Consider the following 113,724-nt stretch of genomic DNA (forward strand, 5'->3'; position numbering starts at 1 on the left):
TCGACCAACACCAAGATCCGGCTCTTGACCCGGATCGCGTTCGGGTTCAAATCCGCCGAAGCCTTGATAGCCCTCGCCAAGCTCAACCTAGGCGGATACCAAATCAAGCTCCCCGACCGCTCGTGACCCACACAAGCAGCCGGAGAGCCCAAGATTCGACCTGGAACCGTGATCCAGTGCGGTGCCGTAGAGCTGCCAGCAGAGCTGCCGGCCGGGCGCCAGGAGCGGGCGTCAGGAGCGGGCGCGGGCGAGCGTGACCGCGCCGGCGATCACTCCGATGTGGCTGAACGCCTGCGGGAAGTTGCCGATGAAGCCGTTCGTCGCCGGGTCGATCTGTTCCGGCAGCAGGCCCAGCGGGCTGGCCCGGTCGCAGAGCGACGCGAACAGCTCCTCGGCTTCGTCCAGCCGGCCCTGCCCGGCGAGGTTCTCCACCAGCCAGAAGCTGCACAGCAGGAACGCGCCTTCGTCGCCGGTGATCCCGTCCGGCGAATGTTCGTGCAGGTAGCGATAGAGCAGGCCGTTCCCGGCCGACAGGCGCTGCGCCACCGCGGCGGTCGTCGCGACCATCTTGGGATGGTCGACCGGGACGACCCGCCGCAACGGCAGAGCCAGCAGGCTCGCGTCGAGGCTGTCGCCGCCGTCGAGGTGCTCGCTCAACGTCTTGGCCTCGTCGTTCCAGGCCCGGTCGAGGATGGTCGCCCGCAGGTCGTCGGCCGCCGAGCGCCAGCGCGCCACCGGCCCCGGCAACGCGTGCCGCTCGGCCAGGACCGCCGCCCGGTCCAGCGCCACCTGGCACAACGCGGCCGAGTAGGTGAACACCCGGCCCTCGCTGCGTACCTCCCAGATGCCCTGGTCCGGCTGCCGCCAGGCGGTCTCCGCGATGTCCGCGAGACCAGCCAGACTCGACCACAGCGCGGGTTCGAGGCGCCCACCGCCTCTGACCCACTGGTACGCGCAGTCGAGCACTTCGCCGTAGACGTCGTGTTGCCGCTGGTCGGCGGCGCCGTTGCCCCACCGCACCGGAGGCGATCGACGGTAGCCCTCGAAGTCGGCGTCCTCCACCTCGTCGGGCACCAGTCCGCCGTCGATCGCGTACATGATGCGCGGGCGGCGACCGCGTTCGAACGCGTCCAGCACCCAGCCGAGGAACGCGTCCGCCTCACTCGTGAAACCGATACGCCGCAACGCGAACACGCTGAACGCGGCATCCCGGATCCAGACGTACCGGTAGTCCCAGTTCCGCGGCCCGCCGATCGGGGCCGGCAACGACGACGTGGGCGCGGCGATGAGCGACCCGTGCGTCCAGTGATCGCACATCTTCAATGTGATCGCCGACCGCCGCACCATTCGCTCTTGCGGTCCGGCGTACTGGAAGTCGGCCATCCACTGCCGCCACGACTGGGTCGTGGCACGCAACATCGCCGCCGCGTCGAAGCGATGATGCCGACGGGAACGCCCCCAGCTCAGCACGACGTCGAGGTGCTCGCCCTGGCGCAGGTCGAACTGGCTGCGCAGCCCGGCCAGCGGCCGATCGGCGCGAAGGTGCAGCCGCAGATCCGGGCGGCCGGCGATCTGCACCTCCAGCCCGTCCACCGCCGGACGGGCCTCCACCTCGCCGCGGGGAAGCAGATCCAGCTCGACCATCACCTGGCCCTCGACGACGAGGGCGGAGCGAACCAGTTCGGCCCGATCGCTCGGCACGTCGTCGCTCAAGTCGGCGCCCGCCCGCAACACCAGCGCATCGCTGATCCGCAGCCGGCCGGTGTCGGTACGCAGCTCGGTGATCAGTACGCCCGTATCGGGCTCGTACCGCTGCCGGGCGTCCACCAGGCCCCGTGCCGTCAAGGTGAACGAGCCGCCGCGTACGCGGTCCAGCAGTGAGCCGAACAGCGGCGGCGAGTCGAACCCCGGTACGCACATCCAGTGGATCGTGCCGTCCAGCCCCACCAGCGCGGCGGTCGAGCCGTCACCGATGAGGCCGAGGTCTTCCAGTCGCGGGTAGCCGTCGGGCCGGACCGGCCGGCGGAACGGCGGATCGAGATCGAGCATGCTGCCACCTACCGTCCTCGCCGGGCAGGTCAGCTCCACGGTAGCCCTGGTACGGAGGCTGTCCGGCCGATTTACCGGATATCCACTTACCGGCTATCCACGAAAGTGGGCCCCCGGCGGGGTACGCCGAGGGCCCACTGCACAAAAAACGATCAGGAGCAGGTACGGGAGTTGTAGCTCGCCCAGTAGGGGCCGCCGTTCGGCGGGTAGAACCGGTAGTTCCCGTCCGGCGACCGCTGCAGGACGAAGTCGTGCGAGCTGTAGGAGCTGCGAGAACCCGCCGTGCCGTCGAAGATGATGTACAGCCAGCCGTTCTGGTTGTCGTGCTGCGAGATCCGGTTGCCGGCCTTCGCCCAGCTGGCCTTCCCGGCGGAACCGTCCACCACCAGGCCCCGGTCGCGCTGGAAGTTGCGCGTCGCGGCATCCGTCTGGTCGCCGAAGGCGCCGTCGATGCCGGAGGCCGGCAGGTATCCGCTCGCCCAGAGGATGGTCTGCCAGAGGCAGGTGGCGTTGGTGAGCCGGTTCGTCGCGACGTTGACGACGCCTTCATCGTTGAAGTCGTCGCTCACGACGCCGGCGCCGTAGACATAGGCCCGGCCGCTGTAGGAACCGTTGGCCGAGGCCGGCGAGGCCATGGTCACGGTGACGCCGAGGGCCAGCAGCACGCCGAGGGCGGGAGCGGCGGCTCGGCGGAACAGGCGACGGAGAGGGTGTGCTGAAGACATGAGTCTCCTCGGATCGAGAACATTTGCCGACGAAGGTCGCGTAACCCCTCGCCGCTCCGCACGCTAGCAAAGTGGATCAAGAACGGCACCTGTTCAACTGCTGCTCAGATGCTTGCAGCCACTGCTCGACCGCTGCCGAACGCGGGTGGATCAGGACGATTCGGGCCGCGGAACGCGTACGCCGGCCTCCCGGAGCCGGGTCTCGAACAGCGAGGTCAGGCGTACTGCCGCCGGGGTCTGCTGAGTGCCGGAGTGGGCGATCAACGTGTAGCGGGCCGCCGATTCCGTACGCGCCTGCAAACTCGTCACCGTCTCCAGCAGTGCCGGGTTGGCGAGATAATGCTCGGCTGCGGTGGCGGCCACCTCGGCGATCCGCGGATCGTCCGGTTCCCACGTCGCGGCTTCCGCGGCCCGCTTGGTCAAGGCGACGAGCTGGGGATCTTCGAGGGCGTTCGCGAAATGGGCGAGATAATCGTCGAAGCCCTCGGGGACCAGCGCCCGGGCCAGCACCCAGCCTTCCCTGGTCGCCGCCACCTCGTCCGCCGCGAATCCGAGATCCGGCATCCGATCCAGCAGCGCCACCGCCCGGTCGGGCAACAACGCCCGGTCACCGTCGGCGAGCCGGCGCAGCATGTCCCGCCGCGCGACCAGCTCGTCGATCCGGTCGGTGAGCTGCCGGTCGACCCCGGAGACCGCAGCCGCGAACAGGACCGCGTCAGCATCGAGCAGCGACCCGATCTCGGCCAGCGGGACCCCGGCGGCGGCCAGCGTCCGGACCTGCACCAGCCGCAGCAGCTCCGCCGACCCGTACCGCCGATAGCCGGAGCTGTCACGATCCGGCTCCTGGATCAGTCCGAGACGGTGGTAGTGCCGCACCGTCTTCACCGTGACGCCGACGAAGGCCGCCGCCCGCCCGATCGTGACGCCGCTTCTCATCAGCCGAACACCTCACCGAGGAGCCTATGCTGCGCGACCTGGAAGGCCGGCGCGATGGACAGGTTCGGGTCGTCGACGCAATTCAGCGCGGCGGTCAGCGTCGTGCGGCCGTCCGGCGTGCTGTACATCAGCGCCGCGTGGCCCACAGCTGCTCCGTTATGGGAGATCACCGTGCGGCCACCGGCCGTGGTCAGCACGAACACACCCAGCCCGTAGTCCATGTTCGGGATGCCCGTCGGGTGGGGCGTACACATCTCGGCCAGCAACGGGGCCGGGAGAAGCTCGCCGCCCAGCAGCGCGGAGATGAACGTGCCCAGATCCCGAACGGTGGAGATCATGTCGCCGCCGCTGGAGATCCACGAGGGATTCTGCCGGGTGATGTCGATCGTCCGTTGCGCGCCACCGTCGTCATACCGGAAGTAGGCGTGGGCGTACGGCTCCGGGATCTCCGGCGACGCGTCCGGGAGCACGGTGTCCGACAATCCGAGCGGCCCCAGGATCGACCGCTGCGTCTCCTCGGCGACCGTACGCCCGGTGACCTGCTCGATCAGCAACCTGGCGAGCACATAGTTGGTGTTGGAGTAGCTCCACTTCGTCCCTGGCTCGAACCGCGCCGGCTTGGACAACGCCAACCGCACCAAGTCCTGCGGTCGATGAACGCTGAACCGGTGCTCCGGCCACTGATCGCCCGTGGGCCCGTACGGAATGAGGATCCCCGGCACGATGGTTCCGTCGGCGTCGACCTCGCCGCTGAAATTGAACACGCCACTCGTGTGCTGCAACAGCATTCGCACCGTGATCCGCTCGTCCACCTCGTACCCGGGCAGATGATCCGCCGCCCGGTCGTCCAACCCGATCCGGCCCTCGGCCACCAGCCGCAGCACCACGGTCGCGATGAAGGTCTTGGTGTTGCTGCCGATCCGCACATACCCGTTCACCGGCGGTTTCGCGGCCCCGCCCACCTCGGCGACTCCGGCGGCACCGAGCCACTCGCCCTGCTCATCGCGTACGCGGAGCGACACTCCGACGAAGCCGGACTCGACGATCTCCTCGATCGCCTGCTGCAGTTCCGGTCGCTCTTGACGGGCTCCGGTGGTCGACTGGGACAGGTCGACGGACATGGTGATCGCTCCTCACATCGGGTTCTGCCTGGTCGGCGTACGCCGTTGCGCTGAGCCTGCACCGTGACCCGAGGTCAACCTCAACCATGACCTAGCTCACCCCTCGGGCGACCTGGATGCGTCGTGCGAGTGGCGACGTCGCAGATGGGCGACAATCAACACTTGACCGGACGATCGGGGGCGAACCCGCCGACGGAAGGAGCCACCATGCTGAGACTGGTCGCGGAAGGCGTGCTGGTCCACGAAAGCGATTTCGTCCAGACCAACTCCATCGTCGTGCTGGGCCGAGACGGCGTACTGCTGATCGACCCCGGCGTGCAGGACCACGAAATGGCCTGCCTCGCCGACGACCTGTCCGACCTGGGGCAGACCGTCGCCGCCGGCTTCTCGACGCATCCGGATTGGGATCACCTGCTCTGGCTCGCCCCGTTCGGCACGGTGCCTCGATACGGGACGGCGCGCTGCGCGGACTCCGTCCGAGAACAGCTTGCAGACCCGGGCGCGAAGGCCGAGATCACCGCTCACCTGGAACCGACGGGCATCGCCGACCGGGTCCCGCTGGACCTGCTCGGCCTGATCACGGCCCTGCCGGCCGAGACGACGCAGCTTCCCTGGGACGGCCCGAAAATCCGGATCATCGAACATCAGGCGCACGCGCCCGGCCACGCGGCCCTGCTCATCGAAGAACGCGGCGTCCTCGTCGCCGGCGACATGCTCTCCGACGTCCTGATTCCGATGCTCGACGTGCACGGCGCAGCGGACCCGATCGAGGACTACCTCGCCGCACTACGGCTGCTCGAAAGCGTGGCTGGCGACGTCGACGTCGTCATCCCGGGCCACGGATCAGTCGGCGGAGCCGAACAGGTACGCGAACGGATCGAGCAGGACCGGGCGTACGTGATCGCACTGCGGGAGGGCCGAGTTCCGAGCGACCAGCGGATCGGGCACTCGGCCAAACCAGGCTGGGAGTGGGTAGCCGATGTGCACGAGGGGCAGATCCAGAGCCTCGCCGCCAAAGAGTAGGTTCCGCAGCCCACGTGGACTGTGACCGCTGCGATTTCGTGTGGCGCCCCCGGTGAGACGTCGGGCAAAACGCCTGGAGGGCACACTGATCACCACGATTTCGATGAGCTGCTGCGGGATATCGCCCCGGCGCTGCGCACCTGTCCGGCGGCGGCGATGTGCTGGCCGTGGTGGTGTTCACAGTGATCGCGGCGAGCACTGTGACGGTCCCGGTGATCGGCTACCTGGCGGCACACGACCGGATGGCCCGGCCGCTGGGGAGCCTGCGTAGCTGGCTGGAGCAGAACAACGCCACAGTGATGGCGGTGCTCTGCTGGTGATCGGCGTCGTCCCGTTGGGCGAGGGCATCGGCGGGCTCAGCTCCTGAATCAGTCAGCCGCCGCGACGCAGCTCTTCACGTTCTCCCAGCTCCGAGACGCGGGCACAGGCGCTGCCTTTCGGCCCGCCCGCTATGAACGCCCTGAGAAGGAGCGTGGATCGGGGTTCCGGCCGATGAACGCGACCAGCCGGTCCACAGCAGATGCATCAGCGCTGACGTCGACCTCGTAGCCGAAGGTCTTGCCCGGGCCCCGGTAGGCGGGTGCCAGCATTCCGCGGGCGGCATCGAGCGCCGCTTGCGCTTCCGGTTCGGTGTACGGCACCGGTTGTCCGGTCGCGATCGCCAGGTCCCAGCCGTGCCCGACGTACTCGATCAACATCATTCCGAGCACCATGGAGCCGGGCAGTTCGGACGACGCCATGCGCAGTGGTCGATCGGCAGCCCCACCCTGGAACGCCGTGACCGCCTGCGCGCCCGCGGCGGCGAACTCGGCGGCTGGGTCGACACCGCATCGGTATGAGTTCGGATCGTCGTGAAAGTCCAAGCCGGCGGCCCGCACGGCGAACATGCGCAGCCATCCGACCAGGTGATCGGTGAGGGCCGCCACGTCATAGTCTGGGCACGGAGTCGGCAGCGCACCCTGGCCGGGCTGGACCCCGGCGACGAGCGCCGTCGTCTTGTCGATCACGGTGGCAAGATTGGCGGCGTCTGCGGGCATGAAACTCCTCCTGGGAAACGGTGACAGCAGCGATGGTAGGGCGGGAGCCGGCCGGTGGCGTTGAACAAACGCGCCAACCACGGCGTGCGTGGCCGGCCGTCGAGGATTCGCGGGGCATCCTGCACCCGCAGGAGAGCTTGCGCGCGTTTCGGCGAAGTACGTCTGCGGTGCCTGACTCGCTCGCGGCCCACCTCGACCGGTTCTGGCACGTCGAGTGGGATCTTCCGGTCGGGGTCACCCATCACCAGCGGCTGCTGACGCTCCCGGCTGTCCACGTGGTGGTCGAAGCCCGGGACGCCACCGTCATAGGCCCACTACGACGGCCCTGGGCCCGTGATCTCAGTGGCAGTGGCTGGGCACTGGGCATCATGTTCCGGCCAGGTGCCTTCCGCGATGTGCTTGATGCACCGATCAGCACGCTCACCGACCGTGGCGTCCCGATCGGCGAGGTGTTCGGCGCGGCCGGCGACCAGTTCACCGCCGCGGTTCGGGGCGCCGCCGACGACCAGGAACGGTTCGCCCAAGCGACGGCGTTCTTCGCAGATCGGCTGGCGGCACCGTCGGCCGAGCACGTCGCGGCGACCGTCGCGGTCGAGCGAGTCCGTGACGACGAGGCGATCGTCAGGGTGGCCGATCTGGCCCGGGCGTGCCACTGGAGCATGCGGCACCTGCAGCGGCTGTTCGCGGAATACGTCGGCGTGACCCCGAAGTGGGTGATCCGCCGGTACCGGCTGGCCAACGCGGCCGAGAGGGTAGCCCGGCAGCAGGAAGTGCGCTGGGACCTACTCGCCCACGAACTGGGCTACAGCGACCACCCTCACCTAGTCCGCGACTTCACCAGCGTGATCGGCATGTCCCCGGCTCGCTACGCCGACCTCTGCCGCACGTCGACTCCCGAGCGTTCGGCCTGAGCGGCACACCGCCAGATCCCCAAATGGATCGCTACAGATGTACGAAAGCCCCGCCAGGAGAATCCCTGGTCGGGGCCTTGTTTTGGCTGTTCACGCGTGGTGCCCCCGGCAGGATTCGAACCTGCGCCCCCGCCTCCGGAGGGCGGTGCTCTATCCCCTGAGCTACGGGGGCTCAGTGACCGACAAAGAGTACCAGGCGTCCTCGGCAACGCCGAAATCGGGACCTGGGTCGGTCATCCGGGCTACCCGTGTCACGGCTGTTGATCGATGTCGTACCTCTTCGCCCGATTCGCAGTGATCCTCCCGGAGGCGAGTATGTGGCGTTCACTCTGCCCTCAACCTTCCGGAGGAACCATGAGCAAGCGCTGGCTCGCTCCCATCGCCTCGGCCGCCGGTGTGGCCGCGGCGCTCGGGTTCACGCTGGCCGCTGCCCCCGCGCAGGCCCACGACACGCCTACCGCGCCGTATGACGCGGTGCTGCACGCGGCGCACCACAACCGGTACGCGAACACGTTCAGCCGGGATTGTGGCGACGTCGGCCGGATCAGCGCCAACCAGGACGGCTGGGTGTTCAACTCGCCGAGCGATCATTTCGACACGACGATCGGGATGTGGGCGAAGTTCCGGAAGACCGACGGGACCGAGGTCACGGTCAAGATCCCGGACGCGACCGACGCGTACCAGGACGGCTTCGGCCCGAACGACAAGAACACGCATCTCGCCTGGGTGGTGGTTCCGGCGGGCTGGCTGCTGCTGGACGCCGAGGCGAAGACGGTCGGGGACCAGGATCGCATCGTCGTGACGCACACCTGCGCCGCCGGCGGTACGCAGTCGCAGTCGCCCTCGCCGGAGTCGTCGGAGACGCCGACGCCGGGCGAGTCCGGTACGCCGACCCCCGGAACGTCGGAGTCGACGCAGCCGGGAGGCGGGGAGGAGACCCCGTCGCCGTCCAGCTCGACGAGCCCGGGGCTGCCGGTGACCGGCGTCGCCTGGGGCGCGACGGTGCTGACGGCGGTCGGCCTGATCGCGGCCGGCATCGCCCTGGTGGCTGTACGCCGTCGCCGGGAGCTGACCGAAGAGGCGAGCTGACGGCGGCAGCTCCATGATCAGGGTCACTTTCGCGTCGCCATGGCGACATGGAATCGACCCTGATCACGGAGGCAGCGAGTAAGTCCAGAGAACGAAAGAGGGGTGTCCCACCGGGACACCCCTCTTTCGCGTTGTGAACCGACTAGGAGCCGATCTTCTTTTGCAGGTTCTGGATCACCGTCAGCTCGTTCTGCTGACCCGCCTTCATGTTCTCGGCGAGCGCGACGACCTCAGGGTTCTTCGACTGCGCGAGCAGGCCGTCGACCATGTGGATGCCGCCGAGGTGGTGGGTCAGGATCAGCTTCAGGAACAGGACGTCGACCTGCTTGCCCTTGGCGTCCCGGAGCTGCTGGATCTCGTCCTGCGACGCCATGCCCGGCATCAGGCCGTTCTTCAGCGACGCCACGCCGTCCGGCATCCAGGCCATCGCGGGCTGGTCCGAGGTCGGGTTGAGCCCCCAGAAGGTGAGCCAGGTCTGCATCTGGCCGATCTGGTTCTCCTGGGTCAGCGCGATGTCGTAGCCGAGCTGGCGTACCTCGGGATCGGTCGCCCGGGCGGCCGCGATCATGCTCATCTCGACCGCCTGGGCGTGGTGCGTCGACATGTCCCGGGCGAAGCCCGCCTCAGATGAGTCGTCCGCCGGGGTCTGCTTCGTCGCCGCGGTCGCCGACGGGGTCGTCGGCGTGACGACGCGGCCCACGGCGTATCCGCCCATGAGCGCGACGACGATGGCGAAGGCGATGCCCCCGGCGATCAACCACCTGCGAGCCGGCATCAGGAACCCAGGTCGTAGGGGGTCGTGCCGGTGCGGGTCACGCCACCGGAGCAGGACGCGCCCGACTCCATGGAGGCGTTCTTGCGCAGCGCGCGGACGAACGCGTCGATGCGCGAGTCGTCGGCGTTGTCGACCTTCAGCTGGTAGCCCCAGGCCTGCAGGGTGATCGGCGAGCCGAGGTTGTCGACCGGGCTCATGAGCATGTACTCCTTGCCGGTCACCCGCTCGGCGAGCTTCGCGACCTGCGCGGCGTCGAGCTTGCTGTCGTAGGTGATCCAGATGGCGCCGTGCTCGAGGCTGTGCGTCGCGTGCTCGGTCGCGATCGGGGCCTTGTAGACGTCACCCATGCAGTTCTGCCAGACCGGGTTGTGGTCACCGCCGACCGACGGGGTCACGGCGTAGGTCAGCTTGCCCTGCTTGTGGTTGTTCGTCAGCCAGGCCGGCTTCTGGTCGCGATAGTTCACGATGCCCTGGATGGCGGCGGCCCGCTGCGTCCACGGCGTCGAGGCCTCCTTCTTCTCCAGCTCGGCCTCGGACTTCTGCTTGGCCTCGGCGGCGGAGGTGGCCCGCATGTCCTTGATGATGAAGTACGCCCCGAAGCCGACGATCGCGACGGCCACCAGGATCACCGCGGTGAGCAGCCCGATCGGCCCCCACGAACGCTGCTGGGTGACCTTGACCGGGGTCACGGGTCGGCGGCCCTTGCCGCCGGCGCCCGCCGGCCGCTGTCCGGGCTTCGCCGCGCCGCCGGGCTTGGAGCTGGTCGTCGTCTTCGTTCCGGTCGTCGACTTCGAGCCGGACGGCTTGTCGTCGTCGGCCGGGGGCTTGCCACCGGTCGCGGTCGACTTGCCGCTCTTGACGACGTTCACTTGCCGGTTCTCACCGGGGGTGCTGACGCTCATCACATGCCTCTAAGGGGTGGGATCGTGGCTGGCCAGGATCGGATCACAACAAGCTGACGGGGTGTGACCGCCCGTCAAGGCCCAGAGTCTAGCGCGGATACCATGGATCAGTGACTCCTGAGAAGCTCGCCGACGCAGTCTTGACCGCCGCTCACGCCGTCTTCACCGAGCGTGGCCTGGATCACTCGGTGCTGCCGAGCACGACTGCCGTCGAGCGACCGCGCAATCCGGAGCACGGAGACTACGCCGCCAACCTGGCGATGCAGGTCGCCAAGCGGGCCGGGGCCAACCCGCGGGAGCTCGCCGGGGGCATCGCCGCCGAGCTGGCGAAGACGAACGGAATCAAGACCGTCGAAATCGCCGGGCCGGGGTTCCTCAACATCCGGCTCGACGCCGGCGCGGCCGGCGCGCTCGCGCGGACGGTCGTGGAGGCGGGTGCGGCGTACGGCGACGGCACGGCGCTGGGCGGTGAGGCGCTGAACCTCGAATTCGTCTCGGCCAATCCGACCGGCCCGATCCACCTCGGCGCGGTGCGCTGGGCGGCGGTCGGCGACGCGCTGGCCCGGATGCTGAAGGCCGCCGGAGCGCGGGTCGCGACCGAGTACTACTTCAACGACGCCGGCTCGCAGATCGACCGGTTCGCCAAGTCGCTGCTGGCCAGCGCCCGGGGTGAGCAGGCGCCCGAGGACGGATACGTCGGGGCGTACATCACCGAGATCGCGCAGACCGTGGTCGCCAAGCGCCCGGACGTCCTCGACGCCGAGGACCCGCAGGAGATCTTCCGGGTCGAAGGCGTACAGCTGATGTTCGAGCAGATCAAGGAGTCGCTCGCCCAGTTCGGCACGCACTTCGACGTCTACTTCAACGAGAAGGACCTGCACGACCGCGGCGAGCTCGACCACGCGCTGGAGCGGCTGCGGGCGCAGGGTCACACCTTCGAGGCCGACGGCGCGGTGTGGCTGCGTACCACCGACTTCGGCGACGACAAGGACCGCGTCCTGCGCAAGTCCAACGGGGAGTGGACCTACTTCGCCGCCGACTGCGCGTACTACCTCGACAAGCGCGAGCGGGGCGCGGAGCGTGTGGTGATCATGCTCGGCGCCGACCACCACGGCTACATCGGGCGGATGCGGGCCATGTCCGCGTGCTTCGGCGACGACCCCGACCGCAACCTGGAGATCCTCATCGGCCAGATGGTCAACCTGGTACGCGACGGGCAGCCGGTCCGGATGAGCAAGCGCGCCGGCACGGTGGTGACGCTGGAGGACCTCGTGGACGCCATCGGCGTCGACGCGAGCCGGTACGCCTTGGCGCGTTACTCGTCGGACTCGCCGATCGACATCGACATCGAACTCTGGACCCGGGCGACGCGGGACAACCCCGTGTACTACGTCCAGTACGTCGCCGCCCGGACCGCGAGCGTGGGCCGGAACGCGGCCGAGCTCGGCCTGACCCGGGACACCGCGCCGTTCGACCCGGCGCTGCTGACCCATGAGAAGGAGCTGGAGCTACTCAAGACGCTCGGCGACTTCCCGGCCGTCGTGCAGTCCGCCGCCGAACTGCGCGAACCCCACCGAGTGGCCCGCTACCTCGAAGAACTCGCCGGGGCGTACCACCGCTTCTACGACAACTGCCGGGTGTTGCCCCAGGCCGACGAGTCGATCAACGCCCTGCACGTCGCGCGGCTCTGGCTGAACGACGCGACGCGGCAGGTCATCGTCAACGGCCTGACCCTGCTCGGCGTCTCCGCCCCGGAACGGATGTAAGAGGAATGCGCGCACACGAAGCCGGAGCCCTGCACGGGGACTTCGGTCAGCACCCCACGTGGCTGCGGCCCCCGGCCGACGTCAACAAGCTCATGACGGAACTGTGGCCGCAGACGGCCACCAAGGACGACGGCGGCGTACTGCGGATCGGCGGCAAGCCGGTGACCGAGCTGGCCGCCGAGCACGGCACGCCGGCGTACCTGCTGGACGAGGAGGACTTCCGGGCTCGCTGCCGGACCTTCCGCACCGCGTTCGCCGGGGCCGACGTCTACTACGCCGGTAAGGCGTTCCTCTCCAAGGCGATCGTGCGGATGGTCCACGAAGAGGGCCTGCACCTCGACGTCTGCTCCGGCGGCGAACTGGCCACCGCCCTGGCGGCCGGGATGGATCCGGCCAAGATCGGGTTCCACGGGAACAACAAGTCGGTCGGCGAACTGGGCCGGGCGCTGGACGCCGGCGTCGGCCGGATCATCGTCGACTCGTTCGACGAGATCGAGCGGCTCTCGGCGCTGGCCGTCGAGCGCGGAGTGCGTCCGCAGGTCATGATCCGGGTGACGGTCGGGGTCGAGGCGCACACCCACGAGTTCATCGCCACCGCGCACGAGGACCAGAAGTTCGGCTTCTCGCTGTCGGGCGGTGAGGCGTTCCGTGCCGCCGGGACGATCCTCGGCGCGGGCGTACTGGAGCTGCGTGGGCTGCACTCGCACATCGGCTCGCAGATCTTCGACGCGTCCGGGTTCGAGGTCAGCGCGCGGCGCATCCTCTCGCTGCACAAGCGGATCGTCGACGAACTCGGGGTCACCCTGCCCGAACTCGACCTCGGCGGCGGCTTCGGCATCGCGTACACGAGCCAGGACGATCCGCAGCCCGCCGGCGACCTGGCCGACCGGATGAACAAGATCGTCGACGACGAGTGCGCCGCCCTCGGCCTGAACCGGCCGCACCTGAGCGTGGAGCCGGGCCGGGCGATCGTCGGGCCGGCCGTGTTCACGCTCTACGAGGTGGGCACGGTCAAGCCGATGGAGGGTCTGCGGACCTACGTCAGTGTGGACGGCGGGATGAGCGACAACATCCGGACCGCCCTCTACGACGCCTCCTACTCGGCCACCCTGGCGTCGCGTACGTCACACGCCGGGCCGATGCTTGCCCGCGTGGTGGGAAAACATTGTGAGTCCGGGGACGTGGTGGTGAAGGATGAATTCCTGCCCGCTGACATCCGGCCCGGAGATCTTCTCGCCGTGCCGGGCACCGGCGCCTACTGCCGGAGCATGGCGAGCAACTACAACCACGTGCCGCGACCACCGGTGGTGGCCGTCCGGGACGGGCAGTCGCGGGTGATCGTGCGCCGGGAGACCGAGGACGACCTGCTCGCGCTGGACGTCGGCTGACACCGTTGGCAACGATCGCTCGATCCGGCGACCGAAAGGAGCCGGGAGGACGGCCGCTGTCAACCCAAGTTTTATCGACAAGGGGTCTGTCGTGAAGGAGCCTGTCAAGGTAGCCCTCCTGGGGTGCGGCAACGTCGGCGCGGAAGTGGTGCGGCTGCTCCACGAGCAGGCCGACGACCTCACCGCGCGGATCGGCGCGCCGATCGAAATCGTGGGCGTGGCGGTCCGCCGCCTCGGCCGGGATCGCGGCGGGCTCCCCGTCGACTCCTCGATCTTCACGACCGACGCCCTCGGCCTGGTCAAGCGCGATGACGTCGACGTCGTCGTCGAGGTGGTGGGCGGCATCGAGCCGGCCCGGACCTGGCTCGTCGAGGCGCTGAGCGCAGGCAAGAGCGTGGTCACCGCCAACAAGGCGCTGCTCGCGGAGGACGGCGGCACGCTGCACGACGCCGCCGCCCGCGGCAGCGCCGACCTCTACTACGAGGCCGCGGTCGCCGGGGCCATCCCGCTGCTCCGCCCGCTGCGCGAGTCGCTGCACGGTGACCGCATCACGCGGGTCACGGGCATCGTCAACGGCACCACGAACTTCATCCTGTCCAGCATGGACGCCACCGGGGCCGGCTTCGGCGAGGCGCTGGAGGAGGCCACCACCCTCGGGTACGCCGAAGCGGATCCGACGGCCGACGTGGAGGGCTTCGACGCGGCCGCCAAGGCGGCGATCCTCGCCTCGCTGGCCTTCCACACCCGGGTCGGCGCAGCGGACGTCTATCGCGAGGGCATCACCGAGGTGAGCGCGGCCGACATGGCGAGCGCCAAGGCGATGGGCTGCACGATCAAGCTGCTCTGCATCGCGACCCGGACCGGCGACGGCGGGGTGAGCGTACGGGTGCACCCGGCGATGATCCCGAGGACGCATCCGCTCGCCGGGGTCGGCGACGCGTTCAACGCCGTCTTCGTCGAGGCGGAGGCGGCCGGTCAGCTCATGTTCTACGGCCGGGGCGCCGGTGGCGCGCCGACCGCGAGCGCGGTCCTCGGCGACCTCGTCGCCGTCGCGCGCAACCGGCTCGCCAAGACCCGGGCGGCCAGCGAATCGGCGTACGCCGACCTGCCGGTGCGCTCGATGGGCGAGGTGCGCACCCGCTACCACATCTCGCTCGACGTGGCCGACCGCGCGGGCGTGCTCGCCGCCGTCGCCGGGGTGTTCGCCAAGCACGACGTCTCCATCGCCACGGTCAACCAGAGCGGCCGGGGCAATGACGCCATCCTCGTCATCGTGACTCACTCCGCCCCGGACGCGGCGCTGGCCGCGACGGTCGAGGAACTGCGGTCGCTGGACATCGTCCGGTCGATCGCGAGCGTCCTGAGAGTCGAGGGCGAATAGACGCTCGGTAACGACTCATCCCCCGCTCGGCCGGTTATCCACAGGCTTGGTGAATGAAGTTTGCGGATCTTCATCGGGCCTGCCTAGGGTTCTCGACGTTGGTTCGACCGAGGGGAGGGGTTGGGGAGATGTTCCAGAACATCGACGCAGCCGAGGAGTGGCTCGAGAGCTGGTCCGCGGGAGTGAGCGAACAGGCGGCGAGAGCGGCGCAGCTTTCGTCGCGGGTCGCGTCGCTGACCGGCAAGGCGGAGAGCAACGACGGCTCGATCCGCGTGACCGTAGGCGCATCGGGCCAGGTGGAGAAACTCGAACTCGACGATCGGGTCCAGCGGTTGCGCGGCGCCGACCTGGCCGCCGAGATCCTGGGCGTGATGCGCAAGGCGCAGGCCAAGCTGTCGCAGCAGGTCGCCGAGGAGGTCCAGGCCACCGTGGGCGCGGACACCGAGACCGGCCGCGCGGTCATCCACTCGTTCGACACAAGGTTCCCGCAGCCGGCCGAGGACGACCAGGACGGCGGTGGCCGCCATGGCCGGTGACGGGCAGGTCGTGCAGTTCCCGATCGCCGTCGTCCAACAGCACGCCGGCACGGTGCAGAACATCGCCTCGGCCATGGAGACGGCGAAGGGCGCCATTCAAGAGGTCACCATGAGCACCGAGGCTTATGGGCAGCTCTGCCAGTTCCTGCCGGCCATCCTGAGCCCGATCTTCATGATCGCCAACTCGGCGCTGGCCGAGTCGGTCTCCTCGCTGGAGGAGACCGCGGAGAAGCTGCGTACGGCCGCGACCAGCACGCAGACCACCGATCTTGACCGGGAGCAGGCGACCCGCGCGATCACCGCGCGTCACCCCGGAATCGAGCTGGCTCTGTGACTAATCCGCTCGTCGCACAAGCGCAGTCCTCGACCACCTGGTACACCGGCCTCGGCCTGATCGAGGACGCCGCACAGATCACCAACGGCATCAAGAACGACAGCTGGGTCGACGGCACGCTCGGCACCGTCGGCGGCGCGCTCGACGTCCTCGGCATGGTCATCGACCCACTGGGGTCGCTGGTCGCGTGGGGTGTGTCGTGGTTGATGGAGCACGTCAAGCCACTGAAGGAGGCGCTCGACTGGCTCGCCGGCAACCCGGACGAGATCTCGGCGCATGCCCAGACCTGGGAGAACGTCGCCAAGTACACCCTCGACGCGCAGAAGTACTACTCCGACGCGCTGCGGATCGAGACGGCCGAGTGGCTGGGGGACTCCGGGGACGCGTACCGGGGGCACGCGGCCGGTCACCTGTCCGTCATGGAGGGCATCAGCAAGGCGGCCCACGGCATCCACTACGCGGTGATGGGCGCCGGGCTGATCGTCGGCCTGGTCCGGGGCATCGTCCGCGACCTGATCGCGCAGTTCATCGGGACGCTCGCCGCCCGGCTGCCGCAGTGGCTCGCTGAGGCGGGGTTGACCCTGGGCCTGGCGACGCCGGTCGTCATCGGCCAGGTCGTCTCACTGGTGACGACCTGGGTCAACAAGATTCAGAAGTTCGTCCGGGCGCTGCTGTCGAGCCTCAAGAAGCTCACCCCGATGGTCAAGAAGCTCGGCGAGATCCTGGAACAGCTCAAGGAGCTGTTGAAGAAGCTCGGCCGCAGCAACCCGCTGACTCGCAATGCGGACGGTCCGCCGCCGCTGCGACCTGATGAATTACCACCACCGCGGACAGGCCCGGCGAACGGCTACCTCTATCCCCGCAAGTTGCTCGACAAGTACGCCAACGAGACGGACGCGGCAGCGGCCACCGACATCTTCAAGGTGCCGAGCAACGGTGTGCGGTACTTCGACGAGGCCGGCCGCGAGCAGTTCCGGCTCGTCGTCGACGGCGAAGGCAAACTGCGCCGGGCCAGCGACGGCAGCCTGTTCGACTCGACCTCCGGTGGTTCGGCTCACAACGGGGCGGGCCGCGCGGTCTTCGTCATGGACGGCAACGGCAACCTTTACGCGAGCAACTACCACGGGGTCGGCGACTTCCACCACTCGAGCTTCCTGGGCGGCCAACCCGTGGCCAGCGCCGGTGAGCTGACCGTGAAGAATGGGGTGGTCACCGGCATGAACAACAGCAGCGGGCACTATCGGCCCACGCCGTCTCACCATGCCCAGGCCCGGGACGAGCTGCTCGCCCAAGGCCTCAAACCTGAGAACCTTACGGAAGACCTGTGGTGGTGAACTTGATGACCGACGAGGTCTGGCGGGGAACGCTGAACCAGATCCTCTACCTGACCGACTACTACCGGGAGCTGTCCGACGAGGACGCGGCCGAGATGGCCGGGCGGATGATCGAGTACGACTTCTTCCGCAGCGGCCCGGCGGCCTATCGGGAGGCGATCGGGCACGCCCTGGGCGCATCCGTATTGCTGGGCGAGAACGCGATCGAGATTCGGCACGACGAGCCGCGGGTCAAGGAGTTCCTCGGCAAGGTCGCGACCGCGTTGGACGCCCGCCAGCCCTGGCCCGCCCCGCGCTACCGCGCGCTCGGCGTCCAGGAATGGCAGACGTTCGGGCACGCCAAGGCGATCGCCAAGGCCGACTGGTCGACCACCAGGATGGGCGACTATCTCCGGTCGCTCTTCGACACCGTGCCGGTGGGCGACGCCTCGCTGCCGGTGCTGGTCTTCCAGATCGGCAGCGGGCAGACGCTGGCCTTCCTCGGCTCGGCCGACCCGAAGGTTCACACCGTCACGCTGTACCAGCGCGACCCCGGTGATCCCGCGCGGACCATCGCGGACTTCTGCGAGCAGACCGGCTTCGATCCGGCCGAGCTCACTCCGCTCGCGGCGTGACCGGCACCTTCCGGGAAGGGCGTGCGCTCTTCCCGGAGGGTGGAACCGACTGGTGATCCGAGCGTTGAGCAGGCAGGCTAGCCTGTGACTCTGTGTGAGGAGACCAGCATGTGGCGTGGATTGATCGATCGCTATCGGGACCGGCTGCCTGTCTCGGCGGCCACGCCCGTGATCACTCTGCATGAGGGGAACACGCCGCTGGTCCCCGCGCCGGTGTTGTCCGGCCGCACCGGATGCGACGTCTACCTCAAGGTCGAGGGCGCGAACCCGACCGGTTCGTTCAAGGACCGCGGCATGACCGTCGCCGTCTCCAAGGCCGTCGAGCAGGGCGCGAAGGCCATCATCTGCGCCTCCACCGGCAACACCAGCGCCAGCGCGGCGGCGTACGCGGCTCGGGCGGGCATCACGTGTGCCGTCCTGGTGCCGCAGGGCAAGATCGCCCTGGGCAAGCTCGCCCAGGCGCTCGTGCACGGCGCCAAGCTGCTGCAGGTGACCGGAAACTTCGACGACTGCCTGGCACTGGCCAGCAAGCTCGCCGTCGACTACCCGGTCGCGCTGGTGAACTCGGTGAACATCGACCGCCTGCACGGCCAGAAGACGGCCGCCTTCGAGATCGTGGAGGCGCTCGGCGACGCCCCCGACATCCACTGCCTGCCGGTCGGCAACGCCGGCAACATCAGCGCGTACTGGATGGGGTATTCGGAGGACCTCGCGGCCGGCAACACGACCCGCCAGCCGAAGATGTTCGGCTTCCAGGCCGCCGGCGCGGCTCCGCTCGTCACCGGCAACGTGGTCGAGCACCCGTCGACGATCGCGACGGCGATCCGGATCGGCAATCCCGCCTCATGGACCAAGGCCGTCGAGGCGCGAGACGCGTCCGGTGGACTGATCTCGAGCGTCACCGACCGGGAGATCCTTTCGGCGTACCGCCTGCTGGCGCGTGAGGTGGGCGTGTTCGTGGAGCTGGGCAGCGCCGCGAGCGTCGCGGGTCTGATGCAGTCGGCGGACAAGGGGCTGCTGCCCGCGGGCTCGACCATCGTGTGCACCGTGACCGGCCACGGTCTGAAGGATCCGGAGTGGGCGATCTCCACCGCGCCCGCGCCGACCACGATCGCGCTGGACGGGCTCACGGCGGCCAAGGCCCTGGATCTTGCCTGAGGCACCTGTCCTTGTAAGGTGCTGGAGTGCGTGCGCTCCTAACGCAAAACCGTGACTTCCGCCGGCTTTTCCTCGCTCAGCTGATCACCAACGGCGCCGACTGGTTCCTCATGGTCCCGGTCCTGGTGCTGCTCACCGACCTCACCGGCGGCGGCTTCTGGGGCGGGGTGGTGCTCGCCGTGGACACCGGCGTCGTCGCGTTGCTGCTGCCGTACGCGGGGACCGTGGCGGACCGGGTGGACCGTAAGCGCATGATGATCGTCGCCAACCTCGCGGCCTGTGTCGCCGTGTGCGGCATGTTCTTCGTTCGAGGGCACTGGGCGGGGCCGCTCGCGGCGGTGGCTATCGCCGTGCTCGCGAGCGCGAAGGCGTTCTTCGGCCCGGCCGCGAACTCGGCGCTGCCCAATCTGGTCCAGCCGAACGAGCTGTCCGCCGCCATGGCCGTCGCCGGGTCGACCTGGGGCACGATGACGGTCGTCGGGTCCTCGCTGGGCGGTGTGCTGGCGAGCCTCGTCTCGCCGTACGTGTGTTTCGGGGCGGTCGCGATCCTGCTGGCGATCTCGGCCGCACTGAGCTGGGGGATCCACCAGCCGACCCAGGTCGCCGTGGCGACCGCCGACCGGTCCGACGCCTGGCCGGCGATCCGGGAGGCGATGGGCTACCTGCGCCGCCGTCCGCGCCTCGTCTCGCTCGTGACCGTGAAGGCGGCGGTCGGCGTCGGCAACGGCCTCCTGGTGGCCTTCCCGCTGCTCGCCCTGCACTACGGCGTCGGGGCGATGGGCGTCGGCCTGATGTACGCCGTCCGCGGCCTCGGCTCGCTCCTCGGCCCGTTCGTCCTGCGGCGGGTGCTGAACCGGACCGAGTGGCTCCTACCAGGACTGTCCATCTCGATGGCCTGCTACGGGGTGGCGTACCTGGGGGTGGCGGCGGTCGACTGGTTCCCGCTCGCGCTGCTCGGCATCTTCGTGGCGCACGCCGCCGGTGGGGGCAACTGGGTCATGAGCGCGTACGCGATCCAGCGGTCGGTGCCGGACGAGCTGCGCGGCCGGATCGGCGCGACCGACACGATGATCGCCATGATCGCGGTGACGGCGTCGCAGTTCGTCGCCGGGCTGCTCGTCGACTCCGTGGACACCAGGATGCTCGTCGCCGGATGCGCGCTCACGACTCTCGCGTACGCCGCCGGCTGGCGGTTCGCCACTCGACGGATCGCCCGCGGCGACCTCGCCACCGCCTAGCTCATTCGCACCCGCTGGCGTGGTCTCTTCGCGCTGGATCAGGGTTCCCGGTCGAATCTTGGGCCAAGATTCGACCTAGAGCCCTGATCCAGCGGACAAGCGAGAGCCCTGGGTTGGGTCAGCCTTGGATCGGCGAGCCGGGAGCGGCGGGCGGGGCGTACTGGCTGAAGGGCGCGCCCGGAGCGATGGGCCCGCCCGGAGCGATGGGCGGAGTCCCGGCCGGAGTCGCCGGAGCCGCGGCGCGCCCCGCGAACACCGAGACGAGCAGGAGGATGAAGCCCAGCAGGTGCACCGCGCCGAGGCAGAGGCCGGCGATGCTGTACCAGACGCTGATCGTGCTGTAGGAGACCTCGAAGTCGCGCATGATCACGGGCATGTTGTACGTGACGATGTACCAGCCGACGTTGAGCAGCGCGCCGAACGTCAACACGCCGGTGCCCGCCGCGGCCAGGCCGGTCGCCTTGCCCAGCTTCCGCCGATTGGCCATCACCGCTATGAACCCGGCGAGAAAAGTGACGAGCGTCAGCAGGACCGGAATCATCGAGATCAGGAACGAGGCGTTCAGCGGAAAGTAATCCGACACGTTTCCTCCCGAGGGGTGGGTTCGCGAGGATCGTACCGGCGTTCCGCACCTACGATGACCGCTGTGTCGATCTCCCCGCAGCCCGGCCCGGTCACCGTCCGGGTCCCCGCCACGAGCGCCAACCTCGGCCCCGGCTTCGACGCCCTAGGCGTCGCCCTGACCCTCTACGACGAGGTCACGGCGACCGTCGTGGACGGGCCGACCCGGGTCGAGATCACCGGCGAGGGCGCGGGGGAGTTGCCCGCCGACGAGTCGCATCTGGTCGTGCGCTCGATGCGTACGGCGTTCGAGGCGCTCGGGGCGACCGCGCCGGAGGTCGAGCTGCGCTGCGTGAACCGGATTCCGCAGGCTCGGGGGCTCGGATCGTCCAGTGCGGCCATTGTGGCTGGAGTGACGCTTGCGCAGGCGCTCGTCGGGAAGACCGACCGGGAACTGGCGTTGGAGATCGCGGGAGCCATCGAGGGACACCCCGACAACGTCGCGCCGTGCGTACTGGGTGGGTTCACGATCGCCTGGCTCGACGACGAGCACCGCGCCCGGGCCGCGACGATGACGCCCGTCCAGAGTGTCCAGCCGGTCGCCTTCGTGCCGGACGTCCAGGGCCTGACGGCGGTCGCCCGAGCGGCGCTGCCCGCCACCGTGCCGCACGCCGACGCCGCCTTCAACGCGGGGCGCTCCGCCCTTCTCGTGCACGCGCTGACCGCCGATCCGGCCCTGCTGTACGCGGCCACCGAGGACCGGCTGCACCAGGCGTACCGGGCGGGTGGGATGCCCGGGACCGCGGACGTGGTCCGGCGGCTTCGTGAGGCTGGAGTGGCGGCTGTGGTCTCCGGCGCGGGACCCACCGTCCTGGCGCTCTCCGGGGTACCGTCCGGTTTCGACCTGGGAATCGGTTGGATCCGCCACAACCTGGGGTTCGATTCGCGGGGAGCCCATCTCATGAGCTAAGCTGGACACGCCGAGCGGGACCCTATTGCCGCAGGTCTCACGAGTTAGCTAGGCTTTGACCTAGCACAGCCGCGAGACAGCGTTCTTCGGCGGTTCGGCTTTCCCCAACGGTTAATGGCGGGTCTCCGCCCACCCCCGTCCGCAAGCCGCGCTGCGCAAAGATTTGCTCGGTTGCGCGACAAACCCCTGCCTCAGGTTCTGATGGGGCGGGTGTATCGCCAGGCCGCCCGGCCACTCTTCGCGCCGAGCGCTGAAGCCTTCAGCGCCAGACGCAACCCGGGCAGCTCGGCCCATCGAGGGAAGGAATCCATTGAGCGACACTACCGACACCACGTCGGATGTCTCCACCGTCGCTGACGACGCCTCCGCCGGCACCGCCCGGCGCCGCCGGTCGGGCAGCGGCCTGACAGCGATGCTGCTCCCGGAACTGCAGAGCATGGCCGCCTCGCTGGGCATCTCGGGCACTGCCCGGATGCGCAAGGGCGAACTCATCTCCGCGATTCAGGAGCGTCAAGCCGGGACGCCCCGGCCCCGCGCCGAGGTGGCCGCCACCGCCGGCAACACCCGCGATGAGGTGCGAGCTGAGGTACGCGACGCGGCCGCCGCGCCGAGCACCGAAGCGCCTGCGGAGCGTCCGGCCGAGCGGGAGCGTTCCCGCCGGGCCAGCCGTCCCGCCGGCCCGCCGGCTGAGCGGTCGCGGGAGACCGCGCAGCCGACCGAGTCCGCTGTCGCCCCGGCCTCCCAGGAGGAGAGCCGGCCCGAGGGCACCGAGCGTCCCCAGCGTGAACGCCGGGAGCGCCGCGAGCGCAACAGCGACCGGGGCGGGAACGAGCGTGCCGAGCGCGGCGAGCGGAGCAACCGCAACCAGCCCTCCGACGAGGGCGACAGCGGGGACGACAAGCCGCGCGGCGACCGTGGCAACGACCGCGACCGCAACTACGACGACGACGAGGACGGTGGCCGTCGCGGACGGCGTAGCCGCTTCCGCGACCGCCGTCGGGGCCGCAACGAGCGTGACGGGGAGTCCTCCCCCGCTCGGGAGCCGCAGGTCGCCGAGGACGACGTCCTCATCCCGGTGGCCGGCATCGTCGACGTGCTCGAGAACTACGCATTCGTCCGCACCAGCGGATACCTGTCCGGCCCGAACGACGTCTACGTCGCGATGTCGCAGGTCAAGAAGTACGGCCTGCGCCGCGGTGACGCGATCACCGGAGCGGTGCGCTCCGCCCGTGAGGGCGAAGGCCGCCGGGACAAGTACAACCCGCTGGTCCGGCTCGACACGATCAACGGCATGGAGGCCGAGGAGGCCAAGCGCCGCCCCGAGTTCTACAAGCTGACCCCGCTCTACCCGCAGGACCGCCTGCGGCTGGAGACGGAGCCGAACGTGCTCACCACCCGGGTCATCGACCTGGTGATGCCGATCGGCAAGGGCCAGCGTGCGCTGATCGTGTCCCCGCCGAAGGCGGGCAAGACCATGGTGCTGCAGGCGATCGCCAACGCGATCACCCACAACAACCCGGAGACCCACCTGATGGTCGTGCTCGTGGACGAGCGGCCGGAAGAGGTCACCGACATGCAGCGCTCGGTCAAGGGTGAGGTCATCGCCTCCACCTTCGACCGTCCGCCGACGGACCACACCACCGTCGCCGAGCTGGCCATCGAGCGCGCCAAGCGCCTGGTGGAACTCGGTCACGACGTGGTCGTCCTGCTGGACTCGATCACCCGCCTCGGCCGGGCGTACAACCTGGCCGCGCCGGCGTCGGGCCGCATCCTGTCCGGCGGTATCGACTCGACCGCGCTCTACCCGCCCAAGCGCTTCCTCGGCGCCGCCCGCAACATCGAGAACGGCGGCTCGCTCACCATCATCGCCACGGCGCTGGTGGAGACGGGCTCCATGATGGACACGGTCATCTTCGAGGAGTTCAAGGGCACCGGCAACGCGGAGCTGAAGCTCGACCGGAAGATCGCCGACAAGCGCATCTTCCCGGCGATCGACATCGACCCGTCCGGTACGCGGAAGGAAGAGATCCTTCTGGCGCCGGAGGAGCTGGCGATCGTCCACAAGCTCCGCAAGGTTCTGCACTCGCTGGACTCGCAGGCCGCGCTGGATCTGCTGCTCGACAAGCTCAAGCAGACGCGGACGAACATCGAGTTCCTCATGCAGATCGCCAAGACGACTCCTGGCGAGTAAGCACGACATAGAAGAAGGGGGCTGGGTGCGAACCCAGCCCCCTTCTTCGTGCGTACGGGCGTCCGTCGGGCGGGGCGGTCAGAAGTTGCCTTCGGCGACCTGGAAGACGGTCAGGCCCACCTCTCGCCACATGCGGACGACCTGGTTGCGGTCGTCGAAGACGGCGATGACCCGGAACTCCGCGCGGATGTGCCGCTCGAACAGTTCCCGCTTCACCACCGAGTCCTTACGGGCGTCGCCGAAGGCGCGCATGTAGAGACCCGCGTGCGGTACGCCGACGTGCTCGGCCAGCCAGGTCTCGGTCAGCGCCCGCCCGTCGTCGGTGCGGCCGGAGCAGTAGACGATGGTGTGCCCGGCGGCGTGCATCGCGCGTACCGCCGCGATGACGGGCTCGTTGGGCCGGTCCAGGTGGACCCGGGTGACGTCGTAGGGCGACCGGTCGCCCATGAGGGCCACCGTGCCGTCCAGGTCGACCAGGATCGCGCTCGGCCGGTCCGCGGGCGGCTCGTAGACCGCCGCGGGCGGGGCGACCGGCAGGTCCAGCGGCGCGCGCTTGCCCGCCAGGTAGCGGGCGTGCATCGAGCGGATGACCTCCTCACCCACCGGGTCCGGTCGCAGGGCGTCCCGTTCGATGCAGACCTCCAGCGGTACGCCGGTGAAGTCCTCGATGACGACGGCGGCTCCGCAGGCCATCCCGAGTTCGGCGAGATCCCGGACGTATCGCGCGCGCAGGTTGGTGTTGTCGCTGATCACGTCGACGCCGGCGCGCAGCAGAGCTTCGATCGAGGACCGGTGGGCGATCGACACCTGGTTCTCCGCCCACGACTCGCCGAGCCGGCCGCCGTGCAGCATCAGGCGCAGATCGTCGCGATTGACCCGGACCGCCTTCGGCTGCTGAGTCTTGGCCCAGGTGGTCTTGCCCGAGCCGGGCAGGCCACGGGTGATGGTCAGGGTGGGGGTACGCATCAGTCTCCGTTCAGGTGGTGCGCGCGTACGCGCAGCAGCCAGTGTTCGACCGCGGCCTCGTCCGGCTGCTCCGGCAGGACGGTACGCGCGGCGGCGAACCGCTCCCGGGCGTCTTCGAGCACCGGCCCGGCGAGGCCGGGGTCGGCGTCCACATGGGTGCCGAAGTCGAGGTACCGCTCGGGGTCGGCGAGCCGGATCGGCAGCACCCCGGTCTCGTAGAGGGCCAGCCCCTGGTCGATCAGGCGCAGCATGTGCCGGGCGTGCTTGGCGGCCCGCCGGTCGATCCAGTTCCCGCTGCGGCGTTTGCTGCCGAGCCGGGACAGCTGCTGGGCGGCGTACCCCAGGAAGGCGTCGCGCACGCGGGGCGCCGAGAGGAACGCCGACCGGAGGCCGATCAGTTCGTCGCCCAGCGGCGTACGCACCTCGTAGAGCTCATCGGGCAGCCACAGCAGCTCGATGGCGGTGGGATTGCCGGACAGCGCGAGGCGGCAGTACTTCCCGGCCTCGTGCAGCGTCCGGTCCGGCTCGTTTTCCACGATGGACTCGCGGGGCGGGCGCAGTCCGTGGAAGGACTCGGTCGGGGCGGCGAAGACACCTAGCCGGTCCACATCAGAGTGCGGACCGGCCAGGCCGTACGCCGTCGACCCGACGATGCCCTCCAGCAGGACGGTGCTGCCGGCCGGAAGCGGCCCGGTGCCGCCCGCCGGCTCGGTCGGAGAGGTCGGAGAGGTCGGAGAGATCGAAGCAGGGTCACTCGTCATCGAAGGTCCGTCCATGGGGCGTCTCGCCGGCCTCGGGCTTGGCCGCCTGCCAGAGCGCGGGGCGAAGATCCCGCTCGTCGAGCCGGGCGAACAGCAGACCGCGCAGCTCGTGCCGGCTTGCGACGAGCGCGAAGTCCTTGCGGCTGTAGCCGTCGGGCAGGCCGGCCACGATCTCCTGGAAGACCCGCTCGGCCTCCTCGACCCCGGCGTCGACCTCGGTACGCAGCCGGTCGGCCACCTCCCGGGCCCAGACGTGGAACTCGTCGGGCAGCGGCTCGCAGATCTCGGCCACGGTCGACCCGGCCACCAGCGCCTCCCAGATCGTCCGGGAGGTGAGCCCGGTCACGATCCGGTGCAGCCGCAGGTAGTCCTCGTACTTGATCTTCACGCGCTCACCGGTGGCGAAGGCGTGGACGACCAGGCCCTCCCGGTTCGCCCGGGCCGGGGCGGCCAGCGCGGCGCCGAAGGTGGCGTACTCGAACGTCTCGACGCGCGGGCCGGGCCAGGCGACCTGCGCCGGACCGAGCGACCGGCCGGAGATCGTGTCGACCGCGCCGAGCAGGACGAGATCCTCCATGCCCCCATAGTCGACCACGATCCGGTTCTCCGGGTAGATGATCTCGAAGAGAACCGTCTGGCCGGCCGGCGGCGACCAGTCCGGGTACCGCTTACGCAGCAGCGCGGTCGCCCGGACCGCCTGGTCGGAGGCGAACGAGCCGCGCGTCGCGACGGCGTGGCCGCCCGAGACGGGGTAGACGATCCCCAGCGAGCCGTCGGCCTTGTCGGTCACCTCCACCGCCTCGTCCAGCGCGAACGTGGGCGCGCCGGCCTGGCCGTGGTTGAAGAACTTCCGGTAGGGCCGCGCGAGGATCTCGCCGGTTTGGGCGTGCGCGATCAACCCTCGGCAGATAAGCGTGGTTTCGCTCCAAGCGCCGTCGTATGCGCATTTCTCGGTGTAGTTGTAGATCACCAAGGGCAGCTCCGGATGAGTCTGCGTACGCAGATGACCGGCGTCGAGCGCAGCCTGGAGCGCGCCCGCCGGGAAGAGGTCGGTGAGCGTGACCACAATCGGTCCCTTTCGAGGGGTGGCGGAATAGCTAAGGGGGGTGTCACGTTACGGATCTCGTCACCTGCTGCGCACCCTAATTGGGACGCGTGGCAAGATGGACAATCGGCCCGGCAACCGCCGGGGCGCTGGTTCACGCCCGAGCCGGCCGCTGAAGGCAGTGGTCAGTGTTGACGGCGACCCAGCGCACAGCCATGAGAGGACCTGAGGCGACATGAAGTCTGGTATCCACCCGGAGTACAACGTGACCACCGTCACGTGCTCCTGCGGCAACTCCTTCACGACCCGCAGCACCGCGAAGAACGGTCAGATCCACGCGGAGTCGTGCAACGAGTGCCACCCGTTCTACACCGGCAAGCAGCGTGTCCTGGACACCGCCGGCCGCGTGGCCAAGTTCCAGGCGAAGTACGCCAAGGTCGGCAAGGCCGCCAAGTAGCTGCCGCGGAGGGCGGCGCGCCGCGTTCATGAAGGACGCGGCGCGCCGCCCTCTTCGTGTGTACACCGGGGTTTCGACAGGAGGGGACGGCGCGGATGAGCACCGATCGGCTGACCGAACTGCTGGCCGAGTACGACCAGCTGGAGAAGACGCTCGCGGACCCGGCCATCCACGCCGACCAGGCCGCCGCCCGCAAGGTCGGCCGCCGGTTCGCCGAACTCACCCCGATCCACAAGACCGCGGGTGAGCTGGCACAGGCTCGCGCCGACCTCGCCGCGGCCAGGGAACTGGCCGCGCTCGACGCCGACTTCGCCGCGGAGGCGGAGGCGCTCGAGGCCCGGCTGCCCGAGCTGGAGGAACGCCTCGCGGAACTGCTCATGCCCCGCGACCCCAACGACGCCAAGGACGTGATCCTGGAGATCAAGGCGGGCGAAGGCGGCGAGGAATCCGCGCTTTTCGCGGGGGACCTGCTCCGGATGTTCCTGCGATACGCCGAAAGGCGCGGTTGGGTGACGGAAGTCCTCGACGCGCAGGACTCCGACCTCGGCGGATACAAGGACGTGGCGGTCGCGATCAAGACCAAGGGCGTACCGGACGGCGGTCACGGCGTGTGGTCGCGGCTGAAGTGGGAAGGCGGCGTACACCGGGTCCAGCGGGTGCCGGTGACCGAGTCGCAGGGCCGCATCCACACCTCGGCGGCGGGCGTACTGGTGACGCCGGAGGCCGAGGAGACCGAGGTCGTCATCGATCCCAGCGACCTGCGGATCGACGTCTACCGGTCGCAGGGCGCGGGCGGGCAGTCGGTCAACACCACCGACTCCGCCGTACGCATCACGCACCTGCCCACCGGGATCGTGGTGACCTGCCAGAACGAGCGGTCGCAGCTGCAGAACAAGGACCGGGCGATGCGCATGCTGCGGGCCAAGCTCGCGCAGGCCGCTGAGGAGGAGGCGGCCGCCGCCGCGTCCGACGCCCGCAAGGCGCAGGTGCGGACGGTCGACCGGTCGGAGCGCATCCGGACCTACAACTTCCCCCAGAACCGGATCACCGACCATCGGATCGGCTATACGGCGTACAACCTCGATCTGGCCCTGGCCGGAGACCTGGACGGCGTGCTCGACGCGCTGACCGCCGCCGACCGGGCCGCCCGCCTCGCGGGTGAGACCGAGCTGTCCCGGCAGTAAACTGACAGACGTGCAGGCCGGTGAATCTGCGCAGGTCAGGTCGCTTCTTCGGGAGGCGGCCAGCCGGTTGGGCGCAGCCGGGGTGGGCAGCCCGCGAACCGACTCGGAGCTGCTGCTGGCCCATGTCCTGGAGTGCGAGCGCGGCCGGCTCTACCTGCTCGACGTGATCGACACCGTCCAGGCCGAGCGCTATCGGGCCGTCGTCGAGCGCCGGGCGGCCCGGGAGCCGCTCCAGCACATCACGGGCAATGCCTGGTTCCTCGACCTCGATCTTCAGGTGGGGCCCGGCGTCTTCGTCCCCCGGCCGGAGACGGAGACGCTCGCCCAGTGGGGGATCGACCACATCGCCGGCCTGGAACGGCCGACCGTCGTCGACCTGTGCAGCGGCAGCGGCGCCCTGGCGCTGGCGGTGGCCCGAGCGCGCCCGGACGCCGAGGCGTACGCCGTCGAGGTGTCGCCGGAGGCGCTGGAATGGCTGGGCCGCAACGCTTTCGGCACGCGGGTGCGAGTGGTGCCGGGTGACGTCCGGGATCCCGACCTCCTCGCCGAGGTACGCGGCCAAGCCGATCTGGTCCTCTGCAACCCGCCCTATGTGCCCGCTGCTCAACGCGTACCCGTGGAAGTGCGCGCGGATCCGCCGCTGGCCGTGTTCGCCGGGGTCGACGGCCTGGATCTGATCCCGGCGGTGGCCGAGCTGGCCGCGGACCTGCTCCGCGACGGCGGCCGGGCGGGAATCGAGCACGACGAGTCGCACCCGGAGGAGGTCGCGCGGATCCTCGGGCGGCACTTCCGCGACGTACGCGGCCTGCCCGACCTGGCGGGCCGACCACGCTTCACGACCGGCGTGAAATGACCCGCGCGTTCCGGGGGGCGGGAGGGTGCGGCGGACCGCCGGGCCGAAGTGGCAGGATTGCACCTCGTGAGGCTCTATGACTGCCGTAACGTCGCCGAGCGCGACCTGGGGATCGAGGCCGCCGTCTCGGCCGTGAAGAGCGGCGACCTCGTCGTCCTGCCCACCGACACGGTCTACGGCGTCGGCGCGGACGCGTTCAAGTCGTGGTCGGTGACGGCGCTGCTGAACGCCAAGGGGCGCGGCCGGCACATGCCGCCGCCGGTCCTCGTCGGCTCCCGTAACACCCTGGACGGGCTGGTCGCCCGGATGCCGTCCCGGGCCCGCGACCTGGTCGAGGCCTTCTGGCCCGGCGCGCTGACGATCGTCGTCGAGCAGGCGGCCAGCCTGCAATGGGATCTCGGCGAGACCAACGGGACGGTGGCGGTCCGGATGCCGCTGCACCCGGTGGCGCTGGAGATCCTGCGGGAGACCGGGCCGATGGCGGTGTCCTCGGCCAACCTGACCGGCGAGCCGACCGCGAACACCGCCGACGAGGCGCGTGAGCAGCTCGGCTACAAGGTGAGCGTCTACCTGGAGGCCGGGCCTTGCCCGGCTCCGGTGCCGTCGACGATCGTCGACCTCACCCAAGAGCGCCCGGTCGTGCTGCGCCAGGGCGCGATCGAGTTCGACCAGCTGCGGTCGGTCGTGCCCGACATCCAGCCGGCGGCGGCGTGATGGCCACCCATCACCTGCCCCCGTTCGTCGTGCTGCACGTCTGCATGGGCAACATCTGCCGGTCGCCGATGGCGGAACGGCTGCTCGCCCACGAGGTACGCGAGGCGGGCGGCTCGGACGACGTCGTGCACTCGCACAGCGCGGGCACCGGCGGTTGGCACGAGGGCGAGGAGATGAACCCGCCCGCGGCCCGCCAGGTGAAGGCGCGCGGGGCGGACCCGGCCGACTTCGCGGCCCGGAAACTGCGGGCGGACCACATCGACGCGGCGGATCTCATCCTGACCGCGACGGCCGACCAGGCGGAGTACGTGACCGCGCTGCGGCCGGACGCGGAGAGCCGCACCTTCGTGCTGGGCGAGTTCGGCCGGCTGATCGGGCGCGTGGATCTCGGCGAGCTGCCGCCGGTCGGCGAGACTCCTGAGGACATCCAGGTACGCGGCGAGGCGCTCGTCGCGGCGGTCAACCGCGTACGCGGGACGGCGGCGCCGCTGCACGACGACGATCTCGACGACCCCTGGGGCCGGGGCGACCAGACGTTCTCCCGGGTCGCCGACGAGATCGAAGCCACCGTACGCCCGCTCGCAGCCGCCCTGCTCAACCGGTAGCCTTCTCCCGTGACCAGCTCTGCGACGGGATACCTGCGCCCGGCCCTCCTCGTGACCGGGGCGGCCGGAGTCCTCGGCGCCGTCGTGGGGCTGGTGGTGCACGGGGGGTCCGGCCTGCTGGGCTTCCTGGCGGGAACGGCGCTGGTCGTGCTCAGCTACCTGATCTCCACCGGCGTCGTCGCGTGGGTCGACAAGGTCAAGCGCAGCATGTTGCTGGTCGCGGCGCTGGGCACCTATGCGATCAAGTTCACAGTGCTCTTCGCGTTCGTCGGCTGGGTCGCCTCGCGCGACTGGTCCGGAACCCTGTGGCTGGCCGCGGGGGTGCTGGTCGCCGTGCTCGCGTGGACCGGCACCCAGATCTGGTGGACCTCGCGGGCCAAGTTCACCCTCGAGGTCTGACCGTCTTCAGCCGGCTCGTCAGCGGTCGCCGAACAGCGACTTGCACGGGTTCGACATCGAGCCGCTGATCAGGTTGTCGCTCTCGGTGTTCCCGCGCGACGTCCGGCTCCAGTCGACGACGGTACGGAATGTGCCGTCTTTGCAGCCGATGCTGACCGTGCGGTTCTGGTACTTCAGCTCGGCCGCGATCGTCTGCTTCCCCTTCACGGTGAAGGATTTGCTGGTCACGACCTTCCACTTGCTACCGGACTTCTGCTCCATCCGGATCTTCACCGTGAGCTTCTCGGCACCCGGCTTGCCGCACCGGAAGCGTACGCGTCCTTCGATGCGCTGGGTGGTGTCGGCCTTCTCCGGACCGTCCACGACGACGGTGCAGTCCACCGGCTTCGGTCCCTCGCCGGCATGGGTGGGCTCGCACCCCGTGAGCAGCGCGGCAAGCACCAGCAAGACAACAGGTACAGTGGTCCTCGGCATCTCGGGGCACCAACCTTGGGAGGGGTAGGGGTTGCTGTCTATGAGACAGCGTCCGAGGGTTGCCGCGCAACGATGAATCTGACAGAACGTGCCGCCCCGCTCACACTGCGAACCGTGCGCAGGGGGGTCGCTCCGACACACCGCCGTAACGACTGATAAGGTTCGCGCGTCATGGCCGGTGACCAGTCCCCTCAGAAGCGCCCCACTCCTCAAGCGGGTGCTAATGCAGGCTGGACTGCCGTCGGTTACCTGATCGCCGGGATCGGCGTTTGGGGCGGCATCGGGTGGCTTGTCGACAAATGGCTGGACGTGCCCATGCACTTCGGCACCCTGATCGGCATGTTGGTCGGCATGGCCGGGGCGGTCTACCTGATCGTCAAGAACATGGGCACGTGATCGAAAGGATGGACGGGTGAGCCTTCAGCTTGCGCCACTGGCAGACAGCAGCGTGCCGTGGCCTCCGAGCGTCGAAGAATTCTTCCCGCCGGGACTGGTCGGAAACTGGGTCACCAAGTTCTCGATCATGGTCTGGATCGCAGTCGCGATCATCATCGTCTTCTTCCTGGTCACGCAGCGGAACCCGAAGATCGTTCCGACCAAGGCGCAGTGGCTCGGCGAGTCGATCTACAGCTTTGTGCGTAACGGGATCAGCAAAGAGGTCATCGGGCACGAAGGGCCGCGTTTCGCGCCGTACCTGACGACCCTCTTCGTCTTCATCTGCTTCATCAACATCTTCGCCGTCATCCCCGGCTTCCAGATTTCGCCGAGCTCGCACATCGCCTTCCCGGCGGTGCTCGCGCTGATCAGCTTCGGCCTCTACTGGTACCAGGGCATCAAGAAGCACGGCTTCGGGCACTACGTCAAGACCAGCATCCTGCTTCCGGCGCCGTGGTGGGTGCAGCCGATCCTGCTGCCGATCGAACTCGCGCAGATCCTGCTCATCCGCCCGGTCACGCTGGCCGTCCGGCTCTTCGCCAACCTCTTCGCCGGCCACCTGATCCTGCTGGTCTTCACGCTCGGCGGGTTCGTGCTGATGGGCACCGGCAACATCGGTCTGGCCGCCGTAGGCGTGATCTCGTGGGGCATGTCGATCGTCATGACGCTCTTCGAGGCGGGTGTGGCGCTGCTGCAGGCGTACGTCTTCGTCCTGCTGACCGCCAGCTACGTGCAGACCTCGCTCGCGGACGAGCACTGATCTTCTAGATCCACCTAAGTTCGCACCACAAGCGCCGCGTGAGAGTCACGCGCATATCAGGAGGAAAGAACAATGGCTCTTGCCGAGATCACCGGCGACATCAGCTCGATCGGCTACGGCCTCGCCGCGATCGGCCCCGGCATCGGTGTGGGTATCGTCTTCGCCGCCTACATCCAGGCGACGGCGCGCCAGCCTGAGTCGGCCGGTCTGACCCGTCCGTACCTCTTCATGGGCTTCGCGCTCTCCGAGGCGCTGGCGCTGTTCGGCCTGGTCCTCGCCTTCGTCTTCTCCAACCCGGCCTGACGCCGGACCCGGCCTGAGACCGGAGGTACATCATGTTTCTTGCTGAGGGTGACCACACGCCGAGCCCCGTTCTGCCGATCTGGCAGGAACTGGTCGTCGGCACCATCGCCTTCGGCGTGCTCTGCTTCGTGCTGATGAAGTACGTCTTCCCGCAGATGGAGAAGACCTTCAAGGCACGAGTCGACGCGATCGAGGGCGGCATCGAGCGGGCCGAGCGGGCCCAGGCCGAGGCCAACGCGCTGCTGGAGCAGTACAAGACCCAGCTCGCCGAGGCGCGGACCGAGGCTGCTCGCATCCGTGACGAGGCACGCGCGGACGCCGAGGGCATCCGTGCCGACATCCAGGCGCAGGCCCAGCAGGAGCGCGATCGGATCATCGCGACCGGCCGGGAAGCCCTGGCCGCGGAGCGGCAGTCCATCATCAACGAGCTGCGGGGCGAGATCGGCACCCTGGCGGTCGACCTGGCCGGCAAGATCGTCGGTGAGTCGCTGGAGGACGAGGCCCGCCGTAAGGGCACCGTCGACCGGTTCCTCTCGGATCTGGCGGGGGCGCGCTGATGCAGGGAGCCAGCCGGGAGTCCTACGCGGCCACCCGGGCCGAGCTGGAGCAGCTGACCGACGCGGCGGCGTTGGCTACGGCGGCGGAGGAGATCCTCGCCGTGGCCGGGCTGCTGCGGGCCGAGCCGCGGTTGCGGCGGGCGCTCTCCGACCCGGCGCGTACGGGTGAGGAGCGGTCGCAGCTGCTCGTCGGGCTGGTCGGCGGGCAGATCGGGGCGACCGCGCAGAACCTGCTCGGTTCGCTGGTGGCGGGCCGTTGGTCCAGCCCGGTCGACCTGCTCGACGGGGCCGAGCGACTGGGCGTCGAGGCGCTCGTCGTCGGCGCCGACCGGGCCGGAGAGCTCGCCGAGGTCGAGGACGAACTGTTCCGGTTCGGCCAGATCACCGGCGGCGACTCCGCGCTGGCGGCTGCGATCGGTGACTCGACCGCTTCGGTGCAGCGCCGGTTCGAGCTGGTCGACCAGTTGCTGACCGGCAAGGCCAAGCCGGCGACCGTGCTGCTGGCGAAGGAGGCGGTCAAGGGCTTCGGTGGACGGTCGTTCGCCGGTGCGCTGACCCGTCTCGTCGAGCTGGCGGCGGAGCAGCGGGACCGGAGCGTCGCGTACGTCACCGTCGCCCAGCCGATGAGCGACGCCGACGAGGCGAAACTCGGCGAGGCGCTGGCCCGGCGGTACGGTCGGGAGGTGGCCCTCAAGGTCACCGTCGACCCGAAGGTCCTGGGCGGGGCGCGCGTCCTGGTCGGTTCCGACCTCTACGACGGCACCGTGTCGCGTCGGCTGAGTGACGTGCGCAACGCGCTGGCGGCCAAGTAGCGCCGGACCAGGCACGCTGGAGGCGCGAGCCCGAGCTGCTGCGATCGGCACAGACACACAGACGGATTTTTCGAGCACCATGACACCGATAGGAAGCTGAGGATGGCCGAGCTGACCATCTCGTCCGAGGAGATCCGGGGAGCGCTGGAGCGCTTCGTCTCCTCGTACACACCGGAGATCTCCCGTGAGGAGGTCGGTATCGTCACCGAGGCCGGTGACGGTATCGCCAAGGTGGAGGGCCTGCCCTCGACCATGGCCAACGAGCTGCTGGAGTTCGCCGACGGCACCCTGGGTGTCGCGCAGAACCTCGACGTCCGGGAGATCGGTGTCGTCGTCCTCGGCCCGTTCGAGGGCATCGAGGAAGGCCAGACCGTCAAGCGGACCGGCCGGGTGCTCTCCGTCCCGGTCGGCGACAAGTTCCTCGGCCGGGTCGTCAACCCGCTGGGCGAGCCGATCGACGGCCTCGGCGAGATCGAGAACGAGGGCAGCCGCGAACTCGAGGTACAGGCCCCCAACGTCATGGTCCGCAAGAGCGTGCACGAGTCGCTCGCGACCGGCATCAAGGCCATCGACTCGATGACCCCCATCGGCCGTGGTCAGCGTCAGCTGATCATCGGTGACCGCAAGACCGGCAAGACCACCATCGCCCTGGACACGATCATCAACCAGCGGGCGAACTGGGAGTCGGGCGACCCGAAGAAGCAGGTTCGCTGCATCTACGTCGCGATCGGCCAGAAGGCCTCCACCATCGCGTCGGTCAAGGGCACGCTCGAGCAGCACGGCGCGATGGAGTACACCACCATCGTCGCGTCGCCCGCGTCCGACCCGGCCGGCTTCAAGTACCTGGCCCCCTACGCCGGTTCGGCCATCGGCCAGCACTGGATGTACGCCGGCAAGCACGTCCTGATCATCTTCGACGACCTGAGCAAGCAGGCCGAGGCGTACCGCGCCGTGTCGCTGCTGCTGCGTCGCCCGCCGGGCCGTGAGGCGTACCCGGGTGACGTCTTCTACCTGCACTCCCGGTTGCTGGAGCGCTGCGCGAAGCTGTCCGACGAGCTGGGCGGCGGCTCGATGACCGGTCTGCCGATCATCGAGACGAAGGCCGGTGACATCTCGGCGTTCATCCCGACCAACGTCATCTCCATCACCGACGGCCAGATCTTCCTCGAGGAAGGCCTGTTCAACTCGGGTGTCCGGCCGGCGATCAACGTCGGTACCTCGGTCTCCCGAGTCGGTGGCGCCGCGCAGGAGAAGCCGATGCGCAAGGTCGCCGGCCGCCTGCGGCTGGACCTGGCCCAGTTCCGTGAGCTGGAGGCGTTCGCCGCCTTCGCCTCCGACCTGGACAAGGCCTCCCGCGCGCAGCTGGACAAGGGTTCGCGACTGGTCGAGCTGCTCAAGCAGCCCGCCTTCTCGCCGTACCCGGCGGCCGAGCAGACCGTGTCGATCTGGACCGGCACCGAGGGCAAGATCGACGACGTCCCGGTCGGCGAGGTCCGCCGCTTCGAGTCCGAGTTCCTGCAGTACCTGCGGCACTCGCACGCCTCGACGCTGGACACCATCGCCGCCGGCACCTGGGACGACGACGTGGTCGCCGCCCTGGACGACGCGGTCGTCAAGTTCAAGGGCATGTTCCTCGCCACCGATGACAAGGTCGTGGTGCACGACGCCCCGGCCGAGGCTCTCGAGGGTGAGGGCGCGGAGACCGTGACGCGGGTCGTGCCCACCCCGAAGAAGAAGTAATCCCATGGCTGGACAGGTACGGACTCTTCGTCGGCGGATCCGCACGACCCGCTCGATGAAGAAGATCACCAAGGCGATGGAGCTGGTCGCGACCAGCCGCATCGCCAAGGCGCAGGAGCGGGTCGCCGCTTCGCTGCCGTACGCCCGGGCGATCACCCATGTCCTGACCGCGCTCGCGAGCAACGCCAACATCGATCACCCGCTGCTCACCCCGCGTCCGGTCGTGCGCCGGGCGGGGGTGCTGCTGGTGACCAGTGACCGGGGTCTGTGCGGCGGCTACAACGCCAACGCGATCAAGACCGCCGAGCAGCTCATCGCGAAGCTCAAGGAAGAGGGCAAGGAAGTCCTCCTCTACGTGGTGGGTCGCAAGGCGATCTCGTACTACCGGTTCCGGGGACGGGAGATCGAGGCGAGCTGGTCGGGCTTCTCCGAGCAGCCGCGCTTCGAGAACGCCCGGGAGGTCGGCGAGACGCTGATCAGGGCGTTCGTGGCGGGCGCGGACGACACCGACGACGACCACGGCGCCGACGGCGTACGCGGAGTCGACGAGTTGCACGTGGTCTACACGCAGTTCAAGTCGCTGATGTCGCAGACGCCGACCGCGACCGAGCTGGCTCCGATGCAGGTGGAGGAGCGCACCGCCGAAGAGGCGGGCGTGCTGCTGCCGGCGTACGAGTTCGAGCCGGACGCGGACGCGTTGCTCGACGCGCTGCTGCCGAAGTACATCAACACGCGGATCTACGCGGCGTTGCTGGACTCGGCGGCCAGTGAGTCGGCCTCGCGGCGGCGGGCGATGAAGAGTGCGACCGACAACGCGGAAGAAATGATCAAGGTGCTGACGCGCGAGATGAACTCGGCGCGGCAGGCCGCGATTACCCAGGAAATCAGTGAGATCGTCGGCGGCGCGAACGCGCTCGCGGCGGCGGGGAGTGAATGATGACTACTGACACCAAGACGGGCGTCGGTCGGGTCGTCCGGGTCATCGGCCCGGTCGTCGACGTAGAGTTCCCGCGCGACGCCATGCCGGAGATCTACAACGCGCTCAAGGTCGAGGTGACCTTGGCCGAGGGCGCCAAGACGCTGACGCTGGAGGTCGCGCAGCACCTCGGCGACAACGTCATCCGGGCCATCTCGATGCAGCCCACCGACGGCCTGATTCGCGGCCAGGAGGTCGCCGACACCGGTTCGGCCATCTCCGTTCCGGTCGGTGACATCACCAAGGGTCACGTCTACAACGTGATCGGTGATGTCCTGAACCTCAAGGACGGGGAGAAGTACGAGGTCGGCGAGCGGTGGGAGATCCACCGCAAGCCCCCGGCCTTCGCCGACCTGGAGCCGAAGACGGAGATGCTGGAGACCGGCATCAAGGTCATCGACCTGCTCGCTCCGTACGTCAAGGGCGGCAAGATCGGTCTGTTCGGCGGTGCCGGCGTCGGCAAGACGGTGCTCATCCAGGAGATGATCATCCGAGTCGCGCGTAACTTCGGTGGCACCTCGGTCTTCGCGGGTGTCGGTGAGCGTACGCGTGAGGGCAACGACCTCATCCACGAGATGACCGACGCGGGCGTGCTCAAGGACACCGCGCTGGTCTACGGCCAGATGGACGAGCCCCCGGGTACGCGTCTGCGGGTGGCCCTCTCGGCGCTGACCATGGCGGAGTACTTCCGTGACGTCGCGAACCAGGAGGTGCTGCTCTTCATCGACAACATCTTCCGGTTCACCCAGGCCGGTTCGGAGGTGTCCACCCTGCTGGGCCGGATGCCGAGCGCCGTGGGTTACCAGCCCAACCTGGCCGACGAGATGGGTGAGCTGCAGGAGCGGATCACCTCGGTCCGGGGTCGCGCGATCACCTCGCTGCAGGCGATCTACGTCCCCGCCGACGACTACACCGACCCGGCCCCGGCGACCACGTTCGCGCACCTCGACGCCACGACCAACCTCGAGCGGAAGGTGTCCGACAAGGGCATCTACCCCGCCGTGGACCCGCTGGCCTCGTCGTCGCGAATCCTGGCCCCGGAGTACGTCGGCGCCGAGCACTACGCGGTCGCCTCCGAGGTGAAGCGGATCCTGCAGAAGTACAACGACCTGCAGGACATCATCGCCATCCTCGGTATGGACGAGCTCTCCGAAGAGGACAAGGTCACGGTCGGCCGCGCGCGGCGGATCGAGCGGTTCCTCTCGCAGAACACCCACGCGGCCAAGCAGTTCACCGGTGTGGACGGCTCGGACGTGCCGGTCAAGGAGACCGTCGAGGCGTTCAAGAAGATCGCTCAGGGCGACTACGACCACGTCCCGGAGCAGGCCTTCTTCATGTGCGGTGGCCTCGACGACCTCGAGCGCAACTACCGCGAGCTCACGAAGTAGTTCTTCAGGGCGCGGGCGACGGTGACGTCGCCCGCGCCTCTAGTCAGTCAGGAAAGGTGGGGACGTGGCGAAGGAACTCCGCGTCGAGCTGGTCGCCGTCGAGGAGCGCATCTTCACCGGCACCGCCGAGCTGGTGACCGCTCGCACGACCGAGGGCGAGCTGGGTGTGCTGCCCGGTCACGCCCCGATGCTCGGCCAGCTCGCCGAGCCCGGCCAGGTACGCCTCAAGCTGGCGGGCGGCGACACGCAGGTCTGGAACGTCACGGGCGGGTTCATCTCCGTGACCGGCGAAGGCGTCACAGTCCTCGCCGAGGAATGCTCTCCGGCCTCGGCCGCAGACCGGCACTGAGAACCGAGCGCAGCGGCCGATGGGGATCCTCAAGGCGATCGCAGTCGGCCTGATAGTTGTTTTCGCACTGCTGGCGACGCTGTTCCTGCGTCGTGAGTGGTTCGCCCGGCGTGGCGGCACCGTCGAGATCTACATGCGATTAGGCATGATGGTCGAGGGGCGGGGCTGGGCGCCGGGCTTCGCTCGTTATGCGGGCGACGAACTTCGCTGGTACCGCATGTTCAGCTTCTCGCCGCGGCCGCGCCGGATACTGCACCGGCGGGATCTGTCGATGGTGGGACGGCGTACGCCGAGCACGGCCGAGCAGGTCCTCGTGCCAGCCGAGTGGGTCGTGGTGCGGCTGCTGCGGCCGACGCGTACGGTGCAGCCGGATCCGCCCCCGGACGACAAGCTGGTCGAGATCGCCATGTCGCCGACCGTCGTGACCGGGTTCCTCTCCTGGTACGAGTCGGCCCCGCCCGGCCCGTCGCACCTCACCTGAGCAGCCGTCGCTCCTCAGCGGGAGGCGGCCTTGCGATAGCGCGAGATCGCCAGCGGCACGAAGATGATCAGGATGAGCGCGATCCAGCCGATCGCGAGGGGGATCGCGTGTTCGGCCGGGAACCCGCTTCCGTTGTACGCGGGATCGCTCGACAGGTTGCCCCACAGCTTGCGTAGGGACAGCACCATCGACGAGATCGGGTTCCATTCCGCGATCGGCTGCAGCCAGCCCGGCAGGGTCGCCGTGGAGACGAAGGCGTTGGACAGGAACGTCAGCGGGAACATCCAGATGAACCCGGCGCTCTGGGCCACCTCGACCGACTTCACCGACAGGCCGATGACGGCGCTGATCCAGCTCATGGCGTACCCGAAGGCGAACAACAGCAGGTAGCCGTAGATCCCGTCGAGCAGGCCGGTGTGGATGCGCCAGCCGACGAGCAGGCCGGTGACCGACATGACCACCACGACGAAGATGTTGTTGATCAGGTCGGAGGTCGTCCGGCCGACCAGCACCGCCGCCCTCGACATGGGTAGCGAGCGGAATCGGTCGACGATGCCCTTCTGCAGGTCGTCGGCGAGGCCGATGGCGGTGATGCCGGCCCCGAACGCCACGGTCTGCACGAAGATGCCGGGCATGAGGTACTCCCGGTAGGAGACCCCGGGGATGATGATCGACCCGCCGAACACGTACGCGAACAGCAGCACGAACATGATCGGCTGGATGGTCGAGAAGATCAGCAGGTCGGGGATGCGCTTGATCTTGATCAGGTTCCGCTTGGCGACGACCCAGCCGTCGGCCAGCGCTCCGCCCACGGCGCTCATCGCTGCTCCGCCTCCTCCGCTTCGGCTTCGGCTGTGGTGCCGGTCAGCTTCAGGAAGACGTCGTCGAGGCTGGCCCGGGTGATGCCGATGTCGACCGGCTCGATGCCGGCCGCGTCGAGGCGGCGTACGGCCTCGATCAGGGTCCACGAGCCCTTGGTGATCGGCGCCGTGACCTGGTGGTCGACGACGGTCGCGGGGCCGGAGCAGACCTGGCTGAGGATGTCCTTGGCGATCTGGGTCTCGGCCCGGTTCCCGACGGTCACCTGGAGGCGTTCCCCGCCGACCTCCTTCTTCAGGTCGTCCGGCGTGCCATGGGCGATGGCCTGCCCGCGGTCGATCACCACGATGTCGTCGGCGAGCTGGTCGGCCTCTTCGAGGTACTGCGTGGTCAGCAGCAGGGTCGAGCCCGCCCGGACGCGTTCGCTGATGACGTCCCACATGCCCATCCGCCCCCGGGGATCGAGGCCGGTCGTCGGCTCGTCGAGGACGATGATCGGCGGCGAGATCACCAGCGCCCCGGCCAGGTCCAGGCGGCGGCGCATCCCGCCGGAGTAGGTCTTGACCGGCCGGTTGGCGGCGTCGGTCAGGTTGAACCGCTCCAGCAGCGCCTCGGCCCGGGACCGGGCGGTCCGTTTGCCCAGGTGGTAGAGCCGGCCGATCATCTCCAGGTTCTCGCGGCCGGTCAGATACTCGTCGACCGCGGCGTACTGGCCGCTGACTCCGATGATCTTGCGGACCTCGTGCGGACGCTCGAACACGTCGATGCCGTTCACGAGGCAGCGGCCCTGGTCAGGCCGCAGCAACGTGGTGATGATCCGCACCGACGTGGTCTTTCCGGCGCCGTTCGGCCCGAGCAGTCCGAGGACGGTTCCCTCGGGTACACGCAAGTCCAGCCCGTTGAGGGCCGTCACGCTGCCATACTGCTTGACGAGGCCTTCGGCGAGGATCGCATCCGCCATCACCTCAACCTAGCGACGATCATGGTCCGTCGGGCCGGATCGCCGAGTTGATCAAGCTGCCCTGCGGTGGGCAGCCGATCAGCGGGACCCGCCCGGGACCCACTTCACATCGCCAGTGCCGTCCGAGTTCGCCACCCGGGACAGGATGAACAACAGATCGGAGAGCCGGTTGAGATACTGGGCCGGGAGCGTGGAGGTCCGCTCCGAATCCGCCTCCAGCAGGGCGAACGTCGACCGTTCCGCACGGCGTGCGACCGTACGCGCGACGTGCAACAGTGACGCGCCCGGGGTACCACCCGGCAGTACGAACGAATCCAGTTTCGCCAGCCGCGCGTTGAACTCGTCGCACCAGCCTTCCAGGCGGGTGACGTAGTCGGCGGTGACGCGAAGCGGTGGGTATTTCGGATCGGGGGTGATCGGGTTGCACAGGTCTGCGCCCACATCGAACAGATCGTTCTGGACTAAGGTGAGCACGGCGCGAACGTCGTCAGGCAGTTCGCCCAGAGCAAGCGCCACGCCCAGTGCGGCGTTGCACTCATCCACATCGGCGTACGCGCCGATCCGTGGGTCGGTCTTCGCCACCCGCTCGCCATTGCCGAGCGCGGTGGTTCCGGCGTCGCCGGTCTTGGTGTAGATGCGGGTGAGGTGAACGGCCATGCACAGCAGCGTACTCACGCGGCCTGCCGACGACGGCTGGGGTAACGGCGGCGCTCTGCCTACGATGGCGGATGTGGACGTGATCAGAGTGGCCGGCCCGGCCCGCCTGAACGGCACGGTCGGCGTCGTAGGCGCGAAGAATTCGGCCCTCAAACTCATGGCCGCCGCGCTCCTGGCGGAGGGCGGCAGCGCCGTCACCAACGTTCCCCGGATCACCGACATCGCCCTGATGGGCGAGGTGCTCCGGCGGCTCGGGGCCGACGTCCGGTTCGACACCGCCCTGGACGGCAGCGGCACGGTCGAGATCGGCGTACCCGCCACGTTGCACCACGAGGCCGACTACGACCTCGTCCGGCGGCTCCGGGCCTCGATCTGCGTCCTGGGGCCCCTCCTGGCCCGCACCGGCAAGGCGCGCGTGGCGCATCCGGGCGGCGACGCGATCGGCTCGCGCGGCCTGGACATGCACGTCGGCGGGCTGGCCCGGATGGGCGCCGAGATCGGCAGCGAGCACGGCTTCGTGCTGGCCGAGGCGCCCTTCGGTCTGCGCGGCGCGGAGATCTGGCTCGACTTCCCGAGCGTCGGCGCGACCGAGAACCTCCTGATGGCGGCGGTGCTGGCCAAGGGTGTCACGGAGATCGACAACGCCGCCCGGGAGCCGGAGATCGTCGACATCTGCCGCATGCTCACCGAGATGGGCGCGCGCATCGATGGCGCGGGCACGTCCAAGCTCACCATCGAGGGCGTGGACGCGCTCCAGCCGGTCAGGCACGCCACCGTCGGCGACCGCATCGTGGCCGGCACCTGGGCGTTCGGCGCGGCGATGACTCAGGGGGACGTCACCGTCACCGGCATCGACCCGCATTTCCTGGACATCGCGCTCGACAAGATCGCCCAGGCCGGCGGGCTCATCGAGACCCGGCCCGACGCGCTGCGCGTACAGATGGATCAGCGACCGCGTGCGGTCGACGTGGTCACGCTGCCGTACCCCGGCTTCGCGACCGACCTGCTCCCGATGGCCATCGGGCTCGCCGCCGTCTCCGACGGCGTCTCGATGATCACGGAGAACATCTTCGACGGGCGCTTCATGTTCGTCCAGGAGATGGTCCGGCTCGGCGCGGAGATCAAGACCGACGGCCATCACGCCGTGGTCCGCGGGCGGCCGCTGCTCTCCTCGGCCGAGGTCCGCGCGACCGACATCCGCGCGGGCGCGGGCCTGGCCATCGCGGGCCTCTGCACCGACGGGCCCACGACGGTACGCCACGCGCATCACATCGACCGGGGCTACCCGGATTTCGTCGCCGACCTGCGTGCGCTCGGAGTGACGGCGGAGCGGCTGGAAGCGCTGCCCGACCCGGAGTACACCTTCGAATAGCGACATCTCTGCGATCACCTGCGAATACTGAGCGGCGCCGGCATCGGCGCCGCTCGTTCTATAACGGCTCTGTTGCGGGCTCTTGTCGCCGCAGTGAACAAGTGATCTGATCACTTAGTCACTTGACCCCCTCAACGTGGAGGTGCGGCACATGGACCACCCCGTCGCCCGGCGTACTCTGCTCGCCGGGCTGGCCGCCGCCCCGATCGCCGCGCTGGCGATCCCCGGGCAGGCATACGCGACCGGCGCCACCAGCACAGCCGAGCGGCTCACCGAGGCGTTCACGGCCTACGGGAACAGCGGGCGCGGCTGGACGGGAGCGGACTCGACCTATTCGGTCCGGCTCCCCGGCGACCGTCAGCTCTGGCTCTTCTCGGACACGTTCCTCGGCACCGTCAACCCCGACGGATCCCGGCCGACGGACAGCCCGATCGTCAACAACACCTTCGTCGTGCAGCGTGGCCGCACGATGACCACGATCCACGGGGGAACGGCGGCCGAACCGGCCGCGATCCTGTCGCCGGACCAGGCCGACTCCTGGTACTGGCTCGGCGGGGCGTACCTGGGCGCGGGCGCGCTCAACGTGATGTTCCTGCGGTTCGAGCGGTTCGGGCCGGGGATGTGGGACTGGTCCTGGAAGGAGAACGTCCTCGCCCGGTTCGACGTCGCGACGCTGACCGTCAAGAGCGTCCATCCGATGCCGTCCGGCGCGAACGTCCAGTGGGCGAGCTGGTTGCAGCGCATCGGCGGACACACCTATGTGCACGGCGTCGAAGACCTCGGCCTGACGAAGTACATGCACGTCGCCCGGGTCGTCGGGGATGACCTACGGCGGCCGTGGCAGTACTTCACCGGCGACGGGTGGTCGGCGTCCGAACAGGACTCGGCGCGCGTCATGGCCGGCGTCGGAAACGAATACAGCGTGACCCCCTGGCGGGACCGGTGGCTGCTGGTCACGCAGGACACGAACACCTTGTTCAGCAACGAGATCGTGGGCTACACCGCCCCGGCGCCGACCGGTCCCTTCGGCGACCGCCGGCTGCTCCACACGATGCCGGAGAGCGGCCTGTTCGGCAGTTACGGCGATCCGGACGTGATCACCTACAACGCGCACGAGCATCCCGAACTCCGGCGTGACGACAAAGTGGTCATCACCTATAACGTCAACAGCCTGACCTTCACCGATGTGCTGGAAGACGTGACCAAGTACCGACCACGGTTCGTCGAAGTCCAGCTCGCGCCCTAGGGCGGACCGAGCTACGAAGGAGACCGAGATGGGGGAGCTGGTACGCCAGAGCCTGTCCGACTCGCTGACCGAACGGATCATGGAGCTGATCCGCGACCAGGGACTCCAGCCGGGCAACCGGCTGCCCTCGACGCGGGCGCTCGCCGAACGGTTCGCGGTGGCGATGCCGACGGTGCGGGAATCCCTGCGCCGCCTGCAGACCACCGGGGCGATCGAGATCAGGCACGGCTCCGGCGTCTACGTCAGCGAGGCGGTCGACCGCCTCGTCCTGCCGAACCCGAACGTCCCGGAGCCTCGTGGCGAGCAGCTGATCCAACTGCTCGACGCGCGGGCGTTGATGGAGCCCTATCTCGCCGGACTCGCGGCCGCCCGCCGCGACCCCCAGCGCCTGGCCGATCTGCGTGAGCTGCTCGCCACGGCGCAACGTCACCTGGCCGGCGCGCCCGGCGACGACGCAGCGTTGCACGAGGCCAACATGGCCTTCCACCGGGCGGTGGCCGCCGCCAGCGGTCACGGTGTGCTGCGCGAGGTCGTCGACTCCCTCCTGTTCGTCCATGCCGGCGAACAACGCGAGATCCTCCAGCTCTTCGACGACCGGGTACGCGACTACGACGAGCACTGCGCCGTCCTGGCGGCCATCGAGGCCGGCGACACGCAGCTCGCCGGTGATCTCATGCGCCGCCATCTCGACGACGTGAAAGCAGTGGTCACCAAGCATGCCCGGCAGGAGAGCGAACCGTCCCCTTAGAAAGGCGATAACCGTGCGGCGTACGCGACTGCTCACGGCGGTCGTCGTCACCGCGGCCCTGGCCTTGTCGGCCTGCGGTTCCGGCGGCGACACCAAGACCGAAGGCAAGACCCAGCTGAAGCTCTACAACGACAAGGGCGCCTGGTCGCCCTACTTCAAGGAGATCGGCACCCTGTCCCAGCAGCAGATCGGGCTGGGGATGGAGCCGGTCGGATACACCGACGCGAACACCTACGACGCGTTCATCAAGGCGTCCTTCCGCACCAACGTCAAGCCGGACCTGTTCACCTGGCACACCGGCGCGCAGCTCGAAGAGATCGTCAAGGCGGGCCAGGTCGCCGACACCTCGTCGCTCTGGAGCGACGCCGTCGGCAAGGGCTACCTGCCCGAGTCGCTGAAGCAGTACTACACCTTCGACGGCAAGCAGTACTGCGTACCGCTGAACGTCGCGTACTGGGTGATGTTCTACAACAAGAAGGTCTTCGACGACGCCGGCCTGCAGCCGCCCAAGACCTGGGCCGACATGATGGACGCGGCGGTCAAGCTCAAGGCCAAGGGCGTCACCCCGTTCTACGGGACCTCGCAGCTGTTCAGCTTCGTCTGGTTCCAGCAGCTGCTGATCGGGCAGGACCCGCAGCTCTACAACGACCTCGGCACCGGCAAGGCGAAGTTCACCGACCCGGGCGTCGTCAAGGTCATGGAGCAGTGGAAGTCGCTGATCGACTCCGGGTACATGTCGGACCCGGGCGACAAGACGGAGCCGCAGGAGCTGCTGAAGTCGGGCAAGGTCGCGATGGCGCCGTTCGGCACCTGGTTCAACACGAGCATGACCCAGGTCGGGCTCAAGCCCGGAACCGATTACGGCATGTTCACCATCCCGAACCTGAATCCGGCCAACACGAAGAACACGCTGCTGTTCGAGAGCGGCCCGCTCTGCGTGCTGGACAAGGCTCCGGACAAGGCGGCGAGCCTGAAGTTTGCGCAGTGGTGGCTGGAGCCGGCGGCTCAGGAGAAGTGGGCGACCTCGCGCGGCGACGTGTCGGCCAACCCCAAGGTCACCATCCCGGATCCGGCGCTGAACGCGATCAACCAGTCGGCGGGCGGTTCGGACGTCGCCCTGGCCAGCCGGTTCTTCGAACTGGTGCCGGCCCCGGTGCTGACCGCCGCGCTGGACGCCTTCGGGGCGTTCACGGTCAAGCCCGCGGATTACCAGAAGCAGCTGGCCACGCTCCAGAAGGCGGCCGACGACTACTGGGCGAAGGCCGGTAAGTGAGATGACGATCCGTAGCCGTCGGGGCGGCCAGGTAGCCGATGCCCCGGTCCACGCCGACGTCCGGGAGACCTCCGTCGGATCGAGCGGCCGTCGGTCCAGCCGGACCGGCCGCCTCGGCGGCTACGGCTTCGTGTCGCCGGCCGTCCTCATCGTCGCCGGTCTGCTCTACCTGCCCTTCCTCTACACGGTCTACCTCGGATTCACCGACTACGACGGGTTGACCCCGGCGTCGTTCGTGGGCCTGGACAACTTCCGCCGGTTCCTCGACGATCCGGCGTTGACCACCTCGCTACGCAACACTCTGATGTGGGCGGTCGGGGCGACCGTCCTGCCGGTCGCGCTCGGCCTGCTCATCGCGGTCCTGTCCTACGGGATCAAGGGCGGCACCTGGTTCCGGCTGCCCTTCCTCCTCCCGTACGCCCTGTCGGGCGCGGGACTGGCGGTGATCTGGGGCTTCATCCTCCAGACCGGCGGCGCGGCCAACGACTTCCTCGGCGCGCTCGGGCTGCCGGGGGCGGACACCCGGTTCCTGGTCGAGGAACCGGCCAACACGATCGCCATGATCGTCGCGCTGACCTGGCAACAGGCCGGGGTGAACGCGCTGCTGTTCCTGGTCGGATTGCAGTCGATTCCGAAGGAGCCGCAGGAGGCGGCCCGGCTGGACGGGGCGTCCGGCTGGCGGCTGTTCCGCAGCATCACCTGGCCGCTGCTCGCGCCCCTGACCACGGTCGTGGTCGGGCTGTCGCTGGTGGCGAGTCTGAAGACGTTCGACATCGTCTGGGTCACCACGCAGGGCGGTCCGGGCCGCAACTCCGAGACATTGGCCGTGACCATGTATCGCGACGCCTTCGTCTCGGCCGAATACGGCTACGGCGCGGCGGTCGCCTTCGCGCTCAGCCTCGTCACCGGCCTGGTGTCGTTCGTCTACCTCCGCCGCCAGATGTCCACGTCGAAGGAGGGTCTCGCATGAGCGTGAGCGGCTTTCTGCGGAGAGCGGTGCTCGTGGTGCTCGGCCTGATCTGGCTGCTGCCGACCTACCTGCTGCTCGTCAACGCCACCCGACCGGCCACGGAGTACGACGCGGACAAGATCTGGACGCCGTCCGGGTTCGGCTTCGTCGAGAACGTCAAGATCGCCTGGGAGGCGGCGCAGCTGGGGGAGAGCATCGGAAGCACCGCTCTCTACGCGATCGTCTCGCCCGCCGCCGGGGTGCTGATCGGCGCCCTCGCCGGGTACGCCATCGTCGTCCTGCGGCTGCGAGCCGGGTTCTGGTGGTTCATGCTCATCTTCGGCGGGACGATCTTCCCGACCCAGATGCTGGTCATCCCGCTGTTCCTCGGCTACAGCACCAATCTGCTCTACGACACCCGATCCGGGCTGATCCTCATCTACACGGCGGTGTGCGTACCGCTGGCGGCGTTCGTGCTGCGCAACTTCTTCACGGGGATCGCGTACACGATCTATGAGGCGGCGCGGACGGACGGGGCGTCCAGCTGGCGCATCTTCTGGCGGATCTACCTGCCGATGGCGCTGCCCGCGCTCGGGGCGGTGTTCATCCTCGAGTTCACCTTCATCTGGAACGACCTGCTCTTCGGCCTCACCTTGTCGCAGAGCGAGTCGGTCCGGCCGATCATGACCGCGGTCAGCTCGCTGTCGAGCGCGTACGGCGGCAAGTCCATCCCGGTGGTGCTCGCCGCCGGCCTGTTCATCTCGCTCCCCACGATCCTGCTGTTCCTGCTGACCCAGCGGCTGTTCGCCCGTGGCTTGGCGCTCGGCCAGTACTGACGCCCGCCCGTTGATCATGGAGTTTCCGGTCCCGACACACCGTCGAGACCACGGTTAACTCCATGATCAACGGGGGGCGGGACAAGAGAGAAAGGCAAGCATGACCACGCGACTGTTGCGCGCGAGCCTCGGTTCGCCGACCTACGACGACATGCGGGCCACCCTCCGCGCCACGCACACCCGGCCCGTGCTCTCCGGACGCGGCGTCGACGTGTACGCCCAACCGCTGCCGCTGTTCAAGAAGACTCCCGACGGCCTGGTCCAAGCCGTCCGAGTGGCGGCGCGGGGAGCGTCGGTGACCGCGACGATGGCGGCGCAGACCGAGCGCATCGCCGACGGCGCCAGCCACGACTTCTGGGTGCCCGAGGCGGACCGGCCCACGGCGTACCAGCTCCTGGCAAAGGACCTGGGCGAGACGAGCGTGACCGTCACCGCGCAGCGCAAGTGGACGGTCTACGTGGTGCATCACTCGCACCTGGACATCGGGTACACCGATCGGCAGGGCGTGGTGCTGCGCAACCACCTGGAGTATCTCGACGAGGCGGTCGAGCTGGCCGGGCAGACCGACGACTGGCCGGACGACGCGCGGTTCCGATGGACCGTGGAGTCCGCGCTCCCGGTACGCCGCTGGCTGCAAGCGCGCGCCAAGTCGGCAGTGGACAGATTCGTCGATCTCGCGCGGACGGGTCGGATCGAGGTGACCGCGATGCCGTTCCAGCTGCACACTGAGGCCTGCTCGACCGAGGAGCTGCACCGGTTGCTGCGCTTCACCGACGCGTTGCGGGAGGAGCACGGCATCCCGATCACCTCCGCCATGCACACGGACGTGCCGGGCGCGGTCGTCGGGTTCGTGGACGCGCTGGCCGCCTCGGGGGTGCGCTACCTGAGCGCCGCGCACAACTGGGCCGGGCGGTCGGTGCCCTTCCTCCGCGGTGGGCAGGAGCTGGGCCGCCCGTTCTGGTGGCGGTCGCCGGCCGGGAACCGGGTGCTCGTGTGGTTCACCGACACCCCGCACGGGATGGCGTACATGGAGGGCAACGTCGTCGGGCTGGCCGAGAGCTTCCCCGCCGCTGTCGACCTGCTGCCCGGCTACCTGGACGCGTTGTCCGGGCGGCCGTTCCCGTACGGTCCCGAGGCGTTCGGCTGGTCGGGGCTGCCGGAGGCGCAGATCACGCGTCAGCCGTACCCGCATGACCTGCTGCATCTGCGGGTCCAGGGCGGCAACGCCGACAACGCCGGGCCGTCGATCCTGCCGCCGTCGATCATCCGCGAGTGGAACGCCGTCTACGAGTACCCCCGGTTGCGGATGGCCACGAACACGGAGTTCTTCGCCGCCGCCGAGGAGTCGTTCGGCGATCGCGTACCGGAGCACACCGGGGACTGGACCGACTGGTGGGCCGACGGCCTCGGCTCGGGCGCCCGCCCGCTCGGGTACGCCCGCCGCGCCCAGCACGCCGTCCGCCACGCGGAAACCCTGCACACATTGGCGGGCGCCGACGCCGCCCCGGCGGTGGACGCGGTCTACGACAAGCTCGGCCTGTTCGACGAGCACACCTGGGGTGCGGCCAATCCGTGGCACGACCACGAGGACGGGTTCGACTCCGGCGGACTCCAGTGGGCGCGCAAGTGCGAGCTGGCGTACTCGGGGGCGGACGACGCGGAGGATCTGCGGCACGCCGGTCTCCGTCGCCTCGGGGCGCGCTACGGAATCGCGGCGGGCGCCGAGGCCGGGTTCCTCATCCACAATCCCGGACCGGCGGCGCGGACCGATGTCGCGACGGCGTTCCTCCCGGCCAGCACCGTCCCGCTCGACATCGCGGTGTCCGTTGTGGACGGCCGGACCGGCGAACCGGTGCCGCATCACGAAGAGGTGGTACGCCCCGAGGAGTGGCCGACCCGGCCCTACGGCCGCCGCCTGATCTTCCCGGCGTCCGACGTCCCGGCGTTCGGCGCGGTCCGGTTCGACGTCGTCCCGGGTTCCGGCCCGGTCGCCGTCGCCGAGATCGGATCGATCGTCGAGAACGAGTACTTCCGGGTGGAGTACGACGTCAAGGCCGGGGTCATCGCCAGCGTGTTCGACAAGCGAGCGGGTCGCGAGCTGGTCAACAAGGAGGCGTACGCCGGGCTCAACCAGTACGTCTACGACAAGTACTCGACCGCGCCGCACATCAACCACCTCAGCGGGCACATCGAGGCGCACGAGCACGACGCGCTGCTGGCCGGGCGTACGCTGGGCCGCCGGCCGTCGATCAGCCGCGCCGAGCGCACCGCGGCGGGGGAGACGCTGGAGATCCTGCTCGACGGCGACGGGATCGACTGGCTGCGTACCACGATCACGCTCCCGGCGGGCGTGCCGCGCGTCGACATCACCAACACGCTCTACAAACGGGGCGCTCCGGCCAAGGAGAGCGTCTTCTTCGCGTACCCGTTCGCGACGGGCGCGCCGAAGGCGTGGGAACTGACCGGCGGCGTCGGCGGCCCGGCCGCGCCGACCGTCCCCGGCGCGGCCGACCACATGCAGCCGATCCGGCACTGGGTCGAGTTCGACGACGGCGAGCTGAGCGTCGGGTGGGCCACGCTGGAGGCGCCGCTCGTCATGTTCGGCGAGCTGTACCTGCCGTACGCGCCCTTCCCACCGACCGTCCGGCCCACGCCGGCGGAGCCCGGCACCGTCTACTCCTGGGCCCTCAACAACATCTGGGACACCAACTTCCCGGCGCAGCAGCAGGGCGAGACCACCTTCCGCTACGCGATCACCTCGGGCCCGACCGACTCCAACGCCGGGGTCCGCGCGGCCGCCGGTCTCGTCGACCCGTTCCTGGCCGTGCCGCTCACGGGCCACGCCCGTACCGCCGCCGTGCTGTCCTTCGTGGAGATCGAGCATCCCGATCTCCACGTGTCCTCGCTCGGCCGTTCGCTGCGCGGCCACTCGCTCGTGGTCTACCTGCGGTCCGTCTCGGCTGATTCCGTCTCCACACTGGTACGCCTACCCCAAGCCGTCGAACGGGCGTACCTCGGCACGTCGCTCGAACGCGATCAGGTCGAAGCGCCAGTGGTGGACGGGGCGATCCGGGTGACCGTCCCGGCGGGCGCGTTCGTCGCCCTCTCCGTCGACCTGGCCGCCTCCGTCGGACCGTCCACTACGGAGGATGTGCTGTGAGGATCGCCGACATCCGGGCCACCACCGTGACGGTGCCGCTCCAGGCGCCGTTGCGGCATTCCAACGGCGCCCACTGGGGCCGGTTCGTCCGCACCATCGTCGAGGTCGAGACCGACACCGGGCTCATCGGCCTCGGCGAGCTGGGCGGGGGCGGGGAGAGCGCCGAGGCCGCCATCCGAGGGCTGAACGCGTACCTGAAGGGGCATGATCCGTTCCAGTTGGAGGCGCTGCGATTCGCCATCACCAACCCGACGGCGAGCCTCTACAACAACCGCACCCAGCTGCACGCCGCCATCGAGTTCGCCTGCCTGGACGTCATCGGGCAGCACTTGGGCGTACCGGTCTACGACCTGCTCGGCGGGAAACTGCGCGACCAGGTGCCGTTCGCCTCCTACCTCTTCTTCCGGTACGCCAACGACGACGGCGAGGGCGAGGTGCGTACGCCGGAGCAGTTGGCCGCCGAGGCGGCCGAGCTGAAGCGGCGGCACGGGTTCAGCGTGCACAAATTCAAAGGCGGGGTGTTCCACCCCGACTACGAGCTGGAGTGCTATCGGGCGCTGGCCGACGCCGTTCCCGGCGACCGGCTCCGGTACGACCCGAACGCCGCGCTCTCCGTCGGCCAGGCCCGGCGATTCGGTCAGGCGATCGCCGATCTGCCCAACGACTACCTGGAGGACCCGACCTGGGGCCTCAACGGGATGCGGCAGCTACGCGACCTCGGCATCCCGCTGGCGACGAACACGGTCGTGGTCAACCTCGAACAGCTGGCCACCAACGTCCGGGACCCCGCAGTCGACGTGATCCTGCTGGACACGACGTTCTGGGGCGGCATCCGGCCCTGCGTCAAGGCGGCCGGCGTGTGCGAGACGTTCCAGCTCGGGGTGGCCGTGCACTCGTCAGGCGAACTGGGCATCCAGCTAGCGACCATGCTGCATCTCGGCGCGGTGCTGCCGAATCTGGCGTACGCCGCCGACGCGCACTATCACCACCTGCGCGACGACGTCATCACCGGCGGTCTGATGTCCTACCAGGACGGAACCATCGCGGTGCCGAACGGACCCGGGCTGGGCGTGACCCTGGACCGCGCCAAGGTCGCCGAGTACGCCGAGCTGTACAAGGAGCTGGGCGGATACCCGTACGACCGCGATCCGGGGCGGCCTGACTGGTACCCGTTGATCCCCAACGACCGCTGGGCCGACCCGTCGTGAGAACGCTGGTGCTGTCGTGAGAACCGTCGTGCTGGAGAACGAGCACCTGCGGGCGACCTTCCTGCCCGACAAGGGGGCGGACCTCGTCGAGCTGTTCGACAAGGCGCGCGGGATCGACCTCGCCTGGCGATCGCCGATGGGACGCCGCTCGGCGGTGCCGGGCGGCGCGCCCGACCCGGTCGCCGCCTTCCTCGACACCTATCCGGGGGGTTGGCAGGAGGTGCTCCCGAACGGGGGCGCCCCCTGCCACTACCGGGGCGCGGCGCTGTCCCAGCACGGTGAGGTCAGTGGCGTGCCTTGGGCGTACCAGTTGGTTGACGAGGGTGTGATCTTCACCGTCGAGACCGCGCGTTTCCCGCTCCGGCTGACCAAGACGATCCGCTTGCGGGGCGCGGGGCTGGAGTTCGCCGAGGAGCTGGAGAACCTCGCGCCGGTCGAGATCGAGACGATGTGGGGGCAGCACATCACGTTCGGCGAGCCGTTCCTCGCGCCGGGCCACCGCATCCGCCTGCCCGAGGATGTGACGGTGATTCCGCACGAGACCGCGATCCATCCGGCGGGACGGCGGGTTCTTCCGGACCGCGGCACGTGGCCGGTCGTAGCGGCGTTTCCCGAAGGGACCACGGATCTGTCCATCGTCCCCGAGCGCGGCGGGCCGAGCGACATCGTCTACCTGCACGGCGCCTCCTGGTACGAGATCACCGCGCCGGACGGCCACGGCCTGCGCGTCGAGTGGGACGTGGCAGTGCTGCCATACCTGTGGCTGTGGCAGGAACTGGGCGCGACGACCGACTATCCCTGGTGGGGCCGTGCCTACGTGCTGGGGCTCGAACCGTTCTCCAGCTATCCGACCGACGGGCTGGCCGAGGCGGTACGCAACGGCACAGCGCTGCGGTTGGCCCCCTTCGACAAGCGGGCCCTGAGATGGTCCGCCCAGCTGCTGGCCGCGTCGGGAGGCGCTGATGTCTGAATTCGCGGGAAAGACCGCCGTCGTGACCGGGGGATCCATGGGGATCGGCGAGGCCGTCGTCTCGCACTTGTCCGCCGAGGGTGCGTCCGTCGTCTACTGCGGCGTCGGCACCACTGTGGACACAGACTCCGTGGTGGGCCGCGACCTGGACGTGCGGTCGCCGGCCGACATGCGAGCCCTAGTCGAGCTGGCGGTGTCCCGGTTCGGCGGCGTCGACATCCTCGTCACCAGCGCGGGCATCCAGCGGTACGGGACCGTCGAGGAGACCTCGGCCGAACTGTGGGACGAGGTGCTCGCGGTCAACCTGACCGGAGTGTTCAACGCCTGCCAAGCCGCCCTGCCCGAACTCCGCAAGCGGGCCGGCACGATCGTCGCGGTCTCTTCCGTGCAGGCCTTCGCCTCACAGCAACGCGTCGCGGCGTACGCGACCTCGAAAGCAGGCGTGAACGCGCTGATCAAATCGATCGCGCTGGACTACGCCCCCCACGGCGTACGCGCGAACGTCGTATGCCCCGGCTCGGTCGACACCCCGATGCTGCGCTGGGCGGCCGACCTGTTCAAAGGCACGTCCACCGTCGAGGAGACGGTCGAGGGATGGGGCGCCCGGCACCCGCTGGGCCGCGTCGCCCGACCCGCCGAAGTCGCCGAAGTGGTGGCGTTCCTGGCCGGGCCGCGATCGTCGTTCGTCACCGGCTCCGAATACCGGGTGGACGGCGGCCTCCTCACCGTCAACCCCGCCTCCCTCCCCTAACCCCGCGCCCCCGCGCCCGCCGCCCCACCCCTCGCCGCCCCCCGCGCCCCCACCCCGCCCCGCCCCCGCCGCCCGCCCTATCCGCGTTGATCATGGAGTTAACTGTGGTCTCGACGGTGTGTCGACACTGGAAACTCCATGATCAACGGCGGGCACGGTGGGGGGCGGGGTGGCGGTGGGGGGCGGGGTGGCGGTGGGGGGCGGGGTGGCGGTGGGGAGGGGGTCAGTAGGTGTAGAAGCCCTTGCCGGTTTTGCGGCCGAGGTCTCCGGCGGCCACCATGCGCTGCAACAGCTCGGGCGGGAAGAACTTGGGGTCGGCCGTCTCGGTGTAGATGTTGCGGGCGGCGTGGGCGAGGATGTCGACGCCGGTCAGATCGGTGGTCGCCAGCGGACCCATCGCGTGGCCGAAGCCCAGCTTGCAGGCGATGTCGAGGTCCTCGGGGGAGACGACGCCGTTCTCGACGAGCTTGACCGCCTCGACCACGAGCGCCGCGATGAGGCGGGTGGTGACGAATCCGGCGACGTCCCGGTTGACCACGATGCAGGTCTTGCCGACCTCTTCGGCGAAGCTCCGGGCAGCCGCCAGCGTCTCGTCGGTGGTCTTCAGGCCGCGTACGAGTTCGCAGAGTTTCATCATGGGGACCGGGGAGAAGAAGTGCGTCCCGACGACGGACTCGGGGCGGGAGGTCACCGCGGCGATCTGCGTGATCGGGATGGCGCTCGTGTTGGTCGCCAGCACGGTGGTGTCCTTGCAGATCCCGTCGAGCGCCCGGAACACCTCCTGCTTGACCTCGATCGACTCGAAGACGGCCTCCACGACGATGTCTGCGTCGGCCGCCGCCTCCAGCTCGGTCACCGGGGTGATCCGGGTCAGCGCCGCCTCCGCGTCGGTGGTGGAGATCGTGCCCTTGGCGGCGAACTTCTCCAGGGACTTCTTGATGGCGTCCAGGCCACGCGTGGTGGCGGCGGTGTCCAGGTCTCGCAGGGTCACGTCCCAGCCGGCCTGGGCTGCCACCTGCGCGATACCGGAGCCCATCAGCCCGGCGCCGATGACCGTCAGCTTCTTCGTCATGGCCCTCACCTTAACGAGCCTTCAGCAGCGCCTCCGGCCGGTGCCAGGGGGCCGGTGCGGGTGGTGCCCGCGTACCTCGGAATGCGGGGTGGCTCGGCGGCGTGCACGCTGGGCGAACCGGACAAAACCCGCTAATGAGAGCCGTTCTCGCGATCTGATGCGGAGAGCTACCAGACAGTGGCAGACTGTGGCCATGCTCGCGCTGGACGGCCCTTACGTGATCGGTCCGGTGGTCGCCCTGATGGTCACCGGGTTACTGGCCTTGTTGCTGCACCGGGCCTTACGGCGGCAGGAGGCCGCGGCGGCGCGCCCAGCGACGCCGTCCCGCCCCGACGACTACGGACTCCTCGTCCCGGTCGCGAGTTGCCGAGACCGGGTCGACGCCGACCTCGTCCGGGAACACCTCGCCACGGCGGGAATCCGGTCGACGCTGACCACCGGGGTCGACGGGCGGATACGCGTACTGGTGTTCGCGGACGCGCTGGACCGAGCCCGGCGCCTCGTCGGCTGAACCGCCGCCGCCGCGCCCGCCGCGCCCGCCGCGCCCACGCCACGCGGCCGGATCAGGGTTCCGGGTCGAATCTTGGCCCAAGATTCGACCGAGATCCCTGATCCAGCGCACAAAAGCGCGAGCGCCCGAAAGCGCGCCCGAAAGCGGAAGCGCCCGAAAGCGGAAGCGCCCGAAGGGAGCGAAGCGCGGGGTCAGCCGTCGCGCTTGCTGGTCCATCGGAAGAACAGCAGGCTGGCCACCAGCCCCACGACGCACCACGCGCCCAGGATCAAGGCGACCTTGCCGAGTTCGAACGAGCCGGCCGGCTCCGACGCCGCGAACGAGTCGGGCAGGAACGCCGCGCGCATCCCCTGGCAGATCCACTTCAGCGGGAAGAGTGCCGCCATCTGCTGCATCCAGTGGGGCAGCTGGGTGAAGGGGAAGAACACCCCGGAGATGAACTGCAGGATCAGCGCGATCGGCGTGACCACGGCCGGCCCGCTCCGCCCCGTACGCGCAGCCGCCGAGAAGGCGATGCCGAGCAGCGTGCAGGCGGTGAGCCCGAGCAGCCACACCCAGACGAGGGTGAACCACTTCGCCGGGCTGGACGGCAGATCGAGGCCGTAGAACATGCCGATCACGAGCAGGATCACGGTGGCGAAGAAGCCGATGACGCCCACCTGGATGATCTTCCCGGCGAAGAACACCCACTTCGGCATGGGCGTACTGCGGTAGCGCTTGAGCACCCCGCGGTCGCGCTCGATCGGGATGGTGATGGCCAGGTTCTGGAAGCCGGACGACATCAGCCCCGAGGCGATCATGCCGGCCGCGAAGTACTGCTTGAACGAGATGCCATCGATGTCGCCGGAGAAGATCGCGCCGAAGATCAGCAGGATGATCGCCGGGAACACGAGGGTGAAGACCAGCGATTCCCGCGTACGCGCGAACTGCTTGACCTCGATCCGCCCCTGAGCCAAGGCCAACCCGGTCATGACTGCTCTCCGATCATCTTGAGGTAGATGTCCTCGAGGGACGGCCGGTGCACGACCAGCTCCGGCACCTCACCGCCGAACTCCGCGGACAGCCGCTGGACGACCGCCGTCGGCGCGCCCGTCTCCTCCGAGCGCAGCGAGCCGTCGGAGGCGCGCCAGCTGACCGTCGTCTGGCCGGTGTTCCGGCCGCCGAGCGAGGCCGGAGTGGCGACTTCGAGCATGCGGCCGCCGGCGATCACCCCGACGCGGTCGGCGAGTTCCTCGGCCTCTTCCAGGTAGTGCGTGGTGAGCAGGATGGTCGTCCCGCTCGCCCGGAGACCCCGGATCAGCTCCCAGAACTCCCGGCGGGCGACCGGGTCGAAGCCGGTGGTCGGCTCGTCGAGGAAGAGCAGCTCCGGCTTGTTGACGATGCCCAGGGCGACGTCGAGGCGACGCATCTGCCCGCCCGACAGCGTGTGCGTACGCGCGTCGGCCTTCTCGGCCAGCCCGACCTGTTCGATCACCTCGTCCGGGTCGGTCGGGTCCGGGTAGAACCGGGCGAAGTGCCGGACGACCTCGCTGACCTTGAGTTCGTCGAACTCACCGGTGCCTTGCAGCACCACGCCCACCCGCGTACGCCAGGACAGCGGAGCGTGGCCCGGATCGACGCCGAGCACGTCGACCGAGCCGGCGTCCCGCTTGCGGAAGCCTTCGAGGATCTCCACCGTGGTCGTCTTGCCCGCGCCGTTCGGGCCGAGGAGCGCGAAGATCTCGCCGCGGGCGACCGTCAGGTCCAGCCCATCGACGGCTGCCTTGTCCTGGTAGGACTTGCGGAGCCCCGAGACGGAGATCGCCAGATCGGAAGTCACGGGGTCACTCTAGAACTCGGCGCGAAGTGGGCCACGGCACAGGCCACTCGTGAAGTTTCTCACCGGCCCAAGTTACTTAACGGTCACTTAGACTCCGAGAATGGAGAGCGTGGAGGGCAAGCTGCCCGAGCGGGATCGGCCCTGGGTGATGCGCACGTACGCCGGCCACTCCAGCGCGGCGGCGACGAACGCGCTGTTCCGGCGGAACCTGGCCAAGGGGCAGACCGGGCTGAGCGTCGCGTTCGACCTGCCGACCCAGACGGGGTACGACCCGGATCACGAGCTGGCCGCCGGGGAGGTGGGCCGGGTCGGTGTGCCGATCTCCCACCTCGGCGACGCCCGCGCGCTGTTCGACGGGATCGACCTGGCGCGCGCGAACACCTCGATGACCATCAACGCGACGGCGATGTGGCTGCTCGCCCTGTACGTCGCGGTGGCCCAGGAGCAGGGGGCGCCGGTCGACAAACTGGCCGGCACCACGCAGAACGACCTCATCAAGGAGTACCTCTCCCGAGGTACCTACATCTTCCCGCCCGGCCCGTCGTTGCGGCTGACCACCGACATGATCGCGTGGACGGTGCAGAACACCCCGCAGTGGAATCCGGTCAACATCTGCAGCTACCACCTCCAGGAGGCGGGCGCGACGCCCGTCCAGGAGGTGGGCTTCGCGATGGCCACGGCGGTCGCCGTGCTCGACGCCGTCCGCGACAGCGGCCAGGTCCCGCCCGAGCGGATGGGCGATGTCGTCCAGCGCATCTCGTTCTTCCTCAACGCCGGCGTCCGGTTCGTCGAGGAGATGGCGAAGATGCGGGCGTTCGGCCGCCTCTGGGACGACATCACCCGGGAGCGCTACGGCGTCACCGATGCGCGCCAACGACGGTTCCGGTACGGCGTACAAGTGAATTCACTGGGCTTGACCGAGGCGCAGCCCGAGAACAACGTGCAGCGCATCGTGCTGGAGATGCTGGGCGTGACCCTCTCGCGCGACGCCCGCGCGCGAGCCGTGCAGCTGCCCGCGTGGAACGAGGCGCTCGGGCTGCCGCGCCCGTGGGACCAGCAGTGGAGCCTGCGCATGCAGCAGGTCCTGGCGTTCGAGTCCGACCTGCTGGAGTACCCCGACCTGTTCGAGGGGTCGCACGTGGTCGAGGCGCTGGTGGACGGCATCGTCACCGGCGCGCGGGCCGAACTGGAGCAGATCCTCGACCTCGGCGGCGTCGTCGCGGCGGTCGAATCCGGCTACCTCAAGAGCGCCCTCGTCGCCTCCCTCGCCGCCAAACGTGCGCGGATGGAGTCCGGTGAGGACGTCGTGATCGGCGTCAACCGCTTCGCCGAGACCGAGCCGTCGCCGCTCACGGCCGCCGGCGCGCAGGCCGTCGAGCAGATCGACGCCGGCGTCGAGGAACGCGCCACCTCGGCCATCGCGGAGTGGCGCGCCATGCGCTCGCCCACCGCGGTCCGCGAAGCTCTGGACCAGCTCCGCGCGGACGCGGCGACCTCCGCGAACCTCATGCCCGCGACGCTTCACTGTGTACGCACAGGGGCGACCACGGGAGAGTGGGCCGCAGCGCTGCGCGACGTGTTCGGCGAGTACCGGGCGCCGACCGGGCTGGCGGGAGTCTCCCCGTCGAGTTCGGCGACCTCGGTCCGGGCGCAAGTCCAGGAACTGACCGCCGAACTCGGCCACCCGCCCCGGTTCCTCGTCGGCAAACCGGGCCTCGACGGCCACTCCAACGGTGCCGAGCAGATCGCCGTACGCGCCCGCGACGCCGGATTCGAAGTGGTCTACCAAGGCATCCGGCTCACGCCGGCGCAGATCGTGGCAGCCGCCGTCGCGGAGGACGTCGACCTCGTCGGGCTGTCCGTGCTGTCCGGGTCGCACCTGTCCGTCGTACCGCTTGTCCTGCAAGGGTTGCGAGAGGCGGGGTCGTCGGTGCCCGTCGTCGTCGGCGGCATCATCCCGGCGGGGGATGCTTCGGTGCTGCTCGCCGCTGGCGCGGCTCGCGTGTTCACCCCGAAGGACTTCGCGTTGTCCGACATCATGGCGGATCTGGTCGCGGTTATTCGGGATTCGGCTGCGGCTTAGGGCACTTTCATGATCAGCGGAAGTTTCGCGGGGCTATGACCCCACGTTCACTCCGTTGATCATGGCAGTGACTCGCGTAGCAGCGGGGAGCGTCAGCGGAAGACGGCGACGAGGCAGGTGGCGAGCATGCCGCCGAGCACGGTGAGCCCGATCGCGCCGGTGTCGAGGCGCGTGGCCGCCCAGTAGTCCACCCATCGGGCGGCGAACGGGATACCGGCGAACGGGGCGAGCATGAACAGCGGCCAGCTGAGCCAGGGCGTACCGGGGACTCCGCCGGCGAGGAGGCCGAGGGCGACTGCGCCGATGCCGCCGATGAGGGCGAGCGAGAGCAGCAACGGCAACGGGAGTGCTTCGGCTCCGCGGCGGGCGCGGGCGACGCGGGCGGCGGCGGAGGCGATGAGGGCAACCGGGTCGCCGGTGCCCGCTCCGGCGGCGGGGGCCGGCAGCGGGCCTGCCCGTCGCGCGCGCCAACGATGGCCCACCAGTAGTTCGGTCCAGATCCGATCGGCTTGGCCGTCGAGGTCGGCGACGGTGGCCTCCCGGGTCGCCACGACTTCGGCGCAAGCCAGGTGGATGCGGCCGGCGGCGGCCAGGTCCTGGTCGACGACGGCCACACCGTCCAGGTAGGACTGTGTGGCGGCGGTGACGGCGACGTCGCGGCGGCGGGTCGCGGCGACCAGCTCGGCCACCAGGGCACGATATTCCGTGGCGCTCACAGGTCGACCTCGTAAGGGATGAGGATTTCCGGCGCGCGATGGGTCGCCCGGTCGAAGAACAACCCCCGGTGCGGCCGGGGATACCAGGCGGGGCCGCCGGGCTGCGCCGACAGCGGGGCCAGCTCCTGACCGTGGACGTCCAACGCGATCCACGCGCCGATGGAGTCGAGCCGGGCGGCGATGCCGCCGAGGTCGTCGCGGAGCCGGGGCACCGACCGCCACCAGCCGAGCAGATGCGTACGCCGCTCGGGGCCCCGGTTCAGCACGGTACGCAGCAGGTCGTGACCGGTCGGCTCGCCGACCCCTCGTTTCGCCGCGAGCTGCGGAGCGGCCGCGTCGAGGGCGAAGACGAAGACGTAGCGGGGCCGATCGGTGTCCAGTCGGGCCAGCTGGGTCAGCATCGGCAGCAGGCTGTCCTCGTCGTGCCAGACGCATCCGGGCAGTTCGACCGCGAGCGCCTTCGCGGCCGGCTCGGCGTCCGGGTCGAGGCAGGCGACGACGAAGTCCGCCGTGCCCGGCTCGTGCTGGCGGGCCAGCGTCAGCCCGGCCGACGTGAGGATCGCGCAGGCTTCCGGCGTACGCGTGCCGAGGACGGCCAGGTTCCGCCCGGGACTGCGGGTCAGGCGCAGCGTCGCCGGTCGCCGGGCGACGTCGATGGTCTCGCCGAGCAGGGCGACCGCGCCGTCCTTGGCGAAGTCGGGCGGCGTACTGGGCAACACCGGGAAGGCGGGCACCGCTTCGCCGTCGAACAGCCGGGGCGGGTCGAGCAGCGCGTCGGTCAGCGTCCAGAACTGAGTCTGGATCTCCTGCCAGCGCGTACGGTCACCGGCGTCGGGCAGCTTGACGATCTGGTTCGCCCCGACCGCGCCGGAGTCGGCGTTCACGACGGCGTGATGGCGCGGGATGAGTTCGGCGGCGAGGTTGGTCTCGGCCAGGATGCGGCGGGCCTTCGGCAACGCGATCCGCAGCGTGAACTGGGCGACCAGCGCCGACCGGCCCCACAGCGCCTCGATGCCGGTCACGTCCTGGCTGGCCAGGACGAGGTGGATGCCCTGGGACCGGCCCCGGCGGGCGAGGTCTTCCAGCAGGGCGACCGCCTCGGTGGTGACCGCGTCCCGTTCGCCCAGCAGGACCTGGAACTCGTCGATGACGGCCACGATCCGGGGCCAGTGTCCCTCGGGATCTTCGGCGCGCAGCTCGGCCAGCTTGGTGGCCTCGTGCTTCTTGGCCGCCGACGCCCGCCGCTTCAGCTCGGCGGCCAGATGTCGCAGCAGGGCCAGGCCGAACTCACGGTCCGAGTTGATGTTCACGCCGACGAGGCGTACCTGGGGAAGCCAGCTCGGATCGCGCGGCGAGGGAGCGAACCGCGCGAACGAGACGCCCTCCTTGAAGTCGAGCAGGTGGAGTTCGAGTTCCTCGGGGGAGTAACGGCTGGTGAGCCCGGCGAGCCAGCAGTAGAGCAGGTTGGTCTTGCCGGAGCCGGACGGGCCGCCGATCAGCGCGTGCGGGGGATCGTCCCCGAGGGTCAGCTCGACCAGGTCGCCTTCGGTGCCCTCGCCGATGGGCGCGCACAGGCGCCGAGCCGACGACTCGGTCCAGAACTCGGCCGGGAGCAGGGCGTCCACCGTGGCCGGCGGCGGCCCGGCGGCCAGCTCTTTGGCGAAGCCGGTGACCAGTTCGGCCGGTGGCGGCGGATCGAGCAGGACAGTCAGATCGCCGGTCAGGCTGGTACGCGCGGCCCACCCGTCGACGACCGAGACGGTCTGGACGTCGTCCCGCGTGGGCAGCGGAAGCCCGCGGCTGATCACGTGGACGCCGGCGGCGACGCCCGCCCGGAGGACGCGATCCAGCTGCGCCTGCTGGGCGCTCGACAGGTCGGTGGAATCAGCGAGCAGCACCAGCACGCGCCAGGGTTCCGGCCGCCGCCCCAGTACGCGAGCCGCCGCCGCCACGTTGGCGTGTTCCCCGGCGAGGACCGTCTCGTTGATGCGCTGGATCTGGGCGGCCAGTTCGTCGAGGGTGGCCGACAGCCCGCCGGGGCCGACGTAGGTGGTGATCTCGGCGGCGGCCAGGGGCGCGAAGCCGGCCAGCGCACCGCCCAGGTGACCCGGGTCGTAGATCCAGAGGCGTACGCCGCCGGCCGGGACGGAGCCGAGCATGCGGAGCAGCAGCCCGGCGATGACGCCGTCCAGGGTGGACGGATCGGGCCCGTCCAGCGCCAGGTGGGCCGCGTCCAGGACGGGCAGGAGCGCGGGCAACGGCGGATCGTGGTCGATCACGCCGGCGCGCAGCAGCCCAGGCCCCGGTACGCCGGGCGTGGCCGTCCAGGCGGGCCAGGTCTGCCCGGCCGCACCCGGTGCCGCAGTGCCCGCGAGCGCCGACAGTGCTTCGGTGACGGTGGCCGTCTCCCGGCGCAGCTTCTCCTGCGCCGCCTGGATCAAGGCGTCCCGTTCGCCTTCCAGTGCTCGATGGCGCTCCGGGCTCCGCCCGGCTACCGCATCCCGTTGTGCTTTCGCCTCGGCGTGCGCGACGGTCGCCGCGATGAGCGCCGAGCGGGCGGCAGCCCGCGCGGCGGCGAGCTCCCGGCGTACTGCGGAGACCAGTGGTCCCCGCGGGAAATCAGGAGGCACCGCCCACCGGCGTCTCGTCGGCGAGCGCGTCGACCGCGCTGCGGCGACGCGTCGGGTCGCCCACGCGCAGGGCCCGGCGCATCGTCGAGTCGGCGGCGGCGTTGCGGCGGCGCTGTTCCTCCTCGACGACGGCGTGCAGTTCGCTCGCGCCCCGGCCGGTGGCGGCCAGCAATCCGGCGGTGATCAGCACCGCGGCGGCCGCGGCGTCGACCGGATGCGTGGGTGAGCCTTCGGTGCGCCGCTGTGGGGTCGCGTGGCAGATCCGGGCGACGATCTCCTCGCCCGGCTCCGGGGGCAGCTCCGGCAGTAGTCCGGTGTGGACCAGGGCCGCTCGGCGTACCCTCGCCAAGTCTTCGAGCCGCGGCGGGTGCCCGACCAGCTCTGCCGCCAGGTGCCGCAGCAGGGGCGGGGCGACCGCCGCGAGGCCGAGTCCCACTGCCGGGCCGGCCGAGCCCAGCTCGCGGTGCAGCTTGGCCGGGCGTTCGTCGAGCGTCGCGGAGACGCAGCGGCGCAACAGTTCGGTGCTGGTCTCCGCCGGGTCGTCCGTGCTGCCCGAGGTGATCAGGTCGTCGAGCACGTCCCGGCCGGCCAGCGTGCGGACCCGCTCGGCCCACCAGTCGCTCAGCGGCACGTCGGCCGAGCGGCCCTGGGTCGGCACCACGGGAGCGGCGGCGCCCCACGGCTGCGCGGTCCCCACCGAATCCGCGGCCAGACCCAGCGCCAACGCGTACGCGTCGAGGGCGTCGTGCGCCGAGCGCATCAGGCCGGCGGCGGATTCGAGGCGGTCGGCCGCCCCGCCCAACTGCGGTACGCGCTGCGGGTCGCCGGTGGCGTGCATGACCCAGGCGAGCAGCCCGCCGGCCATCCGCAGCCGTTCGGCCGCCGCGCGCACCTCGGCGATGGGCAGGTCTTCGCGGACGATCCGGAGCTGGTCGCCGAGATCCTGAACGAGACTCATCACAACCCCGCTACGTATGTCTGGGCCTGGTCGACCGCGGTCAAGGTGGCGGTAAGGCATTCCTCGAGCTCGTTCGTCGCCTGGGCCAGGGCGGCCTGAGCGGCGCTGACGTTGTCGTGGCCGGAGCCCTCGACCGCCACCGCCAGGCTCAGCTGTGCCTCGCCCAGCCGGTCGTTGGCCGCGCGAACGGCGTCTTGGCTCTCCTGCACGTGCAGCATGGCGGCGTCAATGGCCGCCTTGACCTCCGCGACGCTCGCCACGGCACCTCCCGGGGGTGGATACGTGCAGTTTTACACCAATTTGTCCGTTAGTATTCCGCGCGACTCCAGCGTTGCGTAACGGCGACACGCCGATTCACGAAGCTCAACGAACCGTGGCGAGGGTTGGTACCGGGTCGTCTTCCGTCACACCGCCCAGCCGGGGCGTGCGTAGCACCCACCGCACGGCGGCCGGCGCGTAGTGGCCCGCGACCAGCATCAGCGCCGCGACGACGAGCCAGCCCCAGCCGCCGGTGTTCACCGCCAGCACGGTGAGCCCGGCCGGGGCGAGCGACTGCTGCGCCTGGCCGCCGAGCCGGAACAACCCGGTGTACTCGCCGCGCCGGTTCTCCGGCGGCACGCTCGCCGTGATGCCCCAGGCGCCGGCCGACTGCGTCAATTCGCCCACCGTGAGCATCACCGTCCCCAGCGCCAGCACGGCGATGGTCAGCGGGCCGGCGGTCAGCGCGGCCGCGCCGAGCAGCAGCGCCGCGGCGGCCACGCTGAATCCGCTGCGGCGCAAGGCCTTCGCCGCACCGGCTGGGGTCTCGCTGCCTCGGCTGGCGCGTACCTGGAAGGCCACGGCGAGCACGGTGTTCACCATGAACAGCGCGGGCACCACCACCGGCGGCGCGTCCGTCCGGCTCAGCGTCCACAGCGGAAGCACGACGCCGAAAAGCGTCTGGTGCGCCTGGAGCACCCCGTTCACGCCGCTCAGCGCGAGGAACGGCCGATCCTTCAGCACCGCGAAGGCCGACGTCCGCGGCGCGCTCGCCATCGCGGTCACCCGCGGCAGGCGGGCGATCAGCAGCGCGGTCACCATCAGGACCGCGCCGTTGACCAGGACGAGGGTGAGGTACGCCGACCGGGTGCCGACGGCGAGGGCGAGCCCGGACAGGGCGGCCCCCGCGGTGAACCCGACGTTGAGCGCGCTGCGCTGGTACGCCAGGGCGCGTACCCGCTCCTCGGGCGGCAACGCCTGCAGGGTGTAGACGTGCTTGGCCGTCCCGGTCAGCAGATCGGTCACGGCGAGCAGGCAGGCCACCCCGAGGAACGCCGCGAACGACCCGGCCAGCGGGTACGCCAGGAAGAGCAGCGCTTCGGCGACGCCCGCCACGATCCAGGTACGCCGGGCGCCGTACCGGTCGACGAGCGCGCCCAGCGGCACCGAGCCGAGGACGGTCAGCGCGCCCGCGACGGACAGCCCGATGCCGACCTGGGTGGCGGAGAGCCCGAAGAACCGGGTGAAGAAGACGGCGCTGCCGGCCTGGAAGACGCCGGAGCCGGTGGCGTACACGATCGAGCGGATGGTGAGGGCGCGGGTGACGCCGGGCGGGGGGACGATCTGCATGCTCACCAGCCAACACCGGCGACTACTCTGGGCGTATCCTTTTCGTCCGAGCTAAAAGGTGGTCGCTGTGAGTGAGGTGCGGTTCGAGGTCGGCGACCTGACCGACGTCCGCTTCTGCACCTCGCCGCTGTGGGAGACGGTCTTCTCCGTCCGGGCGTACGCCGATCCCGGTCGGTTTCCGGCGCTGAGCCCCTGGTTCCGGGCGGTACGCGAAGCGCTGGCGGCGGACGCCGCCGGGGCGGACCACTGGGCGTACCTGGCCGAGTTCGTCCGGCCCGGTTCATGGATGCCGGACTTCCTCACGCCACCGCCGCCCGGCCGTCATGGCGACATCCGCGAGGAGCTGGCCGGCGTCCTCGCCACGTCGCCGGCGACCGTGCGGGCCGACATCCTGTCCTGCGCCAAGTGGACGCCGATCAGCGGGACCGCCCGAGCCGCCGCGGACCGCCCCGAGGACGTGCTGCCCAAGCTGGGGGCCGCGATCGAGGCGTGGCACCGGATCGCCATCGCCCCGCACTGGCCCCGGATGCAGGCGCTGCTCGACGGCGACATCGCGTACCGCACGCGGCAGTTGTCCCGGGGCGGCCTGCGGCTGCTCTTCGAGACGCTCGCGCCGAACACCCGCTGGGAAGGCGATCGGCTCATCTGCGAAGACCCCTGGGACCTGCGGCTGACCGTCGCCGGGCGGGGCCTGCCGCTGATGCCCAGCGTGTTCGCCGACCGACGGCTGCTCTGCACCGTCCGGGACGAGTCCCAGCCGGCCGGCGTCTACCCGGTACGCGCGGTCGGGACGCTGTGGTCGGCCGCGTCCGGCGTCGGCGGGGCCGCCCTCGGCCGGGTGCTCGGCCCGGCCCGTGCCGAAGTGTTCACGCTGCTGATCGGGCCGGCCACGACGACGGATCTGGCTCGGCGTACCGGGCTGTCGGTGGGCGCGGTCTCCCAGCACCTGACGGCGCTCCGCGAAGCCGGGCTGGCCCGCCGCGCCCGCCACGGCCGCGAGGTCTACTACGAGGCCAGCTCGGTCGGCAACGAGCTGCTGCGCGTCAACGGACTCGCCTGAGAAGTCAGCGCGTACGCCGCCGCCCGGCGAACACGAGCAAAGCGCCCGAGACCAGGATGATCGCCCCGGCGAGGAGCAGCCGGGCGGTGTGCTGACCGGTGCTCGCCAGCTCCGGCACGTCGAGCACGAAGGTTCCGGCCGGCACCTTGACCGGGCCCTTGCTGGTGTCCACCACGATCGTGAAGTACGGGTCCTTGATCGTCTTGCCGCACTTCGGGTTCCGCATGTGCAGCTGGTAGGTGCCGTCCGTGACGGCGTCGAAGGTCGCCACGCCGCCCGCCCCGGTGGTCGCGGTGACCGGCTTGCCGTCCGCGCCCAGCACGGCGCTGCCGTCGGTGTTGTCGAGTTCGACCGTCGCCGGGCAGTCGTCGGTCGCGCCCGTCACGGGGACCTCCACCGGGACGGCCTTCGCGGCGAGCCAGAGCTGGTAGATCGGCGCCCCGAGAAGCCGGGAGAAGCGGAGGGTCAGCGTCTTGATCGCCGCCGTCGGCTGGAACCAGGCCGCCGCCCCGAAGGTGTCCAGGGTGTTGCCGACGAGCGTGCTGGTGTCGGCCGACCACGTCGGCAGGTCGGTGAACGGCCCCGGCCCGGTGCACCCGGCCGGCTTCGGCGCGTACGCGCAATAGTTGAACGCGCCCTGGAACCCGAGGTCGGCGGGGGAGACCGGGTCGCCGTTCGCGTCGGTCGCCGAGATCGTCAGGGTGTCGGCGTCGAGGTCGCCGATCACGAACGCCCAGTTCTTCGCCGGCGTCGCCGGGTCGAAGGCGACCGTCGTCGTCGAGGTGTCGAAGCCCGTCGCGGTGCTGACGTTCAGATACGTATGCCCCTGCGAGCTGCCGTACGCCTGCCCCGGCGGGGTCTGCGGACCCAGGAAGGTGTTCGCCCCGGAGGGAACGGCGACGGTCGAGGCGTTCGACGCGACCTCGGCGACCGGGAAGCCGGCGGCCGGCGTACCGGTGGCCTGCCAGGCTCCGCTGCTGCCGGACCGCGACCAGTCGGCGTAGCTGCCGTTGGCGGCGGCGTACGCCGCTTCCGGCAGAGCCAGCACAGCCACGGCAATCGTCACGATCGCGGCAAAACGGGTACGCACATCGAGATCAACGCCCGCCGTGAACAGCGGTTACTGCGTGTATTGCGTGGCCCCCGCCGCCGCTCGAGCGCGGGCCCGCCGCCGTCGCCGCGTGACCACCCACCACATGAGCCAGATGAACAGGCCGATGAACAACAGCACCAGGACCGGGATGATGATCGCGACCACGGAGAGAGTGACGCTGGTGGCGTCCTCGGCGGTCGACACGACCGGCGTCCCGAAGCCGAGGGTCAGCGTGTTGACCACTGGGCGGGCCGCCGCCTTGGTCAGGTGCACCGTCCCGGCCAGGATGATCCCGATCAGCATCGGAACCCACTGTTTGGACTCGAAGAAGCTCCCCGGGTCGGTGACCGTCACCGTCTCCGACGTCGAGCCGGCGGTGAACGCCAGGCCGCCGGCGGTCGGGCGGACGACCGTCTGGATGACGTCGTTGGCGTGATCGACCAGCGGCACCTTGTCGGCCACCAGCTCGACCGCGAGCAGAACGGCCAGGATGATCAGGACCCAGCCGTTGCTCAGCCACTTCCAGCTGTCGGGCAGGGTGATCAGGTTGGTGTACCGGTCGAGCAGGCCGATCGCCAGGAGCGGGATATAGGCGTTGAGCCCGGCCGCCCCGGCCAGGCCCGTCCCGGTGAGGGCTTCAAGCACGACTTCAGGATGCCAGGCCGAATCCAGTCCCGCAGGACAGACGATAGGCTCGCATCGTGCGATTGGTGATTGCTCGGTGTTCAGTGGACTATGTCGGACGACTCGCGGCGCATCTGCCGAGTGCCACTCGGTTGATCATGGTGAAGGCGGACGGGTCGGTCTCCATCCACGCCGACGATCGCGCGTACAAGCCGCTGAACTGGATGAGCCCGCCCTGCAAGCTCGCCGAGAACGACGGCGTCTGGCGCGTGGTCAACAAGGCGGGCGAGGAGCTGCGGATCACCCTGGAGGAGGTCTTCAGCGACAGCTCGCACGAGCTGGGCATCGACCCGGGTCTCCAGAAGGACGGCGTCGAGGCGCATCTCCAGCAGCTGCTCGCCGCTCAGCCCGAGACCTTCGGGACGGGCTACTCCCTCGTACGCCGGGAGCACATGACCGCGATCGGGCCGGTCGACCTGCTCTGCCGGGATGGCGGCGGGGCGCACGTCGCCGTCGAGATCAAGCGGCGTGGCGAGATCGACGGGGTGGAGCAGCTCACCCGCTACCTGGAGCTGATGAACCGCGATCCGCTGCTGGCCCCGGTCGCCGGGATCTTCGCGGCGCAGGAGATCAAGCCGCAGGCCCGAGTGCTCGCCGAGGACCGGGGCATCCGTTGCGTCGTCGTGGACTACGACCGGCTACGGGGCTTCGTCAAGGACGAGCTGACCCTCTTCTGAGGCTCCCCGGACGGGTCTTCACCGATTTGCCGGAGTCGATAGAGTCTCGGCATGGACAACGCCGGTTGGCCGGATCCGGCCGTTGCGCGTACCACTGGGGAGTTCGTGGCCGCGATGCGCGGTCTGAAGCGGGCGTCGGGACTGGGCTACCGCGCACTGGAGAAGGCCTCAGGTGGCGCGTTGCCCCGCAGTACGCTCACCGCGATCCTCGCGCGGGAGACGTTGCCGCGGTCGGAAGTGGTCGAGGCGCTGGCGCGGGCGTGCGGGCTGCCGGAGGACGAGGTCGCGCGGTGGCGGGCGGCGTGGCGGCGGATCGCCACCGAGGCCGAGCTGCCGGTGCCCCCCGACGCGCCTTCCCGCTCAGCGGTCACGAGCCCAGTGGCCGAGCCCTCAGCACTCAAGCCCTCAGCACTCAAGCCCTCCGCGGTCGAGTCCTCAGTCGCCCAGCGTTCGCCTATCGAGCCCGCAAGCGTCGAACCGCCTGCCGCTGAACGGTCCGGAGCCGGCTCGGTCGCCGCTGCGCCACGGCGGGCGGAACCGAGGGGCGGGCTGGCAGCCTTGGTGCCGCCCGCGATCCTGTCCGGGAGCTGGCCGCTGCGGGCGCTGGCGGTCGTGCTGGTCGTGATCGTCGGGCTGGTCGTCGCGGGCGCGATCACCACGACGATCCGGGACCTGGCGTCGTCGGCGAACTCACCGGAACCGACGGGCGTGCCGACCGGGCTGCCGGCCGACCCGCCGAGTGGCGAAGGCACTGGGCTGACGACGCTGACGACACGCGGGGCGGGCGGCTGGACGGTGCTTCGGACCGGCGACGCGACGCTGCCCGACGAGCAGAGCGTGGACTTCGAGACGATGACCGTCGGACCGGAGGTACCGGGCTGGGACGCGCGACTGAGCGAGCGAGGCGTGAAGATCAGCGCGCCGAAGGGCGTGTCCATCCTCGGCGGCACCGGTCCCGAGACTGCCGAACGCTGTACGCAGTCCCCGCCGGACCAATGGGACAGCCAGGCCGGGCCGGTGAACGCGCTGAAACCGGGGGCGTCGATCTGCGTGGCCACCGATGCGGGCCGGACCGTGCTGCTCACGGTGCTCCGGGCGCCGGACAGCGTCACGCCCGACCTGGTCTTCCACTACACCGTCTGGCAGCGTTCCTGAGCGGAACCGTCTGGCAGCGCCGGTCAGCGGGACCGGCCGTGCATCAGCCGCACGATCCGCTCGCCCAACGCCACGCTCTTCTCCGTGTGCCGGTAGGTGAGCAGCGGTACGACGCTGGGCAGCCGGCGCTTGGCGATGGAGGAGGCGCGGGCGAACTCGCGCAGGCCGTCCTGGCCGTGGATGCGGCCGAACCCGGACTGTCCCACGCCGCCGAACGGCAGGGCGGGCAGCACCGCGAAGGCGAAGGTGGAGTTGACCGCGACCATGCCGGCCCGCAGCTGACGGGCCAGGGCCACGCCGTGCCGCTTGGAGAAGACCGCGCCGCCGAGCCCGTACGGGACGGCGTTGGCCTTGGCGACCGCCTCGTCCATGGACTTGACCTTCGCGACCGTCATCGTCGGGCCGAACGTCTCCTCGCACACCGCCGGGTTCGACTCGGGCACGTCGACGAGGATCGTCGGGCGGGCCACCGGACCGCGTACGGAGTCGGGGCCGCCGAGCAGGGCCCGGCCGCCGTCGGCCAGCGCGGCGTCGATGTGGCGCCGAATCGTCTCGCGCTGTCCCGGCATGGTGATCGGGCCGATGTCCTTAGTCGGGTCCTCGCCGTAACTCAGCTTCTCCGCGTCGGCCACGAGCACCTGGAGGAACTGGTCGTAGACCTTCTCGTGCACGTAGACGCGCTCGATGCCGACACAGGACTGCCCGGCGTTGGTCATCGCGCCCCACAGCGCGGCGTCGGCGGCGGCCCGCACGTCGGCGTCAGCGTCCACCAGGAGGGCGTCCTTGCCGCCGCACTCCACCAGGACGGGAGTCAGCGACTCGGCACAGGCAGCCATGACCTTCTTGCCTGTCGCGGTCGAGCCGGTGAAGGCCAGCTTGTCGACACCGGACCGGCACAGGGTCGCGCCGACGTCGCCGAGTCCGTGCACGATCTGCAGGACCGGGTGCTCGGGAACCACCTCCTGGAAGAGGTCGACGTACCACTGGCCGACCGCCGGGGTGTACTCGCTGGGCTTGAACACCACGGCGTTGCCCGCCGCGAGGGCGTACGCGATCGAGCCCATCGGGGTGAACAGCGGGTAGTTCCACGGGCCGATGACACCGACCACGCCGTACGGCCGGTACTCCAGGCGGCCGGCGTACTCCGGCTGCAACAGCGAACCGCCGACGCGGCGCGGGCCGAGCACCTTACGGGCGTGCTTGGCCGCCCACGCGATGTGCTCGACCGTCACGAAGATCTCCATCGTGGCGTCGATGCGTGGTTTGCCGCCTTCGGCCACCATCAGGGCGGCCAAGTCCCCCATGCGCTGGGTCATCAGGCTCCGGAAGCGCAGCAGACGGCGTTTGCGTTCGGCGTACCCGAGCTGCTCCCACCAGAGGCCGGCCGCGCGGGCACGCTCGACCGCCGCCGCCACGTCCGCCGGTGCGGCGACCGGGAACCGGGCGACCTCCTCGCCGGTCGCCGGGCTCGTCGAGACGAGGTGCCCGTCGACGATCCCGCTCGCGCCGGGGACGATGCCGCTCGCGCCGGGGACCTGCGTGAGCGCGGAGCCTTCACTGGTAGCCGTCACGGCGCGAATTCTAGTCCTACTCGCCGGTAACGCGAAAGATACTCACTCGGAGTGAGCTAGGCGCGTTGATCATGGGCTTTGCCCCGTCGCCACGCCGTCGAAACCACAGTTAACTCCATGATCAACGGGGGGAGGCGGGTGGGAGGGAGGCGGGTGGGAGGGAGGCGGGTGGGAGGTGGGCGGCGAGGATCTCGGCGGCGACTACGGCGGCCGGGCGCAGCTCGCCACGCTGGTGGCGATCGATGAAGCGCTGTCGTTCGGCGAACTCGGCGGACCGGATCTCGGCCTGCATGCCGGTGTCGATCACGCCCGGGTCCACGCTCACCACGCTGACCAGGTCGTCCCGGCCCTCCGCCGTCACATGGGCGAAGAACTCCTCGCCGCCCCGCTTGGTCGCCGAGTACGCCGACCAGCCGCTGATGACGTGGTGCGCCGCACCGCTGGAGACGAACAGGATCCGCAGTGGTACGCCGTGCGGCCGGGCGGCGACGGCCGCGTTGGTGAGCAGCATCGGCGCGGTCAGGTTGACGGCGACCGACCGGATCAGCGCGTCCGGGTCGAGCGCGCCGACCTCGCCGATGGGCTCGATGACGGCCGCGTTGTGCAGGAGCACGGCCTCGGTCGCGCCGACGAAGAACTTCGCGAGTTCGGCCGCGTCGGGCAGGCTCGCCGGGTCGGCCAGGTCGCAGGTTCGGGTGGTGATCTGCGGGTGTTCGAGCTGCTCGGCGGGGAACGATCGGGCCAGGGCCAGCAGCCGGACGCCCGGCTCGGCCGCGAGCTGATCGACGAAGGCCTGTCCGAGGCCGCGGTTGGTACCAGTGATCACCACATGACGCATGGCGTCAGCGTAAACCGGTGTGGTTCCGGCACATGGCCAGGACGCGGCAGGTGTGGCAGCATCCCGCGCATGGTGGCGTACCGGCGGGCGACGGTGGCGGTCGAGGGCGGCGAACTGGCCCTGGGCATCTGGGGCGAGGAAGGTCCACTCGTCGTGGCGGCGCATGGGATCACCTCGTCCCACGTCGCGTGGACGCTGATCGGCGAGCGGCTCGGGGCGGATCATCGGTTCGTCGCGGTCGACCTGCGCGGTCGCGGGGACAGCCGGGACCTGCCCGGCCCGTACGGGATGGACCGGCACGCCGACGACATCGCCGCGGTGATCCGGGCGTACGGGGGTTCGGCCGTGGTGGCCGGGCACTCGATGGGCGCGTTCGTCGCGGCGGCGACCGCTCGCCGCCATCCCGACCTCGTCAGCCGGCTCGTCCTCGTCGACGGGGGCGCGCCGTTGCCGCTTCCGCCCGGCGTACCAGCTGATGCGGGTGAAGCGGATCTGCAGGCGGCGATCGAGCAGACCGTGGGCGCGTCCTTCGCCCGCCTCACCCAGACCTTCCCGGACCACGCGGCCGTCGTGGACCTCTGGCGCGCGCATCCCGCGCTGACCGACTGGAATCCGGTCATGACCGCCTATGCGGACTACGACGCGGTCGAGACCGCCGACGGGCTGGTCGCCAAGTGCCGGCTCGCGGCCGCGGTCCGCGACGCCCAGGACATCTACGCCACCAGCTCCGCGCGATCGGCCGCGTTGCCGGTCCCCGCGGTCTTCCTCCGCGCGGAACGCGGCATGCTCGGCGGGCCGGTCCCGCTCTATCCCGAGGGATACGCCGAAAGGTGGCTACCGGGCATCACCGCCTCGACGGTCGGGGGCTCGAACCACTACACGATCACGCTCAGCCCGACGCCGGCGGATGTCGTGGCCGAGGCGATTCGCTCTGATCGGTGAGGTATCGGGGAGTTCCAGGGTGACCGACTGGACAGATCCGCTGTCAGCTAGCGGACTGTGCGGCCGCATCGGACAGGTGGATCCATAGCGTGTCCCTCCACAGGGGAGGGGTGTGTCTTGACGATGGGTCGGGTTTCGCGTGTCCGGCGGCTCGTTCGTGCCGTCGTGGCAACCGCGCTGGTGGCGGCGGCGTTCGCGCCGTTGCGTGGGTCGTCCGCCGCGGAGGCGGCGACGTTGCCCGCCGGCTTCCAGGAGCAGATCGTGTTCAGCGGGCTGAACCAGCCCACGAACATCGAGTTCGCCCCGGACGGCCGCATCTTCGTGATGGAGAAGGCGGGCGTCATCAAGGTCTTCGACGACCTCTCCGACACGACCCCGACCGTCTTCGCCGACCTTTCCAGCGTGGTGCACAGCCAGTGGGACCGGGGAAGTCTCGGCCTGGCCCTGCCGCCGGACTTTCCCGCCAACCCCTACGTCTACGTGCTCTACACCTACGGCAAGGCAGTCGGCAGCAGCACGACCTGGGACGACCTGTGCACCGGCGCGACCAACGGCGCGAACGGCGGCTACTGCGTGGTCTCCGCCCGGCTCTCCCGGCTCCAGGCCAGCGGCGACGTGATGACCGGCTCGGAGCAGGTCCTCATCAACGACTGGTGCCAGCAGTTCCCCAGCCACTCCATCGGCGACCTGCGCTTCGGTCCGGACGGCAAGCTGTACGTCTCGGCCGGTGACGGCGCGAGCTTCAGCGCCGCCGACTACGGCCAGCTGCCCACGGCCAACCCGAACCCGTGTGGCGACCCGGCCCTGGAGGGCGGGGCCATGCGCGTACAGGACGTCCAGACGCCCGGCGACCCGACCGGGCTGGACGGCACGATCCTCCGGCTCGACCCGGCCACCGGCGCTGCCGCCGCGGGCAACCCGAACATCGGCTCGGCCGACCTCAACCTGCGGCGCATCATCGCGAGCGGGCTGCGCAACCCGTACCGGTTCACCTTCCGGCCGGGCACGAACGAAATCTGGGTCGGCGACGTGGGCTGGCTGACCTGGGAGGAGATCGATCGGATCGTCAATCCCACGGCCGCCTCGAACAACTTCGGCTGGCCCTGTTACGAGGGCGCGACGACCTCTACTTACGTGAGCGCGAATCTGCCCGTCTGCAACGCGATGACCAACCAGATCGGGCCGTACTACACGTACAACCATGCCGCCGACGTCGTTCCGGGCGAGGGCTGCAAGGCCGGTGGGGACGCGATCTCCGGTCTGGCCTTCTACCCGGCCAGCGGTGGCAGTTACCCGGCCGCGTACGGCGGGGCGTTGTTCTTCGCCGACAACTCGCGCGGCTGCATCTGGGCCATGAAGCCGACCACGACCGGCGGACTGCCGGCGACCGGCAACATCGAGTTGTTCGCCAAGGGCGCGTCGAGCGTGGTCGACCTGGCTGTCGGCCCGGGCGGCGACCTCTACTACGCCGACCTCACCGGCACGGTCCGCCGCATCCGCTACTACGCGGGCAACCAGCCGCCGGCCGCCGTCGTCGAGGCCACGCCGACCAGCGGCAAGTCGCCGCTGACGGTGGCCTTCAACGGGGCGAACTCGACCGACAACGATCCGGCCGACCAAGGCCGGCTGACCTACGCGTGGGACTTCACCAACGACGGCAGCACCGACTCGACCGCCGCCGCGCCGTCGTTCACCTACACCGCCAACGGCACCTACACGGCGAAGCTGACGGTGACCGACACCCTTGGAGCGGCCGATTCCACGACGGTCGCCATCCAAGTCGGCAACGACGCCCCGACGGCCGTCATCGACACTCCCGCCGCCGGAACGACCTGGGTCGCCGGACAGCAGATCACCTTCTCCGGACACGGCACCGATCCGCAGGACGGCACGCTCACCGGCAGTTCGCTGACCTGGGCGCTGCGCATGGAGCACTGCGCGACGATCGACAGCTGCCACACCCATCCGTTGCAGACGGGGACGGGAGCGGGCGGCTCGTTCATCGCCCCCGACCACGAATATCCGTCCTATCTGGAACTCGAACTCACCGCCACGGACAGTCAGGGCCTCAAGAACACCGTGGTACGCCGGCTCGACCCGCAGACGGTCGACCTGACGTTCACCAGCTCCCCGCCCGGACTGAACCTCAGCGTCGGAGCGGCTACGCAGATCACGCCGTTCACGCGTACGGTGATCAAGGGGTCGACGGTGACGGTCAGCGCGCCGACGCCGCAGTCCAACGCCGGCTACACCTACTCCTTCGGCACCTGGTCCGACGGCAAGAGTCAGACGCATGTGATCACCGCACCCAGTACGCCGACCACGTACACGGCGACCTACACGGGCGTGCCGGTCGCCTGCTCCGACAGTTTCGGCTACTTCTGCACCGAGGGCACGGCCGCCTGGAGCGGTGCGTCCACGCGGCTCGCGCTGTCCGGTGACGACGCGTACCAGTCGGTGACGTTGCCGTTCGCGATGCCGTTCTACGGGTCGACCTACACGACGGCGTGGATCGACACCAACGGCGTGCTGAGCTTCGGGACGCAGCCGCAAGGCGCGTCCTGGAACCACGGAGCCATCCCGTCTGCGGCGGCTTGGAACACCCCCAACGCCGCGGTCTATCCGCTCTGGGACGACCTCATCGCCGACTCCTCGTCCGGCATCTACACCTCGACCAGCGGAAGCGCGCCGCACCGGCAGTACACGGTGGAATGGCGCGACGTCCGGTTCTACTCCGACGCCGCCACCCGGGTGAGCTTCAAGGTGGTGCTGCAGGAGAGCGGGACGATCACCTTCGCGTACACCGACATCGGGTCGGCGGCGGTCGAGAAGGGCTCCACCGCGACGATCGGCATCGAGAACGCGGCCGGGACAGTGGCGCTGCAGTACTCGCTGAACAATCCGAAGCTGGTCAACGGGCGTACGCTCACCTTCACGCCGCCCGGCGCGCCGCCGGAGACGTCGACGGGCACCATCACCGGCATCGTCCGCCACAACGGCAACCCGGTCGCCGGCGCCCTGGTGACGCTGACCAACACGGCGTACAGCGCGACGACCGACGCGAACGGCCAGTACACCATCGTGGCCGCGCCCGGCTCCTACCCGCTGCGCGCGGTCGCCGCCGACGTCCGCTGCACCGGGCTGACCGGCAGCGCGACGGCGGCGATCTTCACCGGGAAGACCACCACCACCGACATCACCCTGGCGGCGTCGGCCGGGGCCGGCTACTCCTGCGCCGAGGGGCCGTTCACCTTCGTGCCTGGGACGACCGCGCTCGCGCTGACCGGCGACGACGCGTACCAGTCGGTGACCTTGCCGTTCACGATGCCGTTCTACGGATCGTCGTACACGACGGCGTGGATCGACACCAACGGCGTGCTGAGCTTCGGCGCGCAGCCGCAGGGCGCGTCCTGGAACCACGGGACCATCCCGTCGGCCGCCGCCGCGAATACGCCCAACAACGCCGTCTATCCGTTCTGGGACGACCTGCTGGCCGACGCCGAGTCGTCGATCCTGGTCAAGAGCAGCTCGACCCAGTACGTCGTGGAGTGGCGGAACATGCGGCTGTTCTCGAACGCCGCGGCCCGAGTCACCTTCGAGGTCATCCTGAACTCGAACGGGACCCTGACCGTCGCGTACGCCGACCTCGACCCGACCGCTCCGGCGGAACGCGGCCAGACGGCCACCGTCGGCGTGGAGAACAGCAGCGGAACGGCCGCCCTGGAGTACTGCCACAACGAGGCGGTGCTCTCCTCCGGACGAGGCATCACGTTCACCCCGATCTCCTGAGGATCGATGTTTCTCACACCTGCCGCCGCTTCCAGGCGTCCGGCGGGCCGTGGCAGACTCAGGGCACTGAACGCTCGTTGAGGAGGTCACGGTGGGGATCAACACGGTCGGCGTGGTCGGGCTGGGCACGATGGGCGCCGGCATCGTCGAGGTCTTCGCCCGCAACGGGCTGGACGTCGTCGCGGTGGAGATCTCCGACGCCGCCCTCGACCGGGGCCGGGCCAACCTGACCGGCTCGACCGATCGCGCGGTGGCCAAGGGCAAACTCGCCCCGGAGGACCGCGACGCCCTGCTGGCCCGGGTCGACTTCCAGGTCGGGCTGGGCGCGCTCGCCGACGTCGACTTCGTCATCGAGGCCGTCCCCGAGCACCTCGACCTGAAGCAGAAGATCTTCGCCGAGCTGGACCGGGTCTGCAAGGCCGAGGCCATCCTCGCGACCAACACCAGCTCGTTGAGCGTCACCGAGATCTCGGTCGCCACCCATCGGCCCAACCGGGTCATCGGCGTGCACTTCTTCAACCCCGCACCGGTGATGAAGCTGGTCGAGGTGATCAAGACCGTGGTCACCGCGGACGAGGTCGTCACCGACGTCGAGGCGTTGTGCGCCCGGCTGGGCAAGGTCGACGTGACGATCGCCGACCGGGCCGGGTTCATCGCCAACGCCCTGCTGTTCGGCTACCTCAACCACGCCGTCGCCATGGTGGAGGCCCGGTACGCCACCCGGGAGGACATCGACGCGGCCATGCGGCTCGGCTGCGGGCTCCCGATGGGGCCGCTCGCGCTGATGGACCTGATCGGCCTCGACACGGCGTACGAGATCCTCGACACGATGTATCGGCGGGGCGGCCGGGATCGGCGGCACGCGCCCGCGCCACTGCTCAAGCAGATGGTGACCGCGGGCCTGCTGGGCCGCAAGTCCGGGCGGGGCTTCTACACCTACGAGAAGGCCGGTTCCCCGGTCGTGGTGCCGGACGAGCTGACGCCGGCCGAGGGCACGACCGTCGAAGGCGCGCGGGCCGTGGGCGCCGTCGGCGTCGTCGGCTCCGGGACCATGGCGACCGGCATCATCGAGGTCTTCGCGAAGGCCGGTTTCGAGGTCACCAGCGTGACCCGGGGCGGCGAGAAGTCGGCGAAGCTGTGCGAGGCGCTCAAGGTCAGCCTCAACAAGTCGGTCGTCCGCGGCCGGCTCACCGAGGAGGAGCGCGACACCATCCTCAACCGGGTCACCTGGTCCACGAACCTGGAGCATCTGTCCGACGTGGACATGGTGGTCGAGGCGGTCGTCGAGGAGCTGACCGTCAAGAAGGCGCTGTTCGCCAGCCTCGACGAGATCTGCAAGCCGGGCGTCGTCCTGGCCACGACGACCTCCAGCCTGCCGGTCGTCGAGTGCGCGATGGCCACCCAGCGGCCGGCCGACGTGGTGGGCCTGCACTTCTTCAACCCGGCGCCGGCGATGAAGCTCGTCGAGGTGGTCCGCACCATCCGGACCTCGTCGGCGACCGAGGCCACCGCCCTCGCGGTCTGCGACAAGCTCGGCAAGCACGCCGTACGCTGCGAGGACCGGTCCGGCTTCATCGTCAACGCGCTGCTGTTCCCGTACTTGAACGACGCGGTCAAGATGCTCGAGGCGTCGTACGCCACCGCCGACGACATCGACTACGCGATGAAGCTGGGCTGCGGCTACCCGATGGGCCCGTTCGAGCTGCTCGACGTGGTCGGGCTGGACGTCGCCCTGGCCATCCAGCGGGAGCTGTACCTGGAGCTGCGGGAGCCCGGCTTCTCCCCGGCGCCGCTGCTGGAGCACCTGGTCACCGCGGGCTACCTCGGGCGCAAGGCCGGCCGGGGATTCCGGGACCACACGAACCGCTGAGATCTGGTCGTCTTCGCCGATTCGGTAGGCAACCGAAGGGCTCTCCCACGCGTCAGCGTAGGCATGGGGAAGCCCGCCGTTCCGAGAGCGGTTCTGGTCTGCGCCGGACTGCTCGGCGTACTCGCTTCCGCGGCGTACGGGGGTGCGCCGCGGGAGCAGACCACGATGGCCGTCACGGCCCCGCCTCGGCTCGGCGACATCCGGCCCCCAGCCTCGGCGATCCCGTTGCCGTCCGATCGGGCGGCCGGCGACGGGATCGCCGTCTATCGCCCCGGGCGCACGAAAGGCCCGGTCTATCTGCTCACCTCGACTGGTACGCAGTACGCACTGCCCGTCTTGGGCGACACCGCGCCACCGAGCCCGGTCCCCAGTCCGGGCGCGTCCGCCGTCGAGCCGCTGCCGCCGGACGCGTACGAGGTCGACCCCATGTTCGGGGTGAGCCTGTCGCCGGACGGGCGCTACCTCGCGCGCCCGGTCTATCCGCGGCTGACCGAGATCCGAGATCTCCGGGGCACCGCCGTGCTCCGGCTGGCCACCGGTGAGCTGCCGCAAGCCTGGTCGGCCGACGGCAGCCGGCTCATCGTGCGCGTGGCCGACGGCGGGTTCAAGGAGCACTACGTCGCGGTGGAGATCCGCACCGGTGGGCGTACCACTCTGACAGCCTGCGCGGGTCTGGAGGTAGGCCCGATGCTGGCCGAGGGCCTGGTGTTGTGTGTGCCGCCGCCGGGAACATGGAGGACCGGTTCGTGCCGCGCGTGGCGGGAGTGGCCGATTTCCGGGTCGAGACCCTCGACGGCCAGGTACGCCGAGAGTTCCACGTCGACCTGCGCGACCGGCTCAAGGAACGCGGCCAGCCGATGTGGTTCCAGGACGTGAGCGCCGACGGTCGGCAGGTGCTGATCTCGATGCTGGAGCAGACCTTCGCGGCGTCGGCCGAGGACGGCTCGGTGCTGGCCGAGGTCGTCCCGCCGAGCGAACCGGGCTGGCTGGTCGCGGGCTTCCGCGGCGACCAGGTGTACCTCCAGCGCCTCGTGGAAGTCGGCTCGCCGAGCCCGATCTCCGAGCCCGTCGTGTACGCCGTCTGGAACCCGCGGGGCTACCCTGAGCCGCAGCTCACGTTTCCGGCGGGCGCCCAGGTCCGGCTGACCGGACGCGCGTTCTTCTGATCTACCCTTGACGCATGAGCCCGCGCCGCAACCTGCCTCGCAAGAGCGCCAAAGCGGGCCATCGAGACGTCAACGAGTCGGCCGCGCGCGGCGGCGTCGAACTGGAGTACGGCGCGAACGGCACCGACGGCGACTGGAACGTGCGCCACGTCACGGCGGGCGCCGCGACGAAGGCCTACCGGTGCCCCGGCTGTGACCACGAAATTCAGCCAGGTGTGGCGCACGTCGTAGCCTGGCCCGCCGACGGGCGGGGAGACTCGTCTGATCGGCGGCACTGGCACACCGCGTGCTGGCGTGCTCGCCACCGTCGCCAGCCGACCCGGAAGCACATGTGATGAGCCTGATTCGCGCCAACTCCATCCTCCCGGCCCGCCGCGAGGCGATCGAGCTGCACACCGCCGACGGCCTGCGGCTGATCGGGGAACTGTCACTGCCGCTGGAGCGTGATCCGGTCGGCACGATCGTCTGCTTCCATCCGCTGCCCACCCATGGCGGGATGATGGACAGCCACATCTACCGCAAGGCGGCCTGGCGGCTGCCGGAACTGGCCGGGATGGCGGTGCTCCGGTTCAACACCCGGGGCACGGAGAGCGTCCAGGGCAAGAGCGAGGGCGCGTTCGACGGCGGCGTGGGGGAGCGGTTCGACGTCGCGGCCGCCATCGAGTACGCCGAATTCGCCGACCTGTCGAACATCTGGGTGGTCGGGTGGTCCTTCGGCACCGACCTCGTACTCAAATACGGGGCCGAGCCGGGGATCACCGGGGCGATCCTGCTCTCGCCGCCGCTGCGCTTCTCCACCGACGAAGACCTGGCGCGCTGGGCGGAGTTCGGCCGGCCGATGACCGTCCTGGTGCCGGAGTTCGACGACTACCTGCGCCCGGCCGAGGCGCGGGACCGCTTTGCCGCGGTGCCCCAAGCTTCCGTGACCGGCGTCGACGGGGCCAAGCACCTCTGGGTCGGGTACGCCGAACGGATCCTCGACGAGATCGTCCAGCTCGTGTCGCCGGAGACGGCTGTGCCGCTGCCCGAAGAGTTCGACGGGCCGATGACGTCCGGGGACGCTTCGGCGTACGCCGATCGGACGGTCGCCGCGTTCTCCGACGTGCCCCGCTCCTGACTCACTCCCGCTGACGGGATTAGCGCTGGCGCGTTTTGCGCTGGATCAGGTTCCCGGTCGAATCTTGCGCCATGATTCGACCCAGAACCCTGATCCAGCGCCCAGACAGTGCAGCTAGAACGTCAGGGTCGCCTTCGAGCACGAGTACGCCTCGGCGTACCGAGCCCGGCTCTCCATCCCACGCAGCCGCATGAGCCCGAAGAACACCTCGTCGTCCCACCAGTCGTGGGCCTTCTGCGAGGGGAACGCGTCGTTCAGCACCTCGACCTTCCGGCGCGCCACCTCGTCGGCCAGCGGGACGTAGAGGTTGGGCCGGCCGAGGTCGCCGTCCCACTTGGGGATCTCATAGTGCAGCACCAGCTGGTCGCGGAACGCCGACAGGGCGAGTTCCCCGATCAGCCGGTGATCCTGATGGGCGTCGCCCGGCGACGGGACGAGGACCAGGTCGGCGGTCACGGTCGCCGCCGCCGATTGCAGGATCTGCTTGGTCTGCGCCCAATGCCCTGGGAGCCGGCCGTCCGGCAGGTCGTGCAGGTCGAAGCTGAGTTCGGCGCCCGGCAGGCAGGCGGTCGCGGCGGCCCGCGCCTCCGCCTGCCGGTTGGCCGAGCCGGTGCAGAGCACATAGTGGACGCGTACGCCGGGGACGGCCGCCGCCAAGGTCAGCAGCAGGCCACCGGCGGCGATCTCGATGTCGTCCGGGTGCGCGCCGATCGCGACGACGGTGCGTACCTGGCTGGTCGCGAGGGAGAGCATCAGCCCACCAGCGCCGGGTTGGTCCACAGCATCCAGGGCGCCAGCCCGCGGTTGACCAGTTCCTCCATCTCGGCCCGGTCCTTGAAGGTGTCCACCGCGCGCCAGAATCCCTTGTATCGCTGGGCCATCAGGCGGCCCTTCGGGTGCAGGCGGTCCAGCGCGTGCGGGACGATGTCCTCGCCTTCCCGCAGCTCGTCGAAGATCTCCGGCCGCATGACGAAGTAGCCGCCGTTCTCCCACTGAGTCAGCTCGTTGAAGCCCCGGATGCCGGTGACCTGGCCGTCGTCGTCGATGTCCAGGTAGTGGTGTGTGGAGAACGGTGGCACCGCGAGCATGCTGACCGTCCGGTCGGAGGCGGCGAACTTGTCGATCAGGTCCGGCAGCGGCGCGTCGGTCAGGGTATCGGCGTAGTTACACAGGAACATCGGCTCGTTCTCGACGTGTGGGCGTACGCGCATGAGCCGCTCGCCGATCGTCGACTGATGACCGGTGTTGATGAAGGTGATCTTCCAGTCGGTGATGTCCGACGAGAACAGCCGCACGTCGCCGGCCCCGCCGGACAGCGTGAAGTCGTTGGACAGCGTCTCGTCGTAGTGCAGGAAGTAGTCCTTGACCATGTTCGCGCCGTATCCCAGGCACAGCACGAAGTCGGTGTGCCCGAAGTGGGCGTAGTACCGCATCACGTGCCAGAGCAGCGGGCGCTCGCCGAGCAGCGCCATCGGCTTCGGCACCGCGCTGCCGCCTTCGCGCATGCGCATGCCGAGCCCGCCGCAGAAGAGGACGACCTTCACGGCCCTACACCACCTCGAGGTCGGGGATGGGGAAGACCAGGCGGCCGCCCCAGTCACGGACGTAGGAAAGCTGGGCGGTGATCTCGGCCCGCAGGTTCCAGGGCAGGACCACGACGAAGTCCGGCCGGTCGCGCTCGATGCGCTCCGGCTCGTAGATGGGGATGTGCGTACCGGGCAGGAACCAGCCCTGCTTGTGCGGCGACCGGTCCACGGTGTACTCGATCAGGTCGGACCGGATGCCACAGTGGTTGAGCAGCGTGTTCCCCTTGCCGGGGGCGCCGTAGCCGACCACTCGCTTGCCCTCGGCCCGCGCCGCGAGCAGGAAGCCGAGCAGGTCGCGCTTGATCGTGAAGACGCTCTTCTCGAACCCCCGGTGGCCCTCGAGGGTGTGCAGCCCCGCGGCCTCCTCGACATCCAGCAGCGCCTTGACCCGCGCGGTCGGCTCACCGGCCGCGTCGGCATGCTTCGCGTGTACGCGCAACGAACCGCCGTGCGTACTCAGCTCCTCGACGTCGACCACGGTCAGCCCGGCGGTGGCCAGGGCGCGGCCGGCGGTCAGCAGCGACAGGTACTGGTAGTGCTCGTGGTAGATCGTGTCGTACTGCCGCTGTTCGATCAGTCGCAGCAGATGCGGGAATTCCAGGGTCACCAGGCCGTCCGGCTTCACGAGCGCGGCCAGCCCGGCCGAGAAGCCGACGATGTCGGGGACGTGGGCGTACACGTTGTTTCCGGCGACCAGATCGGCCCGGCCGATGCGATCGGCGATCTCGGCGCCCGTCTCGGCCCCGAGGAACTGCACCTCGGTGCGTACGCCCTTGGCGCGGGCGACCTCGGCGATGTTGGCCGCGGGCTCGACGCCGAGCACCGGGACCCCCGCCGCGACGAAGTGCTGGAGCAGGTAGCCGTCGTTGCTGGCGACCTCGGTGACGAGGCTGTCCGCGCCCAGCTTCAGCCGGTCGATCATCTCGTCGGCGTACCGCTTCGCGTGCGCCACCCAAGAGGTGGAATACGAAGAGAAGTAAAGGTAGTCCGAGAAGATGTTCTCTCCGGCCACATGGGCGGGAAGCTGTACCAGAAGGCACTGCCCGCAGATCCGGACGTGCAGGGGATAGAACGTCTCCGCCGAGTCGAGCCGGTCCGCCGGGACATAGCTCTCGCACAGAGGGGACATCCCCAGGTCGACAAAGGTCTCAGTGACGTCGGCCCCACAAAGCCGACATTCCACCGCGTTCAGCGCGTTCAACGTCCCCCCAAGGGTGGTGGTGCCTGGGAATTCCCCGACTTTGTATCCAACGGTGCGGCGCATTGGGGGCGTGAGTCGGCAAGCTGACACGCGCCTAGACCCTGCTCAGAAGGGGTCCGTACGGTGCTTTCGTGGCCGTTGCCGACATCGCCGCCGGACCCGGAAGGGTGCGGGTCCAGCCCGGCCAGACGCGACTTCCGTCGCTGACCGGCCTCCGCTTCGTCGCCGCGGCGTTGGTCTTCGGCTTTCACGCCTATGTGGTCCATCTGGTGGACACCGGTTCGGCCGGCCGCCTGCTCGGCTGGATCTTCGGGCCCGGTTCGGCGGGCGTCACCTTCTTCTTCATCCTCAGTGGATTCGTGCTGAGCTGGTCGGCGCGGGAATCCGATACCGCGCCCCGCTTCTGGCAGCGGCGCTTCGCCCGGATCTATCCGAGCCACGTGGTCATGCTGGCCGTCGCCGTGGCGCTGCTGATGATCAGTGGCAAAGCAGTGACCGTGCTGCAACTGGCCGCCAACGTCCTCCTGATCCAGCCCTGGTTCCAGAACCCCGACGTCTACTTCGGGCTGAACACCGTCAGCTGGTCGCTCGCCTGTGAGGCGTTCTTCTACCTGCTGTTCCCGGTGTTCTACCGGGGAATCCGGGCGATACCGGCGCGGTGGCTGCGCTGGGCGGCCGCCGGAGCGCTGGGCCTGGTCTGGTTGGTTCCGCTCGTCACCTTGCTGCTGCCTGAATCCGACAGGTACTGGGTGATCTGGCTCTTCCCCGTCGCGCGTACGCCCGAGTTCGTCACGGGCATGCTCCTCGCCCGCGTCGTACGCGAAAAGCTGTGGCCCACGACGGCGGTCGGCCCGGTGATGGCAGTCGCCGGACTCGGGTATCTCGCGTCGAACCTGCTGCCGATGGAACTCCAGCACGTGGCGTGGCCGGCGATCTTCTTCGCGGCGGTGATCGCGACCGCGGGCGCGGCGGACGCCGAAGGCCGGACCGGCGTCTGGGGCTCCCGGTGGGCGGTCTGGCTGGGCGAGATCTCCTTCGCGTTCTACCTCGTGCACCTGATCGTGCTGCGGATCGTCCTGAAGGCCACCGGATTCGAGCGTCCGCTCTGGCAGGAGGCGCTCATCGTGCTGGTCTGCCTGGCGCTCGCCGTGGTGGCCAGTTGGCTGCTCCACCGGAGCGTCGAACTACCCGGAATGCGGTGGCTGAGTCCACGTTCGCGGCGTACCACCGACCGGTCCGGTCAGCCGCCGATGGCCGGTCTACCGACCACCGCCGACCGACTGCCCAGATAGGGAGTCGGCAAGCTGACAAGCGCCTGGACCCTGGTCGGAGCGGTTATCAACAATGTCGGTCGGTCGAGACTCCGAGGGGACTTCAGGGACTCATGCGCGTACTTCTCACTGGGCACGAGGGCTATATCGGCACCGTTCTGGCGGTGCGGCTGCGCGAGGCGGGGCACGACGTCGTCGGCCTCGACACCGGTTACTTCGCGGACTGCGTCCTCGGCCCGGCCCCAGCGGACATTCCGGCGCTGCGGCTCGACCTGCGTGACGTCACTCCGGAGCCGCTGGCCGGCTTCGACGCGGTGATGCACCTGGCGGCCTTGTGCAACGACCCCATCGGCAATCTCAACCCGCAGCTCACCTACGAGGTCAATCACCGGGCCTCGGTGCGGCTGGCCGACGCGGCGCGGACCGCCGGAGTCACCCGCTTCCTGTTCTCGTCGTCGTGCTCCCTGTACGGCGCCGGTCTCGGTGGCGACGATCCGACCGACCGCCCGTTCCTCGACGAGAACGCGGGCTTCGCCCCGGTCACGCCGTACGGCGAGTCGAAGATCCTCTCCGAACAGGACATCACGGCGCTCGCGGACGACGACTTCTCGCCGACCTTCCTGCGCAACGCGACGGCGTACGGGTTCTCGCCCCGGCTGCGCGGCGACATCGTGGTCAACGACCTGACCGCCTCGGCCTTGCTGACCGGCGAGGTCCGGCTGCTCTCCGACGGCCGCGCCTGGCGTCCGCTCATCCACGTCGAGGACATCGCCGCAGCGTTCATCGCCTTGCTGGAGGCGCCGCGTGAGGTGGTGCACGGCAAGGCGTACAACATCGCGCAGACCAGCGAGAACTATCTGATCCGCGACGTCGCCGAACTGGTCGCCGAGGTGGTGCCGGGCAGCCGGGTCACCTTCGCCGACAACGCCGCGACGGATCTGCGCGACTACCGGGTCAGCGGCGATCTCGTCGCCGCCGAGGTGCCCGGCTTCAAGCCCCAGTGGACGGTACGCACCGGCGCAGAGCAGCTGCTGGAGGCGTACCAGCGGCACGGTCTGACCGAGGAGGCGTTCCGGGGCCGGTTCCAGCGCATCCGCCGCATCCAGCAGTTGACCGGCGACGGCCGGATCGACGGCGAACTGCGGTGGAGCGCCTGATGACCGACTGCGTCGCGTGCGGCGCGGGCACCCTGGTCGAGTTCGCCGACCTGGGCGGGATTCCCGTCCTGTGCGGCGTGCACTACGCGACCCGGGACGAGGCGGTCGCCTCCCCGCTCGGCCGGATGCTGCTGGGCTACTGCGAGAACTGTGCGTACGTGCGCAATCTCGGCTTCGACCCGCAGATCATGGTCTACGACACGACCATGGACACGAACCTGCACCACTCGGCCGCGTTCCGCGGCTTCTCGACCGACCTGGTCGAAGGGCTCGCCGAGCGGCACGAGCTGGCCGGCCGGCGCGTCCTCGACATCGGCTGCGGGCAGGGGGAGTTCCTCCGCGAACTGTGCGAGCACACCGGCGCGACCGGGTTCGGCTTCGACCCGATGTACGCCGGGACGCCCGGACCGGACCCGTCGGGGGCGTTCTTCGTCTCCGGCCGGGCGCCGCTGGCCGAGCCCGCGCAGTTGCCGGACTTCGACTTCGTCACCTCCCGTCACTGGTTCGAGCACGAGGACGACCCGTACGCCTTCCTCACCGCCCTGCGGGAGCGGGCCGGCGACCGGGAGGTACGCGGCTACATCGAGGTCCCGGACGCGGGCTACGACCTGGCCACCGCGGGCTGGGAGGTGATCTACCCGCACGTGTCCTACTTCGACTCGGTCGCGCTCGCCGCGATCGTCGAGCGCGCGGGCTGGCACGTGATCGCCGACGGCACGTGGTTCAGCGGCATGTTCCGCTACATCGAGTTCTCGACCCGCCCGGCCGGCCCCGCTCGAACCGGCAGAGAGGACGTGGGCCGGCCGCATGACACAGGCCGTCTGTTCTGGCCCGATCCCACCGTGGCGCGCGACCGGCAGCTCCTCGCCGTACGCGGTTTCGCCGAGCGGCATCGCCGGGAGTTGGACCGCTGGCACACGACCCTGGCGGCGCTCCGGGACTCCGGACAGCGTCCGGTGCTCTGGGGCGCAGGTTCGCGAGGGGTGCAGTTCCTGACCCAGGTCGATCCGAAGGTGGAGCTGTCGGCGGTCGTCGACGTCAACCCGCGCAAGTGGGGCCGCTTCCTGCCGGTCACCGGGCATCGGGTCGACTCGCCGGAGACCCTGCGGGAGATCCAGCCGGGTGCGGTCGTCATCACCAATCCGGCGTACACCGACGAGATCGCGCGATCGCTGACCGAGCTGGGCCTCGACGCCCAGATCCTCACCGCGTAGGCCGTCGTCGTCCTGCGCCGTCACGACTTTTCCAACCAAGGAGCGCCGCCATGCAGGCAAGCTCAACCATCTCCGGCAAGTCCGCGCAGTATCGGGTCGGCCAGTGGGTCGAGGTGCTCAGCGCCGACGAGATCATGGCGACCCTGGACGACAAGGGCGATGTGGACGCTCTGCCGTTCATGCCGGAGATGCTCCAGTACTGCGGCCGACGGCTCCGGGTGGGCAAGGTCGCGAACAAGGTCTGCGACACGATGACCCGCAGCGGCATGCGTCGCATGGACAACGCGGTCCACCTGCTCGGCGTACGGTGCGACGGGTCCGTGCACGGTGGCTGTCAGGCGTCCTGCCTCATCTATTGGAAGACCGATTGGATCAAACCGGTCGAGGACGGGTCAGCCGACTCGGCACTGCCGGTCGAGCCGATCGAGAGCGATCACAAGGTCTTCGTGCAACTGACTGAGCGCGCTCAGGCGATCGCCCCCGACGGCAGCGACATCTATCGTTGCCAAGCGACGGAGATCCTCCGGGCCGCGCCTGAGGTGCTGCCGCTGCTGGATCTCGGGCAGTACGTGGACGACGTGCGTACCGGAAATGTCGGAATTTTGGCAGTCAGCCGGGCGTTCCTGGTCGGTTTCTTCAACCGTTACCAGCAATACAGCGCCCGCGCCCTGCCGAAATGGCTGCGCATCCGGGGCGGGCTGACGTGGGGCTTCCTTCGCGGCTCCGCCGGGCCGACCCCGACCGGCCGGACCGACCTGCAGCCCGGTGAACTCGTCCGGGTCAAGTCGAAGGAGGAGATCTTGAAGACGCTGAACGCCGATCTCCTCAACCGTGGCCTCGGCTTCGACGCGGAGATGGCCCGGTTCTGCGGCCAGACCGCCCGGGTGCTGCGCCGGATCGACACGATCGTCGACGAGAACACCGGCAAGATGCTGCGGATGAAGAGCCCTTGCATCGTCCTGGAGGGCGTGGTCTGCGAGGGCGCCTTCAGCGCCAACTGTCCCCGCGCCATCACCGCCTACTGGCGGGAGATCTGGCTTGAGCGAGTGGAGCCTGCGCAAGCATGACGACCACGGTGACCGAGGAAGAGCAGCCAGGCGGCCTGCGTCGCCTGGCCGGCAGAGGGCTGAGCTGGAGTCTTCTCGGCACCGTCGGCACCAAGATCGCGTCGTTCGGGGTGGGGCTGATCCTGGCCCGGCTGCTGACCCCGGCCGACTTCGGGGGGTTCGCGGTAGCGTCGGCGGTGGCGTTCTTCGCCACGCACATCAGCGACATGGGCATCATCGCCGGCGTCGTGCAGTGGCGGGGCCTCAAGGGTGATCCCACCCGGGACGAGCGCGCTCAACTGCTTCAGGTCGCGCCCACGGCGACCAGCCTGGCGTTGTTGTTCAGCGTCGCGATCTACGGCGCGGTCTGGATCGGCGCGCCCGCCCTCGGCTCGCTGGCCGGGGGCGACGTCGACGCCGCCAACCTCATCCGGCTGCTCAGCCTGGCCGTGCTGATCGACGGCCTGACCGCAGTCCGGGCCGCCGCGCTGATGCGCCGATTCCAGCAGGACAAGCTGACCAAGGCCAACTTCGCCGGGTTCGTCGCCTCCGCGGTGCTGTCGATCGCGCTGGCCCTGGCCGGAGCGGGGGCGTACGCCTTCGCCGTCGGGCAGGTCGTCGGGGCGGCCGTCACGGGCCTCATGGTCATGGCGTACGCGAAGGTGACCTACAGCATCGGGTTCGACCGGAAGATCGTCGGCGCCCTGATGAAGTTCGGGTTGCCGCTGACCGCCAGCATGGGCGTGGAAGCCGTCGTCACCAACGCCGACTACATCATCGTCGGCCGGTACCTCGGCGGCGTCGCGCTCGGCTACTACCTGCTGGCCTTCAACATCTCCGGCTGGGCGCAGGGCATCGTCGGCTCGGCGATCCGCTACGTCTCCATCGCGGCGTTCTCCCGGCTCGCCGGGCGCGGCGACGACTCGTTCGCGCGCGGCGTACAGAAGTCGTTGAAGCTGCTCATCCTCGGAATCATCCCGATCTGCGTGCTGATGGCGGTGCTCGCTCCGCAGCTCGTGCGCGTGCTGTACGGGCCGAAGTGGCTGCCCGCCGTCATCGTGCTGCAGTTCCTCACGGTCCTCACCGGCGTACGCCTGGTGACCTCGTTCGCGCTGGACTCGCTGGCCGGGGCGGGCATCAGCCGGTCGGCCCTGTGGGTCAACCTGGGCTGGACCGTCGCCCTCGTCCCGACGCTGATCATCGCGACGCAGATCGGCGGCACGCGGGGCACCGCGATCGCGCACGGCGTGGTCAGTCTCCTGGTCGCCTTGCCGTTGTGCGGGATCGCCCTGCGCAAGGCGGGCGTACACCTCTGGCCGGTGATCCGCTCGGCCGGTCGGCCGCTGCTGGCCGGGGTGGTCGCCGGGTTCGCCGCGCACTTCGTCGTCACGCTGACCGGCCTGCACCCCGCCTTCGACCTGGTCGCCGCCGGAGCGGCCGGCGCCGCCTCCTACATCGCGGTCGCCATCGCCCCGAGCACGCTGCTGCGGTGGGCCAACCGGTTGTCCCGGAAGACGGCCGATGCGCTCACCTGACCCCGAACGGCGGCCCGCATGAGAGCCTTCCTCGCCGTGGCGCTCGCGCCGCACGCGAACGACCGATTCCGGCAGCCGTCCGCGGCGGCGCTGGCCTGCCTCACGGACACCTTCGACGTGGGCTTCGACGGAGTGGACGTCGCGATCGACCGGACCGAGGTGAGCGCCACCGGCTGGACGGCGTTCGCCGGCACCGAGGAGTTCGACCGGTTCGGGGAATCCGGGTTCACCGTGCAGCTCAGCCGCCTACTGCGTACGCGTGAAGCCGACTTGTCCACATCGGATCTCGCGGCGATGATGCTCCGCCCGAGTTCTCTGGTGCAGTTGTTGCCGCCGTTCGCGGCCGCGCACCGGAGCGAGGACGGCGTGCTCCGGGTGGCCACGGACTGGCTGGGTTACCGGCAGCTCTACTGGTGGCAGGGCCACGGCGTGGTCGCGGTCTCGACGAGCGCGCGGGCGCTGGCCGTGCTGTCGGGAGCGGGCCTGGACCGGGCCGGGCTCGGCGCGCAGGCGATGATCGGCTGGCAGATCGGCGATCGGACCCCGTTCGCGGGCGTACGCGCGATGCCGCCGGCGTCCATCGCGACCCTCCAAGACGGCGCGATCCGCATCGACTGGTACGCCGACCCGTTCGACCAGACGCGCCCGGTGCCCAGCCTGGACGCCGCGGTGGATGAGATGGCCGCGATCCTGAGCACTTCGTTGTCGGTCTATTTGGAGGCCCATCCCGAAGCGGTGCTGCAGCTGACCGGAGGACACGACTCGCGCATCCTGCTCGGCGCGGTCCCGGAGAAGCAGCGACGTGGCCTGCGGGCGCTCACCCTCGGCGAGGACACCAGCCCCGACGTGGTGATCGCGGCCAAGTTGTCGGAGCGCTACGGGCTGCGGCATCAGGTGCTGCACCTGGACGACGTCGCCGACCCGACGCCCGAGGAGGCGCACTGGCTGGCGCTGCGCGCGGCCCGGGCGCTGGAATGCCAGGCCAGCCCGATGGCCCTCGGCCCGTTGCTCGGTGTCGAGGCCCGGCTGGCGCAGGGACATCGGCTGTCCGGCCTCGGCGGTGAGGTGGCTCGCGGCTTCTACTACGCCGGCCAGCCCGTCGGCGCGGAGACGTCGGCGAAGCTGGTCGACCGGCTCGCCCACTGGCGGATCTTCGCCAACGAGGCGGTCGAGGAGGCCGCGCTGGACCCGGACTTCCGGGCCGAGGCGCTGGCCGAGACGCTCGGCACGCTGACCGAGATCTTCGAGCCCGGCGACTGGCTTCGCGCCACCGACGCGTTCTACCTGTATCACCGGATGCATCGGTGGTCCGGCGCGCACGGCACGGTCGCCGCGGTGCGGCGCGACGCGGTCAACCCGATGTTCGACCACCGGTTCATCGAGCTGGCGCTGGCCGTGGCGCCCGGCGACAAGCGGGAGTCGTTGTTGCTGGGCCGATTGATGAACCGGCTCGACCCGGAGCTGGCCCGGATTCCGCTCGACACCGGGCTCACCCCGGCGCGGCTGGGCGTACGCGATCTGTCGACGCGCGTCGCGATCGCCACGGTGACGGCTCGGCAGGTCGCCCGCAAGGTACGCCAACGGCTGGCGCACGGGCGCCGGGCCCAGTTCGGCGCGGCTTCCTTCGCCGACCTGGTGCTGAGCCACTGGCGTACCGATCCGTCGGCCTGCGCCGCCCTCTACGACCAGCCGATCCTGCGCCGGGACTGGCTCGACGGCCTGCTCGCGGGTACGCATTCCGCCGAGGCGACCACGGTGGCGTACCTGGTCAACCTGCTGGCCTTGCCGCAACCGGCCCCGGCGAAGTGACTCACTTCTGCTGGAAGACCCGGATGTAGTCGACTTCCAGCCGGCGGGTCAGCGTGGGGTCGGTCAGCCCGACGTTCCACCGCCGCTGCCAGTTGTTGTCGACCATCATGTGCAGGATCAGCTGCATCGGTTCCTTGGCGATCTGCGCCTTGTTCGTGAACTGCCCGCACTTCTTGCCGTCGATGTACCAGGCGATGTGGTCGGGCTGCCAGTCGAGGCCCATCCGGACGAAGTTCTTCGAGTAGTCCTTCACCGCGCAGGCGCCGTTGTTGTGCTTGCCGGTGTTCGGCGTGTACGACTGGTCGCGGCCGGCGTAGTGATAGGTCATGAACATGGTCGACGGGTCGTCGCCGAGCAGTTCCAGGATGTCGATCTCGGTCTGGTACTCGTAGTCCGGGTTCGTCGGCAGCATCCAGAACGCCGTGAAGAACCCCTGGGTCGCCGGGAACTTGATGCGCGCCTCGACGTAGCCGTAGGTGAAGGCGTACAGGTATTTGGAGCCGCTCGTCGCCTTGGGCCGCGCGGTGGACAACAGCCCCGCCTTGTAAGTGCATCTGCCGTTCTGGCAGGCGGAGTCGGTACGCGCGGGGGACAGCGGCGCGGCCGTCAGCTTGGCGGTGCCGCCCGAGACCGTCACCTGAGAAGGCTGATAGTGCTCCCGGCCCTGGTTGAAGGTCGAGGTGCAGTCGCCGCTGTTCCAGTCGAAGCACGGGGTGAGCTTGCTGTGGTCGTAGTCCGAGCCCGAGAACTCCTCGGCGAAGGTCAGCTTCCAGCTCTTGCCGGCGGCGGCCTTGACCGGTGGACCGGAGACGCCGGGCGGCTTGGTCGGCGTAGGCGACTTGGCCGACGAGGGGCTGACCGACGGGCCGGCGCTCGCCGACGCCGAGCCCGACGCGAGGACCGAGGAATCGGTGGACCCCGGCGTGGCACCACCGAGGAGACCCGTGGGGTCGGACCCGCCTGACTGCGGTCTGGCCAGCGCGTACGCGCCCGCACCGAGCAGCAGTACGCCCACCACGGCGGCGGCGACGGCCCACCAGACACGGCGGGTGCCTCGACGCGGCTGGGGGATCACCGGGAAGTGCGGTCTAGGGGTCACCATGACGCCGCCGACCGTACCAGCAATCAACCATGATCGTTGTTCCCTGTCAGATTTCGGCTGGAAGGGTACCTCGGGGCAGGCGTTGTAGTTTCCTAAGTCGTTCGGACAACCAGTCCGGCGCCATCGAGTGAGCGAAGGGATACCGTGCCGCCGTGCACCCGCCTCAACCGCCACCACGTCGCCGGATGCCCTGGTACGACCGGTACCGCCGCGCCCTGCTCGCCGGAGCCACCGTCCTCGTGATCGTCGGAGCCATCGGGGTGGCGTACGCCGTCCAACGCACCGACGGCGCCGACGGAGTGGACGCCGGAGCGTCCGCATCAGTCTCGGCCGACGCCACGGACAGCGCCTCCGCCTCCGGGTCGCCGTCGGCGTCGCCCACGAAGTCGGCCTCCCCGACCGCGACGCCGAAACCCAGCTCCTCGACGAAGCTCCCGTCGGCCGCAGGCGGGCCTTGGCCGAACGCGTCGAACACCGGCGTACCGGCCGGCACCAAGCTGTCGACGTACGGCGGGCCATGCCAGATCAAGACGGCGGGGACGGTCATCGACGCGAAGACCGTCAACTGCACGCTGGAGGTGCGGGCGGCCAATGTGACGATCAAACGCAGCAAGATCAACGGCCGCGTCGTCCTCGACACCGACATCAGCGGGTCGAGCAGATGGTCGTACACGCTCGTGGACTCCGAGGTCGACGCCGGGCTGGTCCAGCTGCCGGCGGTCAGCTACGGCAACATGAAGGTGATCCGCACCGAGGTACGCGGCGGCGCGACCAGCGTCCAGTGCGGCGAGCACGCGATCAGCTGCACCGTCGAGGACTCCTACCTGCACGGGCAGCGCATCCCGGACGACGCCAACTGGCACCTGGGCGGGTTCCTCTCCAACGGCGGGAAGAACATCCGCATCCGCCACAACTACATCTTCTGCAGCCCGCCGGCCAACTCCGTCGGCGAAGGTTGCACGGGCGACCTCAACCTGCTCGGCGACTTCGCGACCATCTCGGACGTCGTGATCGACAGCAACTTCCTGGCCGCAGGCACCGGCATGTCCTACTGCCTCTACGGCGGCGACGCGTCGAGCAAACCCTTCCCGCACGCCAACCACGTCATCGTCGTCAACAACGTGTTCCAGCGTGGCTCCAACCGCAAGTGCGGGGCGTACGGACCGGTGACCGGATTCAACAAGAACGGGACGGGAAACCAGTGGTCGAACAACAAGTGGGATGACGGGTCGACCGTTCCGCCGGAGAACTAGTCGCAATTCCGTCAGTCGGGCCTGGCCCCGGGGACGGCCCGAGAGAATTGCCTCGCTATGACCATCGCAGAGACCGCCCCGGAAGCCAGTGCCACCGAGTCGATCGGGCGGCAGGCGACGCGTGGGCTGAAGTGGAGCGTCGCGGGGACGCTGGTGAACAAGGCCGGCTCCTTCGCACTCGGCCTCGTGCTCGCCCGTCTGCTCGCGCCGGCGGACTTCGGCGTCTTCGCCGTCGCGTTCGCCACGATGCAGCTCGTCATGGTCGTCAACGACGTCGGCCTGATCGCCGCCACCGTGCAATGGCGTGGCGCTCTGGAGGAGATCTCGGCCACCGCCACGGTGCTCGCGATGGCCTTCAGCATCCTCATCTACCTGGGATTCTGGGTCGCCGCGCCGATCATCGCGGAGGTCTCGGCGGTGCCGCAGGCCACCGGGGTGATCCGGCTGCTCACCGTGGTCATCCTGATCGACGGCGCCACGGCCGTCCGCAGCGCGGCGCTGATGCGTACCTTCCGGCAGGACAAGCTCATCCAGGCCAACCTCATCGGCATGGCGGTCAACGCCGCGGTCGCCGTTCCGCTCGCGCTCGGCGGCGCGGGGGCGTACAGCTTCGCCGGCGGGCTCGTCGTGGGCACGGCGGTCACCGGCCTCCTGGTCTTCTTCTGGGCGGCGGTCCCGCTGCGGGCCGGCTTCGATCGGGCGGTCGCCCGGCGGCTCATGGCCTTCGGCATCCCGCTCGCGGCCAGCCTCGGCGTCGAGGCCGTCCTGATCAACGCGGCCTACATCATCGTGGGACACCTCGCGGGCGCCACTCAGCTGGGCTTCTACCTGCTGGCCTTCAACATCTCGACGTGGGCGCTGAGCATCCTGTCCACCGCGGTCCGGTACGTCTCGGTCGCCGGGTTCTCCCGACTGTCTGAAGTGGACTCCGAAACCCTGTCCGCCGGCGTGCAGGCTTCGCTGCCCACGCTCGTCACCGTGCTGATGCCGATCGCCGTGCTCATGGCCGCGCTCGCGACCCCGCTCATCGCGGTCCTCTACGGGGCCAAATGGTCCGCGGCCGCGCCGGTGCTGCCCTACCTCATGCTTCTCACCGTGGTACGCGTACTGACCGGATTCGCGTTGGACATCCTGATCGGCGCGGGCGCCACCAAAGCCGCCCTGCGGCTGTACCTGATCTGGGCGATCGTGCTGATCCCGGTGCTCATCGTCGCGACCACCGAGGGCGGCATCACCGGGGCGGCCATCGCGCACGCCGCGGTGGGACTGCTCGTCGCGCTGCCGGTGACGGTCGTCGCGCTGCACCGGATCGGCGTACGCCTGAAGCCGGTCGGGCCGAAGCTGCTCCGCCCGGTGCTCGGCGGCCTCGTCGCCGCCGGGCTGGCCTGGCTGGCCTGGTACGCCATCGGCGGCCCGGCCGTCGCGGTGCTCCTCGTCGGCGGAGTCGCCGGCCTCGCCGCGTACGCCGTTCTGGGGGTCGCCCCGGAACACCGGCGTCGCCTGCTCGGATCAGTACGCCGAAAGGAAGCCCATGCCGTCGACTGACGTGCTCATCTCGGTCTGCCTCCCGGTACGCAACGGCGCGGAGCGCATCACCTCGGTGGTGAAGTCGATCCAGGCTCAGGAACACGCCGAGCTGGAACTGATCATCTCCGACAACGCCTCGACCGACGACACCGAGGGCGTGTGCCGGGAGCTGGCCGCCGCCGACGACCGCATCCGATACTTCCGGCAGCCGGAGAACGTGGGCCTGCTCAACAACTTCATCTTCGCCGGACGGCAGGCCCGCGGGACCTTCTTCCGCTGGGTCGGCGACGACGACTGGCTGTCTCCGCACTGCCTGTCGCGGGCGCTGGCCGAGTTCGAGCGGGACGAGCGGCTGATCCTGGTGACGATGGGCGTCCAGTTCGAGCTGGAGAACGGCGTCACCGAGACCGCGCCCTACCACGGCACCGCGCTGGCCTCGGACGATCCGATCGAGCGGCTCAGCGAGATGCTGCGCCTGCTGAACACCAGCTACGCCTTGATCGACCCGCTGTACGGGCTGATGCGCCGCGAGACGATCATCCCGATTCCCCGGCGCAACATGCTCCGGGAGGATCAGATCTTCGCCGCGAAGATGGCATTGGCCGGACCCTGGGGGCACGTCCCCGAGGCGCTCGGCCGGCGCGGCTGGCGGGACGAGAGCCGCAAGGTGCTGGGGCGGCGGTTGGGCGTACCGGCGTGGACGGCGCATGCCGCGACCACGTTGCAGGGCGTCGAGCTGATGCGCTGGGTCAACGGCGTCGACTACTTGGAGCCCGAGCAGCGCCGGCAGGCCCGCGCGCTGGTCTACCGCTGGTACGCCGGTCGGCAGCGCCGCGACTGGGGCAACCGTGGCAAGCGACTCGCCCGGATCGCGAAGCTGTCCAAGGCTTAGAGCTTGGCGAGGACGGCGGCCGCCGCGACGGGGTCGCCACCGAGGTGGAACTGGTTCAGCCCCAGCACCTCACGCCATTTATGCAGCTGCTCGGCGCAGTACGCGGCCGGCCCGTGCAGGACCGCCGGGCTGGCCGCCAACACCTGCGGGTCGACGCCCTGCGCCAGGCTGGAGGTCCAGCGCTGGGCGCCCGGAACGTCGGTGACGTCGAGGGACAGCACGCTGATCTGGAAGTCCAGCACCGCCGGGTCGCGCCCGGCCGCCGTCGCGCCGGCCTTCGCCCACGCGATCTTCTCGGCGACCCGGTCCTCGGTCAGGTCGAGCACGGCCGAACCGGCGGCGGCGTCGGGTTTCAGGCTCGGGTTCACCCCGACGATGTCGGCCAGCTGCCCGGCCAACCCCAGCACCTTCCGGCTCCCGCCGCCGACGAGGATCGGCGGATGCGGCCGTTGCACCGGCTTCGGCAGTCCGTCCAGCTCGGTGATGCGGTAATGCCGCCCGGCGAAGGTCAGCGGGTCGGACCCGAACAGCCCCTTCACCACCTGAACGGACTCGGCCAGCCGCGCTATGCGTACCCCTGGGGAATCGAGCTGGAGACCCGCGGCCTGGTAGTCGCCCGGCAGCCAGCCCGCCCCGAGTCCGATCTCCACCCGCCCGCCGGACAGGACGTCGAGCGTGGCCATGGCCTTGTGGAGCAGGACGGGATGCCGGTAGTCGTTGCCGAGCACGAGGCTGAGCACACGCAGCGTGGTCGTGGCCTCGGCGGCCGCGGTCATCGCGACGATCGGCTCCATCATCCAGCCCTGGGTGAAATGGTCGGAGACGGCGACCGTGTGGAAGCCGAGATCCTCCAGACGGCGCAGCTCGGCACGCCACTGCAGTGGCGGCACGGTGAGGCGGGGCATCGGCGCGATGAAGCGGAACGGGCGGGTCACCGCGTCACCTCCGGCCGGTAGACGCCGCCGAGGAACCAGCGGGTCGTCGAGGTCCTGATCCGCGGCTCCGGATGGGTCAGCCGCCAGACGGCGCCGCAGAGGCCCAGCGAGAGGGCCATGACCACGGCGTAGGTGGTGAAGCTGAGCGAGTCGAACGTGCCGGCCACCAGCAGCGCCATGACCTGAGTGGACAGGACCACCGCGCAGAGGTGCTTCTCGTCGTCGTTGGCCGAGCGCTTGAGCGCGCGGTACGCCAGCACGATGCCGGTGATGTGCAGGGCCGCCAGGGCGACCACCCCGAGAGCGCCGTTGGTGAGCAGCGTGACCAGCCACTGGTTGTCGAGGATCTGGTACTGCGGCGGAATCCAGGTGCCGGTGCCGCGCCCGAGCCACGGATGTTGCGCGACATACGAGAAGACCATGGGGTAGCGCTCGTAGCGGGCCGAGACGGAGGTGTCGTCGGAGGCGTTGGAGAAGATGGAGAACAGCGTCCGGTAGAGCCCCGGGCTCACCCCGGCGAGCACGCCCAACAGCAGGACGCTGAGCACCCCGATGTTGAAGCGCATCCGCCAGTTCCACACCGGGAACAGGCACACGAACATGACGCCGATCGCGAGAATCCCCGTACGCGAGATCGTGGCGCCGACGCCGGCCGCGATCAGCGCCGCCGACACCAGCGCCAGCTGCTTCTGCCAGCGCTTCTCGCCGAATCGCGCCACGTGCACGGCGTACGGGAGGGCGAGGGCGAGCACGGTGGCCAGCTCGATGTAGTGCGCGGTCGTGCCGGCGACCCGGTAGCTGCTGCCGCGCATCATGAAGCCGAGTGCGTCGTACTTGGACTGCAAGCCCGGGATCACCAGGTACTGCGTCAGGTCGACCGAGAACATGTACTGCATGAGGCCGATGACGGCCATCAGCGCGGCCACCACGACGAGGACGTTGACCACCGTCCGCAGCCGCTGCCAGTTCGGCAGGCCGTCGGCGGTCATGAGGATGATCCCGGCGAGCGCGCAGAAGAAGAGCAGCGACCGGTCCGCCCCGTTGGCCTCCATCGTGGTCAGCCCACGGATGAAGCCGACGGCGTAGGACAGCAGGATGCTCATCATGAAGAACAGCAGGGCCCAGCGCAGCGGCTGCGGCCCGCGCATCGACAGGTGGGTGGTGAAGCGCGTGATGAACCACCAGCCGAACAGGCCGAGCGCCAGGATGATGCCGGGCCGGGCGAGGTCGGTCATGCCCGGGACGATCAGGTTGAACGGGATGAGCCCGATCATGACGATCATCAGGCACAGCACCAGCGGCGCGTCCACCCGGCCGATCCGCCGGCGGGTGGCGTAGGTCCGGCCCGAGACGAGCGACGGCTCCAGATCCGCCCGGCGCCCGGCGACGTCGGCGACCTGCCGCTCGGCGTCGGCCACCTGCCGTTCGGCCAGGCCGTCGGTCACTCTTTGCTCGGCCAGGCCGACGGGCGCGGAATCTCTACGCCGTTCATGGGCGTGAACGAGGGCAGCACCAGGGTCGCGTCCTCGACCTCGGGCTTGTCCTCGTCGTCGGGGTCGGCGATGTCGGTCGGCTCGATCACATCGTCGACCGTCCGGTAGACGACCGTCTGGTCACCGGCGGACCAGGCCGAGGCCTCGTCCGGGGGCGTGCCGCCGGACGGTCCCCCGGTCGCCGTGGTGATGGCGCGCGGGCGATACAGCGTGCCGACGCTGCTCAGGCGTACGCCGGAAGCCATGCCGACGGCGCGTTCCCGGGCCGCCGCCAGCTCCGCGGCCGACATCGCGCCGGCCCGGCGCTTGGCGCGGGAGCGCAGGAGCGCGTCGAAGCCGACGGTCGCCGCGACGGTGAGCATCAGGCCGGCGACGAACACCGCGACCAGCGCGCGCTTGACGTTGGAGTTCGACTTCTCGACGTTGGTGCCCCGGTCGAGCCGGCGCGGTGCGACCAGGTCGGCGTCGATCACGCGCTCGTTCTTCTGCAGCGTCGTGACGCTCTCGCTGTAACGGGCGACCAGTTCGTCGGCGGTGCCGGAGGCCTGCTCCTTGGACTTGCCGACCGCCTCGATCTTCACCAGCGGGCTGTCGCCGCCCATCTCGAAGGTGAACGAGTCGGTGTAGCCCGCGGCCTTCATCGCGTCGACGACGGACTGCTCCTGCACGGTGACGATCGCGGCGTTGCCGAGCGTCTGCAAACCCTGGCCGAGCCACGGATTCACCTGTACGCGCGCCGGCTCGCCGACCTTGGCCGGCACCGGGGTCGCCGGCGGTACGAGCTGGACGAAGGCGGTGGCGACGTAGTCGGGCTTGATCGCGCTGAAGGTCAGCACCGTCAGACCGGTGGTGAGCAGCAGCATCGGGACGGCGACCACCCAGTTCCGGAAGAGCACCTTGGCGAGGTCCCAGAAGTCCACCGTCGTCCTTCCATAGGTCGGCATAGATATCTGCCGTGTCGTCGCGAGTGTCTGTCGATGTTGGTCGCGACCGAGGTGGGCACGTCTTCAGCAGCTCGATCGTAGTTGAGCGGGCCCCATGATGGCATGGCCCGACCAGGGTGGAAGCAATCATGACCGTGTCGGCTTGCGGACATTCGGTCCGCCCGATTCGCCGATGGCCCGTTGAGTCGACGAAACCTCACGATCTAACGGTCCCGGTCGGCCGCGGCTCGACCTGACCGAAGAACGATAGGCGATTCATTGCGCAGCTCGGATGCCCTCGGTGCATCGATCATCATGATTAACGTGCACGGGATCGGGCCGACCGACCGCGATCTCGCGCCGGGCGAGGACCGAACCTGGGTGAGCGTCGGGCAGTTCGAGCAGATGCTCGATCTGGCGGCGCGGCGTGACCATGTCCGCATCACGTTCGACGACGGGAACGCGTCCGATCTGGAGATCGCCCTGCCCCGGCTGCTCGACCGCGGGCTGACCGCCGAGTTCTTCGTGCTCGCCGGGCTGCTGGGCGAACCCGGGCGGCTCGACGCCGACGGCGTACGCGAGCTGGTCAAGGCGGGGATGCCGGTCGGCTCACACGGCTGGGCGCACCGGGACTGGCGTCGCGTCGACGAGACCGAGGCGCGCGAGGAGTTCCAGGAGGCGCATCGCGTACTGGGCGACCTCGTCGGCGGGCCGGTAGACAGCGTCGCGATCCCGTTCGGCTCCTACGACCGGCGGGTGCTCAAGCGCCTGCGCCATGCGGGCGTACGCCGGGTGCTGAGCAGCGACGGGGGACCGGCCAAGCCGTCGGCCTGGCTGCAACCGCGCAACAGCCTGCGCCACGACATGGACGCTGCCTGGCTGACCGCCGTCGTGGACGGCCGGCCCGGGCCGGCTCAGCGCGCCCGCCGCCTGGCGGCCCGAACCGCGAAACGACTCCGGGGGAAGCCGTGACCACGCCAGAACCGCGTATCGCGGTCGTCATCGTCACCTACAACAGCGCCGACGTCCTCGCGGGCTGCCTGCGGTCGCTCGAAGGACAACGGGGCGTACGCCTGACCGCCGTCGTGGTCGCCGACAACGCCTCCCGCGACGACTCACTGACCGTCGCGAAGGGATTCGACCTGCCGGTCATCCCGCTGGCGGTGGGCCGCAACGCCGGCTTCGCCGCCGGGATCAACGCGGGCGTGGCCGCCGTGCCGGGCGAGTACGACGCCGTCATGGTGCTGAACCCGGACTGCCGGCTGCGTCCCGACACCCTCGCCCGGCTCGCCGCGACGCTCCAGCGCAGCACGTGCGGCATCGCCGTGCCGAAGCTGCTGAACGAGGACGGCTCGTTCCAGCCCTCCCTGCGGTACGCCCCCACGCTGCGTCGCGCGTTCGGCGAGGCGTTCCTCGGCCGGGTCGCCGGGCGTCTGCCGGGGTTCGGCGAGCTGATCACCGATCCCCGCGAGCGGGACCTACCCGGCGCGTACTCGTGGGCCACCGGGGCGGCCATGCTGATCTCAGCGGCTGCCCTACGCGACGTCGGTCCCTGGGACGAGAGCTTCCTGCTCTACAGCGAGGAGACCGACTTCGCGCTGCGCGCGGGCGACCGCGGCTGGACCCTCTGGTACGAGCCGGCCGCCGAGATCACCCACATCGGCGGCGAACAGCAGATCAATCCGACCCTCAACGCGCTCAGCGTGGTCAACAAGGTGACCCTCTACCGCCGCCGTAACTCGGCGCTCGCCGGTGGGGCGTACTTCCTGATCGTGCTCGCGGGCGAGACCCTGCGCGCCGCCCTCGGCCGACAACGGGCGCGCGCCGCGGTGGTCGCGCTGCTGCGGCCGTCGCGACGACTTCGAGCGCTCGCGACCTGAGCTGACGGCCATTGTCGATCTGGGGGATGGAATGCCGATCACGAATCACGACTTCACCGAGCTGACCAACCGGCAGCTCGACGCCTGGCATGCCTTGCGAGCGGCCAACACCCGGTTGGACAGCCCGTACTTCCATCCGGGCTTCGCGGCGGCGGTGCACGCGGCGGGCGTACCGGTGCGGGTCGCCGTCGCGACGGACGCCGCGGGCGAGATCCAGGCCCTGCTGCCGACCCATCAGGACGGCGGCGAACTGCGGCCGGTCGGGTGGCCCGGGGCCGACTTCCAAGGCCCGATCCGCGCGCCCGGCTCCACGTTCGCGCCGCTCGACCTGCTCTCCGGAGGGGTCCGCGGATACGCGTTCGACCACCTGCTCGTCGACGACGAGGACGGGACGGGAGCGGAGTTCACGCCGTGGATCGAGGCCCGGCGGCCGTCGCCCTATCTCGACGTCACCGGTGGCCTCGACGGCTACCTGGGCCGGGCGTCCAGCAGCGGCAAGAGCAACATCGGGCAGGCGCGCCGGCACACCGCGAAGACGGAGAAGGCGTACGGGACGGTGCGGTTCGCCGTGGACGTCGTCGACGACGACGCGCTCGACCAGCTCATCGAGCTGAAACGCGGGCAGTACGCCGCTACCGGCGCGGCCGACTACTTCGCCGATCCGCGTCGCGTGCAGTTGCTGCGGTCGTTGCTGCGTACGCGGGATCCGGGGTTCGCGGGCATCCTGTCCACTCTGCACGCCGGGCCTCGCCTGGTCGCCGCGCACTTCGGACTGCGGTCGGGCGGCGTACTGCACTGGTGGTTCCCCGTCTACGACCCCGAGTTCGCCAAGCTCGCCCCGGGCTGGATGCTGCTCCGCGAATTGGTGGCGGCCGCGCCCGGCCTCGGCGTCACCCGCATCGACCTCGGCCGGGGCGAGGACGAGTACAAGCGCCGGGCCAAGACCGGCGAGATGTCGGTCGCCCAGGGTCTGGTCACTCGCAGTTCGGCTCGTCGCGTCCTGCGCCGTCTGCACGGAACCGTCGTCGGCGCCGCCAAGTCGTCCCCGCTCGGCCCCGGCCTGCGTCGCGCCGTCCGAGCGATGAGGGGTGGCGGTTCCCGGTCCTTTGGCGAGGGCGGCTCCCCGGACGCCCGCCGGGAGCGGGAACTGCCATGAACGACCGTCTCCAAGGAAGGCAAGTGATATGAGGATCAGTGTCATCGGCCTCGGCTACGTGGGCAGCGTCTCCGCCGCCTGCCTGGCCGCACGCGGGCACGAGGTGGTGGGCGTCGACGTCAGCCCGGTCAAGGTGGAACTCATCGGCCGCGGCCAGGCGCCCGTCGTCGAGGAGCGGATCGGCGAGCTGACCGCCGAGGTGGTCGCGTCCGGCGCGCTGCGGGCTACGGTCGACCTCGCGTCGGCGATCCGGGCGACCGACGTGTCGCTGGTCTGCGTCGGTACGCCGTCCGCGCTCAGCGGCAGCCTGTCGACGGAGTACCTCGAACGGGTGTCGGCGGAGATCGGCGAGGCGCTGGCCGGGCTGGACCGGTGGCACACCGTCGTGTTCCGCAGCACGATGCTGCCGGGCACCTGCGAATCACTGCTCGTTCCGTTGCTGGAGAAGGCTTCCGGCCGCTCCGCCGGGGTGGACTTCGGCGTCGCGTACAACCCGGAGTTCCTGCGCGAGGGCTCGAGCGTCAAGGACTTCCTGGACCCGCCGAAGACCGTGATCGGGGAGTACGACAAGGTCAGCGGGGACGTCGTGGCGGCGCTCTACGAGGGTCTGCCGGGCGAGGTGTTCCGGGTGCCGGTGCCGGTGGCCGAGATGGCCAAGTACGCGGACAACTCGTTCCACGGCCTGAAGATCGCCTTCGCCAACGAGATGGGCGCGATCTGCCGGGCGCTGGGCGTGGACTCGCACCGGATGATGGACGTCTTCCTGGCCGACCGCAAGCTCAACATCAGCCCGGCCTACCTGCGCCCGGGGTTCGCGTTCGGCGGTTCCTGCCTGCCGAAGGACCTCCGGGGCCTGGTGTACGCCGCCCGCCGCGCCGACATCGCGGTGCCGCTGCTCTCGCACGTGCTCCCGTCGAACGAGGAGCACCTCAAGCGCGCGCTCGACCTGGTCATCAGCACCGGGAAGCGCAAGGTCGGCCTGTTCGGGCTCTCCTTCAAGCCGGGCACCGACGACCTGCGCGAGAGCCCACTCGTCGAACTGGCGGAGCGGCTCGTGGGCAAGGGCTACGAGCTGCGGATCTACGACGCGAACGTGGCGCTGTCCCGGCTGATGGGGGCCAACCGGGAGTACATCGACCGCCACCTGCCGCACCTCGGGGAGTTGCTGTGCGACTCCGCCGACGACGTCCTCGACTTCGCCGAGGTCTGCGTCGTCGGCTTCGCCGATCCGGCGCTGAGCCCCGTGCTGGACCGGGCCGGCGACCGCCCGATCATCGACCTCGTCCGCCTTCCCGACGCGGAGACGCGCCGGGCGCACCCGGGATACGTGGGCCTTGGCTGGTAAAGCGCTCATCCTCGTCGAGAACCTGTCCGTGCCGTTCGACCGGCGCGTCTGGCAGGAGTCCTGCGCGCTGCGCGACGCGGGCTGGACCGTGAACGTCATCTGCCCGATGGGCACCGGCCGGGACACCGAGCCCTACGTGGAGCTGGACGGCGTCCACATCTACCGGTACCCGTTGAAGGCGGCGACCGGCGGGCCGCAGGGCTACCTGCGCGAGTACGGCTCGGCGCTGTGGCACACCTACCGGCTGGCGCGCAAGGTCGGCCCGGTCGACGTGGTGCACGCCTGCAATCCGCCGGACCTGTTCTTCCTGCTCGCCAAGCGGTTCCGGCGGCGGGGCGCCCGGTTCGTCTTCGACCAGCACGACCTGGTGCCGGAGCTGTACGAGTCCCGGTTCGGCCGGGGCCGGGACTTCCTCTACCGGGTGGTCTGCTGGCTCGAACGCAAGACGTATCAGGCCGCCGACATCGTGATCGCCACCAACGAGAGCTACCGCGAGGCGGCGCTCACCCGTGGCGGCAAGCGCGAGGACCAGGTGTTCGTCGTCCGCAGCGCGCCCAAGGTCGAGCGTTTCCGGCAGGTGCCGCCCGAACCGGAGCTGCGCAAGGGCAAGCCGTATCTGCTCTGCTACCTCGGCGTGATGGGCCCGCAGGACGGCGTGGACTACGCGCTGCGCGCGCTGGCGAAGCTGCGAGACGAGCAGGGCCGCACCGACTGGCACGCCGCCTTCGTGGGCGCGGGCGACACCTTCGACGCGATGAAGGACCTGGCCGTCGAGCTGGGCCTGGCCGACTACGTGACGTTCACCGGCCGGATCAGCGACGACGACCTGCTCCGCTATCTGTCCACTGCGGACGTATGCCTGTCGCCCGACCCGCTCAACCCGCTGAACGACGTCTCCACGATGAACAAGATCATGGAGTACATGGCGATGTCCCGCCCGATCGTCTCGTTCGAACTGCGCGAGGCCCGGGTGTCGGCCGGCGACGCCGCCGTCTACGCCCCGGCCAACGACGAGTCGGAGTTCGCCAAGCTCACGGCGTACCTGCTGGACTCGCCGGAGGACCGGCAGCGGATGGGCGAGATCGGCCGGGCCCGGGTCGCCGGTCCGCTGTCGTGGGACCAGTCGAAGATCTCGCTGCTGGCCGCGTATGAGGCGGCGGTGGAGGGGCTAACCGTTCCCCGGCCCCGTTGGCACCCGACTGCCGACATCGAGACCCCACGACGTCCGGCCCCGCCGGCCGCGCAGGACCGTCCAGCCCCGGTCGAGGAGCAGGACGGCCAGGTAGCAGCCGGCATCCAGCGGGCCTACTTCGCGTCGCGCAACCAGCGAGAGCAGCGCACGCGGACCGAGGCGTCCCTCGGCGGAGACCCGGCCCAGCTCGGCGAGCTGCCGGTTGCCGGCCCGGACGCGGACCCGTCGGCGCAGGTACGCGGAGACGGTCCGGGCCGGGCGCACGAATGACCGGGCCTGCCGCACCACGACGCGTTCGCCGGGAGTGAAGCTGTTATGGACGTAGCCGTCGTCGGAGAGCACCTCCGGCATCGGGAAGACCCGGGCGTGACCCGCCTTGGTCAGCACATAGCAGCCCGCCCCGGCGAGCGCCCGGGTCGGCGCCATCAGCCGGTCGTGCACGCGGTGCACCCGGCGCATCACGAACGTCGTCCCGGCCAGGTCGAACTGCGGCTCCGGAGCACAGGCGAGAACGTCGTCGCCGGCGCAGGCCGCGACCAGCGCGCGGACGGAGTCGGCGGTCAGGCGTACGTCGGCGTCGAGGTAGATCCGCGGGAACGCCCGGCATTCGGCGTCGCCGAGCGCGAGGGCGTGCACCTTCCCCGGCACCGGCGTCTCGACGACGCGTACGCCCGCCCGCGCGGCCGCCGTGCCGGTTCCGTCGGTGCAGGCGTTCGGCACCACGACGACGTCGAACTCGCCGGGGGCCGAGTCGCCGAGGAGGACGCGCAGGTTCTCCTCGATCACGGCCGCCTCGTTGTGGGCCGGGATCACGATGCTGACAACCGCTTCGCTCACGCACCGAGGATAGGGGCCGCGCCCGGCGAGCCGCGCCGCTCGAAACCGTCGGCAACCCGTCAGTAAGCCAAGCCAGCCCGTCGTTACGCCAGCCCGTCGCTACGCCAGCCCGTCGCTACGCCAGCCCGTTGTTCACGCCAGTCCGTTGTTCACGCCAGTCCGTTGTTCACGCCAGTCCGTCGGTAGCCAACAGAGGAGATCGCGAGATGACCGCGCAGACCGTGCGATCGGCGCCCGCCGCCGGGACCGAGCCCGAGGCCGCCGCCCGCCCGCGCCGGGACCGGCTGTCCGGTCTCGACGGCATCCGCGGTCTCGCGGCGCTGTTCGTCGTGCTGCACCACTGCTATCTGGTCAGCTTCGGCGGCTATCCCCGGATCACCGGGCCGGCCTGGGCCGGCTGGCTCATCTACGGCCACTTCGCGGTGGTCGTGTTCATCGTGTTGTCCGGGTTCTCGCTGGCGGTGTCCCCGGCCCGGCATGAGTGGCAGCTCGGCGGCAAGGCCAGGTTCGCCTTCCGCCGTGCCTGGCGCATCCTGCCGCCGTACTGGGCCGCGCTCGCGTTCAGCCTGATCGTCGCGTGGACGATCGTGCCGCAGCCGGGGGAGGGCGAGCCGACAGGCAAGACGGTCGCGGTCTTCGGCCTGCTCCTCCAGGACGTCGTGGGCTCGCCCAGCCCCAACGGCGCGTTCTGGTCCATCGCCGTCGAAGCCCAGCTCTACCTCGTGCTCCCGATCCTGCTCGTGATCATCCGGAAAGCGGGGGCCGCCACCATGCTCGCGGCGGTCGCGGTCCCGGTCCTGCTCGTGGGGATCTTCGCGCCGAGCGTCCCGCTCGTCGACAAACTCACCCGCTTCACTCCCCAGTTCGCCATCCTGTTCGCGGCCGGCGTCACGGCTGCGGGGATTCTCGCCGCGAATGAGAAGGTACGCAGACTGCCCTGGCACTGGCTCGCCGGTGTGGCCGCACTACCCGTCATCGCGATGATCGCCGTACAGGGTTCGGAGTGGACGGTCGAGCACTTCTTCTGGGTAGACGTCTCGTTCGGACCGGCGGTCGCGATGCTGCTCGCGGCGGTGGCGATCCGGCGGCCCAAGCCGTTGGTCTGGTTCCTCGACACCGCCCCGGTACGCGGCCTGGGCTCGTTCTCGTACAGCCTCTACCTGATCCACGCCCCGATCGTGGTGGCCGTCGCCGATCAGGTCGTCGCCCCGCGCATCGCCGACGGCGTACCGTTCTTCCTGGTCACGCTGGTGGTAGCGGCTCCATTGTCGGTGCTGAGCGCATGGATCTTCGCGTCGGTGTTCGAGATCCCGTTCCAGCGCTACCGGGGCTGGCAGGCGCTGAAGGCGGCGTACTCGGGTCGAGGTCCACTCCGTCGATAAGGGCGAGCAGCGTCGCGACCGTGCCGACGGCGGCGGCGAAGACGAGCGCCCGGCTGATGCTGAACCCCGAGAGCCCCGTGATCAGCAGACCGGCGAGGACGGCCGCGACCAGGACGCCACCGGCCATCGCCACCACGCGTACGCCGCGTGGCCGGGCCGTCTGGCGTACGCGGCCGAGCCGGGCCAGCAGCAACACGGCCGCGCACGCGTACGCGAGCACGATCAGGTCGCTGCCGAGGGTGTCGCTCGGCCGATGCCACCCGGCGGTGACGGTCGCGACGCCCATCCCGAGCGACCATGGAGCCAGCGCGACCGCGGCGAGCAGCCGATAGCGGGCGGGGACGACGAGCACCACTCCGGCGAGGATCGCCATCGCCGTGGCGGTGTGCCCGCTGGGGAAGCTCTGGTCCTCCCGGCGTACGCCCCCGGCCAGCAGGACCGGCCGGGACACGACTTTCTGGAGCACCTCGGTCGTCAGCGCCGACGCGGCGATCACCGCGGCCGCCAGCCAGCCCAGCCGCGTACGCCCCCGGATCACGCCGAGGACGACCACCCCGACCAGCGCCACCACCAGCGTCTTGATGCCCACCGTGCTCAGCAGCCGGATGGCCAGCGCGGCTTGATCCGTGCCGGGCATCTTCGCCGCCGCCGCCGACAGCACGGCGTCCTCCAGGGACTGCCCGGCATGCGTCCACAGTGCCATCAGATAGACCGCGGCCAGCGCGGCGACGCAGGCTGCCCCGACGATCGCGGAGCGCCGGGCGAGCCTGCCGTTCACTAGCGCTGTGCCGGGGCCGCGGCCTCCGCTTCCGCGTCGGCCTCCGGGTTCGCGTCCGGCTCGTCGACGGCGGCCTGCGGCGGCGTCGACTTCTTCTTTCCCGTCGTCTTCCGGAGATCCACGGTCTTCTCAGTCTCCGCCGCGGCTTCCGTGGTGGCAGGCTTGATCACGGTCGTCGTCTCGGCCTCGTCCACCGGCTCAGCCGCCTTCGGGGCCGACGGCGCCGGCAGGGTCAGCACGGTCGTCGTGTCCGGGTCCGACCCGGCGGCCGGCATCGCGATCTTCACGGTCTCCTGGACCTTCGCGGCTTCCGCGACCTGCACGGTCTCCTGGGCCTTGACGGCCTCCTGGACCTGCACGGTCGTCTCCTGCACCCGGGTGGCCTTGGCCTGCGCCTCGGCCAGGCGAGCCTCCGCGTCGGCGGTGGCCCGTTCGGCGTTCTCCGCGTTCTGCTTGGCCGCCTTGGCGTTCTGGTACGCGTCGTGCAGCTGCTTGCGTGCGCCGTCCAACTCGGTCTGGGTCTCCCTGAGCTGGCTCGTCACGTGCTCGGACTCGGCCCGGTTGGCGGCGATCTGCCGCTCCAGCTCGACCAGCGTGGCCTGCGCGGCAGTGGCGGCCTGACGTTCCGCCTCGGCGAGCTGCGCTGCGCGTACCCTCTCCTGCTCGGCAGCGACGGCGAGCGACCTCGCCTCCGCGACCTCGCGCTCGCCGGCGGTGCGCGCGGCCTGGACGTCCTGCGCGGCGGCGTCCTTGAGCGTGGTGATCTCCTGAGCGGCCTGAGCCCGCAGCGTGGCGATCTCCTGCGCGGCCTGGGCCCGCAGCGCGGCGAGCTCCTGCTCCACGGTCGAACGCTGCTCCGACGTCTCCTTGACGGCCCGATCCCGGAGGTTGGTGGCCTCCTGCTGGGCGGTCGCGAGCGCCCGCGCGGACGCGGCCCGCCGCTCCTCGTCGGAGCGCTGCTCGTCGGCCCGCCGCGCGGACAGCGCGGTCTCGAAGTCCCGGATCGCGGCGGCGGCCCGCTCACGGGCGTCGGCCAGTACGCGGTCCGCCTCGCCCTGGGTGTCCGAGATCTGGCGATGGGCCGACTTGGTGATCTCCTCGGCCTGCTCCTCGGCGAGTTCCAGGATCTGCCCCACCCGGACGCCGAGATGCTTGAAGGAGACGGTAGTCGGAAGTTGCGACTTGCGACGGAGGTCGGCGAGGTCGTCCTGCAGCAGCTGAACCTGTCCGGCCAGTGCCTGGACCTGCTGGTACGCCTGCTCCCGCTCGGCCGCGAGCGTCGCGATCTCGGCCTCAGCCTGCGCGACGTAGTCGTTGACCTGGCTCTTCTTGTAGCCCTTCAGCGCATCGTCGAAGCTGGGCTGACTGGCTACGCCCTCACCGAGCGCGAAAAGATCTCCGCCTTGCGACATGTGCCCCATCCTCACATGTCTCGTCCGCTCTCGCACCACGCCCCACCGCAGTCACAGCAGATCTGCAGGAAACCCTTGGGCCACAGTGGATATGTTTCATCGGGCCCGCCGAGCGAGAGTCGCCCGGCGGACCCGATCTGCCCCGATCGAGGGGATCAGGCCGAAGCCTTCTCCTCCTCGGACTTCTTGCCCTTGTCGGCCGGCGCCTGCACCGGCACGATGCCCGCCAGGCCGGAGAGCATCTGGCCCAGCTGAGAGGTGACCGCGTCCTTCTGGCGGGTCAGCTCGTCGACCTCGCGGCGAGCCGCCGTGGTGGTCAGCTCGGCCTCGTTGCGGGCCTCGGTGACCAGGCGGTGCGCCTCGGCCTTGGCCTCGCTGACGGACTTCTCCGCCGACGCCTTGGCCTTCTCGACGGTCTCGGTCGCGGAGCGCTCGGACTCGATGCGGCGGGTCTCCGCACGCTGCTCGATCTCCTTGGCCCGGTCCTCGGCGGCGCGAGCGCGCTCCTCGGCCTCGTTGACCATCTTCTGCGTCGCGGCGACCTGAGCGGCGTGCCGCGCGGACTCTTCGCGCTCGGTCTTCTCGCGACGCTCGGCCAGCTCGAGCTGGAGCGCCTGGAGGTCCTTGTCGCGCTTGTCGCGGGCGTCGGCCAGCATCTTGGACGCCTCGGCGCGCTTCTCCTCGGCCTCGCGGGAAGCCTTGGCCCGCAGCTGGGTGATCTCCCGCTCGGCGGTGGCCCGCAGGGTGGCGACCTCGCGCTCGACAGTGGCCTTCAGCTCGGCGACCTCGTGCGCGGTGGCGGTACGCAGCGCCTTGGTCTCGCGCTCGGCGTCGGCACGCAGCGTGTCGGCCTCGCGACGAGCCTGCACGCGAACCTCGGCGGCCTCGCGCTCGGCGGCGGTACGCAGGTTGCCCGCCTCGCGCTCGGCGGTCGCCTTCATCGCGGCGGCCTCGGCGCGAGCCTTGTCGGTGATCTCGCGGGCCTCGAGCCGGGCAGCGGAGAGGATGCCCTCGGACTCCCGCTTGGCTTCGCCGCGGTGGTCGTTGGCCTGCTCTTCGGCGAGGCGCAGGATCTGCTCGACGCGAGTGCCCAGGCCCGACAGGGTCGGCCGGCTGTTCTCCTCGAGCTGCTTGTTCGTGTCGGTGAGCTTCTGCTCCACCGAGTTGAGACGCTGCTCGGCCTGGCGGAGCCGGCGCTGCGCGTCGTTCATCCGCTGCTCGGCCTCTTGGCGGGCCTGCTCGGACTGGATCAGCTGCGCGTTGATGCGGCCGAGATGGGCCGTGACCTGCTCACGGTCGAAACCGCGGAGCACGACCGTGAAGTCTGCTTGAGTATTCGCGCCGTCGAAGAAGGCGACGTCAGATTGCGGCTGGGGCATTGGGACATCCTGACAGACGTACCCCGGTGTTTCGCAAGAGCATGGGGCCTGTTTCGCCGACAAAGGCATGGTCAACTTGCGGGGCTTGCCCAACTAGCGGGTTTTGTAGTGGTTTGTTGTGACTTGCAGGGGACGGAAAGGCGGCGCAGACGCGCCGTTGCGCCTGCGCCGGGTCACCCGCTCGGAGGAGGTGTAGCTGGTGTGACTCACACGCCACGGAAGCGGTTGATGGCTTCCTCGTGGCGGGCGCGCTTCTCCGAGTCGTAGATTCCGAGTCCCTCTTGGGGAGCGAGGGCCAGGACGCCCACCTTGCCCTGATGCGCGTTCCGATGCACCTCGTAGGTCGCCTGCCCGGTCTGCTCGAGGGAGAACACCTTGGACAGTGTCGGGTGCACGAGACCGCGGTCGATCAACCGGTTCGCCTCCCAGGCCTCGCGGTAGTTCGCGAAGTGGCTGCCGACGATCCGCTTGAGGTGCATCCAGAGGTACCGATTGTCGTAGTGGTGATCGAAGCCGCTCGTCGACGCGCAGGTGACGATCGTGCCGCCGCGCTTGGCGACGAAGACGCTCGCGCCGAAGGTCTCCCGGCCCGGGTGCTCGAAGACGATGTCGGGATCGTCGCCGCCGGTCAGCTCCCGGATGCGCGCGCCGAATCGCTTCCACTCGTTCGGATCGGGCGTGTGCTCGTCCCGCCAGAACCGGTACCCCTCGGCGCTGCGGTCGATGACCAGCTCGGCGCCCATTCGGCGGCACAGCTCGGCCTTCTGCGGACTGGACACGACGCAGACCGGGATGGCGCCGCCGTTGACCGCCATCTGGGTGGCGTAACTGCCGAGACCGCCGCTGGCGCCCCAGATCAGCACCACGTCGCCCTGCTTCATGTCGGCGCCGTGATGCGACACGAGCTGCCGGTACGCCGTCGAGTTCACCAGTCCCGGTGACGCCGCCTCCTCCCAGCTCAAGTGGGCCGGCTTCGGCATCAGCTGGTTGGCCTTCACCACGGCCAGCTCGGCGAGCCCGCCGAAGTTGGTCTCGAAGCCCCAGATCCGCTGCTGCGGATCGAGCATGGTGTCGTCGTGCCCGGCGGCGTCCTCCAGCTCGACGCTGAGGCAGTGCGCCACGACCTGGTCGCCCGGCTGCCACTTCGTCACTCCGGGGCCGGTCCGCAGGACCACGCCGGCCGCGTCCGACCCGACCACGTGATACGGCAGATCATGCCGTCTGGTCAGCGGCGACAGCTTGCCGTACCGCTGCAGGAAGCCGAACGTCGACATCGGCTCGAAGATGGACGTCCACACCGTGTTGTAGTTGATCGCACTCGCCATCACGGCGATCAGCGCCTCGCCCGGACCCAGGTCGGGGGTCGCCACCTCCTGCATGTGCAGGGACTTGCGCGGATCCTTGTCCTTCGTGGCCAATCCGTCGAACATGGCCGTCTCGTCGGCGCGGACGACCACGCCCCGGTAGCTCTCCGGTACCGGCAGCTCGCCGAACCCCTCGATCCGGCCCGCGCCCTCGGCCGCGCCGATCGCCTCAAGGATGTGGTCCATATTCCGCTCCTTCGCCTGACTACCGGAGATGCTCCCGGGTGGGCCGTGCCGGATCTATGTGGGTCACCCCCTGAACGACCGTTGAGGCGGTGTTGTGCGGAGGTTACTGCCCAGTAGCTTCGGGCGGGAACGCTTCTGTGAAATAGTCCACCGGCTTTTGGCACTCGGTGTTCATCCCTGCTCGGTGGCACGCTCCCGTGTGCTCTTTCGCGCTCGCTCCGGCGCGGGTCGCGGGTCGCGGGGCCGCCGCGCGGGTGGGGTC

The 113,724-nt window shown here is 69.8% G+C and carries 105 protein-coding genes, 1 tRNA gene and 2 pseudogenes; 68 read left to right on the forward strand and 40 right to left on the reverse strand.

The window, feature by feature from the left end; translation table 11 throughout:
* Nucleotides 1-231 precede the first annotated feature (231 nt).
* The 4 genes from AB0M47_RS00005 to AB0M47_RS00020 all read right to left on the reverse strand — a co-directional run bounded on the left by AB0M47_RS00005 (nt 232) and on the right by AB0M47_RS00020 (nt 4,831).
* Entirely contained in the window at nt 232-2,049 is a 1,818-nt protein-coding gene (locus AB0M47_RS00005) for a glycoside hydrolase family 15 protein (protein WP_363405788.1), read from the reverse strand.
* A gap of 152 nt (nt 2,050-2,201) precedes the next feature.
* Complete coding sequence (locus tag AB0M47_RS00010) at nt 2,202-2,774, reverse strand: peptidoglycan-binding domain-containing protein (protein WP_363405791.1); 573 nt, start codon at nt 2,772-2,774, stop codon at nt 2,202-2,204.
* 150 nt (nt 2,775-2,924) lie between these two features.
* Nucleotides 2,925-3,710, reverse strand: coding sequence for a MerR family transcriptional regulator (locus AB0M47_RS00015; RefSeq protein ID WP_363405794.1), 786 nt, complete (start codon nt 3,708-3,710; stop codon nt 2,925-2,927).
* Nucleotides 3,710-4,831, reverse strand: coding sequence for a serine hydrolase domain-containing protein (locus tag AB0M47_RS00020; RefSeq protein ID WP_363405797.1), 1,122 nt, complete (start codon nt 4,829-4,831; stop codon nt 3,710-3,712). Before AB0M47_RS00020 ends, AB0M47_RS00015 begins: the two co-directional genes overlap by 1 nt.
* Before the next feature lie 207 nt (nt 4,832-5,038).
* Here AB0M47_RS00020 and AB0M47_RS00025 point away from each other — a divergent pair, with 207 nt between their 5' ends.
* The gene (locus tag AB0M47_RS00025) at nt 5,039-5,854 is read left to right on the forward strand and encodes an MBL fold metallo-hydrolase (RefSeq protein WP_363405800.1); all 816 of its coding nucleotides are present in this window, start codon (nt 5,039-5,041) and stop codon (nt 5,852-5,854) included.
* Nucleotides 5,855-6,021: 167 nt separating this feature from the next.
* Nucleotides 6,022-6,174: a GAP family protein gene (locus AB0M47_RS00030; RefSeq protein ID WP_363405803.1), complete on the forward strand. Its 153-nt coding sequence runs from the start codon at nt 6,022-6,024 to the stop codon at nt 6,172-6,174.
* Nucleotides 6,175-6,303: 129 nt separating this feature from the next.
* On the opposite strand, the gene AB0M47_RS00035 is transcribed toward AB0M47_RS00030, so the two are convergent.
* Nucleotides 6,304-6,891: a TIGR03086 family metal-binding protein gene (locus AB0M47_RS00035; RefSeq protein ID WP_363405806.1), complete on the reverse strand. Its 588-nt coding sequence runs from the start codon at nt 6,889-6,891 to the stop codon at nt 6,304-6,306.
* A 167-nt stretch (nt 6,892-7,058) separates the two neighbouring features.
* Between AB0M47_RS00035 and AB0M47_RS00040 the strand changes: the two genes are divergently transcribed.
* Nucleotides 7,059-7,802, forward strand: a complete 744-nt coding sequence (locus tag AB0M47_RS00040; protein ID WP_363405809.1) for a helix-turn-helix transcriptional regulator — start codon at nt 7,059-7,061, stop codon at nt 7,800-7,802.
* Between the two features lie 97 nt (nt 7,803-7,899).
* On the opposite strand, the gene AB0M47_RS00045 is transcribed toward AB0M47_RS00040, so the two are convergent.
* Nucleotides 7,900-7,974, reverse strand: a tRNA-Arg gene (locus tag AB0M47_RS00045).
* A 182-nt stretch (nt 7,975-8,156) separates the two neighbouring features.
* Here AB0M47_RS00045 and AB0M47_RS00050 point away from each other — a divergent pair.
* Nucleotides 8,157-8,891, forward strand: a complete 735-nt coding sequence (locus tag AB0M47_RS00050) for a hypothetical protein (RefSeq protein ID WP_363405812.1) — start codon at nt 8,157-8,159, stop codon at nt 8,889-8,891.
* A 142-nt stretch (nt 8,892-9,033) separates the two neighbouring features.
* Here the strand turns inward: AB0M47_RS00050 and AB0M47_RS00055 are convergent, their stop codons facing one another.
* Entirely contained in the window at nt 9,034-9,666 is a 633-nt protein-coding gene (locus AB0M47_RS00055; RefSeq protein WP_253757446.1) for a DUF305 domain-containing protein, read from the reverse strand.
* A complete protein-coding gene (locus tag AB0M47_RS00060) occupies nt 9,666-10,568 on the reverse strand; it encodes a DUF3105 domain-containing protein (RefSeq protein ID WP_253757444.1) in 903 nt (300 codons plus the stop codon). Before AB0M47_RS00060 ends, AB0M47_RS00055 begins: the two co-directional genes overlap by 1 nt.
* 110 nt (nt 10,569-10,678) lie before the next feature.
* Here AB0M47_RS00060 and argS point away from each other — a divergent pair, with 110 nt between their 5' ends.
* The 9 genes from argS (at nt 10,679) to AB0M47_RS00105 (ending at nt 20,317) form a co-directional block, all read left to right on the forward strand.
* On the forward strand, nt 10,679-12,334 hold the full coding sequence (argS, locus tag AB0M47_RS00065) for an arginine--tRNA ligase (RefSeq protein ID WP_363405816.1): 1,656 nt from the start codon (nt 10,679-10,681) through the stop codon (nt 12,332-12,334).
* 5 nt (nt 12,335-12,339) lie between these two features.
* Nucleotides 12,340-13,722 carry a diaminopimelate decarboxylase gene (gene lysA / locus AB0M47_RS00070; protein WP_363405819.1) on the forward strand — a complete coding sequence of 461 codons (1,383 nt, stop codon included), beginning with the start codon at nt 12,340-12,342 and terminating at the stop codon, nt 13,720-13,722.
* Between the two features lie 91 nt (nt 13,723-13,813).
* On the forward strand, nt 13,814-15,103 hold the full coding sequence (locus AB0M47_RS00075; RefSeq protein ID WP_363405822.1) for a homoserine dehydrogenase: 1,290 nt from the start codon (nt 13,814-13,816) through the stop codon (nt 15,101-15,103).
* 128 nt (nt 15,104-15,231) lie between these two features.
* Complete coding sequence (locus tag AB0M47_RS00080; RefSeq protein ID WP_363405825.1) at nt 15,232-15,639, forward strand: YbaB/EbfC family nucleoid-associated protein; 408 nt, start codon at nt 15,232-15,234, stop codon at nt 15,637-15,639.
* The gene (locus AB0M47_RS00085; protein ID WP_363405828.1) at nt 15,629-15,973 is read left to right on the forward strand and encodes a type VII secretion target; all 345 of its coding nucleotides are present in this window, start codon (nt 15,629-15,631) and stop codon (nt 15,971-15,973) included. The genes AB0M47_RS00080 and AB0M47_RS00085 overlap by 11 nt, the downstream gene beginning before the upstream one ends.
* Nucleotides 15,970-17,307: a hypothetical protein gene (locus tag AB0M47_RS00090; RefSeq protein WP_363405831.1), complete on the forward strand. Its 1,338-nt coding sequence runs from the start codon at nt 15,970-15,972 to the stop codon at nt 17,305-17,307. The genes AB0M47_RS00085 and AB0M47_RS00090 overlap by 4 nt, the downstream gene beginning before the upstream one ends.
* Before the next feature lie 5 nt (nt 17,308-17,312).
* Nucleotides 17,313-17,921, forward strand: coding sequence for a hypothetical protein (locus AB0M47_RS00095; protein WP_363405834.1), 609 nt, complete (start codon nt 17,313-17,315; stop codon nt 17,919-17,921).
* A gap of 108 nt (nt 17,922-18,029) precedes the next feature.
* Complete coding sequence (gene thrC, locus AB0M47_RS00100) at nt 18,030-19,079, forward strand: threonine synthase (RefSeq protein WP_363405837.1); 1,050 nt, start codon at nt 18,030-18,032, stop codon at nt 19,077-19,079.
* 26 nt (nt 19,080-19,105) lie between these two features.
* Complete coding sequence (locus AB0M47_RS00105) at nt 19,106-20,317, forward strand: MFS transporter (protein WP_363405840.1); 1,212 nt, start codon at nt 19,106-19,108, stop codon at nt 20,315-20,317.
* Nucleotides 20,318-20,435: 118 nt separating this feature from the next.
* On the opposite strand, the gene AB0M47_RS00110 is transcribed toward AB0M47_RS00105, so the two are convergent.
* A complete protein-coding gene (locus tag AB0M47_RS00110; protein WP_363405843.1) occupies nt 20,436-20,900 on the reverse strand; it encodes a hypothetical protein in 465 nt (154 codons plus the stop codon).
* Between the two features lie 63 nt (nt 20,901-20,963).
* On the opposite strand from AB0M47_RS00110, the gene thrB reads away from it, so the two are divergent.
* On the forward strand, nt 20,964-21,848 hold the full coding sequence (gene thrB, locus AB0M47_RS00115) for a homoserine kinase (protein WP_363405846.1): 885 nt from the start codon (nt 20,964-20,966) through the stop codon (nt 21,846-21,848).
* Between the two features lie 310 nt (nt 21,849-22,158).
* Complete coding sequence (rho, locus tag AB0M47_RS00120) at nt 22,159-24,039, forward strand: transcription termination factor Rho (RefSeq protein ID WP_363405849.1); 1,881 nt, start codon at nt 22,159-22,161, stop codon at nt 24,037-24,039.
* Nucleotides 24,040-24,117: 78 nt separating this feature from the next.
* Here rho and AB0M47_RS00125 read toward each other — a convergent pair whose 3' ends face one another.
* From AB0M47_RS00125 to AB0M47_RS00135, 3 genes are read right to left on the reverse strand one after another with little or no spacing between them, the layout of a single operon-like run.
* A complete protein-coding gene (locus AB0M47_RS00125) occupies nt 24,118-25,005 on the reverse strand; it encodes an AAA family ATPase (RefSeq protein ID WP_363405852.1) in 888 nt (295 codons plus the stop codon).
* Nucleotides 25,005-25,766: a nucleotidyltransferase domain-containing protein gene (locus AB0M47_RS00130; protein WP_363405855.1), complete on the reverse strand. Its 762-nt coding sequence runs from the start codon at nt 25,764-25,766 to the stop codon at nt 25,005-25,007. The genes AB0M47_RS00125 and AB0M47_RS00130 overlap by 1 nt, the downstream gene beginning before the upstream one ends.
* Nucleotides 25,756-26,832 carry an RNA ligase gene (locus AB0M47_RS00135; protein WP_363405857.1) on the reverse strand — a complete coding sequence of 359 codons (1,077 nt, stop codon included), beginning with the start codon at nt 26,830-26,832 and terminating at the stop codon, nt 25,756-25,758. Before AB0M47_RS00135 ends, AB0M47_RS00130 begins: the two co-directional genes overlap by 11 nt.
* A 214-nt stretch (nt 26,833-27,046) precedes the next feature.
* On the opposite strand from AB0M47_RS00135, the gene rpmE reads away from it, so the two are divergent.
* The 6 genes from rpmE to AB0M47_RS00165 all read left to right on the forward strand — a co-directional run bounded on the left by rpmE (nt 27,047) and on the right by AB0M47_RS00165 (nt 31,023).
* On the forward strand, nt 27,047-27,268 hold the full coding sequence (rpmE, locus tag AB0M47_RS00140) for a 50S ribosomal protein L31 (RefSeq protein WP_253757413.1): 222 nt from the start codon (nt 27,047-27,049) through the stop codon (nt 27,266-27,268).
* Between the two features lie 95 nt (nt 27,269-27,363).
* Nucleotides 27,364-28,452 carry a peptide chain release factor 1 gene (gene prfA, locus AB0M47_RS00145; protein WP_253757411.1) on the forward strand — a complete coding sequence of 363 codons (1,089 nt, stop codon included), beginning with the start codon at nt 27,364-27,366 and terminating at the stop codon, nt 28,450-28,452.
* Between the two features lie 10 nt (nt 28,453-28,462).
* Nucleotides 28,463-29,305 (forward strand): peptide chain release factor N(5)-glutamine methyltransferase, encoded by an 843-nt coding sequence (prmC, locus tag AB0M47_RS00150; protein WP_363405862.1) that lies wholly within the window; start codon nt 28,463-28,465, stop codon nt 29,303-29,305.
* Between the two features lie 57 nt (nt 29,306-29,362).
* On the forward strand, nt 29,363-30,019 hold the full coding sequence (locus AB0M47_RS00155) for an L-threonylcarbamoyladenylate synthase (RefSeq protein WP_253757407.1): 657 nt from the start codon (nt 29,363-29,365) through the stop codon (nt 30,017-30,019).
* Nucleotides 30,020-30,033: 14 nt separating this feature from the next.
* On the forward strand, nt 30,034-30,624 hold the full coding sequence (locus AB0M47_RS00160) for a phosphotyrosine protein phosphatase (RefSeq protein ID WP_253763675.1): 591 nt from the start codon (nt 30,034-30,036) through the stop codon (nt 30,622-30,624).
* Between the two features lie 9 nt (nt 30,625-30,633).
* On the forward strand, nt 30,634-31,023 hold the full coding sequence (locus AB0M47_RS00165) for a hypothetical protein (RefSeq protein ID WP_253757405.1): 390 nt from the start codon (nt 30,634-30,636) through the stop codon (nt 31,021-31,023).
* 18 nt (nt 31,024-31,041) lie between these two features.
* On the opposite strand, the gene AB0M47_RS00170 is transcribed toward AB0M47_RS00165, so the two are convergent.
* Nucleotides 31,042-31,470, reverse strand: a complete 429-nt coding sequence (locus AB0M47_RS00170) for a hypothetical protein (RefSeq protein ID WP_363405866.1) — start codon at nt 31,468-31,470, stop codon at nt 31,042-31,044.
* Nucleotides 31,471-31,668: 198 nt separating this feature from the next.
* On the opposite strand from AB0M47_RS00170, the gene AB0M47_RS00175 reads away from it, so the two are divergent.
* The 10 genes from AB0M47_RS00175 to AB0M47_RS00220 all read left to right on the forward strand — a co-directional run bounded on the left by AB0M47_RS00175 (nt 31,669) and on the right by AB0M47_RS00220 (nt 39,298).
* Nucleotides 31,669-31,893 carry an AtpZ/AtpI family protein gene (locus AB0M47_RS00175; protein WP_253757401.1) on the forward strand — a complete coding sequence of 75 codons (225 nt, stop codon included), beginning with the start codon at nt 31,669-31,671 and terminating at the stop codon, nt 31,891-31,893.
* Between the two features lie 16 nt (nt 31,894-31,909).
* Nucleotides 31,910-32,692: a F0F1 ATP synthase subunit A gene (atpB, locus tag AB0M47_RS00180; RefSeq protein ID WP_253757399.1), complete on the forward strand. Its 783-nt coding sequence runs from the start codon at nt 31,910-31,912 to the stop codon at nt 32,690-32,692.
* Nucleotides 32,693-32,764: 72 nt separating this feature from the next.
* Nucleotides 32,765-32,995: an ATP synthase F0 subunit C gene (gene atpE / locus AB0M47_RS00185; RefSeq protein ID WP_290868799.1), complete on the forward strand. Its 231-nt coding sequence runs from the start codon at nt 32,765-32,767 to the stop codon at nt 32,993-32,995.
* 32 nt (nt 32,996-33,027) lie between these two features.
* Nucleotides 33,028-33,552, forward strand: coding sequence for a F0F1 ATP synthase subunit B (locus AB0M47_RS00190; RefSeq protein ID WP_253757395.1), 525 nt, complete (start codon nt 33,028-33,030; stop codon nt 33,550-33,552).
* Nucleotides 33,552-34,364 (forward strand): F0F1 ATP synthase subunit delta, encoded by an 813-nt coding sequence (locus AB0M47_RS00195; protein ID WP_363405872.1) that lies wholly within the window; start codon nt 33,552-33,554, stop codon nt 34,362-34,364. Before AB0M47_RS00190 ends, AB0M47_RS00195 begins: the two co-directional genes overlap by 1 nt.
* A 102-nt stretch (nt 34,365-34,466) precedes the next feature.
* On the forward strand, nt 34,467-36,104 hold the full coding sequence (gene atpA / locus AB0M47_RS00200) for a F0F1 ATP synthase subunit alpha (RefSeq protein ID WP_253757391.1): 1,638 nt from the start codon (nt 34,467-34,469) through the stop codon (nt 36,102-36,104).
* Between the two features lie 4 nt (nt 36,105-36,108).
* A complete protein-coding gene (locus tag AB0M47_RS00205) occupies nt 36,109-37,041 on the forward strand; it encodes a F0F1 ATP synthase subunit gamma (protein ID WP_253757389.1) in 933 nt (310 codons plus the stop codon).
* A complete protein-coding gene (gene atpD / locus AB0M47_RS00210; protein ID WP_363405877.1) occupies nt 37,041-38,468 on the forward strand; it encodes a F0F1 ATP synthase subunit beta in 1,428 nt (475 codons plus the stop codon). Before AB0M47_RS00205 ends, atpD begins: the two co-directional genes overlap by 1 nt.
* A gap of 64 nt (nt 38,469-38,532) precedes the next feature.
* Nucleotides 38,533-38,817, forward strand: coding sequence for a F0F1 ATP synthase subunit epsilon (locus tag AB0M47_RS00215; RefSeq protein ID WP_253757385.1), 285 nt, complete (start codon nt 38,533-38,535; stop codon nt 38,815-38,817).
* Nucleotides 38,818-38,836: 19 nt separating this feature from the next.
* Nucleotides 38,837-39,298, forward strand: coding sequence for a DUF2550 domain-containing protein (locus AB0M47_RS00220; protein ID WP_253757383.1), 462 nt, complete (start codon nt 38,837-38,839; stop codon nt 39,296-39,298).
* A 14-nt stretch (nt 39,299-39,312) separates the two neighbouring features.
* Here the strand turns inward: AB0M47_RS00220 and AB0M47_RS00225 are convergent, their stop codons facing one another.
* The 3 genes from AB0M47_RS00225 to AB0M47_RS00235 form a co-directional block, all read right to left on the reverse strand.
* On the reverse strand, nt 39,313-40,119 hold the full coding sequence (locus AB0M47_RS00225) for an ABC transporter permease (protein ID WP_253757381.1): 807 nt from the start codon (nt 40,117-40,119) through the stop codon (nt 39,313-39,315).
* Complete coding sequence (locus tag AB0M47_RS00230; protein ID WP_363405882.1) at nt 40,116-41,078, reverse strand: ATP-binding cassette domain-containing protein; 963 nt, start codon at nt 41,076-41,078, stop codon at nt 40,116-40,118. Before AB0M47_RS00230 ends, AB0M47_RS00225 begins: the two co-directional genes overlap by 4 nt.
* A 78-nt stretch (nt 41,079-41,156) precedes the next feature.
* Nucleotides 41,157-41,735: a cob(I)yrinic acid a,c-diamide adenosyltransferase gene (locus tag AB0M47_RS00235; RefSeq protein WP_360006610.1), complete on the reverse strand. Its 579-nt coding sequence runs from the start codon at nt 41,733-41,735 to the stop codon at nt 41,157-41,159.
* A gap of 64 nt (nt 41,736-41,799) precedes the next feature.
* Between AB0M47_RS00235 and murA the strand changes: the two genes are divergently transcribed.
* The 10 genes from murA (at nt 41,800) to AB0M47_RS00285 (ending at nt 54,248) form a co-directional block, all read left to right on the forward strand.
* Nucleotides 41,800-43,107: a UDP-N-acetylglucosamine 1-carboxyvinyltransferase gene (gene murA, locus AB0M47_RS00240; protein WP_363406404.1), complete on the forward strand. Its 1,308-nt coding sequence runs from the start codon at nt 41,800-41,802 to the stop codon at nt 43,105-43,107.
* 151 nt (nt 43,108-43,258) lie between these two features.
* Nucleotides 43,259-44,353: a DUF4185 domain-containing protein gene (locus AB0M47_RS00245; protein WP_363405885.1), complete on the forward strand. Its 1,095-nt coding sequence runs from the start codon at nt 43,259-43,261 to the stop codon at nt 44,351-44,353.
* 28 nt (nt 44,354-44,381) lie between these two features.
* Nucleotides 44,382-45,101 (forward strand): FadR/GntR family transcriptional regulator, encoded by a 720-nt coding sequence (locus tag AB0M47_RS00250; RefSeq protein WP_363405888.1) that lies wholly within the window; start codon nt 44,382-44,384, stop codon nt 45,099-45,101.
* Between the two features lie 13 nt (nt 45,102-45,114).
* Nucleotides 45,115-46,374, forward strand: a complete 1,260-nt coding sequence (locus AB0M47_RS00255; RefSeq protein ID WP_363405891.1) for an extracellular solute-binding protein — start codon at nt 45,115-45,117, stop codon at nt 46,372-46,374.
* A gap of 1 nt (nt 46,375) precedes the next feature.
* A complete protein-coding gene (locus tag AB0M47_RS00260; protein ID WP_363405894.1) occupies nt 46,376-47,344 on the forward strand; it encodes a sugar ABC transporter permease in 969 nt (322 codons plus the stop codon).
* Nucleotides 47,341-48,159 (forward strand): carbohydrate ABC transporter permease, encoded by an 819-nt coding sequence (locus AB0M47_RS00265; RefSeq protein WP_253757366.1) that lies wholly within the window; start codon nt 47,341-47,343, stop codon nt 48,157-48,159. The genes AB0M47_RS00260 and AB0M47_RS00265 overlap by 4 nt, the downstream gene beginning before the upstream one ends.
* Nucleotides 48,160-48,259: 100 nt before the next feature.
* Nucleotides 48,260-51,319 (forward strand): hypothetical protein, encoded by a 3,060-nt coding sequence (locus AB0M47_RS00270; RefSeq protein ID WP_363405897.1) that lies wholly within the window; start codon nt 48,260-48,262, stop codon nt 51,317-51,319.
* Nucleotides 51,316-52,527, forward strand: coding sequence for an enolase C-terminal domain-like protein (locus AB0M47_RS00275; RefSeq protein ID WP_363405900.1), 1,212 nt, complete (start codon nt 51,316-51,318; stop codon nt 52,525-52,527). Before AB0M47_RS00270 ends, AB0M47_RS00275 begins: the two co-directional genes overlap by 4 nt.
* Before the next feature lie 16 nt (nt 52,528-52,543).
* Entirely contained in the window at nt 52,544-53,497 is a 954-nt protein-coding gene (locus tag AB0M47_RS00280; RefSeq protein ID WP_363405903.1) for a DUF4432 family protein, read from the forward strand.
* Complete coding sequence (locus AB0M47_RS00285; RefSeq protein ID WP_363405906.1) at nt 53,490-54,248, forward strand: SDR family oxidoreductase; 759 nt, start codon at nt 53,490-53,492, stop codon at nt 54,246-54,248. Before AB0M47_RS00280 ends, AB0M47_RS00285 begins: the two co-directional genes overlap by 8 nt.
* A 223-nt stretch (nt 54,249-54,471) precedes the next feature.
* Here AB0M47_RS00285 and AB0M47_RS00290 read toward each other — a convergent pair whose 3' ends face one another.
* Complete coding sequence (locus tag AB0M47_RS00290) at nt 54,472-55,320, reverse strand: 3-hydroxyacyl-CoA dehydrogenase family protein (protein WP_363405909.1); 849 nt, start codon at nt 55,318-55,320, stop codon at nt 54,472-54,474.
* Nucleotides 55,321-55,513: 193 nt separating this feature from the next.
* Between AB0M47_RS00290 and AB0M47_RS00295 the strand changes: the two genes are divergently transcribed.
* Entirely contained in the window at nt 55,514-55,831 is a 318-nt protein-coding gene (locus AB0M47_RS00295; protein ID WP_363405912.1) for a hypothetical protein, read from the forward strand.
* Between the two features lie 191 nt (nt 55,832-56,022).
* On the opposite strand, the gene AB0M47_RS00300 is transcribed toward AB0M47_RS00295, so the two are convergent.
* Both AB0M47_RS00300 and AB0M47_RS00305 read right to left on the reverse strand, forming a co-directional pair.
* Nucleotides 56,023-56,802, reverse strand: coding sequence for an ABC transporter permease (locus tag AB0M47_RS00300; protein ID WP_363405915.1), 780 nt, complete (start codon nt 56,800-56,802; stop codon nt 56,023-56,025).
* Entirely contained in the window at nt 56,799-57,650 is an 852-nt protein-coding gene (locus tag AB0M47_RS00305) for an ABC transporter ATP-binding protein (protein ID WP_363405918.1), read from the reverse strand. The genes AB0M47_RS00300 and AB0M47_RS00305 overlap by 4 nt, the downstream gene beginning before the upstream one ends.
* A gap of 100 nt (nt 57,651-57,750) precedes the next feature.
* Here AB0M47_RS00305 and AB0M47_RS00310 point away from each other — a divergent pair, with 100 nt between their 5' ends.
* Entirely contained in the window at nt 57,751-59,733 is a 1,983-nt protein-coding gene (locus AB0M47_RS00310; RefSeq protein ID WP_363405921.1) for a protein meaA, read from the forward strand.
* Between the two features lie 92 nt (nt 59,734-59,825).
* Here AB0M47_RS00310 and AB0M47_RS00315 read toward each other — a convergent pair whose 3' ends face one another.
* The 5 genes from AB0M47_RS00315 to AB0M47_RS00335 all read right to left on the reverse strand — a co-directional run bounded on the left by AB0M47_RS00315 (nt 59,826) and on the right by AB0M47_RS00335 (nt 65,645).
* Nucleotides 59,826-60,449, reverse strand: coding sequence for a hypothetical protein (locus AB0M47_RS00315; protein WP_363405924.1), 624 nt, complete (start codon nt 60,447-60,449; stop codon nt 59,826-59,828).
* Nucleotides 60,446-63,079, reverse strand: a complete 2,634-nt coding sequence (locus AB0M47_RS00320; RefSeq protein ID WP_363405927.1) for an FtsK/SpoIIIE domain-containing protein — start codon at nt 63,077-63,079, stop codon at nt 60,446-60,448. The genes AB0M47_RS00315 and AB0M47_RS00320 overlap by 4 nt, the downstream gene beginning before the upstream one ends.
* Nucleotides 63,069-64,037 carry a hypothetical protein gene (locus AB0M47_RS00325; protein ID WP_363405930.1) on the reverse strand — a complete coding sequence of 323 codons (969 nt, stop codon included), beginning with the start codon at nt 64,035-64,037 and terminating at the stop codon, nt 63,069-63,071. The genes AB0M47_RS00320 and AB0M47_RS00325 overlap by 11 nt, the downstream gene beginning before the upstream one ends.
* Nucleotides 64,037-64,297 (reverse strand): hypothetical protein, encoded by a 261-nt coding sequence (locus AB0M47_RS00330; protein ID WP_363405933.1) that lies wholly within the window; start codon nt 64,295-64,297, stop codon nt 64,037-64,039. The genes AB0M47_RS00325 and AB0M47_RS00330 overlap by 1 nt, the downstream gene beginning before the upstream one ends.
* 103 nt (nt 64,298-64,400) lie before the next feature.
* The gene (locus tag AB0M47_RS00335) at nt 64,401-65,645 is read right to left on the reverse strand and encodes an MFS transporter (protein ID WP_363405936.1); all 1,245 of its coding nucleotides are present in this window, start codon (nt 65,643-65,645) and stop codon (nt 64,401-64,403) included.
* Nucleotides 65,646-65,712: 67 nt separating this feature from the next.
* On the opposite strand from AB0M47_RS00335, the gene AB0M47_RS00340 reads away from it, so the two are divergent.
* Nucleotides 65,713-66,705 carry a winged helix-turn-helix domain-containing protein gene (locus AB0M47_RS00340; RefSeq protein ID WP_363405939.1) on the forward strand — a complete coding sequence of 331 codons (993 nt, stop codon included), beginning with the start codon at nt 65,713-65,715 and terminating at the stop codon, nt 66,703-66,705.
* A gap of 4 nt (nt 66,706-66,709) precedes the next feature.
* Here the strand turns inward: AB0M47_RS00340 and AB0M47_RS00345 are convergent, their stop codons facing one another.
* Both AB0M47_RS00345 and AB0M47_RS00350 read right to left on the reverse strand, forming a co-directional pair.
* Nucleotides 66,710-67,759 (reverse strand): LPXTG cell wall anchor domain-containing protein, encoded by a 1,050-nt coding sequence (locus AB0M47_RS00345; RefSeq protein WP_363405942.1) that lies wholly within the window; start codon nt 67,757-67,759, stop codon nt 66,710-66,712.
* Nucleotides 67,760-67,825: 66 nt separating this feature from the next.
* Complete coding sequence (locus tag AB0M47_RS00350) at nt 67,826-68,443, reverse strand: DUF4126 domain-containing protein (protein WP_253757323.1); 618 nt, start codon at nt 68,441-68,443, stop codon at nt 67,826-67,828.
* Between the two features lie 56 nt (nt 68,444-68,499).
* Here AB0M47_RS00350 and nucS point away from each other — a divergent pair, with 56 nt between their 5' ends.
* Together nucS and AB0M47_RS00360 are read left to right on the forward strand one after the other, a co-directional pair.
* The gene (gene nucS, locus AB0M47_RS00355; RefSeq protein WP_363405945.1) at nt 68,500-69,159 is read left to right on the forward strand and encodes an endonuclease NucS; all 660 of its coding nucleotides are present in this window, start codon (nt 68,500-68,502) and stop codon (nt 69,157-69,159) included.
* Between the two features lie 51 nt (nt 69,160-69,210).
* Complete coding sequence (locus AB0M47_RS00360) at nt 69,211-70,314, forward strand: helix-turn-helix domain-containing protein (RefSeq protein ID WP_363405948.1); 1,104 nt, start codon at nt 69,211-69,213, stop codon at nt 70,312-70,314.
* Nucleotides 70,315-70,337: 23 nt separating this feature from the next.
* Here the strand turns inward: AB0M47_RS00360 and AB0M47_RS00365 are convergent, their stop codons facing one another.
* Together AB0M47_RS00365 and AB0M47_RS00370 are read right to left on the reverse strand one after the other, a co-directional pair.
* Entirely contained in the window at nt 70,338-71,831 is a 1,494-nt protein-coding gene (locus AB0M47_RS00365; protein ID WP_363406407.1) for an aldehyde dehydrogenase family protein, read from the reverse strand.
* 175 nt (nt 71,832-72,006) lie between these two features.
* The gene (locus tag AB0M47_RS00370; protein ID WP_363405951.1) at nt 72,007-72,723 is read right to left on the reverse strand and encodes an SDR family NAD(P)-dependent oxidoreductase; all 717 of its coding nucleotides are present in this window, start codon (nt 72,721-72,723) and stop codon (nt 72,007-72,009) included.
* A gap of 69 nt (nt 72,724-72,792) precedes the next feature.
* Between AB0M47_RS00370 and AB0M47_RS00375 the strand changes: the two genes are divergently transcribed.
* The 7 genes from AB0M47_RS00375 (at nt 72,793) to AB0M47_RS00405 (ending at nt 81,607) form a co-directional block, all read left to right on the forward strand.
* On the forward strand, nt 72,793-73,665 hold the full coding sequence (locus AB0M47_RS00375; protein WP_363405955.1) for an alpha/beta hydrolase: 873 nt from the start codon (nt 72,793-72,795) through the stop codon (nt 73,663-73,665).
* A 165-nt stretch (nt 73,666-73,830) separates the two neighbouring features.
* Complete coding sequence (locus tag AB0M47_RS00380) at nt 73,831-77,454, forward strand: PQQ-dependent sugar dehydrogenase (protein ID WP_363405958.1); 3,624 nt, start codon at nt 73,831-73,833, stop codon at nt 77,452-77,454.
* 91 nt (nt 77,455-77,545) lie between these two features.
* A complete protein-coding gene (locus AB0M47_RS00385; protein WP_363405961.1) occupies nt 77,546-79,324 on the forward strand; it encodes a 3-hydroxybutyryl-CoA dehydrogenase in 1,779 nt (592 codons plus the stop codon).
* A 63-nt stretch (nt 79,325-79,387) separates the two neighbouring features.
* Nucleotides 79,388-80,200 (forward strand): hypothetical protein, encoded by an 813-nt coding sequence (locus tag AB0M47_RS00390; protein ID WP_363405964.1) that lies wholly within the window; start codon nt 79,388-79,390, stop codon nt 80,198-80,200.
* Nucleotides 80,197-80,490, forward strand: a complete 294-nt coding sequence (locus AB0M47_RS00395; RefSeq protein WP_363405967.1) for a hypothetical protein — start codon at nt 80,197-80,199, stop codon at nt 80,488-80,490. The genes AB0M47_RS00390 and AB0M47_RS00395 overlap by 4 nt, the downstream gene beginning before the upstream one ends.
* Nucleotides 80,491-80,504: 14 nt before the next feature.
* Nucleotides 80,505-80,825, forward strand: coding sequence for a hypothetical protein (locus tag AB0M47_RS00400; RefSeq protein WP_363405970.1), 321 nt, complete (start codon nt 80,505-80,507; stop codon nt 80,823-80,825).
* The gene (locus AB0M47_RS00405; protein ID WP_363405973.1) at nt 80,825-81,607 is read left to right on the forward strand and encodes an alpha/beta hydrolase; all 783 of its coding nucleotides are present in this window, start codon (nt 80,825-80,827) and stop codon (nt 81,605-81,607) included. The genes AB0M47_RS00400 and AB0M47_RS00405 overlap by 1 nt, the downstream gene beginning before the upstream one ends.
* A gap of 114 nt (nt 81,608-81,721) precedes the next feature.
* On the opposite strand, the gene AB0M47_RS00410 is transcribed toward AB0M47_RS00405, so the two are convergent.
* From AB0M47_RS00410 to AB0M47_RS00420, 3 genes are read right to left on the reverse strand one after another with little or no spacing between them, the layout of a single operon-like run.
* Nucleotides 81,722-82,360: a PIG-L family deacetylase gene (locus AB0M47_RS00410; protein ID WP_253757306.1), complete on the reverse strand. Its 639-nt coding sequence runs from the start codon at nt 82,358-82,360 to the stop codon at nt 81,722-81,724.
* Nucleotides 82,360-83,151 (reverse strand): glucose-1-phosphate cytidylyltransferase, encoded by a 792-nt coding sequence (locus AB0M47_RS00415; RefSeq protein ID WP_363405976.1) that lies wholly within the window; start codon nt 83,149-83,151, stop codon nt 82,360-82,362. Before AB0M47_RS00415 ends, AB0M47_RS00410 begins: the two co-directional genes overlap by 1 nt.
* 4 nt (nt 83,152-83,155) lie before the next feature.
* Nucleotides 83,156-84,376 (reverse strand): class I SAM-dependent methyltransferase, encoded by a 1,221-nt coding sequence (locus AB0M47_RS00420; protein ID WP_363405979.1) that lies wholly within the window; start codon nt 84,374-84,376, stop codon nt 83,156-83,158.
* Between the two features lie 149 nt (nt 84,377-84,525).
* Between AB0M47_RS00420 and AB0M47_RS00425 the strand changes: the two genes are divergently transcribed.
* The 6 genes from AB0M47_RS00425 to AB0M47_RS00450 all read left to right on the forward strand — a co-directional run bounded on the left by AB0M47_RS00425 (nt 84,526) and on the right by AB0M47_RS00450 (nt 92,426).
* A complete protein-coding gene (locus AB0M47_RS00425) occupies nt 84,526-85,686 on the forward strand; it encodes an acyltransferase (RefSeq protein ID WP_363405982.1) in 1,161 nt (386 codons plus the stop codon).
* Nucleotides 85,687-85,778: 92 nt separating this feature from the next.
* Nucleotides 85,779-86,822 (forward strand): SDR family oxidoreductase, encoded by a 1,044-nt coding sequence (locus AB0M47_RS00430; RefSeq protein ID WP_363405985.1) that lies wholly within the window; start codon nt 85,779-85,781, stop codon nt 86,820-86,822.
* Entirely contained in the window at nt 86,822-88,036 is a 1,215-nt protein-coding gene (locus AB0M47_RS00435) for a methyltransferase domain-containing protein (protein ID WP_363405988.1), read from the forward strand. Before AB0M47_RS00430 ends, AB0M47_RS00435 begins: the two co-directional genes overlap by 1 nt.
* Before the next feature lie 50 nt (nt 88,037-88,086).
* The gene (locus tag AB0M47_RS00440) at nt 88,087-89,103 is read left to right on the forward strand and encodes a hypothetical protein (RefSeq protein WP_363405991.1); all 1,017 of its coding nucleotides are present in this window, start codon (nt 88,087-88,089) and stop codon (nt 89,101-89,103) included.
* On the forward strand, nt 89,100-90,617 hold the full coding sequence (locus AB0M47_RS00445) for an oligosaccharide flippase family protein (protein WP_363405994.1): 1,518 nt from the start codon (nt 89,100-89,102) through the stop codon (nt 90,615-90,617). The genes AB0M47_RS00440 and AB0M47_RS00445 overlap by 4 nt, the downstream gene beginning before the upstream one ends.
* A gap of 18 nt (nt 90,618-90,635) precedes the next feature.
* Nucleotides 90,636-92,426, forward strand: a complete 1,791-nt coding sequence (locus tag AB0M47_RS00450) for a hypothetical protein (protein WP_363405997.1) — start codon at nt 90,636-90,638, stop codon at nt 92,424-92,426.
* 1 nt (nt 92,427) lies between these two features.
* On the opposite strand, the gene AB0M47_RS00455 is transcribed toward AB0M47_RS00450, so the two are convergent.
* The gene (locus tag AB0M47_RS00455; protein ID WP_363406000.1) at nt 92,428-93,528 is read right to left on the reverse strand and encodes a glycoside hydrolase family 16 protein; all 1,101 of its coding nucleotides are present in this window, start codon (nt 93,526-93,528) and stop codon (nt 92,428-92,430) included.
* Between the two features lie 152 nt (nt 93,529-93,680).
* On the opposite strand from AB0M47_RS00455, the gene AB0M47_RS00460 reads away from it, so the two are divergent.
* From AB0M47_RS00460 to AB0M47_RS00470, 3 genes are read left to right on the forward strand one after another with little or no spacing between them, the layout of a single operon-like run.
* A complete protein-coding gene (locus AB0M47_RS00460) occupies nt 93,681-94,781 on the forward strand; it encodes a hypothetical protein (RefSeq protein ID WP_363406003.1) in 1,101 nt (366 codons plus the stop codon).
* A gap of 57 nt (nt 94,782-94,838) precedes the next feature.
* Entirely contained in the window at nt 94,839-96,326 is a 1,488-nt protein-coding gene (locus tag AB0M47_RS00465) for an oligosaccharide flippase family protein (RefSeq protein WP_363406006.1), read from the forward strand.
* Entirely contained in the window at nt 96,313-97,200 is an 888-nt protein-coding gene (locus AB0M47_RS00470; protein ID WP_363406009.1) for a glycosyltransferase family 2 protein, read from the forward strand. The genes AB0M47_RS00465 and AB0M47_RS00470 overlap by 14 nt, the downstream gene beginning before the upstream one ends.
* On the opposite strand, the gene AB0M47_RS00475 is transcribed toward AB0M47_RS00470, so the two are convergent.
* Genes AB0M47_RS00475 through AB0M47_RS00485 form a run of 3 tightly spaced genes read right to left on the reverse strand, consistent with a single transcriptional unit; the run spans nt 97,197 to nt 100,572 of the window.
* On the reverse strand, nt 97,197-98,135 hold the full coding sequence (locus tag AB0M47_RS00475) for a TIGR03621 family F420-dependent LLM class oxidoreductase (RefSeq protein WP_363406012.1): 939 nt from the start codon (nt 98,133-98,135) through the stop codon (nt 97,197-97,199). The two genes, AB0M47_RS00470 and AB0M47_RS00475, sit on opposite strands and share 4 nt — an antisense overlap.
* Entirely contained in the window at nt 98,132-99,580 is a 1,449-nt protein-coding gene (locus tag AB0M47_RS00480; RefSeq protein ID WP_363406015.1) for an O-antigen ligase family protein, read from the reverse strand. Before AB0M47_RS00480 ends, AB0M47_RS00475 begins: the two co-directional genes overlap by 4 nt.
* On the reverse strand, nt 99,577-100,572 hold the full coding sequence (locus tag AB0M47_RS00485) for a hypothetical protein (RefSeq protein ID WP_363406018.1): 996 nt from the start codon (nt 100,570-100,572) through the stop codon (nt 99,577-99,579). Before AB0M47_RS00485 ends, AB0M47_RS00480 begins: the two co-directional genes overlap by 4 nt.
* Before the next feature lie 294 nt (nt 100,573-100,866).
* On the opposite strand from AB0M47_RS00485, the gene AB0M47_RS00490 reads away from it, so the two are divergent.
* The 5 genes from AB0M47_RS00490 to AB0M47_RS00510 are packed head-to-tail and all read left to right on the forward strand — an operon-like array spanning nt 100,867 to nt 106,394.
* Complete coding sequence (locus tag AB0M47_RS00490) at nt 100,867-101,523, forward strand: polysaccharide deacetylase family protein (RefSeq protein ID WP_363406021.1); 657 nt, start codon at nt 100,867-100,869, stop codon at nt 101,521-101,523.
* On the forward strand, nt 101,520-102,431 hold the full coding sequence (locus AB0M47_RS00495; RefSeq protein ID WP_253757271.1) for a glycosyltransferase family 2 protein: 912 nt from the start codon (nt 101,520-101,522) through the stop codon (nt 102,429-102,431). The genes AB0M47_RS00490 and AB0M47_RS00495 overlap by 4 nt, the downstream gene beginning before the upstream one ends.
* 31 nt (nt 102,432-102,462) lie before the next feature.
* Complete coding sequence (locus AB0M47_RS00500) at nt 102,463-103,587, forward strand: GNAT family N-acetyltransferase (protein ID WP_363406025.1); 1,125 nt, start codon at nt 102,463-102,465, stop codon at nt 103,585-103,587.
* Between the two features lie 28 nt (nt 103,588-103,615).
* Complete coding sequence (locus tag AB0M47_RS00505; RefSeq protein ID WP_363406028.1) at nt 103,616-104,932, forward strand: nucleotide sugar dehydrogenase; 1,317 nt, start codon at nt 103,616-103,618, stop codon at nt 104,930-104,932.
* The gene (locus tag AB0M47_RS00510; RefSeq protein ID WP_363406031.1) at nt 104,922-106,394 is read left to right on the forward strand and encodes a glycosyltransferase family 4 protein; all 1,473 of its coding nucleotides are present in this window, start codon (nt 104,922-104,924) and stop codon (nt 106,392-106,394) included. The genes AB0M47_RS00505 and AB0M47_RS00510 overlap by 11 nt, the downstream gene beginning before the upstream one ends.
* 243 nt (nt 106,395-106,637) lie before the next feature.
* Here the strand turns inward: AB0M47_RS00510 and AB0M47_RS00515 are convergent.
* A pseudogene (locus tag AB0M47_RS00515) lies at nt 106,638-106,961 on the reverse strand (glycosyltransferase); the annotation flags it as partial.
* Between the two features lie 206 nt (nt 106,962-107,167).
* Between AB0M47_RS00515 and AB0M47_RS00520 the strand changes: the two are divergent.
* Nucleotides 107,168-108,343 carry an acyltransferase gene (locus AB0M47_RS00520; RefSeq protein WP_363406034.1) on the forward strand — a complete coding sequence of 392 codons (1,176 nt, stop codon included), beginning with the start codon at nt 107,168-107,170 and terminating at the stop codon, nt 108,341-108,343.
* 196 nt (nt 108,344-108,539) lie between these two features.
* On the opposite strand, the pseudogene AB0M47_RS00525 reads toward AB0M47_RS00520, so the two are convergent.
* From AB0M47_RS00525 to ccrA, 4 genes and pseudogenes are all read right to left on the reverse strand, one after another.
* A pseudogene (locus AB0M47_RS00525) lies at nt 108,540-109,046 on the reverse strand (phosphatase PAP2 family protein); the annotation flags it as partial.
* 74 nt (nt 109,047-109,120) lie between these two features.
* Complete coding sequence (locus tag AB0M47_RS00530) at nt 109,121-110,533, reverse strand: hypothetical protein (RefSeq protein ID WP_363406037.1); 1,413 nt, start codon at nt 110,531-110,533, stop codon at nt 109,121-109,123.
* Nucleotides 110,534-110,688: 155 nt separating this feature from the next.
* A complete protein-coding gene (locus tag AB0M47_RS00535) occupies nt 110,689-111,912 on the reverse strand; it encodes a cell division protein DivIVA (RefSeq protein ID WP_253757258.1) in 1,224 nt (407 codons plus the stop codon).
* A gap of 206 nt (nt 111,913-112,118) precedes the next feature.
* The gene (gene ccrA, locus AB0M47_RS00540; protein ID WP_363406040.1) at nt 112,119-113,462 is read right to left on the reverse strand and encodes a crotonyl-CoA carboxylase/reductase; all 1,344 of its coding nucleotides are present in this window, start codon (nt 113,460-113,462) and stop codon (nt 112,119-112,121) included.
* Nucleotides 113,463-113,724: the final 262 nt, after the last annotated feature.

It is taken from the genome of Hamadaea sp. NPDC051192, from assembly GCF_040682475.1.
In the GTDB taxonomy this organism is placed as follows: domain Bacteria; phylum Actinomycetota; class Actinomycetes; order Mycobacteriales; family Micromonosporaceae; genus Hamadaea; species Hamadaea flava.

What these genes read in the sequence shown, in the direction of transcription:
- AB0M47_RS00005 (WP_363405788.1), bottom strand. Translation starts at nt 2,049, where the DNA reads ATGCTCGATCTCGATCCGCCGTTCCGCCGGCCGGTCCGGCCCGACGGC.
- AB0M47_RS00010 (WP_363405791.1), bottom strand. Translation starts at nt 2,774, where the DNA reads ATGTCTTCAGCACACCCTCTCCGTCGCCTGTTCCGCCGAGCCGCCGCT.
- AB0M47_RS00015 (WP_363405794.1), bottom strand. Translation starts at nt 3,710, where the DNA reads ATGAGAAGCGGCGTCACGATCGGGCGGGCGGCGGCCTTCGTCGGCGTC.
- AB0M47_RS00020 (WP_363405797.1), bottom strand. Translation starts at nt 4,831, where the DNA reads ATGTCCGTCGACCTGTCCCAGTCGACCACCGGAGCCCGTCAAGAGCGA.
- AB0M47_RS00025 (WP_363405800.1), top strand. Translation starts at nt 5,039, where the DNA reads ATGCTGAGACTGGTCGCGGAAGGCGTGCTGGTCCACGAAAGCGATTTC.
- AB0M47_RS00035 (WP_363405806.1), bottom strand. Translation starts at nt 6,891, where the DNA reads ATGCCCGCAGACGCCGCCAATCTTGCCACCGTGATCGACAAGACGACG.
- AB0M47_RS00050 (WP_363405812.1), top strand. Translation starts at nt 8,157, where the DNA reads ATGAGCAAGCGCTGGCTCGCTCCCATCGCCTCGGCCGCCGGTGTGGCC.
- AB0M47_RS00055 (WP_253757446.1), bottom strand. Translation starts at nt 9,666, where the DNA reads ATGCCGGCTCGCAGGTGGTTGATCGCCGGGGGCATCGCCTTCGCCATC.
- AB0M47_RS00060 (WP_253757444.1), bottom strand. Translation starts at nt 10,568, where the DNA reads ATGAGCGTCAGCACCCCCGGTGAGAACCGGCAAGTGAACGTCGTCAAG.
- lysA (WP_363405819.1), top strand. Translation starts at nt 12,340, where the DNA reads ATGCGCGCACACGAAGCCGGAGCCCTGCACGGGGACTTCGGTCAGCAC.
- AB0M47_RS00080 (WP_363405825.1), top strand. Translation starts at nt 15,232, where the DNA reads ATGTTCCAGAACATCGACGCAGCCGAGGAGTGGCTCGAGAGCTGGTCC.
- AB0M47_RS00085 (WP_363405828.1), top strand. Translation starts at nt 15,629, where the DNA reads ATGGCCGGTGACGGGCAGGTCGTGCAGTTCCCGATCGCCGTCGTCCAA.
- AB0M47_RS00095 (WP_363405834.1), top strand. Translation starts at nt 17,313, where the DNA reads ATGACCGACGAGGTCTGGCGGGGAACGCTGAACCAGATCCTCTACCTG.
- thrC (WP_363405837.1), top strand. Translation starts at nt 18,030, where the DNA reads ATGTGGCGTGGATTGATCGATCGCTATCGGGACCGGCTGCCTGTCTCG.
- AB0M47_RS00125 (WP_363405852.1), bottom strand. Translation starts at nt 25,005, where the DNA reads ATGCGTACCCCCACCCTGACCATCACCCGTGGCCTGCCCGGCTCGGGC.
- AB0M47_RS00130 (WP_363405855.1), bottom strand. Translation starts at nt 25,766, where the DNA reads ATGACGAGTGACCCTGCTTCGATCTCTCCGACCTCTCCGACCTCTCCG.
- rpmE (WP_253757413.1), top strand. Translation starts at nt 27,047, where the DNA reads ATGAAGTCTGGTATCCACCCGGAGTACAACGTGACCACCGTCACGTGC.
- prfA (WP_253757411.1), top strand. Translation starts at nt 27,364, where the DNA reads ATGAGCACCGATCGGCTGACCGAACTGCTGGCCGAGTACGACCAGCTG.
- AB0M47_RS00175 (WP_253757401.1), top strand. Translation starts at nt 31,669, where the DNA reads ATGGCCGGTGACCAGTCCCCTCAGAAGCGCCCCACTCCTCAAGCGGGT.
- atpE (WP_290868799.1), top strand. Translation starts at nt 32,765, where the DNA reads ATGGCTCTTGCCGAGATCACCGGCGACATCAGCTCGATCGGCTACGGC.
- AB0M47_RS00190 (WP_253757395.1), top strand. Translation starts at nt 33,028, where the DNA reads ATGTTTCTTGCTGAGGGTGACCACACGCCGAGCCCCGTTCTGCCGATC.
- AB0M47_RS00195 (WP_363405872.1), top strand. Translation starts at nt 33,552, where the DNA reads ATGCAGGGAGCCAGCCGGGAGTCCTACGCGGCCACCCGGGCCGAGCTG.
- atpA (WP_253757391.1), top strand. Translation starts at nt 34,467, where the DNA reads ATGGCCGAGCTGACCATCTCGTCCGAGGAGATCCGGGGAGCGCTGGAG.
- AB0M47_RS00205 (WP_253757389.1), top strand. Translation starts at nt 36,109, where the DNA reads ATGGCTGGACAGGTACGGACTCTTCGTCGGCGGATCCGCACGACCCGC.
- atpD (WP_363405877.1), top strand. Translation starts at nt 37,041, where the DNA reads ATGACTACTGACACCAAGACGGGCGTCGGTCGGGTCGTCCGGGTCATC.
- AB0M47_RS00220 (WP_253757383.1), top strand. Translation starts at nt 38,837, where the DNA reads ATGGGGATCCTCAAGGCGATCGCAGTCGGCCTGATAGTTGTTTTCGCA.
- AB0M47_RS00225 (WP_253757381.1), bottom strand. Translation starts at nt 40,119, where the DNA reads ATGAGCGCCGTGGGCGGAGCGCTGGCCGACGGCTGGGTCGTCGCCAAG.
- AB0M47_RS00230 (WP_363405882.1), bottom strand. Translation starts at nt 41,078, where the DNA reads ATGGCGGATGCGATCCTCGCCGAAGGCCTCGTCAAGCAGTATGGCAGC.
- AB0M47_RS00235 (WP_360006610.1), bottom strand. Translation starts at nt 41,735, where the DNA reads ATGGCCGTTCACCTCACCCGCATCTACACCAAGACCGGCGACGCCGGA.
- murA (WP_363406404.1), top strand. Translation starts at nt 41,800, where the DNA reads ATGGCGGATGTGGACGTGATCAGAGTGGCCGGCCCGGCCCGCCTGAAC.
- AB0M47_RS00245 (WP_363405885.1), top strand. Translation starts at nt 43,259, where the DNA reads ATGGACCACCCCGTCGCCCGGCGTACTCTGCTCGCCGGGCTGGCCGCC.
- AB0M47_RS00250 (WP_363405888.1), top strand. Translation starts at nt 44,382, where the DNA reads ATGGGGGAGCTGGTACGCCAGAGCCTGTCCGACTCGCTGACCGAACGG.
- AB0M47_RS00260 (WP_363405894.1), top strand. Translation starts at nt 46,376, where the DNA reads ATGACGATCCGTAGCCGTCGGGGCGGCCAGGTAGCCGATGCCCCGGTC.
- AB0M47_RS00265 (WP_253757366.1), top strand. Translation starts at nt 47,341, where the DNA reads ATGAGCGTGAGCGGCTTTCTGCGGAGAGCGGTGCTCGTGGTGCTCGGC.
- AB0M47_RS00270 (WP_363405897.1), top strand. Translation starts at nt 48,260, where the DNA reads ATGACCACGCGACTGTTGCGCGCGAGCCTCGGTTCGCCGACCTACGAC.
- AB0M47_RS00285 (WP_363405906.1), top strand. Translation starts at nt 53,490, where the DNA reads ATGTCTGAATTCGCGGGAAAGACCGCCGTCGTGACCGGGGGATCCATG.
- AB0M47_RS00290 (WP_363405909.1), bottom strand. Translation starts at nt 55,320, where the DNA reads ATGACGAAGAAGCTGACGGTCATCGGCGCCGGGCTGATGGGCTCCGGT.
- AB0M47_RS00295 (WP_363405912.1), top strand. Translation starts at nt 55,514, where the DNA reads ATGCTCGCGCTGGACGGCCCTTACGTGATCGGTCCGGTGGTCGCCCTG.
- AB0M47_RS00300 (WP_363405915.1), bottom strand. Translation starts at nt 56,802, where the DNA reads ATGACCGGGTTGGCCTTGGCTCAGGGGCGGATCGAGGTCAAGCAGTTC.
- AB0M47_RS00310 (WP_363405921.1), top strand. Translation starts at nt 57,751, where the DNA reads ATGGAGAGCGTGGAGGGCAAGCTGCCCGAGCGGGATCGGCCCTGGGTG.
- AB0M47_RS00325 (WP_363405930.1), bottom strand. Translation starts at nt 64,037, where the DNA reads ATGAGTCTCGTTCAGGATCTCGGCGACCAGCTCCGGATCGTCCGCGAA.
- AB0M47_RS00335 (WP_363405936.1), bottom strand. Translation starts at nt 65,645, where the DNA reads ATGCAGATCGTCCCCCCGCCCGGCGTCACCCGCGCCCTCACCATCCGC.
- AB0M47_RS00360 (WP_363405948.1), top strand. Translation starts at nt 69,211, where the DNA reads ATGGACAACGCCGGTTGGCCGGATCCGGCCGTTGCGCGTACCACTGGG.
- AB0M47_RS00370 (WP_363405951.1), bottom strand. Translation starts at nt 72,723, where the DNA reads ATGCGTCATGTGGTGATCACTGGTACCAACCGCGGCCTCGGACAGGCC.
- AB0M47_RS00375 (WP_363405955.1), top strand. Translation starts at nt 72,793, where the DNA reads ATGGTGGCGTACCGGCGGGCGACGGTGGCGGTCGAGGGCGGCGAACTG.
- AB0M47_RS00390 (WP_363405964.1), top strand. Translation starts at nt 79,388, where the DNA reads ATGGGGAAGCCCGCCGTTCCGAGAGCGGTTCTGGTCTGCGCCGGACTG.
- AB0M47_RS00400 (WP_363405970.1), top strand. Translation starts at nt 80,505, where the DNA reads ATGAGCCCGCGCCGCAACCTGCCTCGCAAGAGCGCCAAAGCGGGCCAT.
- AB0M47_RS00405 (WP_363405973.1), top strand. Translation starts at nt 80,825, where the DNA reads ATGAGCCTGATTCGCGCCAACTCCATCCTCCCGGCCCGCCGCGAGGCG.
- AB0M47_RS00410 (WP_253757306.1), bottom strand. Translation starts at nt 82,360, where the DNA reads ATGCTCTCCCTCGCGACCAGCCAGGTACGCACCGTCGTCGCGATCGGC.
- AB0M47_RS00430 (WP_363405985.1), top strand. Translation starts at nt 85,779, where the DNA reads ATGCGCGTACTTCTCACTGGGCACGAGGGCTATATCGGCACCGTTCTG.
- AB0M47_RS00435 (WP_363405988.1), top strand. Translation starts at nt 86,822, where the DNA reads ATGACCGACTGCGTCGCGTGCGGCGCGGGCACCCTGGTCGAGTTCGCC.
- AB0M47_RS00440 (WP_363405991.1), top strand. Translation starts at nt 88,087, where the DNA reads ATGCAGGCAAGCTCAACCATCTCCGGCAAGTCCGCGCAGTATCGGGTC.
- AB0M47_RS00445 (WP_363405994.1), top strand. Translation starts at nt 89,100, where the DNA reads ATGACGACCACGGTGACCGAGGAAGAGCAGCCAGGCGGCCTGCGTCGC.
- AB0M47_RS00450 (WP_363405997.1), top strand. Translation starts at nt 90,636, where the DNA reads ATGAGAGCCTTCCTCGCCGTGGCGCTCGCGCCGCACGCGAACGACCGA.
- AB0M47_RS00455 (WP_363406000.1), bottom strand. Translation starts at nt 93,528, where the DNA reads ATGGTGACCCCTAGACCGCACTTCCCGGTGATCCCCCAGCCGCGTCGA.
- AB0M47_RS00465 (WP_363406006.1), top strand. Translation starts at nt 94,839, where the DNA reads ATGACCATCGCAGAGACCGCCCCGGAAGCCAGTGCCACCGAGTCGATC.
- AB0M47_RS00470 (WP_363406009.1), top strand. Translation starts at nt 96,313, where the DNA reads ATGCCGTCGACTGACGTGCTCATCTCGGTCTGCCTCCCGGTACGCAAC.
- AB0M47_RS00485 (WP_363406018.1), bottom strand. Translation starts at nt 100,572, where the DNA reads ATGCCGACCTATGGAAGGACGACGGTGGACTTCTGGGACCTCGCCAAG.
- AB0M47_RS00490 (WP_363406021.1), top strand. Translation starts at nt 100,867, where the DNA reads ATGATTAACGTGCACGGGATCGGGCCGACCGACCGCGATCTCGCGCCG.
- AB0M47_RS00500 (WP_363406025.1), top strand. Translation starts at nt 102,463, where the DNA reads ATGCCGATCACGAATCACGACTTCACCGAGCTGACCAACCGGCAGCTC.
- AB0M47_RS00505 (WP_363406028.1), top strand. Translation starts at nt 103,616, where the DNA reads ATGAGGATCAGTGTCATCGGCCTCGGCTACGTGGGCAGCGTCTCCGCC.
- AB0M47_RS00520 (WP_363406034.1), top strand. Translation starts at nt 107,168, where the DNA reads ATGACCGCGCAGACCGTGCGATCGGCGCCCGCCGCCGGGACCGAGCCC.
- AB0M47_RS00530 (WP_363406037.1), bottom strand. Translation starts at nt 110,533, where the DNA reads ATGTCGCAAGGCGGAGATCTTTTCGCGCTCGGTGAGGGCGTAGCCAGT.
- AB0M47_RS00535 (WP_253757258.1), bottom strand. Translation starts at nt 111,912, where the DNA reads ATGCCCCAGCCGCAATCTGACGTCGCCTTCTTCGACGGCGCGAATACT.
- ccrA (WP_363406040.1), bottom strand. Translation starts at nt 113,462, where the DNA reads ATGGACCACATCCTTGAGGCGATCGGCGCGGCCGAGGGCGCGGGCCGG.